A 113,839-nucleotide genomic window follows, 5' to 3' on the forward strand; every position below is an offset into this window, starting at 1 on the left:
TTCGGGACATAGCGCCGCGGGTACCTGCGTTGCGCAGGATGCGGCGGGCGTCGCGACGGGCAGCTCGGTGGGGGTCGACATGGGCTTTGAAACGGGCATGGTGGACATGGTGGATTTACCGGAAGACATCGGTGGACGCGCGATCGTCGATGCGTGGCTCGAGGACCACGCCGATGATTTGATCCACTGGCGACGCCATATCCACGCCAACCCGGAGCTCTCCCGCACCGAGTTCGGTACCACCGAATTCATCGAGTCCTGGCTGGTGAAGGCCGGTCTCGAACCGCGCAAGCTACCGAGCGGCACCGGGCTCATCGTCGATATCGGCCCGGACACCCCGCGTATCGGCCTGCGCGCCGATATGGACGCCCTGCCGTTGCAGGAGTACACCGGCCTGCCCTTCGCCTCCACCGTTCCCGGTGTCTCGCACGCCTGCGGTCATGACGCGCACACCACCATCCTGCTCGGTACCGCGCTGGCACTGGCCGAGGTGCCGAACCTGCCGGTCGGTGTGCGGCTGGTGTTCCAGCCCGCCGAGGAGGTCATGCCCGGCGGTGCCATCGATATGGTCGCCGCGGGCGCCATGGAGGATGTGTCGCGCATGTTCGCGCTGCACTGCGATCCGCGCCTGGAGGTCGGCCGCGTCGGAATTCGGGTGGGGGCCATCACCTCCGCCGCCGACACCGTCGAGCTGGTGCTGGATTCGCCGGGCGGGCACACTTCGCGCCCGCATCTGACCAGTGATCTGGTGTACGCCATCGGCACCGTCATCACCGGTCTGCCGGGTCTGCTGAGTCGTCGGATCGATCCGCGCACCAGTACCGTCATGGTGTGGGGTGCGGTGTCGGCGGGCAAGGCGCCCAACGCGATTCCGCAAACGGGCATGCTCACCGGCACCGTGCGCACCGGCGATCACGCCACCTGGTCGCTGCTCGAGCCGATGGTCCGCGAGATCGTCGAGGGACTGCTCGCGCCGACCGGTGTGCGCTGGCAGCTCAATTACAAGCGCGGCGTGCCGCCGGTGGTGAATGACGAACTCGCCGTGCGCATGTTCGAGGACGCCATTCGTGAGGTCGGTCCGGACGCGCTCGCCGATACCCAGCAGTCCGGCGGTGGTGAGGACTTCTCCTGGTATCTGGAGGAGGTCCCCGGAGCCATGGCCCGCCTGGGCGTCTGGTCCGGTCAGGGCGAACAACTCGACCTGCACCAGCCCACTTTCGACATCGACGAGCGCGCACTGGCGGTGGGTGTCCGGGTAATGACGAATATCGTGCTGAACGCCTACTGACACAGGCGTTCTCGCACAAACAAGAGCGCCGGGCCGCACCTCGAGGGTGCGGCCCGGCGGCGTATGAGCGAAAGGTCTAGGGGCCGAAGGTGCCCGGGCCCACGTTCTTGCTGTTACGGGTGCGCAGGGCGTGTACGTATTCGCTTGGGGCGCCCGCCTTTTCGGCTCCTTCGGCGATAACCCCGAGGTAGCGGGCCGAGGGTAGGCCGCCTTCGTAGGCGTCCAGTACGTAGAGCCAGGCCAGGACGGGCTGGGTGGCACTGCCCTGGTTGGGGGTCACCCGGAGGCGGATCTTCTTGTGGATGCCGAAGTCCGAGCCCTCCCAGCGGTCCAGGCTCGCCTCGTCCTCACCGGGGACGTCGTAGAGGACGACGAAAACCCGGGATCCGGGCTCCTCGACCACGGTCGCGAGCGGTCCCTCCCAGCCGATGTCGTCCCCGGCGAAGGTCAGGCGCCAACCCTCCAGCCAGCCGGTTCCGTACACGGGGGAGTGCGGACAGCGCTTGAGCATCTGCTCCGGATCCATGTTGGATCCGTAGGCGGCGTAAATCGGCACCGTTAGAGCCTATCGAACATTCCCGGGCAACCTCCCCTGATCCCGCTTGTAGGCGGTTCGCGTATACGGACCGGTCGCTCCGGAGCAGCCATGATCGCGGGCCGGATCCTCCCGAATTGTGACGAAGCTGTCTTCAGACGCGGTCGGAGCTGTAGGGATGCCGCCCGTTAAGTTTGTAGGGCGGCATCGGAGATCCCGATAGCCCATCAGAAGCGAGGGAACAATGACCCGCATTGCGATCATCGGAGGCGGACCCGCCGGATATGAGGCGGCACTGGTCGCCGCTCAGCACGGCGCGCCCGTCACGCTGATCGACTGTGACGGCATCGGCGGCGCGTGTGTGCTCTGGGACTGTGTGCCCTCCAAGACCTTCATCGCCTCCACCGGTGTCCGAACCGATCTTCGCCGCGCCCGTGACCTGGGCATCACCGTGCACCCCTCACAGGCGCAGGTGCGTCTGGCCGAGGTGAACTCGCGCGTGAAGGCGCTCGCGCAGGCGCAGTCCGCCGATATCAAGGTGAAGTTGCAGACCGCGGGCGTGATCGTGTTGAACGGGCACGGCGAGCTGATCGATCAGGCGCCGGGTCTGGCCACCCACCTGGTGAAGGCGACGCTGGGCGATGGCCGGCAGCAGGTCATCGAGGCCGAGGTGGTCTTGATCGCCACCGGCGCCAGCCCGCGCGTGCTGCCGGGCGCCGAGCCGGACGGTGAGCGCATTCTCAACTGGCGTCAGCTGTACGACCTCAAGGAACTGCCCGAGACGCTCGTGGTGGTCGGCTCGGGTGTCACCGGCGCCGAATTCGTCTCCGCCTACACCGAAATGGGTGTGAAGGTGAAGTTGGTCTCGAGCCGCGACCGCGTGCTGCCCGGCGAGGACGCCGATGCGGCGCTGGTGCTGGAGGACGCGCTGGCCGAGCGCGGTGTGGAGCTGGTCAAGCATGCCCGCGCCGATGCGGTGGAGCGCACCGCCGACGGCATTGTGGTGAAGCTGTCCGACGGTCGCACCGTGACCGGTTCGCATGCGCTGATGACGGTCGGCTCGATTCCCAATACCCAGAATCTGGGCCTGGATCGCTTGGGCATCGAACTCGACAAGGGCGGCTACCTGCGGGTGGATCGCGTCTCGCGCACCACCGCGACCGGTGTGTACGCGGCCGGTGACTGCACGGGCCTGCTGCCGCTGGCCTCGGTGGCCGCCATGCAGGGCCGGATCGCGATGTACCACGCGCTCGGTGAGGGCGTGCAGCCGATTCGCCTGAAAACCGTTGCCTCAGCGGTGTTCACGCGCCCGGAGATCGCGACGGTCGGTGTCAGCCAGACCGCCATCGACAATGGTGAGGTGCCCGCGCGCACGGTCATGCTGCCGTTGAACACCAATCCGCGGGCCAAGATGTTGGGTCTGCGTAGGGGTTTCGTGAAGATCTTCTGCCGCCCCGCCACCGGTGTGGTGATCGGCGGCGTGGTGGTGGCCCCGATCGCCTCGGAGCTGATTCTGCCCATCGCCCTTGCGGTGCAGAACAATCTGACCGTGAACGATCTCGCCCAGACCTTCTCGGTGTACCCGTCGCTGACCGGCTCGGTGACCGAGGCCGCGCGTCAGCTCATGCGCCACGACGACCTGGACTGACGGGTTAACTTCCGGTGTAATGCCGCTCGGCGGGTTGCCCACAGTACTCGGGTGTGATTCACTTCGCGACGGGAAGCGATCGGCAGGGCGGTCGCGAGAACGCCGGGGGGTCAACCCTTTCCGACGCGGCCGGTGCACAGCTCGTACTCGCCCCGCACGCACGATCGCGGCGATGAGGGACGAAGGAATAGGGCGAAAAGTGAAGCACCGCAAGCCGAATCGGATCAAGGCCAGCACCTCCCTGTCGTTGGCCGGAGCGGCCGCCGTGGTCAGCCTGCTGGGCACACCGGCCAATGCCGCCCCCGCGGACCCGAGCGTGGTACCCACCGCACCGGGTCAGCAGCCGGGCGACGGTCAGCCCGATGGGTCGGCCCCGACCACCGAACCCGCCCCGGAAAACCCGCAGGCCGTGGTGGTTCCGGCTCCCAAGCCGGAGAATGTACAGCCGGGCACCACCAAACCGCAGCAGAGTCAGCCGGGTGTCACCACCCCGGGCTCGCCCGGCACCACCCAGCCCGGTACGACCCAGCCCGGCACCACCCAGCCCGGTACGACCCAGCCGGGCGCGACCCAGCCCGGTGCCACCGTGCCCTCCGGTGAATCGCCCAAGACCGACGACACCCAACCCGCCGGTGTCGCGCCCAAGGATTCCAAGCCGACCCAGCCCGGCGTCACCGTGCCGCGCGTCGCCCCGCTGCCGGTACCCGGTCAGCAGGCGCCCGCCGTGCCGGTGCAGGTCCCGCCCGCGACCACCACCAAGCCGGACACCCAGGCCAACAACCCGGGCGCGCAGGCGAACAAGCCGGGTACCGCGCAGCCCGCGGTCACCACCGATCAGGATCAGCCGGACACCTCGCTGAACACCCTCACCGGTGAGCCCGCGGTACAGAAGCCGCAGTGGCAGGCCCCGGCCGTGCAGACCGCCCCGGCCGCGCCCGTGGTCGAGATGACCGGTCCGCACACCGAGGTCGGCGCGAATATCGACGGTGGCGCCACACTGCCCGGTTTCGCCGCCAACACCCACCACTTCAGCAATCTGGACGGGTACGTCGGCACGATCGGCTACACCACCCCGGGTGGTACCGGTGAGGCCGGTATGTCGCTGGACTTCACCCGGGTCAACCAGATCAAGGTGACCGCCTTCGCGAGCGCGGGCGCGGGCGACGATCGCAAGATGGAATTCATCCTCGACACCACGGTCGCCAATGCCGTGAAGGCCGATACCGAGAACTTCATTCGCCTGATGCCGGGCGGCGCCACCATCCTGGACGCGGCCGCTCAGATTGGTAGGCTTCCGGCGGGCGACATCCCCGGGCAGACCACCGACCTCGGCGGCATGACCACGCAGGTGGGCGGTTCGGTCCAGTACTGAGAACGCGGGCACGTCACGGTGCCCGGCAAGAGCTGAGTTGTCGCGTGGGGCGGTCGTAAGCGACCGCCCCACGCGTGTGTGGCGAAAGGACGTGTGATGGATTCCGGCCAGGACGAGTCGGCGGACCGCCCCGCATCGGGTGCCGGCGCCGGAGCGCCGAGCCCGGGGACCGAGCACGATGCCGCGGGGCACGCGGGCGGGCAGGGCGGTCCCACCGAACCGGATGCGAGCGCCGCGGGGTCCGATGCCGAGCGGGGCGCGCCTTTCGACACCGTGGGCGATGCGGGCACCGATTTCGGGCCGGCCGTCTCGGAATTCGCTCCCTCGCTCAACGACTTCGGGCCGCCGGTCTCCGTATTCGGTTCCGGTGCGGACACTTTCGGGCCGCCGAGCGCCGAATTTGGTGCGCCGGTAGCGGATTTCGGTGCCGCCGACGCCGAGTTCGGTCCGCCCACGGGTCAGTTCCGGCCGGTGCCCGACGCGCCCGTGGCGGGGTGGGCGCCCGCGCCGGTACCGGCCAGTCCCGAACTGGCCTGGCGGCCCGCCGACGGGACGCCGCCCGCGCCGGAGTATCTCGCCCCGGACTCCTCGACGCCGTATCCGGGTGATGCGAATGCGTTGTACGGCAATGGCATCGGTGATGCCGAACAGACCGTGCGCTATGGCGTCGACGAGACGGTGCGCTATGACACCGCGCCCGAGCCGCCCGCGCCGAAGAAGTCCGGCTGGGCGACCGGCGGTGGAATCAAGACCTCGCAGATCGGCCGCGAGTCGGCCTGGCTGCGCTCCGCCGAGAACGGTATGCCCGAGTCGGATTCCGCCGCACCGCAACAGGAATCGCTGTCGTGGGCGGATGATCCGCTCACCAAGCTGTTGATGCCCAAGAAGGCCGAGGCAGGTAAGGGCGGGGCCGGTAAGGGCGGGGCGGCGAAGGGTTCGAAGCAGGAGCCGCTGTCCTGGTCCGAGGACTCCATCGCGCAGCGGCTGGCCCCGAAGACCGCCGCGGCGCCGGGCAAGCCGAAGAGATCGTGGATGCCCGTCGCGGTCGGCGGCGGCGCCCTGGTTCTGATCGCGGTGGTCGCGCTGGTGGTCGTCTCGCTCACCCGCGGTGACTCCGGTACCTCCGATGACACGCAGGCGGCCTTCGGTCCCGGTGGCACGGTCACCACCGCCGCGCCCTCCTCGATCGCGGCGCTGAGCTGTCCGGCCAAACGTGATGGCGCGCTGACCATCGGCAATGGTCCGGGCGGCACCGATTCGGGCACCGCCGCGATCCTCGGGTTCCAGCACGCCTTCTACGCCGATCGCGACGGCGCGAAGGCGCGGTCGTTCGTCGCGGTGGATTCCCCGACCGTCTCACCCGCCGAGACGATTCAGCAGGCCATCAACGATGTGATCCCGAAGGGCACCAGTTACTGCCTGCGCATCACCGATCTGGGCGGGGAGGCGTTCGACGCCGATCTGACCGAGCATCGCCCGGACGGCACCACCACCGTCTACCGGCAGCGCATCGTGACCGTGAACAAGGACGGCAAGCATCTGATCTTCACCATCGACGAGCGGTAGTCCCCGGTGCGGGGGTCCGGCTCCGGGGCCGTCGCATCTCTGCGGAATCTCACAATGCGGGACTGAAATTTCACATCCTGGTAGCGCTGTGACACAGTGGAATTTCGCGTACCCCGGCGTTCCCTCGGAGGTGTTTCATGTCCGCGATCACTCCACCGCTGTCCCGGCGGCTCGATGACCTGCAGAGCTCCGCGATTCGCGATCTGCTCAAGCTCACCGCGCGCGCCGAGATCATCAGCCTGGCCGGTGGATTGCCCGATGCGCAGCTCATGCCCCGGGATCGGATCGCGGTAGCCGCCGATGCCGCACTGGGTGATCGCGCGGTACTCCAGTACACCGAATCACCCGGCTGGGGTCCGCTGCGCGAGGTGCTGGCCGCGCGGGAGTCCACCCGCATGGGCCGCACCATCGCGGTGGACGAGGTCTTCGTCACGCACGGTTCGCAGCAGGCGCTGTCCCTGCTCGCCGAGGTGCTGCTGGATCCGGGCGCGCTGGTGATCGTGGAGGATCCGGCGTATGTCGGTGCGCTACAGGTCTTCCGGGCCGCCGGGGCACGGATCGTCGCGGTCCCGCTGGATGCCGAGGGTATGCGCGTGGATGTGCTGCGCGACCTGCTGGCGGCGGGCGAGCGCCCCGCCTTCGTGCACACGGTCAGCAATTTCCACAATCCCGGTGGCGTCACCATGAGCACCGAGCGCCGCATCGAATTGGCCGAACTCGCCACCGCACACGGCTTCTGGGTGATCGAGGACGATCCCTACGGTGAACTCTGGTTCGACCGCCCGTCACCCGCGCCGGTGGCGACGTACTCGCCCAACGTGATTCGACTCTCCAGTGCCTCCAAGATCCTCGCCCCCTCGCTGCGGGTGGGGTGGATGGTGGCCCCTGATCGCGTCTGTCGCGCCGTGGAACTGCTCAAGCAGGGTGCGGACCTCTGCGGGTCCGCATTGACCCAGCAGATCGCCACCGCGCTGCTCTCGGACAGCGATTGGCTTGCCGCCCACGTGGATTCGGTCCGCCGGGTCTACGGTGAACGCGCCCGCGCCCTGGTGAACGCGGTCCGCACCACCTTCGGCGACCGGGTCACCACCACCGATGCGGCGGGCGGCATGTTCGTCTGGGCCGACTTCCAGGACGGCACCGACACCCGCGCCCTGCTCCCGCACGCCCTGGACGCGGGCGTCGCCTACGTCCCGGGCGCGGCCTTCGCCGTCTCCACCGACTACGCCCACTCCATGCGCCTGTGCTTCACCACCTCGGAAACCCCCGTCCTGGAAGAAGCCGTCGCCCGCCTGGCCAAGGCGCACGCCGCCCTCGGCTGACCCTCTGGCGCCCCGGCGGTCCACGCCGTAGTCCCGGTACATCACACCCCCGTCCATCCGGGGACAGCGCCCCGTCATCCCGGCATGCTTTCGGCCGGGATCCACACGTGTTGCGCTCCGGCAAGTTCGGTGGATCCCGGCCGAAAACGCGCCGTGATGACGGGGTGGGCTCGGCGTGCCGGGACAGTCGGGTTGGCCCGGTGCGGCGGGTTGGCGGGCGGGGGGCGATAACCCCGGTCAAGCCCAGTTGTAGGTGCGCTCAACCGCTTTGTTCCACTCGTGCAGCAGGTGCTCGCGCTCGGTCTCCGCCATGGTGGGGTTCCAGCGCTTGTCCTCGGCCCAGTTGGCGCGGATATCGTCGGTGGAGGCCCAGTAGCCGACGGCCAGGCCCGCCGCGTAGGCCGCGCCCAGGGCGGTGGTCTCGGTGACCACGGGGCGCACCACGGTGGCGGCGAGGATGTCCGACTGGAACTGCATGAGCAGTTCGTTGACGACCATGCCGCCGTCGACCTTGAGGGTCACCTTCTCCACGTCCAGTTGCTGTGCGGCGGCATCGGCGCGCATGGCGTCGATCACCTCGCGGGTCTGGAATGCGGTGGCCTCCAAGACCGCTCGCGCGATATGGCCGCGATTGACGAAGCGGGTCAGACCCGCGAAGACGCCGCGAGCATCGGGTCGCCAGCGGGGTGCGAAGAGGCCGGAGAAGGCCGGGACGATATAGCAGCCGCCATTGTCGGCGACGGTGCTCGCCAGTGCTTCGATCTCATCGGCACTGCCGATCATGCCGAGGTTGTCGCGCAACCACTGCACCAGGGAACCGGTGACCGCGATGGAGCCTTCCAGGGCGTAGACGGCGGGCTCATCGGCGAGGCGGTAGCAGACGGTGGTGAGCAGTCCGTGCTCACTGAAGACCGGGGTGGTGCCGGTGTTCATGAGCATGAAATTGCCTGTGCCGTAGGTGTTCTTGGTGTCACCGGGGGACAGGCAGGCCTGCCCGAAGGTGGCGGCCTGCTGATCGCCGAGAATGCCCGCGACCGGAATGCCCGCCAGCGCGGTGGTGGTGATGTCGCCGTACACCTCCGAGGAGCTGCGAATGGTCGGCAGCATGGCCATGGGCACGCCGAATTCGGCGCAGATCTGCGAATCCCATTGCAGGGTGCGCAGATCCATCAGCATGGTGCGCGAGGCGTTGGTGACGTCGGTGATGTGCTGACCGGTGAGATTCCACAGTATCCAGCTGTCGATGGTGCCGAAACAGAGTTCCCCGGCCTGGGCGCGCGCCTGCGCTCCCGGCACTCGGTCCAGGATCCAGCGCAGTTTCGGTCCGGCGAAGTAGGTGGACAGCGGCAGTCCGGTGCGGTCGGCGTACCGGTTCGGGCCCTCGGAACCGGCCAGCTCGACGGTCAGCTCGGCGGTGCGGGTGTCCTGCCAGACGATGGCATTGTGGATCGGCTTACCGGTTTCGCGTTCCCACACCACGGTGGTCTCGCGTTGATTGGTGACGCCGACGGCGGCGATGTCGCCCGCCCCGATCCCCAGCGTCTCGAGCACCTCGGCGATGACGAGTTCGGTATTGCGCCAAATGGTTTCGGCATCGTGTTCGACCCAGCCGGGTTGCGGGAAGATCTGCTCGTGCTCGCGTTGGGCGACCCCGGCGATGAGGCCCTGGTGACCGAAGACGATGCACCGGCTGGAGGTCGTACCGGAATCGATGGCAGCCACATATCGACGCATTCGAGCAGGCTACCCGGCGTCGCTGCGCGGATCGGGCCATGACGCGCGCCCCATCGGACACCACGGCCGGTGGTCGCACCGCGAACGATTACTGTGGACTACGGTTGCTTACGAGTAGCTGAGCGTCGACATCGATACGAACCGCCGCGCCGAACCCTCGCGGCGAAAGCCGGAGGAGTCGAGCATGACGAAGAACCCGCGATCGCAGTTTCTAGGCCCCGAACAGCGCGAAGAAGCCTGGGCGCGGTTGGGCGAGGACGCCTTCGATGTGGTGGTGATCGGCGGCGGCGTGGTCGGCGCGGGGATCGCACTCGATGCCGCGACCCGTGGCCTGGAGGTTGCCCTCGTGGAGGCCCGCGATCTCGCCTCGGGCACCTCCAGTCGCTCATCGAAGATGTTCCACGGCGGCCTGCGCTATCTGGAGATGATGGAGTTCGGGCTGGTGCGCGAGGCCCTGCACGAGCGTGAACTCTCGCTCTCCAAACTGGCGCCGCATCTGGTGAAGCCGCTGAAGTTCCTGTACCCGCTCACCCACTACGGCTGGGAGCGGCCGTACGTCGCCGCCGGGCTCACCCTGTACGACACCATGGGCGGTGCGAAATCCGTTCCGGGACAGCATCATCTGACCAAGTCCGGGGCACTGCGGCTCGCGCCCGGGCTCAAGCACAATGCGCTCACCGGCGGGCTCACCTATTACGACACGGTCGTCGACGACGCCCGGCATACCATGACCCTCGCCCGCACGGCCGCGCACTACGGTGCGGTCATTCGCACCTCCACGCAGGTGGTGGGGTTCCTGCGGGAGGCCGATCGCGTGGTCGGGGTGACGGTGCACGACAGTGAGGACGGTCGCCGCACCGAGGTGCGCGGCAGTGTGGTCATCAATGCCACGGGCGTCTGGACCGATGAGCTTCAGGCTCTGGCGCATCAACGCGGTCGATTCCATGTGCGAGCGTCTAAAGGTGTGCACATTGTGGTCCCGCGTGACCGCATTGCCAGCGATACCTCCATCATTCTGCGCACGCCGACCTCGGTGCTGTTCGTCATCATGTGGGGTACCGATCACTGGTTGATCGGCACCACCGACACCGACTGGAATCTGGATCTCGCGCATCCGGCCGCCACCAAGAGCGATATCGACTATCTGCTCGAGCACGTCAACGATGTGCTGGTCACCCCGCTCACCCACGCCGATATCACCGGCGTCTACGCGGGCCTGCGCCCGCTGCTCGCCGGGGAGAGCGATCAAACCTCCAAACTCTCCCGCGAACACGCCGTCGCCCGTATCGCCCCCGGCCTGGTGGCCATCGCGGGCGGCAAGTACACCACCTACCGTGTCATGGCCTATGACGCGGTGGATGAAGCGGCACAGGACATTCCGCGTCGCGTCCCGCCCACCATCACCGACAAGGTGCCGCTGCTCGGCGCGGACGGCTACCACGCCCTGTTGAACCAGACCCCACACCTGGCCGAGAAGTACGGCGTCCACCCGTACCGAATCCAGCACCTGCTCAACAGGTATGGCTCCCTCATCGAAGAGGTCCTGGGCCTGGCCGAAGGCAAACCCGAACTCCTGCAGCCGATCGAAGCCTCCCCCGGCTACCTCCGGGTCGAGGCCGTGTACGCCGCGGCCGCCGAAGCCGCCCTGCACCTGGACGATATCCTCGCCCGCCGCACCCGCATCTCCATCGAATACGCCCACCGCGGCGTCGACTGCGCCGACCAAGTGGCGCGCCTGGTAGCCCCCGTCCTGGGCTGGGACGAAGCCGAGATCACCCGCGAAATAGCTACCTACACGGCCCGAGTCCAAGCGGAAATCGAATCCCAAACCCGCCCCGACGACGCCTCGGCAGATGCCCTCCGCGCCGCCGCCCCCGAACCCCGCCCTCAAATCCTGGAGCCCGTCCCGGTCGAAAAGTAGTCGCACACGGGCGAAGCGCGGGGATATTAGTGCGATGATCGTTGTGCTGCGGTGCATTTCCAGTGGGGGCGACGATGACAGAAGCGGATGCGGGCTCCGGCCGGGGCGAGGACGTCACGGACTCGGATATTGCGGCCGCGCGGGAAGCTCTCGCTCAGCATGAGAAGTTGCTCGAGATGTGGCGGTCCGAGCCGGATCCGTTTGCCTACAAGGGGTTCAAACGGAGTGTGTTCAGTGGACCGGCGCATTTGCGGTCCGATTTGGACAGTGCCATGGGTCATGCGCCGGTGAGTGAGTTGGATGCGCTCATGCGGCTGGTGGGAGAGGGCGACTTGCGGGCGTTCGACCTACGACGGGCGAGCGATCGCTGGCGACGGATCTACTTTCTGCTGGGGTTGCCCGCGGCCATTCTGGCCGCGGTGTCGGGGGCCGCCGGTCTGGCCACCGAGCAGTTGCGGATACCCGCGGCACTGGTCGCGCTGGTGTCGGCGGGCCTGTCCGCCGCGGTGACCTTCCTCAACAGTGACGACAGGGCGAAGGTTTCGCACATGCTCAGCGCGGCATGGCAGGAGTTCGCCGACGACGCCCGGATGGCGATCTTGAGGTTCAAGAGGGCCGCCGACAGCGATCAGAACGCAATGGAGACAACGTTGCTGGAGCTACAGCGACGCAAAGGACGGCTGCTACGCGGCGAATTGCCTCGACCCGAACCACCGAGAGCGATAGAGGACTGAGTCGAGCCTCGCCGCGCGCTTACCGTCGAATCGGCACGCGGGTGCCGACACCGACTGCGCCAAGGGAAACGACATCCTCGGCGCGCTGCTGACGCCGCTGATCATTCTCGGCGGCTCCGGGCACACCCAACTCTGACCGGCGGGGGCGGCGGGCCGGATGTGGGATGGAATGCTGAAGGGATGGTGGTGGACAAGCTCGTGAGCCCCGGCGGGCGGTGGGGTGATCACAATGCCGAGCGGCGGCGGGTGATCATGGACGCGCTCATCGAGTTGATCGAGGAGTTCGAGCCGGGGTCGGAGATTCCCCTGCAGGCCATCGCCGATCGGGCGGGGGTGAAGCGCTCGGTCATCTACCGGCATTTCGTCGATCGAAGAGAACTCGATGCCCGCACTCGGCAGTACGCGGTCGAATTGCATTTGGACGAGGTGACTCCCACCCTCGATCCGGACGACACCTTGCGCGAGACGATCTTTCGCACGGTCGACGGTTATGTGCGGCTGGTGTCGGCGCGCCCGCGGCTGAACGAGTGGGTCGAACGCGGCCCCGGCAGTCAGGACCCGAGTGGGCAGGCGGTCGTCTCCGGCACCAAAGCCGCTATCGCCGAACGTATTTCGGTCCTCTTCGAGACCGCCGCGGCGGTTCTCGGACAGACCGATCCCGGTATCGAGGTGGCCGCGTTCGCGATCGTCTCGATGGTCGACGGCGCGGTGACCCGCTGGCTGCACACCCGCCCCGACGGCTATGGCGCGACCGCGGTGAGCCGCCTGCTCACCGATTCGATCGTGTATCTGGTCCAGGGGCATGCGCGCGTACGGGACATCGAGGTCGATCCCGATATCCCGGTCGGGGAGCTGCTGACCCGCGCCTCCGCCGCGCTGTAACCGCACCGTTCCTTTGATCGTGACACTCTGTCGCGATCAACCCTTGTCCCGACCCCGGTGTGGCGCTACCGTAACCATGTGACCGCGACATGGTGTCGCGGTCGGGGTTCGAGGAGTCAGCCGATGACGTCGTCCACACACGCCAAGCCCACCCACCGGCACGAGCACTACAACGAAACACTCTCCACCCTGTCGGAGGGATCGGTGCATCGCCGCTTCGACCCATTCCTCGATATCGCCTGGGACGACCCGAGTTTCGTGATCGAACCCGATGACGAGCGCTGGATCCTGCCCACCGCGGACCCGTTCGGCGCGCACCCCTGGTATCGCGCGCTCCCGAGGGAACAGCAGATTCGCATCGGTATGTGGCGGCAGGCCAATATCGCCAAGGTCGGCCTGCAATTCGAGAACATCCTCATCCGCGGACTCATGCAGTACGTCTTCACCCTGCCCAACGGCTCCCCGGAATTCCGCTACAGCACCCACGAAGCCGCCGAGGAATGCAACCACACCCAGATGTTCCAGGAGGTGGTCAACCGCATCGGCATGGACGTGCCCGGCATGAGCCGCACCACCCGCGCCCTGGCCCCGATCATTCCGCTGGTCCCGATCCTGTTCCCGACCTGGTTCTTCGTCATGGTCCTGGCCGGTGAGGAACCGATCGACCACGGCCAGAAGGCCATCCTGCGCTCGGACACCGAAATGCATCCGATGATCACCCGCGTCATGCAGATCCACGTCGCCGAGGAAGCCCGCCACATCTCCTTCGCCCACGAATACGTCGAACACCACGCCCCGACCCTGGCGCCGATCAGTCGCTTCGCTTTGTCACTGCTCACCCCCATCACCATGCGGGTCGCGCTGTGGCTGATCGCCGTCCCCCCGCGCCGCTTCCGCCGCGAATTCGACGTCCCCCGTGCGGTTTTCAAAGACGTCTACTGGCGCAGCCCCGAATCCCGTCAGGCCCTGACCGACTTCTTCGCCGACGTCCGCATGCTCACCACCAACGCCGGTCTGATGAACCCCCTGGCCCGCCTGCTCTGGAAGATCCTGCGCATCGACGGCCGCCCCGCCCGCTACCGCAGCCAGCCCGCCACCTAGGCCATCGCGATATTCTTCGAGGGCTTGCGAGGTTGCGCGTCAGTCCGATAGCCAGTTCAGTTCTTGTGCAAGGGTTTTGGCGGCGGTGCGGATGCGGTGATGCAGTGGGGTCTGCACGCGGGGGAGGACCAGGTGCATCGTCATGGTGGGCGCGCCGCGCAGCGGCCGCCAGGTGAGTCCGGCCGGTGCCACCGTGACCGCGGTTTCACCGGCCGGCGCGAGGGTGAGCCCGTCGCGTAGGTCCCGCTGCAACATGTCGAAAGAGACGGCGGGCGTGTGGAATCGGAGAATCGGTCCGGCGTCCTGGAAGGTGGCGGCCAGCTGATCGTGGATGACGGGGTTGGCCGTGCGGTCGGGGAGCCGCAGCGGATAGGCGGCCGCATCGGCGATCTCGATCTCCGCGTGTTCGGCCAGTGGATGATGTTGTGCCAGTTGAACTCCGATGCGCATGCGCCGCAGCGGAAAACGGCGCACGCCACGACCCGGCTGTTCACCGCGGGTGATCCCCGCGTCGATGCGGCCGTCGGCGACCGCGGCGGAGATCTCCGGTGTCGCCATCGGAACCGCGCCGACCTCGAGTCCCGGACTGTCGCGAATAAGCCTGTCCACCAGCGCCGGTGCCGTTTCGGCACCCGCGCTGAGGCTGTAGCCGATGCGCAATGTGCCCAGTTCCCCTGCACCCGCCTTCCGGGCGGTGTCCCATGCCCGGTCCAATGCCGCCAGCGCGGGTGGCGCGGATTCCGCCAAAGCCGCACCGGCCGTGGTCAATACGACGCTGCGCGTATTGCGAACCAGCAGACCGGTGCCGAGTTCTGCTTCCAATCGGCGCATTCGGGCACTGAGCGCGGGCTGCGCGATACCGATCCGTGCCGCCGCGCGGGTGAAGTTCAACTCCTGCGCCAGCACCAGGAAGTACCGCAGGCTCACCGTATCCGGCAATCTACGCCCTCCCTCCCGATTGATAACGATCCGTTCTGAGTCTATCCCGCCCCGGTCTTTCCCTCGACCACGTGTCAGGCCCTAACCTGCGGATATGACGTTTCAACCGACCGCGGTACCGGATATCGCGCTCACCCACACCGACGCAGGAGGCAGTCATGCATAAGCTGGTGGTCCTCTACCCCAAGCCCGCGGACCCCGACCACTTCCGCGACTACTACGTGACCAATCACCTTCCGCTGGTCAGGAATTGGCCCGGCCTGCTCGCGTATCGCTACAGCTTCGACGTCGCGGCGAGCACCGGGGAATCGCCGTATTTCGCGGTCTTCGAAGCCGAATTCGCCGATGCCGCCGCCCTGGCCGCGTCCCAGGCCTCGGAATACGGCCGGAGAGCGGCCGCCGACGTCGCCAACTACGCCACCGGCGGTGTGGTCGTCATCGACTATCCGGTGCAGAACTGAGGTAGCCGGGTCCGCAGGGCATTGTTAAGTTGATGCATGATCACTTGTGTCGTCGAGTACGTGATAGACGCTCGCCAGATCGACGTATTCGAACGCTTCGCCGCACGGTGGATGGAATTGGTCGAGCGCCACGGCGGGACGCACCACGGCTACTTCCTTCCGTCGGAGGGCGCGAGCGACAAAGCCCTTGCGCTGTTCAGCTTCTCGAGCCTCGCCGCCTACGAGGAGTACCGCACCCTGTTCGGCACCGACCCCGACTTCGTCGCCGCGGATCGCATCAGAGATGAGAGCGGCTGTGTACTCCGTTACGAGCGAACCTTCATGCGCCCGCTGCTACCCGGAAGCGCAGGTGTCTGACCGCCACCCGTCGGTTACGGGGTTACGGGGTTCGGACGGGTTGGCAGCGGGGGCAGAAGTAGATGCCTCGGTCGGCGCGGGGGAGGGCCGGGTCGTCGGCTAACAGGTGGACGACCATATTGGTGCCGCAGCGGGGACAGGGGCGGCGCTGGCGGCCGTAGGCCAGTGCGCGCCATGGGGGTTCGTGGGCGGCTTTGGTCAGGACGCGGTGGGCTTCGGCTACCAGGGCGGGGAGATCGTCGATTTCGCCTACCGGGGTCGCGGGGTGGATTCGGCGGAGGAAGCAGATTTCGCTGCGGTAGATATTGCCGATGCCGGCCAGGTTTCGTTGATCGAGCAGGGCTAGGCCGATGGGCTGGTCGGGATGGGTCGAGAGGCGCCGGACCGCTTCGGCCGCATCCCAATCGGGGCCGAGCAGGTCGGGGCCGAGGTGGTCGGTGGCGGTGTGTTCGTCGGGGCGGCGGAGGACTTCGACCAGGCCGAGGGAGAAGCCGACGGCCTCGGAATCCTCGGTGGCCAGGATCAGGCGAGCCGTGAAACCCGGCTTGGTCCAGCGCTGGCCGGGGGTGTAGACCCGGTACACGCCTTCCATCTTGAGATGGGTGTGGATGCTCAGGTCGGGGGTGCGTACGAAGAGATGCTTGCCGTAGCTGCCTACGCTCTCGACCTGTTGCCCGCGCAGGTCGAGGGTGGCGTACCTGGGTACGCGGAAGTCGCTGCGGGTCAGCGTTTTTCCGGCCAGGGCGGTGCGCAGGCGCGCAGCGGTCAGGTAGACCGTGTCACCTTCGGGCATGGGCGATCCCGGTCATGGGCGGCTCCGGAGGCGGAAACCCTTGGGGGTGGCGGCGAACCCGGCGCGGGTGAGGAATTCGGCGAAGACATTGCCGTGCACCGATTCACCGTTCACCCGATCGATGACCAGGGAATCGACTCGCCGTTCCTGGACCAGGCCCGCCAGCGCCGTGGCCGCGGCGGCTCGCGCCGTGGGATCCTCGGTGAAGGTCAGCAGCGTCTTACCGCCGCGCTCCAGATAGAGCGCCAGCTCGCCATCCACCAGCACCACCAGCGCACCGGCCTTGCGCCCGGGTCGATGGCCAGCACCCTCCACCGCGGACTTGGGCCAGGGTAGTGCCGCCCCATAGGAATTCGCCGGATCGCAGGCCGCGAGCACCAGGGCGTTGCCCGCCGGCTCCGCACCGGTCCGATCGGTGTCGAACGAGCGCAATCGGTCCACCACATCGGTGGTGGAGAACTGTGCACCGCCGAGCGAGTCCACGAAATATCCGCGCCGACACCGTCCCCGGTCCTCGAATTCGGTGAGTACCCGATACATCAGCGCGAATCCGCCGCGCACACCCTCGCTCTGCACCGACCCGCGCGTGAGCACGCCGTACCGCTCCAACAGCACATCCGCCGTGGCGTGCGCCCGAATCGTATTGTCCGCCACCCGCTCCGGCAGCAGCGACCATCGTCCGGCCGCACTGGGCGGACTCGTCCGAACCGGAACCCCGGTGCGCGGCAGGTACATTCGCCCGCGCGGAGCCCGGCGAGGCGTGCGATGCGCGGTACTCGTGCGCGCCGTCCCCGTCAGCAGCGCCCGCACCGGCGCGAACGTATCCCCGGCCACATACCCGGCCCACGCGAGTTCCCACAGCGCCGCAAGCACTCCCGCCTCATCCTCGAGCCCGGAGGCTTCGAACAACTGCCGGAAGAAATACGCCCCGCCCCCGGCCATATCGACCACCTGATATTCGGCGGCGCGCGGTGCGGAACCCTCGCCCTCACCGCCCGTCTGATCCGGGGCGGTGGCCATGGCAGGAGTATCGGCGACAGCCGGGGAACTGTCGGAGAGACGCGTCTGTTCGTCCGGTGCCACGGCAGCGCGGGGGCCGCCGATTACGGTCGCGCCCAAGGCCATCAACAGGCTGATGTGGATTTCGGTGAAGTCCAGCTCATCCGGCGGCGGCAGCGTCAGGCCCGCCTGGTCGGCGGGATGCAGGGCGATCCAGCCGTCCTTGGCGGTGATGGCGCCGTGCCCGGACCAGAGCACCTCACCGGTGGCCATGAGTTCGTCCAGCATGGCGGGGGAGTAGTCGCGGACGCGCGCGGGGAAGATGAGCGACTCCCACGCCGAGGCCGGAATCGGCACGCCCGCAAGCTGTTCCACCACCGTCGCCACACCGTCCACGCCGCGCAGTTCACCGGTGCCGATATGCTGCCAGGACGGGAGGAAGCGGGCCAGAGCGGCGGTCGCCACCGGCTCCACCTCCTTGCGCGCCGCGGCCAGGGAGCGACGGCGCAGCCGGCGCAGCACCTCGCTGTCGCACCACTCCGATCCCGCCGACCCGGGCGTGAATTCACCTTCCACCACCCGCTTTTCGAGGGCGAGCCGATGCAGCGCCGTGGCGGCCACGGCGGTGCCGAGGCCGAAGCGATGCGCCACCCGCGCGAGCGTGAACGGGCCGTGCGTGCGGGCGAAGCGGCCCACCAGATCGCCCAGCGGATCGGCGACCGGTTCGATGAAGGCGGCGGGAACACCGATCGGCAGGGGAACCCCGAGCGCGTCCCGCAACCGGGCCGCATCCTCGACCGCCACCCACCACCGTGACCCCGCGAATGAAACCTCCAGGGCACGATGGGATTTCACCAGCTCCGCATGCCAGGGTCGTGGATCCTCGGTACAGCGCTCGGCCGCCTCCTCGGCCGTGATCGGCCCGAGCAGCCGCAGTAGATCGGCCAGCCCCTCCATATCCCGCGCCTGCCGTTCCGGGGTGAGCCGCTGCAATTCCCGCTCGGTCAGCTCCAATACCGAGGCGTCGAGCAGCTCCCGCAGTTCGACTCGCCCGAGCAGCTCCGCCAGCAGACTGGAGTCCAGCGACAATGCCGCCGCCCGCCGCTCGGCGAGCGGACTGTCGCCCTCGTACATGAACTGCCCGATGTAATCGAACAGCAGCGAATTCGCGAACGGCGACGGTGTGGCCGTCTCCACCTCGACCAGCCGCACCTGGCGGCGCGCCACCTGGCCCAGCAGCTCACGCAGCGACGGCAGGTCGTACACGTCCTGTAGGCATTCCCGCACCGTCTCCAACAGGATCGGGAATTCCGGGAATTTCCTTGCCACATCCAGCAATTGGGCCGCTCGCTGTCGCTGCTGCCACAGCGGAGCCCGCTTACCGGGGTCCCGGCGCGGCAGCAGCAGTGCCCGCGCCGCGCACTCCCGGAACCGTGAGGCGAACAGTGCCGACCCGCCGACCTGTTCGGTCACCACATCGTCGATCTCGTCCGGTTCGAAGACGAACAATTCCGCCCCGGGCGGATCATCGGTGGTATCGGGCAATCGCACCACGATTCCGTCATCCGAAGGCGTCGGCGCGGCATCCACCCCGAACCGCTCCCGCAGCCGAGCACCCACCGCCAGCGCCCACGGCGCGTGCACCGGCAGCCCGTACGGGGAGTGCAGCACCACCCGCCAATCGCCCAGCTCATCCCGGAACCGTTCGACCAGCATGGTGCGATCCGTCGGCAGCTGCCCGGTCGCCACTTTCTGCTCCTGTAGCAGCGCAACCAGATTCGCGGTGGCATTGGCGTCCAAGCCCGCCGCCGAGGTGACCTGCTCCACGGTGGACTGCTCCACCGCCTTGCCCGCCGTGCGGACGAATTCGCCCAGCGCGGCCCCTAATTCGGCGGGACGGCCCAGCGAATCGCCATGCCAGAAGGGAAGTCGCCCCGGCTGGCCGAAAGCGGGTGTGACCAGCACCCGGTCGAAGGTGATCTCCTCGATCCGCCAGCTGGTCGCCCCGAGCGCGAAGACATCGCCGACCCGGGATTCGTACACCATCTCCTCATCGAGTTCGCCTACCCGGGAAGCCTTCTCACCGACCATGAAGACCGGAAAGAGGCCGCGGTCCGGAATGGCACCGCCCGAGGTGACTGCGAGTCGCTGCGCCCCCGGCCGGCCCGTGAGCGTGCCCGCGTCCCGATCCCACACGATCCGGGGACGCAGCTCCGCGAACTCATCGGAGGGATAGCGCCCGGACAGCAGATCCAGCACCGAGTCATAGGCCGAACGCGGCAGTGCCGCATAGCTTCCCGTACCGCGCACCGTCTCGAACCAGGTCTCGGCATCCAGGGGCTCCAGCGCACAGGCGGCGACGGTCTGCTGGGCGAGGATATCGAGCGGATGCAGCGGAATCTCGAGTTTCTCGATCTGCCCGGCGGTCATTCGCTGCGACGCCACCGCACAGTGAATGACATCGGTGCGGTGCTTGGGGAAGATCACGCCCCGCGAGATCTCACCCACCTGATGCCCGGCGCGCCCGACCCGTTGCAACCCACTCGCGACCGAGGGCGGCGCCTCCACCTGCACCACCAATTCGACCGCGCCCATATCGATTCCGAGCTCCAGGCTGCTGGTGGCGACCACGCAGCGCAATCGCCCGCTCTTGAGATCATCCTCGATGATCGCGCGCTGTTCCTTGCTCACCGACCCGTGATGCGCCCGCGCCAACAGCGGCGCCGCACCGTGAATCACCTCGGTGGACGCACCCAGTTGTGCGGGCGGTTTGTGCTCGGTGTCGACCGCTTCGCCGATCCGCCCCGCGTACTCCTCGTTCAAACGCGCCGTGAGCCGCTCGGCCAGCCGCCGCGAATTCGCGAACACGATCGAGGACCGATGCTCGAGCACCAGATCCACGATGGCCTCGTCCACATGCGGCCAGATCGATCCGGGCTGATCCGAATCCTCCGCTCCCGCATCGGGTTCGGTCATATCCGCCACCGGCACCCGGACCGACAGATCGAAGGTCTTGGGCGCGGGCGGATTCACGATGGTGATGGGCGCACTCCCCACCAGGAACCGCCCGACTTCCTCGGGCGGTCGCACCGTCGCCGACAATCCGATGCGTTGCGCGGGACGCTCGAAACCCGGTTGCGCGGCCCGCAGCGCGTCCAATCGCGCCAGTGAAAGCGCCAGGTGCGCACCGCGTTTGGAGCCCGCGATGGCATGCACCTCATCCACGATAACGGTGTGCACCTGGCTCAGCGTCTCGCGCGCCGCCGAGGTGAGCATCAGAAACAGCGACTCCGGCGTGGTGATCAGAATGTCCGGCGGCGTCCGCAACAGGCCCCGCCGATCCGCCGGACTGGTATCCCCGGACCGCACGCCCACCGTGATCTCCGGCGCGGCCAGTCCCAGCCGCTTGGCCGTCTGGGTAACCCCCACCAGCGGTGCCCGCAGATTTCGCTCCACATCCACCGCGAGCGCCTTCAATGGAGAGATATAGAGCACCGAGGTCTTCGGCTTGGCGGCCTTCTCGGCCTCGGCCTTGCCCGCTGCCTTGCCGCCGCGGGCGGCTTTGCCTTTCGCCACCGGCTCCCGGGTGGCGAGCCGATCGATCGCCCACAGGAACGCCGACAGCGTCTTACCCGACCCGGTCGGCGCGACCACCAGGGTGTGCTGCCCCGCCGCGATGGCCTCCCACGCCCCCAATTGCGCGGCCGTCGGCGCGGGGAAAGCGCCGTCGAACCACTCCCGGGTAGCAGGCGAGAACCGATCCATTGCCCCAGTCTGCACCCGCCCACCGACACTCCGCCGACCCCCGCCGTCGCGTCGCCCGGCCCGCCGCTCGCGGGTGCACCGCACGACCCGTTCGCGCGGCCGAGATCGCCCCGTCACGGGTGGGGAGCGAAGGACGGGCAATCGGATTACGGCCGCGAGGGCCGCGCGTAGGCTGCGAACCGTGCAGAAGGTGCTCCGGCTCGACCTGGTCAGTCACGGGATGACCGAGGCGATGCGCAAAGCACGATTCCCGGTGGACGAACCGCTGACCGAAGCCGGTCGGCGCGCGGTCTCCGCCTGCGGGCGATTGCAGGCCGCGCGGGTGCTCACCGCCCCCGAACGCCGGACCGTGGAGACCGCGGCGCTCATGGGACTCATGGGTAAGGAGGACGACCGACTGCGCGATCTCGACGCCGGGGCTTGGCGCGGCGGTGAACTCATGTCGGTGCCCAAGCAGGACCTGTACCTCTGGCTCACCGATCCCGGCTACCGCGGGCACGGCGGCGAATCGGTGATCAATGTGCTCGAGCGCACCGGGGAATGGCTGGCCGATATCGCGATCGAGGGCGAGCCCACCATCGCCATCACCCACCCGTCGGTCATTCGCGCCGCACTGCTGGTCACCCTCGACGCACCCGCGAAATCGTTCTGGCGCATAGATGTTCCCCCGGTGAGCGTCACCCGGCTGCACTATCGCGGCGAATGGACCCTGCACTTCCGGCCCTGACCGCCACCGCCTTGGCGCACCGGAATCGGTGAGCGGGCGTCCGCGCCGAGCCGCTGGGTGCGGCTATCCCGGGGCTCCGGCCCGTCGGTTCGTCAGAGCGGCACCGATCCGCTGAGCATCGCGCGCACCGCATCGGTGATCAGCCCGGCCGAGAGACTTGGATCGATGGCGCGCAGAATGCCGAGCCCCAGACCGAGACTCAGCACCGCGGTCGCCGCGTCCTCGGCGGGCAGCGGCAGGGTCAGCCCGTTGGAATCGGCGAGTCCCTGCAACCGCGCGCCGATGGTTCCGCGCACCACCGCGAGATTGGAGACCAGCGCGGCCTGCAATGCCGGATCATCCCGGGCGACAATGGCGAACTCGAACTCCAGCATGGTCCAGCCGACATCGCCGAGCGTGCGTTCGGCCCAGCCCTGAAACCGGGCCAGTCGCTCCTCGAGTGTGCCGTCGCCTTCCAGCAGTTCCGCGGCCTCGGCGAATTTGGTCTCGTGAATCAGCCCGAGCACCTCCAGGCACAGCGCCGATTTGGTGCGGAAATTCGAGTACACCGCGCCCTTGGAGTAGCCGGCCTCCTCGGCGACCCGCTCCAGGCTGGTCTTGGCGTACCCGTCGGTGAGGAACATCTCGCGTGCGGTCGCGAGCAGGTCGGCGCGGGTGCGGGCCTGGCTCTCGGTCCGGGTCAGTCGTGCCATACGCGCCATTCTAGGTACTGGAAGATTTGGGATACCCGCGGTATCTCAAGACTGCTAGTGTTCGGAACCATGAGTAACAGGAACGGGTCACACAGGCGTGGCCTGGCCATCGGGTGCGGGGGGACCGTCGGTGCGGCCTGGATCGTCGCCGCACTGGCGGCTGCCCGCGATGTACTGGACTGGGACCCGCGCGACGCCGATGTCATGATCGGCACTTCCGCCGGCGCCGAAATGCTGACCATGCTCGGCAGCGGCATCGGCGTGGACGAACTGATCGCCATGCAGCGCGGCACCTCCACCAACCCCATCCTCACCGCCCATATGCGTTGTGAGCCCGGCCGATTCCCGCCGCTGCCGCGCCCGCGCCTGAACGCCCCCGGCCGCGCGGTGCGAGAACTGCTGGCGCGCCCCGGAAATGGTCACGCCCTACTCACCGCGGGCAGCGGTCTGCTGCCGCAGGGCAGCGGTGACGCGAGCTGGTTGCAGCGTTTGGCCGATCGCCTGAACCCCGGCCGCACCTGGGTCGAGCATCCCGCCACCTGGCTGGTCGCCATGGACGATGCCACCGGTGAGCGCGTCGCCTTCGGCTCGCCGTCCGCCCCCGACGCGAGTCTCGGTGCGGCACTGCGGGCTTCGTGGGGTGTACCCGGCTGGTTCCCGGCCGTGCCGATCGCGGGCCGCACCTTCATCGACGGCGGCGCGGCCTCCACCGTCTCGGCCGATCTGCTCATTCCGGCCCAGCTGGACGAGGTCGTGGTGCTCGCGCCGATGGCCTCCACCGGACGCGTCCCCGCCACGAGCGCGGGCCACTTCCTGGAGCGTCAGCTGCGAAATCGCATGAGCGAGAAGCTCGATGCCGAAATCGCGCTGCTGCGCGCCGGTGGCGCCAAGGTGCTGCGCGTCGACGCCACCGCCGAGGACCTCGCGGTCATGGGCCCCAACTTCATGGACGGCCGCCGCCGTCTCGCCACCTTCGAACACAGCCTGGTCAGCACCCGCAAGGCCATGGAACAGGGAGAATTCGCGTGAGCATCCTCGGAAAGAGCTATCCGGCAATCGATCTCGCCGGAGCGCGGGTGCTGATCACCGGCGCGGGCCGCGGTATCGGCCGGTGCACGGCCGAACTGTTCGCGAGCAAGGGCGCGGAGGTCGCCATCGCAGATGTGGACACCGCCGCCGCGCAGACGGCCGCTGCCGCGCTGGGAGCCAAGGCATTCGAGCTGGACGTGCGCGATCGGGGACAGTGGGACGGGGTGGTCGCCGACTTCGGGCGGATCGACATCCTGGTCAACAATGCCGGTGTCATGCCCGCCGGGGCCTTCCTGGATGAGCCGGATTCGGTGGGCCACACCACCATCGACGTGAACGTCTGGGGTCTCATCCACGGTATGCGCGCCGTCGCACCCGGCATGGTGGAACGCGGTAGGGGGCACATCGTGAATGTCGCCTCGCTGGCCGGGAAGATCCCGATCGCGGGCTTGGCCGTCTACAACGCCAGCAAGTTCGCGGCCGTGGGACTTTCCGCCGCAACGCGTTTGGAGTTCGAACCGTACGGCGTCAGCGTCAGCACCATCATGCCGTCCGCGGTGCGCACCCGGCTCTCCTCCGGCCTGGCCCTGGGCGCGGGCATGCCCACCGTCGATCCGGAGGATGTCGCCGCCGCGGTCGTGCAGACCGTGCGCACCCGCAGGGCCGAGGTCGCCGTCCCGAACTACCTGGGTCCCATCGATCTCGCCCTGGCCGCCGCCCCGGAATCCGCCGTCCGCCTGGTCCGCCGCATGTTCAACGGCGACCGCGCCCTGCACCCGGCCGATGAAACCACCCGCGCCGCATACGAAGCGCAGATTCGGGCGATCGCGGCCGACGACAAGGACTGATTCGCGGGGTGTGGATTCCGGCCGAAAGCCCGCCGGGATGACGGGGTCGGCCACGCCGGGATGAACGGGTGGGTGCGCGCACGGCGTGGCCGAATGGCGGACGCGGTAGGCGCCGCGCCGCAGCCGACTCCGATCTCGGGTTCTCGCTGCTATTCGAACCGAATGCCCTGTGCCAGTGGCAGTTCGGTGGAGTAGTTGACCGTGTTGGTGGCGCGGCGCATGTACGCCTTCCACGAGTCCGAACCGGATTCGCGGCCGCCTCCGGTCTGCTTCTCGCCGCCGAAAGCGCCGCCGATCTCCGCGCCCGAGGTGCCGATATTCACGTTGGCGATACCGCAGTCCGAGCCGTCGGCGGCCAGGAATCGCTCCGCATCGCGCTGGTTCCGCGTGAAGATCGCCGACGAAAGCCCCTGCGGCACACCGTTGTGCAGTTCGATCGCGGCATCGAGATCGTGATAGGTGAGCACGTAGAGGATGGGCGCGAAGGTCTCCTCGCGCACCACCGCCGTCTGGGCGGGCATCCGCACGATCGCGGGGCGGACGTAGAACGCGTCGTCGCCGAAACCCTCGACTCGCTCACCACCGCAGATCAATTCGCCACCGTCGGCCTGGGCGCGGGCCAGCGCCTCCTGCATGGCGGTATAGGACCGGCCGTTGATCAGCGGCCCGACCAGCACCCCGTCCGCGAGCGGATTGCCCACGCGCAGTTGCCGATACGCCGAGGAGATGCGCTCCACCAGCGGCCCCACCACATCCGCGTGCACGATGAGCCGCCGCAGCGAGGTGCACCGCTGCCCGGCCGTGCCCGCCGCCGCGAAGACGATGCCGCGCGCCGCCAGATCCAGATCCGCCGACGGCGTCACCACCGCAGCGTTATTGCCGCCGAGTTCGAGCAGGCAGCGCCCGAACCGCTCGGCCACGCGCGGGGCCACGATCTGCCCCATCCGCACCGATCCGGTGGCGCTCACCAGCGCCACCCGCGAATCGCCGACCAACTGCGCGCCGACCTCGCCGCCGCCCTGGATCAACTGGTGCACTTCGGGATTCGCGCCCACCTCGACCGCCGCCCGCTGCACCAGCGAATGACACGCCAGCGCCGTCAACGGCGTCATATCGGAGGGCTTCCACACCACGGTGTCCCCGCACACCAGCGCCAGCGCGGTATTCCACGCCCACACCGCCACCGGGAAGTTGAACGCCGAGATCACCCCGACCACCCCGAGCGGATGCCAGGTCTCCATCAGTCGATGCCCGGGGCGTTCGGAAGGCATGGTGCGCCCGTACAACTGCCGCGAGAGCCCGAGGGCGAACTCGCAGATATCGATCATCTCCTGGACTTCACCGCGGGCCTCGGCCCCGATCTTCCCGGCCTCCAAGGTGACCAGTTCGCCCAGTTCGTCCTGATGCTCGACCAGCAACTGGGCCAAACGCCGCACCACGGCGGCCCGCTGCGGCGCGGGAACGGTGCGCCAATCCCGGAAGGCGGCGGCCGCGCGCTCGACGGCGGCGTCCACCTCCGCCGCCGAACTCGGCCGCAGGGTCAGCAGTTCGCCGCCGGTGATCGGCGTGCGCGCCGAGAGTTCGCCCGGTTCGGGGGTTTTCGCCCCGAGAGCGCGCAGCAGCCCCTCGGTGCGCGCCCGTAGTTCGCGGGTCGAATCTTCGGTCTGGATGGGGTTCATCGGCAGCTCCAGTATGGGTTCCGGCCACGAGTTCGGTTCGCTGAGTTAGCCTTCGCTGATGGCGGATACACCGGCGAAACCACAACTCGACGACATCGATCGATTGCTGATCCGTGAGCTGATTGCCGATGGTCGCGCCACCCTCTCCAATCTTGCCGAGAAGGCGAACCTTTCGGTGTCAGCGGTGCAGTCGCGTGTCCGGCGGCTGGAGGCGCGCGGCGTGATCCGCGGCTATACGGCGAACGTCGATCCGGAGGCGCTGGGGCAGATGCTGTCGGCATTTGTCGCCATCACTCCTCTCGACCCGTCGCAGCCCGATGACGCACCCGCACTGCTGCAGCACATTCCGGGCATCGAGGCCTGCCATTCGGTGGCCGGCGACGAGAGCTACATGCTGCTCGTGCGCGTGGCCTCGCCGCGGCATCTGGAGCAGCTGCTGCAGGAGATTCGCGCCACGGCCAACGTCCGGACGCGAAGCACCATCATTCTGCAGACATTCTATGACAAATAGGCCTCTCTCGTAATTACTTCGAAACTTACGGACAAAACCGTAAAGATTCCCTTACGCTGGGGGAGTGACCCTCGAATTCGATCGGCTCGGGGCGGTTGCCGAAACGACACTGGTCACCCCCGCCCGGGTGCATGAGATCCTGTCCGCGAACATCCTCGCCGATGGTTTCGATCTAGTCCTGGACCTGCGCAGATCGCGCGGCCGCAGGCTGGTCGACGCCCGCGACGACACCGCATACCTGGATATGTTCGGCTTCTTCGCCTCCTCGGCGCTGGGCATGAACCATTCCGCGCTCGTCGGTGACCGTCGCTTCCTGTCCAACCTCACCGCAGCGGCCCTGAACAAGCCCAGCAACTCCGACGTCTACACCGTCGAAATGGCAAGGTTCGTCGACACTTTCGCGCGCGTCCTCGGCGATCCCCGGCTACCGCACCTGTTCTTCATCGACGGTGGCGGACTCGCGGTCGAGAACGCGCTCAAAGCGGCCTTCGACTGGAAGTCGCGGCACAATGAAATGCACGGGCGCGCACCGGAACTCGGCACCAAGGTGCTGCATCTGACCGGCGCCTTCCACGGCCGCACCGGATACACGCTCTCGCTCACCAACACCGATCCGGTGAAAACCGCCCGCTTCCCGAAATTCGACTGGCCGCGCATCGACACCCCGTACCTCGGTGACGAGCATCCCGATATCGAGGCCGCCGAACGGCGCGCCCTCGACCAAGCTGCCCGCGCCTTCGCCGAAAACCCGCACGACATAGCGTGTTTCATTGCCGAACCGATTCAGGGCGAGGGCGGCGACCGGCATCTGCGACCGGAATTCCTTCGGGCCGTGCAGGAGCTGTGCCACGCCAACGACGCGCTGTTCATCCTCGACGAGGTGCAGACCGGCGTCGGCATGACCGGCACCATGTGGGCCTATCAACAGCTCGGCCTGGAACCCGATGTGGTCGCCTTCGGCAAGAAGACCCAGGTATGCGGAATCATGGCGGGCGGGCGCGTCGACGAGGTGCCGGACAATGTGTTCCGCGTCAGCTCCCGGCTCAATTCCACCTGGGGCGGCAACCTCGCCGATATGGTGCGCTCGCGCCGCATCCTCGAGGTGATCGAACAGGACGGGCTCGAGGAGCGGGCGCGCGAACTCGGCGAGCACCTGTTGCGCCGTTTGACCGAATTGTCCGAAAGACACGCGGAGGTCACCGAACCACGCGGTCGTGGACTCATGTGCGCCATCACCCTGGCGACGGCGCAATTGCGCGATGACGCGGTCACCAGGCTCCGTGAACGGGAGCACGTGCTCATCCTCGGCACCGGGGCGCGCGGCATCCGCTTCCGCCCCCCGCTGACGGTCACCGTCGCCGAACTCGACGAGGCCGTCGACGCCCTGGACCGCGTATTGGGTTGAGTACGAAGGCGTCTGGGCGCGGCCGGAAGTCGCGCCCGGATCGTCGGCGGTGTCGGGCCCACCTTTCCTGCCCGTCATTCCGGCGCGTTTTCGGCCGGGGTCCATTCTTTCCGCTGTGCATCCCGGCCGAATGCATGCCGGGATGACGAATGGATTCCGCGCCGGGATCCGGGCGGGTTCGGTGGCGAAATCTATGCTTTGACCTGCGAATCTCTACTGGCGGCCAGTCAATAACCGTACTCACGAGTAGCCCCCGCGGTATTACCAGGGGGCACTGGTACTGGTTACACTCCCGGGCATGACGAGTGTCCAGCAGCAGCCTTCGCCGGGGTCGGCGGGCGCCCCAGATATCCACACGACCGCCGGTAAGCTGGCCGACCTGCGTAACAGGCTGGAAGAGGCACAGCACCCGATGGGTGAGGCCGCGGTCGACAAGGTCCACGCCAAGGGCAAGATGACCGCGCGCGAGCGCATCCTCGCCCTGCTGGACGAGGGCTCGTTCGTGGAGCTGGACGCACTCGCCCGGCACCGCAGCGTGAATTTCGGCCTGGAGAACCAGCGTCCGCTCGGCGACGGCGTGGTGACCGGTTACGGCACCATCGACGGCCGTGACGTCTGCATCTTCTCCCAGGACGTCACCGTCTTCGGCGGCTCGCTCGGTGAGGTCTACGGCGAGAAGATCGTCAAGGTCATGGATCTGGCCCTCAAGACCGGCCGTCCGCTGATCGGCATCAACGAGGGCGCGGGCGCGCGCATCCAGGAAGGCGTTGTCTCCCTGGGCCTTTACGGCGAGATCTTCCACCGCAATATCCAGGCCTCCGGCGTGATCCCGCAGATCTCGCTCATCATGGGACCGGCCGCGGGCGGCCACGTCTACTCACCCGCCCTGACCGACTTCGTCGTCATGGTCGATCAGACCTCGCAGATGTTCGTCACCGGCCCGGACGTGATCAAGACCGTCACCGGTGAAGAGGTCACCATGGAGGAGCTGGGCGGCGCCCACACCCACATGGTGAAGTCCGGTGTCGCGCACTACGTCGCCTCCGGCGAGCAGGACGCCCTGGACTACGTCAAGGACCTGCTGGGCTACCTGCCGAGCAACAACCGCGCCGAGGCCCCGCGCTTCCCGGCCACCGATCCGATTGACGGCGCCATCGAGGACAACCTCACCGAGGACGACCTCGCGCTGGACACCATCATCCCGGATTCGCCGAACCAGCCGTACGACATGCACGAGGTCATCAAGTCCCTGGTGGACGACGACGAATTCCTCGAGGTCCAGGCCGAGCGCGCGATGAACATCATCGTCGGCTTCGCCCGCATCGACGGCCGCAGCGTCGGTTTCGTGGCGAACCAGCCCTCCCAGTTCGCGGGCTGCCTGGATATCGACGCCTCGGAGAAGGCCGCGCGCTTCGTGCGCACCTGCGATGCCTTCAATGTCCCGATCATCACCCTGGTCGATGTTCCGGGCTTCCTGCCCGGCACCGGCCAGGAGTACAACGGCATCATCCGCCGCGGCGCGAAGCTGCTCTACGCCTACGGTGAGGCTACTGTGGGCAAGATCACAATTATCACCCGTAAGGCCTACGGCGGCGCCTACGACGTCATGGGTTCCAAGCATATGGGCGCCGATGTGAACCTGGCGTGGCCGACCGCTCAGATCGCCGTCATGGGCGCCTCGGGCGCGGTCGGATTCGTCTACCGCAAGCAGCTCAAGGATGCCGCCGCCGAGGGCGCCGATGTCGACGCGCTGCGCCTGGAACTGCAGAACGAGTACGAGGACACCCTGGTCAACCCGTACGTGGCCGCCGAGCGCGGGTACGTCGACGCGGTCATCCCGCCCTCGCACACCCGCGGTCAGATCGTGTCGGCGCTGCGGCTGCTCGAGCGCAAGATGGTGACCCTGCCGCCGAAGAAGCACGGCAACATTCCGCTCTGATCGAACGATGAACGCTGCGTGGGGCGCACACTGAGGTTGGGACTCCGGTACCAGTTGTGTCGTAGTTCGCATACCGCGCAAGAACGCCCCATCCGAGCAAAGATGGTAGGAACGGGCCCTCGAAGCCGGGGGCCGCAGATTACCGTTTGCGGTTTCGATCCCATATTCCGCGAACAGCCGCGCCACCGGTGCGGCAATTGGACAGGAGGACTGGCGCTGTGACGACCATGGCTGACGAAGAAGTACTGCGCGCCGCCGAACTGGATCTGGCCGTCGAGGAATTGACGGAAGCGGTCGAACCGGCTGTAGCCGAGACTGAACCGTCGAGTACGGGTCCGCTCATCCAGGTTGTGAAGGGCAATCCCAGCGACGCCGAGCTGGCCGCCCTGGTCGCGGTTTTCGCCGCCGCCGCGAGCGCCGTGGGCGCTCCCGCCGACAATGGCCCGGCCGATATGTGGGGCCGTCCGACCCTGCTGCACCGCGGCTCCGCGCCGTTCTCCCCGTACGCCTTCCCGGCCCTGTCGCACCTGCGCGACTGATCCGGTCCGGCCTACGGCACCAGCTACCCGGCGTACGTCAGTACCCGGAGTAGCCGGTCACGTGCGGGGGCGGTAGCTTCAGCGGCTGTGACCACCTTCGTGCTGGCATCCCAGTCCCCGGCCCGGCTCGGCGTACTCCGCAATGCGGGCGTCGAACCGGTGGTTCGGGTATCCAATGTGGACGAGGACGCGGTGGCCGCCGCCCTCCCGGCGGGCACCACCCCCGAGAACGTCGTGATCGAACTGGCCCGCGCCAAGGCGCGCGATATCGCGGTCGCCATTGCCGATCAGGGCCGCGCGCTGGCCGAGGCGGGCCGCGCACTCCCCGGTGAATTCACCGATTCCGTTGTGGTGGGCTGTGATTCGATGCTGCTCGTGGGCGGGCAGTTGCAGGGCAAACCACTCACCCCCGAGGTGGCGCGGGCGCGCTGGGCCGAAATGGCCGGGCGCAGTGCCGATCTGCTCACCGGGCACAGTGTGCTGCGCCTGCGGGACGGCGAAATCCTGTCCGAGGCAGCCGATTGCAGCACCACCACCGTGCATTTCGCCAAGCCCGAACCCGAGGAACTGGACGCCTACATCGCCACCGGCGAACCGCTCCAGGTGGCCGGATCCTTCACCCTGGACGGTATGGGCGGCTGGTTCGTCGAGCGCATCGAGGGCGACCCCTCCAGCGTGATCGGTATCGGCCTACCGCTGGTTCGTCGACTGCTTGCCCAGGTGGGCGTCGGGGCTACGCAGCTGTGGAGCGACCCGGCTCATTGAGGGCGCCAGCCGGGGTTCCTCGGTATCGCTGTCCACGCCCGGAATGGCGTCGGTGGTATTGCGCGCCGCCGCGATCAAATCCAGTCGGGCCACACACAATTCGGGCTCCACGAAGGGGTGCAGTCGCACCGTGACGGTGTCGCGCGCCCCATTGTGGTCCAGCACCTCGCGCATGAGCCCCAGGTGCACACCGCAGACCACCTCCGAATGCGTGCGCGCGAGTTCGCGCAGCGGGCACGCGGTGAGTCGGATGAGTGAATGCTCATCGGTCTCCCCGGCCGGATCGCGTTCGGGCGCGAAGCCGAGTTCGGAGGCGACGGTGACCGTGAGATCCCGTGCGTCCTCCAATGTTTCGACCGGTTGGTCCACCGATTCCAATTTGGAACCCCAGACCCGGCCCGCGGCAATGGCGGCATCGGAGCGCCGGCGCGGATCACTGCCGAGCTGATCGGCCAGCACCTGTGCCAATTCCTGATAGCCGACCGATCGCTGTACAGCCGTATAGCCGATGCGCGGGCGACCGCGTCCGCGCGGCGGCTGCTGGAATTGGCGGACCAGTGATTCACGGGTGAGCACATCCAAATGGAAACGCACCGTTGTCACATGTTGACCGGTAACCCGGGCCAGTTCCTGCGCGTCGAGAGGCTCGCTGGCGCCACGTAGGATCGCGAGCAGACGTCGTCGCGGCCAAGAATCGGACATAGCTCACCCCTCCTCTCGAGAGACTTTATCGGATGAAGCTGCGCTTAATTCGCTCAATCATCCGATTCGTGATCTGAAACGAGTTTCGTTACCGCCACTTGCCTACGATCGGTGCTGAGATTCGAACTGCCGATACCCAACCCCACCACGCGTGAAGGACCACACTGTGCCCGTTGCCCCGGATCCGCATCCCTCGTTCGGTTCCTACGCACATCCTCACCGACTAGTAACCACAGAATGGCTGTCGGCAAACATCGGCGCGCCGGGGCTCAAGATCATCGAGTCCAACGAAGACATATTGCTATACGACATCGGCCATGTCCCGGGTGCGATCAAGATCGATTGGCGAAACGAGTTGATCGATACCCGAACTCGCGATGTCGTCGATGGTGATTCCTTCGCCGCGCTCATGCGCGCCAAGGGTATCGGCCGGGACGACACCGTTGTGATCTACGGCGATCGGGCCAATGGCACCGCGGCCGCCGCCCTGTGGGTGTTCGACCTCTTCGGACACGAAGATGTGCGCCTGCTGGACGGCGGCCGGGATGCCTGGATCTCCGAGGCCCGCGACACCACCTTCGAGGTCCCGTACCCCGCGCCGGGCGAATACCCGGTGGTCCCGCGCGATGACAAGACCGCGCGCGCCTTCCGCGCCGATGTCATCGCCCAGCTCGGCGGCCCGCTGATCGACGCCCGTGTCTTCGAGGAGTACACCGGCGAACTCGTCGTGCTGGACCGCCCCGAGGAGCAGGCGCTGCGCTCCGGGCACATCCCGACCGCGGTGAGCATTCCGTGGAGCGCCTCGGTGGCGCCGGATTCCCGATTCCGGCCCCGCGCCGAACTGGATGTCATCTACGGTGGGGTGTGCGCCGGGTCCGCGCCCCTGGTGTACTCCCGCATCGGCCGTTGGTCGGCGCTCACCTGGTTCGTCCTCACCTACCTCGTCGGTGTGGAGGGTGTGCGTAACTACGACGGCTCCTGGACCGAATGGTCAAATGCGGTCGGAGCCCCGATCGTCACCGGCGCAGAGCCGGGCGAGGTGCCCGCCACCCCGCCGCGCTTGTAAAGTTTCGGCCTCCGGACCTACCGATCGGTAGCCCTGGCCCGGTGTAGCAGTTGTTGGCAGACTGCCTACACTGCCCAAGACGAAGTTATCTCCAGCACAGGAGGCTCAGTGCCCAACCATGCCAACGCGCAGATCACGAAGGTCCTCGTAGCCAACCGAGGCGAGATCGCCGTGCGCGTGATCCGGGCTGCCAAGGACGCCGGTATCGCCAGCGTCGCGGTGTACGCCGAGCCGGACGCCGATGCCCCGTTCGTGAAGCTCGCCGATGAGGCCTTCGCCCTCGGCGGTCAGACCTCGGCCGAGTCGTACCTGGTGTTCGACAAGATCCTCGACGCCGCCTCGAAGGCCGGCGCGGACGCGATCCACCCCGGTTACGGATTCCTCTCCGAGAACGCCGATTTCGCGCAGGCCGTGATCGATGCCGGTCTGATCTGGATCGGTCCCTCACCGCAGTCCATCCGCGATCTCGGTGACAAGGTCACCGCCCGCCACATCGCCGAGCGCGCCCAGGCGCCCATGGCCGCGGGCACCAAGGATCCGGTCAAGAACGCCGACGAGGTCGTCGCGTTCGCCAAGGAGTTCGGCGTTCCGGTCGCGATCAAGGCCGCCTTCGGCGGCGGCGGTCGCGGTATGAAGGTCGCCCAGACCATCGAGGAGATTCCCGAGCTCTTCGAATCCGCCACCCGTGAGGCCATTGCCGCCTTCGGTCGCGGTGAATGCTTCGTGGAGCAGTACCTGGACAAGGCCCGCCACGTCGAGGCGCAGGTGATCGCCGACAAGCACGGCAATGTGATCGTGGTCGGCACCCGTGACTGCTCGCTGCAGCGCCGCTTCCAGAAGCTGGTGGAGGAGGCCCCCGCGCCGTTCCTGTCCGATGAGGTGCGCGCCAAGATCCACGAGTCCGCCAAGCGCATCTGCAAGGAAGCGCACTACTACGGCGCCGGCACCGTGGAGTACCTGGTGCAGGGCGAAACCGTCTCGTTCCTCGAGGTCAACACCCGTCTGCAGGTCGAGCACCCGGTCACCGAGGAGACCGCCGGTATCGACCTGGTGCGTCAGCAGTTCCGCATCGCCGAAGGCCATGAGCTGGAGTTGAAGTCGGATCCGACCCCGCGCGGGCACTCGTTCGAATTCCGCATAAACGGTGAGGATGCCGGTCGCGGCTTCATGCCGGCTCCAGGCCCGGTCGTGGTGTACAAGGAGCCTTCGGGCCCCGGTGTGCGCGTGGACTCCGGTGTGGTCGCGGGCTCGGTCATCGGCGGCCAGTTCGACTCCATGCTGGCCAAGCTGATCGTCACCGGCGAGAACCGCGAGCAGGCGCTGCAGCGCGCCGCCCGCGCCCTGGCCGAGTACCAGATCGAGGGCCTGGCGACGGTGCTGCCGTTCCACCGGCACATTGTCGAGAACCCGGCGTTCGTGGGTGACGGCACCAAGTTCGACGTCTACACCAAGTGGATCGAGAACGACTGGACCAACACCATCGAGCCGTACACCGGTGGCGTGCCGATCGAAGACGACGAAGAGGCTCCGCGCCAGAAGGTGGTCGTCGAGGTCGGCGGCCGTCGCCTCGAGGTCTCGCTGCCCGGCCAGTTCTCGGTCGGCGCCGCGCCCGCCACCAATGGCGCGGGTGTGGTCCGCAAGAAGCCGAAGCCGCGCAAGCGCGGTGGCGCGGCCGGTGCCGGCGCCTCCGGTGATTCGGTCACCGCTCCCATGCAGGGCACCGTCGTCAAGGTCGCGGTCGAAGAGGGCCAGACCGTCGAGGTCGGCGATCTGGTCGTGGTGCTCGAGGCCATGAAGATGGAGAACCCGGTCACCGCGCACAAGGCCGGTGTCATCACGGGTCTGTCGGTCGAGGCCGGCGCCGCCATCACCCAGGGCACCGTGCTCGCCGAGATCAAGTGATCTCCCGCCGGATTCGCTAGTCCGGCAACAGCTTTCCCGTGCTGGGCCGCTCACGACCGTGAGCGGCCCAGCACGTATTCCCGGGGGTGCGCCGCGCCGCCGAGGACTGCGGCGCACGCCACTCCACCTGCCCGGTCCGGGGTTTGGGGGCCACGCCCCCGAATCTCTCTCTCACCCGCTGCGCAGGCGCGAGGCTCGACCGGGCGCGATAAGGTCGGTGTATGGCTGAACCACCGGACATTCGCATCGGCACCGCGGAGCGGGAAGAGGCCATGAAACGGCTTTCGGACAATTTCGCCGCGGGGCGGTTGAGCGTGGCCGAATTCGACGAGCGCAGTGGGATTGTCGCGGCGGCGATGACGCGCGGGGATCTGACACCGGTGTTCGCGGATCTGCCCGCGCTGGTGAGTGATAAGCCCGCACCAGTGAAGGCATCGCGTTTCGGACAGCATCTGCCCGAGCGGATCATGCCGGTGGTGCCGATCCTGTGCGTGATCTTCTTCCTGATCACCCATCAGTGGTGGGTGTTCCTGTTGATTCCGCTCGCGGGCGCGGTGTTGTTCGGCGGTCGTGATCAGCAGCGGCGCGGACGCCGCGATCGCAGGCGGGAGCGCTGATGGAACCCATGGAGATCAATGCGGGCGGATGGTATCTGCGGGCCATGCGCGCGGATGAGCGCATCGACGACCGCCCGGCGCTGGCCGACGGCGGCATCACCGATCCGGAGTATGTGGCCCGCCGCAACGCCGAATGGGCCGACGAGACCCGCTATTCGTGGGCGGTATGCGTTCCCACCACCGCCGAGATGGTCGCCGAGATCGGCGTGATCCCGGCGCCGGACGGCACCGCTGCCATCACCGGCTGGGTGCGCGAGGGCTATCAGGAGGCGCTGGACGACGGTCTGGAAGCGGTGCGCCGCTTCACCTCCGGATTCCTCGGCCTGCGCCCGCTCGACGTCGCCTGACACCGCTTCCGGACCGTCGGCCGCATCCGGTCCGGAAGATTCATTCGGCGCTGAACCCTCAGCTCAGCGCCTTGCTCCGGCCTCGTTCCGGGCAAAAATCGTTGGTGCCCAGCCCCTTTCCGCGAGACCCTGGACAGGCATCCGAAGCCGACGAAGGGGAGCGGTTATGTGGAGCTGGAGCACCCATCAGGCAGAACGAGCGGCGGCCTCGGCGGTGACGAGTTGGACCGTCACCGAACCGGAGCCGACCATCGCCGAGCGCGAATTCACCGGCGAGACCCGGGGAATCGAGGATGGCGCACCCGGCGGTCGCGCCATCGCACCCGAGTTGCGCGCGGAGGATGAGCGACTCGTGGTCGCGGCCGACCTGATGCCCGGTCCCGAATCCGTCGCCGCGCTGCCGCCGGTCGGCGGTGCGTGGCTGGGTCCGGGCCGTGGAGTAGCCTGCGGGCATGGACAGGCCAGCCTTGGATCTCGATCGGCTGCGGAGCACTCTCGCCGCATCGCCGCGGGGATCGTTCTTCACCGGGATCGATGTGGTGACCTCGACGGGGTCGACGAATGCGGACCTGGTTGCGCGTGCGGCCGATCCGGGCATCGATCGGCTGGTGCTGATCGCCGAGGAGCAGGAGCGCGGTCGCGGTCGGCACGAGCGCTCCTGGGTGAGCCCGTCGCGCGCGCAGATCGCCATGTCGGTGCTGGTGCGGGCGCGCGGTATCGATCCGGCGGTCTTGGGCTGGCTGCCCCTGCTGACCGGGGTGGCGGTGGTGGACGCGGTCCGCGCTTCTACCGGCCTGCAGGCAATCCTGAAGTGGCCCAACGATATTCTGGTGAACGGTCGTAAACTCTCCGGCATTCTGGCCGAACTGGCCGCCGTCGGCCCCGATCCCGCGATCGTGGTCGGCGTCGGCCTGAACGTCACCCTCACCGAGGCGGAACTCCCTGTCCCGCACGCGACTTCACTTCTGCTGGAGGGTGCGGGCGATACCGACCGCACCGATCTGGCGGCGGCCATGCTGAGCGAATTCGCCCGGCGCTTCACCGCCTGGGAGAACGCGGGCTGGGATATCGCCGACCTCGCCGCCGCCTACCGGGATCGCTGCTCCACCATAGGTTCTCAGGTGAAGGCCGAACTCCCTGGCGGCGAGGTGCTCACCGGCATCGCCACCGGCGTGGACGAGAACGGCCGCCTGTTGATCGGTGACCGCTCCGTCTCGGCGGGTGACGTCACCCACCTGCGCGCCGAATACTGAACTACTTCTTCGGCTTTCCCGGTGTGCCATCGGGTTTGCCGCCGTGTGGATGCTGACCGTGCCCGGGCCGATTCGCCTCCGGCGCGGTGTCGTGGGCTCGCCACACCTGGGCCGAGCCGCCGCTGCCGAGTGGTTCGTCCAGGCGATATCGGCCCAGGCAGCCGTCCCACAACTTCACATACCTCCCGTTTCGCCAGGGGTTACCCTGGCGAAACGGGAGGAACCGATTCAGACGGTTTGCAATTCGGCGCGGGCGGCCTCGCGGGCGAGTAACCGGTCGCGCTGTTCCTCGAATTTGAGAGTATCGGCTTCCAATTTCTCGACATAGGCCGCGAGAATCTCCCGCGCCCGCTCGCCGCGTGGACCGAAGTCGTTGCGCTCGAAGATATTCCAGTTCTTGAGCACCGGCTGCACCACCTCTTCGAGGTGCTGGCGCAGATCGTAGATGCCGTGCTTGGCCATGAGCACGCCATTGCGCCGGAAGTTGGGCATGCCCGCGCCGGGCATCACGAAGTTGGTGAGCACCTTGGTGATCGCCTCCATGGCCTGATCGGGCACCAGGTCCAGGCCCGCGCCGCAGAGGGTGCGGTAGAAGATCATGTGCAGGTTCTCGTCGGCGGCGATGCGCTGCAGCATGCGGTCGGCGATGGCGTCATGGCAGACGCGTCCGGTATTGCGGTGCGAGATGCGGGTCGCGAGTTCCTGGAAGGTCACGTACGCGACATTCTCCAGGAAGCCGCCCCAATCATCGGGGGAGTGCGCGCCATTGGTCATGTGGATCATCCGCGCCTGTTCCAGCGCGACCGGATCCACGCCGCGGGTCACCACGAGGTAATCGCGAATGACGATGCCGTGCCGGTTCTCCTCGGCGGTCCACCGCCCGACCCAGGTGCCCCAGGCCCCCTCCTGGGAGAAATTTTCCGCGATCTCCCGGTGGTAGGAGGGCAGATTGTCCTCGGTGAGCAGGTTGGTCACCATGGCGACCTTGGCGACCTCGCTGAGCGAGGACTGCGAAGGATCCCAGTCCTGCCCGCCCAAGGCGGCGAAATTGCGGCCCTGGTCCCACGGCACATAGTCGTGCGGGTGCCAGTCCTTGGCCATCGACAGGTGGCGGTTCAGGTTCTGTTCGGCCACCGGTTCGAGTTCTTGCAGGATCTCCAGCTGGGTCAACTCTCGGGTCACACACGCCTCCTGTGTCATGCGCCGGTTGGCAGAACGGCCGGGATGGTGTTGCGCGGGACAGCTCGACGAAAGGAAATTCTGTGATCGCCGATGCTACGCGGATGCCGCACGATTGTGCTCCAGTCCGCAGGTCGGCGTGAGGCATTCTGACATCTCCGCGCGATAGGGTGCACGCATGGGTTATCCGGAGGAGGCATTGGCACCGGAGGAACGGTTGCTGTTGCATCGTCATCCGCATTGGAAGATGTTGTTCTGGCCCGCTGTGACTTTCATCCTGATCACCGCATTGGCCGGATTCGGTCTGGGCGTCGCCGCGCGCAATACCGAGGGCGGCCTCGCATCGGGTCTGCTGATCGGCATCGGCGTGCTCTGGCTGGTGATCGTGTTGTGGCGCAGCGTGATCCCGTTGATTCGCTGGAAGTCCACGCATTTCATCATCACCGATCGGCGTGTCCTGATCCGGCAGGGTGTACTGACGCACACCGGAATCGACATTCCGATGAACCGCATCTCGAATGTGCAGTTCCGGCATCGGTTGTTCGATCGAATGCTGGGCACCGGCACGCTCATCATCGGGTCGGCGTCGGAGGATCCGTTGGAGTACGACGACATTCCGCATGTGCAGCAGGTGCACGCCATGCTCTACCACCAAGTCTTCGATGTGGTGCAGAACGATCGCGATGGTGGCTACCGCGGTTCCGCGGAGACTTACCCGTAGGCTTGCTCCGTGACCGCTGTACTGCTGGCCGAAGACGACGAGGCCATTGCCGCGCCGCTGTCGCGAGCGCTCGGGCGTGAAGGCTATTCGGTGACCGTGGAGAGCTACGGTCCCGCCGTACTGGAGCGCGCCCTCGAAGGCGGCCATGACCTGCTGATCCTCGATCTCGGACTACCCGGTATGGATGGTCTGGAGGTATGCCGTCAGGTGCGGGCGCGCGGGGCGGATCTCGCGGTGCTGATGCTCACCGCGCGCACCGACGAGGTCGATTTCGTGGTCGGGCTGGACGCGGGCGCGGATGACTACGTGGGCAAGCCCTTCCGGCTCGCCGAACTGCTGGCGCGGGTGCGAGCCCTGTTGCGGCGCAGTGGAATCGGGGACGAAACGGTCGAGGTGGGCGGAATCCGGCTGGAGCCCGCGGCGCGGCGCGTACTGGTGAACGGTATGGAAGTCAATCTCGCCAACAAGGAGTACGAGCTGCTCAAGGTGCTCATCGACCGCGCCGGACAGGTGGTTTCGCGCGAAACCATTCTGCGTGAGGTGTGGGGTGACGCCGATCTGCGCGGTTCGAAAACCCTGGATATGCATATGTCCTGGTTGCGTCGCAAGATCGGTGACGAGGGCCCGGTGGCGGAGCGCCGAATCGTGACGGTGCGCGGCGTAGGCTTCCGCTTCAACACCGACTAGGTCCGTGCGCCGATTTGTCCGTGCTGTCTTGTGTGCCGTATTGGCGCGCCCGAATCGAACGCCGAGCGAAGCGAGGCATATCGACCATGAGACGCAGAATCCTGCTGTCGATGGTGGCTGCTCTCACCCTCACCACACTGGTTCTCGGTGTGCCACTGGCTTTCACGGCCTGGCAGTGGGTGGAGGACATCACCCGCAATGAACTGCGCAACCGCCTGGATCGGATCGCCGTGGAGGTGGTGGCGCAGGAGCGCGATGACGGGCTCGTGCACGGGGAGCTGGATCTGCGCTCGGTGCGGCCGCTGATTCCGGCGGACGGACGGCTCACCATCGTGTATCCGACACCGCAGGACAATGCCTCGCGCGTCGATGTGGGTTCGACCACGGTGGACGATCCGCTGGCGGAATCGCTGGCCATGGGCACCTCGGGCTCGCTGCGGCTGGAAACCCCTGCCGCGCCCATGCATTCGATGCAGCGGCAGGCATTGGGGGCGGTCGCGGTGCTGGTGCTGATCTCGCTCGGCGCGGGGATCGCGGTGGCGGTGGTGACCGCGCGGCGGGTCGCGGATCCGCTGCGCGATGTGGCGGCGCGGGCCGCGCGCCTGGCGATGGGTGATTTCCGCGCGGATTCGCGGCGGCACGGCATTACCGAACTCGATCGCGTATCGGACGTATTGGACTCCGCCACAGTCGAAATCGCGGGGCGACTGCAACGCGAGCACGCCCTGGTCGCCGATGTCTCGCATCAGCTGCGCAGTCGGCTCACCGCGGTCCGGCTGCGCCTGGACGAACTGTCCACCCATGACGATCCCGCCGTGGTGCACGAGGCGGAAGAGGCCATGGCACAGGTGGATCGGCTCACCGACGCCATCGACGAGCTGGTTCGCGCCTCCCGCGACGAGGGCGCGGCCGACCGCGATCCGGTGCCCGTGGTCGCGGAACTCCGTGGCGTGGTGGCGGAATGGCGGCACCCCTTCGCCGAGGCGGGCCGCAAACTGGTCCTGCTCGGCGACCCCACCCTGCGCGCCCGCGTCACCGGTTCCCGCCTGCGCGAGGCCGTCGCCGTACTGGTCGACAACGCCCTCATGCACGGCGGCGGCACCTGCACCGTCTCGGTCCGCACCGTCACCGGCGGCCTGGCCTCCCGGGAACCTCTCGTGGTGGTCGAGGTCGCCGACGAAGGCGATGGCGTCCGCGACGAACTCGCCCCGCACATCTTCGACCGCGGCTTCTCCGCCGCGGGCTCCACCGGCGTCGGCCTCGCCCTGGCCCGAGCCCTCATCGAGGCCGACGGCGGCCGTATGGAACTCCAGCGCCGCCGCCCCGCCCTCTTCGCCGTCTTCCTCGGCTCCTCCGGCGTCCCCGCCCGCCCGACCCCCAACGGTCCCGTCACCGAACCCCGCTAACGCGCCCCGCCCCGTCATCCCGGCGTGCTCTCGGCCGGGATCCACACATCTCTATCGATTCCCTAACCGTTCGCTAGCGGCGGCTGAGTAATCCCTCCATACCTTCGGACGGGGCCACCGCGCTGGCGCGCATCACCGCCAGCGCACCGCAGGCCGTGGTGCTCGACCTGGATATGCCGCTGCTGGACGGTGGCAACGGATTCCGCGGCCGGACAGCGCACCCGCATCATCGGTATCGGGGTGGCGGGCACCGCGCTGCCCGCCTCGATATCACCGCGCGGACCAGCGGCGAGACCGTCACACTGATAGTCGACGACAATGGCTCGGGCATCCCCGCAGCGGAACGTGCGCATGCCTTCGAACGCTTCTACCGCGCCGGCCGGAATCCCGGCCGCGGTATCGGGCTGGCCCTGGTGGCGCAGCAGGCCCGATTGCACGGCGGCACAGCGGCTCTCGGTGCAAGCCCGTCGGGCGGTGCGCGCCTGACCGTCACGCCGGCCTTGCCCGAAACCGGAAAATGACGACGGCCCCGCAACCGAATGGTTGTGGGCCGCTTTATTTCCGAATATCAGCTATGTCCGAGTTGTTCCTCGTTGACGAGGTCCTCGAACTCTTCGGCGAGTTCCTTCATTTCATCCGGGAACACCCACTTGCGCATGGCCCAGAATCGGAATGCCATCTGCAGCAGATTGCCGATGATGAACGCGCTGAAGAAGTCGGCGATGTTCTCGACGGTGAAACTCACGTTCGGCTGGCGCAGATCGAAGACGTAGCTGGAGATGTACAGCGGCAGGCTGGCCAGTAGGACGCCGATACCGCTCACCGCGAAGAACAGCAGCGCTTCGTGATGCTTTTCGCGGCCGCCGCGCTTGTCGAAGGTCCACTCGCGATTGAGGATGTACGAGACGATGACCGCGATGGTGCCCGACAGGATGCGGGCGATCGTCGGCTTGGTGTCCAGGACGGTCCACTTCAGCAGGTAGAAAATGCCGATATCGATGACGAAGGTCGTCGCCCCGACAATGGCGAACTTCAGCAGTTCGGAATGGCGGTCGGCGAGGTCCCGCAGCGGTGTGGGCAGGACGTTTATCACCTTGTCGACAAATGACACCAGGCGAGTCTACGTCTCCTACCGACTCGAAGGGCAACCCGCGGGATCCGGGGGCATCCCGTCATGACAACATTTACGAACGTGAGCGCACGTTCCTTCGATTCCTCCGCGATGCCCACCGTCACCATGATCGGTGGCGGTCAGCTCGCGCGCATGACCCATCAGGCGGCCATTGCGCTGGGGCAGCGGCTGCGCGTGCTGGCCGAGCGCCCCGATGATCCCGCAGCGCAGGTCACACCGGATGTGATCTTCGGCAGTCATCAGGATCTCACCGCGCTGCGCAAGGCCGCGGTCGGTTCGAACGCGGTCACCTTCGATCACGAGGGTGTGCCGACCGAACATCTCGAGGCCCTGATCGCGGAGGGCGTGAATGTGCAGCCGCCGCCGCGCGCGCTGATCTTCGCGCAGGACAAACTCCGCATGCGGCGCAAACTGGCCGAACTCGGTGTGCCGATTCCGGCGTTCACCGAGGTGACCTCGGTCGCCGACGCGGTCGCCTTCGGTGATGCGCAGGGCTGGCCGTTCGTGCTCAAGGCGGTGCGCGGCGGGTATGACGGGCGCGGGGTGTGGATGCCCGCCGATGCCGCCGAGACCGAGCGCCTCGTGACCGATCAACTGGCGCACGGGGTTTCGCTGCTGGCCGAGGCCAAGGTGGAGCTGCGGCGGGAACTCTCGGCTATGGTGGCGCGCTCCCCGTTCGGGCAGGCGGCGGCCTGGCCGGTGGTGGAGACCATTCAGCGGAACGGTCAGTGCGCCGTGGTGATCGCGCCCGCCCCCGACCTGTCCGAGGCCCGTGCCACCGAGGCCGCGGCCCTGGCATTGCGGCTGGCGGCGGAATTGGGCGTCACCGGTGCGATGGCGGTGGAGCTCTTCGAAACGCACTCCGGTGAGCTGCTGGTGAACGAGCTGGCCATGCGCCCGCACAATTCCGGCCACTGGGGGATGGACGGCGCCTGCACCGGCCAGTTCGAACAGCATCTGCGCGCGGTGCTGGACTACCCGCTGGGGTCGACGGCCCCGCTGGCTCCGGTCACCGTGATGGCGAACATCCTCGGTGCGGCGCAGACCCCGGCGATGTCCATGGATGAGCGCCTGCACCACCTGGCCGCTCGCCTCCCCGAGGCGAAGGTGCATCTCTACGCCAAGGGCGAGCGCCCCGACCGCAAGATCGGCCACATCAATATCCTCGGCGACGACGTCGCCATCACCCGCGAAAAGGCGGAGCGCGCGGCCCATTGGATGTCGCACGCGATTTGGACCGACGGATGGGATCCGCATCATGCCTGAGACCGCACAAGTTGGCCTGATCATGGGCAGCGACTCCGACTGGCCCACCATGGTCGCCGCCGCGGAAGCCTTGGCGGAGTTCGGCATTCGCTTCGAGGTGGGCGTGGTCTCCGCCCACCGCACCCCCCAGCGCATGCTCGATTACGCGAAGGAGGCCGCGGGTCGCGGCATCCGTGTCATCATCGCGGGCGCGGGCGGCGCGGCTCACCTCCCCGGCATGGTCGCCTCCGCCACCCCCCTGCCAGTCATCGGCGTCCCCGTCCCGCTCAAACACCTCGACGGCATGGACTCGCTCCTGTCCATAGTCCAAATGCCCGCCGGTGTCCCGGTAGCGACGGTCTCCATCGGCGGAGCCCGCAACGCGGGCCTGCTCGCCGTCCGCATCCTCGCCAGCTCCGACCCCGAACTCCGCTCCCGCATGGAGCAATTCCAATCCGCCCTGGAAAAGATGGTCCTGGAAAAGGACCAGGCTCTGCGAACCCAACTCCTGGGCTGACCGATTCCGTGCGCCCACCCGGCTACGGTGGGCGTGTGGCCCCCGACGATGCGACTGCCCGCCGCCTGACGGTGGTCGATCATGCCCTGCGGCTGTTTGCCGAAAAGGGGTATGAGGCAACGACCGTGGATGAGATCGCGGAGGCGGCGGGGATTTCGCGGCGGACCTTCTTTCGGCAGTTCCGGTCGAAGGAGGATGTGGTTTTCGCGGATCACGAGTCGCAGTTGGCGCAGGCGCGGGCGTTTCTGGATGGGGCGCGGGGAGATCCGTGGGATGCGGTGAACGAGGCCGTGGTGGCGGTGTTCGAGCGGTTCACGCAGTGGCGGGAGTTGGCGGCGCGCAGGTATCGGGTGGTGCGGCAGGTGCCGACGCTGCGGGAGCGGGAGATCGTCACCGTGTTCCGGTACGAGCGGTTGTTCACCGATTTCCTGCGGGCGCGGCTGGGCGGGGAATTCGATTTGGCGCTGGTGCAGTTCACGGCGGCGGTGACGGCTACGCACAACTATCTGCTGCGGCGCATGGTGCGGGGGGAGTCGGCGGCGAGTCCGGCGGATCTGCGGGCCGCGCTGGCGACGATTCCGCGGGGCGGGGCCGGGCGCGAGAGCGCCGCCGCGGATCAGATGGTGGTGGCGGTGTTCCCGCGGGATATGCCGTCGCGGCAGGTCGCTGATCTTCTGGCGCGTCGCCTCGATACGCTGTGATGAGCCCGCAGTGGCGAATGTGACACTGCGTGCCACGCGTTTTTAGGGCAGTATGTCCATGTGGCCGCGATATCGCGGCGTATACTCGGCTTTGAATGGCACTGAGTGCCGAGACGCTGGTGCGGTTGGGCGACCAGCGGCGATCCGACCCGAACGCACAGGAGACGAACCCCATGGCGGGCAACCCCGATTTCGATCTGTTCAAGCTCGAGGACTTCCACGATGAGCTGCGCGCGGCGATTCGCGCCCTGTCGGAGAAGGAGATCGCCCCGTACGCGAAGGATGTGGACGGCAACTCCCGCTTCCCGCAGGAGGCGCTGACCGCCCTCAACGCCGCCGGTTTCAACGCGGTGCACGTGCCCGAGGCGTACGGCGGCCAGGGCGCGGACTCGGTCGCCACCTGCATCGTGATCGAAGAGGTCGCGCGCGTCTGCGGCTCCTCCTCGCTCATCCCCGCGGTCAACAAGCTCGGCACCATGGGCCTGATCCTGCAGGGCTCGGAGGAGCTCAAGCAGCAGGTGCTGCCGACCATCGTGAACGGCGGCATGGCCTCCTACGCGCTGTCCGAGCGGGAGGCCGGTTCCGACGCCGCCTCCATGCGCACCCGCGCCAAGGCCGACGGCGACGGCTGGATCATCAACGGCTCCAAGTGCTGGATCACCAATGGCGGCAAGTCCGATTGGTACACGGTCATGGCCGTGACCGACGCCGACAAGGGCGCCAACGGCATCTCCGCGTTCATGGTGCACAAGGACGACGAGGGCTTTGTGGTCGGCCCGCTGGAGCACAAGCTGGGCATCAAGGGTTCGCCCACCGCCGAGCTGTACTTCGAGAACTGCAAGGTCCCCGGCGATCGCATCATCGGCGAGCCCGGCACCGGTTTCAAGACCGCCCTGCAGACCCTGGACCACACCCGCCCGACCATCGGCGCGCAGGCCGTGGGCCTCGCGCAGGGCGCGCTGGACGCGGCCATCGCGTACACCAAGGACCGCAAGCAGTTCGGCAAGACCATCGCGTCCTTCCAGAACACCGAGTTCATGCTGGCCGATATGGCCATGAAGATCGAGGCCGCCCGCCTCATGGTCTACACCTCGGCCGCCCGCGCCGAGCGTGGCGAGAAGAACCTGGGCTTCATCTCCGCCGCCGCCAAGTGCTTCGCCTCGGATGTGGCCATGGAGGTCACCACCAATGCCGTCCAGCTCTTCGGCGGCGCGGGCTACACCACCGATTTCCCGGTGGAGCGAATGATGCGCGACGCCAAGATCACCCAGATCTACGAGGGCACCAACCAGATCCAGCGCGTGGTCATGTCCCGCCAGATCCTGCGCTGATTCCCCTCTCGCAGGACTGATCGTGAAAGCGGCATCGGGTTGTCCCGGTGCCGCTTTCGTCTGTCAGCCGCAAGCCCAGTCGACGGTGTCAGAGATCAGGTCGAGCTGGACATCGCCGCCGCCGAACTCCTCGGTCTCCAGATAGCACGGGGTGAGATCCTCGGGCGTGTTCTGGACGCAGAAGGTGGTGCCGCCCAGGTGCGATCGCCCTTCCAGCTGAGCGGCCAGGGCCGCCAGTCCTCGCAAAGGTCATACGCCCGCCTCCCGCCCGCCCTTCCCACACCATCGCGAATCGAAGTTGGTCTCCAATTCCTGCCGTGCGGCGCAACCTAACATCGCCGACCGGCAGTCGGGCGGGGTCGTCGATGGCCTCCGGGGCGCGTGTCAGGGTGCGACACCGCCCCCAATTCCCAGGTGTCACAAGGGTTTGGCCTCGAACGTTGTGTGTTGCTCTGGGAAATAAGAGGTTTCAAGGGTGTTCGAAGTGGGAACGCGGGGGCACTATGGAGCCATGGCCGGAGTCGAAATCACCGATACCTTCGTCCGGCGCACACTGGCCGACGGACGGGTGGAAGAAGTCGCGTGGCGAGAGCTGGCGGAGGTGCGAATCATCACCACGGCCGATGGGCCGTTCGCCGAAGACGTGTTCTTCGTGCTGATCGGGGCGACCGGTAAGGGATGCGTGGTGCCGCACTCCGCGGCCGATACCGCGTTCCTGGCGCGGTTGCAGGCGCTGCCGGGCTTCGACAATGAGAAGGTCGTCGAGGCGATGCTGAGCACGGCGGATCGGCAGCTGCTGGTGTGGCGGGCGCAGCGTCCCGATGGCGGGCGCGCGAATTAGCCGACCAGGCTGGCGTATTCGGGATGCTCGCCGATGTACTTCTCCACGTACCAGCAGGTCGGAATGATCGAGAAACCCTGCGCGCGAGCGTCGTTCAACGCGAACTCGACGACCTGCGCGGCCACGCCGCGACCCCGGAACTCGGGGAAGGTGAGGGTGTGCTGGATATCGCGGATCTTGCGGTCGCCGTCGACGCGCTCGGCGTAGTCGGCGTAGCCCGCGAGCGTGTCGTCGAGGTAGATCTCATAGCGGGTGTCCTCGACATTGTGTTCCAGCCGGGTACTCATGGTCGATGTGAACTCCCTTGTCGTGCGGATTGTTCCGTTCGGCCGGTCAGAGGACCGCGCCGGGATTCAGTATTCCGTGCGGATCCAGCGCGTTCTTGATCTGCCGTGTGAGCGCCATCACGTCCGCGCCGAGCTGATCGGGCAGCCACGCCTTCTTCAACCGTCCGACCCCGTGTTCGCCGGTGATGGTGCCGCCGAGCCGGATGGCCAGATCCATGATCTCGCCGAAGGCGAGGTGCGCGCGTTCGGATTCGGCCGGGTCGTTCGGATCGTGCACGATGAGCGGATGGGTATTGCCGTCCCCGGCGTGCGCGATCACCGAGATCAGCACCCGGCGCTCGCGCGCGATGTCGGCGATGCCGTGCACCAGATCCCCGAGCCGGGGCAGCGGCACTCCGACGTCCTCGAGCAGCAGCGGCCCTTTGCGTTCCACCGCCGGTATGGCGAATCGCCGTGCGGCGCAGAAGGCTTCGCCCTCATCGGGGTCATCGGTCCGGAAAGCCTCGGTGGCCCCGGCCTTTTCACAGGCCGCGAGCATGAGGTCCGCCTCGTGCCCGGCGTGTTCGCCGGGTGCGTCCGAACGAGCCACCAGTAATCCGGCGGCCGCGCGATCCAGGCCCATGCGCAGTTCGTCCTCGACCGCGTTGATGGCGACCGCGTCCATGAATTCCAGCATGGAGGGTCGCAGCGTCCCGGTGATGGCCAGAATCGCCTCCATCGCCGCGCCGAGCGTCGGGAAGCTCGCCACCACCGTCGACTGCGGCGGCTGCGCGGGCAGCAGTCGCAGCGTGAGTTCGGTGATGATCCCGAGCGTCCCCTCACTGCCCACGAACAGTTTGGTCAGCGACAGCCCGGCGGAGTCCTTGAGGCGTGGCCCGCCGAGCCGCACCGCGGTCCCGTCGGCGAGCACGACCCGCATCCCGAGCACGTAATCGGTTGTGACGCCGTACTTCACGCAGCACAGTCCGCCCGCGTTGGTGGCGGCGTTCCCGCCGATCGAGCAGATCTCGAACGAGGAGGGGTCGGGCGGATACCAGAGCCCGTGCTCGGCGACGGCCCGCTTGACCTCCGCGTTCAACAGTCCGGGCTGGACGACGGCGGTCCGGGTGACCGGGTCGACGCTGATGTCCCGCATCTTCTCGGTACTGAGCACCAGTGCGCCGTTCTGCGCGGTGGCCCCGCCGGAGAGACCGGTTCCGGCCCCGCGCGGCACGATCGGCACCCGCTGCTCCTGTGCCCAGCGCACCACGGCCGCCACCTGTTCGGTGGTCGTGGGTCGCACCAGGGCGAGGGCGATTCCGGCGTCCGGGTCCAGCGCCCGGTCCTGTCGATAGGCCCCGAGCACATCGGGATCGGTCACCAGCATGCCCTCGGGCAGCAGGGCGCGGAGCGAGTCGAGATCGGTGCGCGGTTCCACACTCGAAAACCTACGCGATGACTCCCGGCCGGGGGTGCGTGTCCGATTGGTCGCATTTCCCGGAATTGTTTACCGACTGTTCCCCGTGTCGGGGTGCCGAGGTGATTGCCGCGCACACTCTTATCGGCCAGCATGCGAACTCATGCTGTCGACACCTCTCAACCCCGCCGGAGACGTTCCAGACACCGGCATTCCCGCGCACCTTGCCGCCACCATGACCATGGCCGAGCAGTACGAATGGCATCGCGCCTATCTGCGCCGCCATTCGGTGTCGCGCCGGAACTTCCTGCGCGGTGCGGCCGCCGCTGCGGCGGTGGCGACGGCCGGCGCCTCCCCGTTCGCCGCCCGCGCCTACGCCGACGACGCGCAACTGGGTGTGGCGGGCCGCCATATCGGCTTCGGCGCGGATGCCACGTCGCAACTGCGCTTCTCGGCGCAGCTGTCCCGAAATCCGGGTTCCACCAAGGTATTCCTGGATCACGGCCCGACCCCCGTACTGGGCGGCACCGTCGAGGCCGAGGTGCGCAATCTGGTGACCCAGATCCCGAGCGCCGACGGGGGAGTGCTTGCGGCGGAACAGTTCTACGTGCACGCGCCGCTGGACGGCCTGCCCGGCCGCATGCCGCATTTCTATCGCTGGCGCACCGCCGACGGTTTCGCCGGTGATGTCCGCTCGGCCGCCACCGCCATGCCCACCGCCCGCGCGGCCGTGCTGCCGTTCCGTTTCACCATGATGGGCGATCAGGGCGCGGACGACACCCCGGGCCTGCCCGCGGGTCTCGCGCCCGGCGACTACGACGATATGTACTACAAGCCCGATAACGAGCCGGGCGTGCGGCACACCGAGAACGTCATGCGCCAAATCGTCGCCGCCCGACCGGATTTCCATGTGCTCGCCGGTGATATCGCCTACGCCGATCCGTCCGGTGCGGGTAAGTCTCCGCAGTACGTCGCCTCCGGCGGCACCCCCGCGAACGGCTTCGACAAGTTCAACCCCTATGTCTGGGACGTGTATTTCGGCGCGATCGAATCGAGCGCCTCGACCACCCCGTGGATGTTCGCCACCGGCAATCACGATATGGAGGCCGCCTACCACACCCACGGTTACGGCGGACACCTTGCGCGCCTGGACTTTCCCGGCAACGGCCCCACCGGCTGCCCCTCGGCGTACTCGTTCACCTACGGCAATGTCGCGGTGCTGTCCCTGGACGCCAATGACGTCTCCTATGAGATCGGCGCGAACACCGGATACTCCGGTGGCGCCCAGAACTCCTGGGTGGAACGGACTCTCGCCGGTTACCGCTCGAATCCGGATATCGATTTCATCGTCTGCTTCTTCCACCACTGCGCCTACTCCACCACCGATTCGCACGCCAGCGACGGCGGCGTGCGCGATGCCTGGTGCGCGCTCTTCGACCGGTACCGGGTCGATCTGGTGTTGCAGGGCCACAATCACGTCTTCGAGCGCACCGACCCGATTCGCGGCAACACCCCGACCAAGGCCGCGGGCGACAATTCGATCGTCTATCCCGAGACCGACGGCACCGTGTACTACACCGTCGGCGGCGGTGGCCGCCCCCGCTACGGCTTCCAGCCCGGTTCGCAGGAGAGCTACCGCGGTCACGAGGTCGGCGATACCGCGGTCCCGAACAGCTATGTGTGGACGCCCGGCGGCGCCAAACAAGACGAGGCCGCGCCCTGGTCCCGGGTGCGTTTCCGCAACTACTCGTTCATCCGCGTCGATGTGCGCCCGGGTTTCTTCGCCAGCGAGATGGATGTGATCGCGGTCGACGAGTACGGTCGCGAATTCGACAAGGTCACCTACCGCCGCCAGGTGCGCGGATAGGACGGAATACGAAGCGGGGCAGGGCATTCCGAATGCCGTGCCCCGCTTCGCACGCTCAGCGGGTGCTGGTACGGGGGAGGGTGCACGCCGCCGCGAGGACGACCGCCGCAATGCCCAGCGCCGCCAGCGCCGCGATCTCCATGGCGTGCACCGCACTGCCGAGGTCATGCGCCCCGCCCAGCGCGCTGAAGAAGATGGTGCCCAGAACCGTTGCGCCGATGGCGTTTCCGAATTGCTGCGCGGTGGTCAGCACACCCGCCGCCATGCCCGCCTGGTGTACGGGAATCCCGGAGGAGAGCACCGCCCCGATGGCCGAGGGAATGGTCATCCCGTTGCCGCTGCCGACCAGCACCATGCCCGGAATGAGGGTCAGCGCGGTGATCGAGGACCCGTACCAGCCCAGTACGCCGACGGTGAGCGCCAGCCCCGTGAAGCTGATGCCGGTGCCCAGCACCATGACTCGGTTCCCGATCCGCTCGGCGATCTTGCGGGCGAACAGCGAACTGGTGGCGAAGGCGATCCCCAGCGGGGCGAAGGTGAGCCCCGCCGCCAGCGGTGACATCCCCAGCCCGTTCTGCAACAGCAGGGTCAGGCAGAGCATGAATCCGGCGAAGAAGGCCAGATAGCCTCCGGAGATGATCATGCCCGCCGCGAACACCCGCTCCCGAATGAGTGCGGTGTCCAGCACCGGCTGTCCGCCGCGCCTCGTCAGCGCGCTCTCGTAGCGCAGGGTGAGCAGCAGTACCGGCAGTGCCGCGGCCATGGACACCCAGGTCCACACCGGCCAGCCCTCGGGGCGGCCCAGCGTGACCGGTACCAGCACGAGGGCGAGCGCCGCCGAAATGCCCAGTGCGCCGATCGGATCCAGTCGCGGCCGGTGCGTCTGCTCATGGCGCGGCAGCCACCGCGCCGCCAGCAGCGCGGCGATCAACCCGATCGGCAGATTGATGAAGAAGATGGTCCGCCATCCCCATCCGAACAGATCGAGATCGAGCAGCACCCCGCCGAGCACCTGGCCCGAGACCGCGCCGAGCCCGATGGTGGCCCCGAATGCCGCCATGGCCCTGGGCCGTTCGGCGGGCGGGAACATGGTGTTGATCAGCGCCAGCATCTGCGGCACCATCGCGGCGGCCGTAATGCCTTGCAGCACACGGAATCCCACCAGCGCCCAGGCGCTCCAGGCGAGTCCGCACAGCAGTGAGGCCGCCGCGAAGGCGCTCATGCCGATGACGAACATGCGCCGGTGTCCGTACAGATCGCCGAGTCGCCCGCCGGTAATGAGCCCGCTGGCATAGGCGAAGCCGTACCCGCCGACCACCAATTCGAGTGCGGCCTCGCCCGCGCCCAGATCGTGCTGGAGGGAGGAGGCCGCCACATTGATGACGAACCAGTCGAACATGGCCATGAACATGGCGGTGAGGATGACCGGCAGCACCCGCCACCGGTTCGGATCCGCGTTCGGTGCGAGAACTGCTGTGGTGGAGCGTGTTTCAAGAATGGTCACGTCGTTCTCCGGAACGGTGAGCGGGATTGTGTGGGATGCGGCGCGACGCTGCGCCGGGAAGTCTTCGCCTTCGCGACAGGCGTAACCAACTGGTTAGTTGAAACTATTCCACCCGCTCCCGCCCTGTCAACTACTTAGTTGGTTATGCTGGACCCATGGCAGTCAGGGATCCGGAGGCGACGAAGGCGCGCATCTTCGCCGCTGCCACCGAGGAGTTCGCCGCACACGGCATCGCCGGCGCCCGGGTCGACCGCATCGCCCGCAATGCCAAGGCCAATAAACAGCTCATCTACGCCTACTTCGGCGATAAGGAGCAGTTGTTCCGGCAGGTGCTGGAGAAGACCATGCTGGCCGTGGCCGAATCGGTGACCACCGATATCGAGGATCTCGATATCTGGATCGATCAGCACATCGACTACCACCGCGAGCATCCCGAACTGCTCCGCCTGCTCATGTGGGAGGCCCTGGAGTTGGGCGCGGAGAATGCCTCGGCCGGAGAACTGCGCTGCGGGCGCTATTTGGAGAAGCGCACCAAAGTCGAAGTGGCGCAGGACAAGGGCCTGATGCGGGCGGATATGCCGTCCGGCAATATCCTCATGCTGCTGATGAGCATGATCAACTATCCGCTGGCTGTCCCGCAGGTCGCCGAGTTCACCCTCGGCGAGGACAACGATCCGGAGTCCGCGCGCGCCTGGACCAAGGACGCCATCCGCCGCATCGTCGCCCCGCGGACGGCGGCGTCCGGTGCGGAGGCCGGTGCCGCCGCGGGTGACCCGAGCGCCTGACCGGTCGGTCCGAGCCCGCGCCGCGTGCCGCAGTACAGTGGCGCGGTGTCCGATCCCAAGCTCGAGATTCAAATGCTGCACGACCGCGTCATGGTCAAGCTCAACCAGGACGCGGGCGAGCGGCGCAGCAGCGGGGGTATTCTCATTCCGGCGACGGCCCAGGTGGCCAAACGCCTGTCCTGGGGCGAGGTGTGCGGCGTCGGCTCACATGTGCGCGCCGTCAAGGTGGGCGATCAGGTGCTGTTCAGCGCCGACGACCAATACGAGGTGGAGATCCAGGCGCAGGCGTATTACGTACTGCGCGAACGCGATATCCACGCCGTCGCCAATGAGCGGGCCGAACACGGCACCGGTTTATACCTCTAGCCGTTCCTGCCTCCGGACGTCAGGCGGACTTCAGGGTGCCGCCGTCGATGACGAAGTCCGCGCCGAGGATATTGGCGGCCCTGTCCGACGCCAGGAAGGTCACCAGCGCCGCCACCTCGTCCGGTTCGGACATGCGACCGGAGGCGATGCCGAACTGCGCCCCGAGCGCCTCCAGGAATTGTTCGTGCGCAACACCATTCGCGGCCGCCAGCTTGGCTCCGAGATTGCCCGGAGCGCGCCAGATGTCGGTGCCGACCGGACCGGGGGAGACGGTGTTGACCCGGACGCCCTGCGGCCCGAACTCCTCGCTGAGCCGCTTGCCGAATGAGGTGAGCGCGGCCTTGGCCTCGCTGTAGCCGACCGGTCCGGCCGCCGGGATGCGCGAGTTGATCGAGGAGACGGTCACGATCGCCCCGCGCCGTTCGAGGATGCTGGGCAGCGCGGCCCGGGTCGCGGCGACGACGCCGAACAGGTTGAGGTCGAACAGGTTTCGCCATTGCTCGGCGGGAATGTCGAGGAAGGCCCCGAGGACGAGCTTATCGGGGTCGCCGCCGCCGACATTATTGACCAGGATATCGATCCCGCCGAGTTCGGTGAGCGCCTCCCCGACCGCCGCGGTGGCGCCTTCGATGGTGCTCAGGTCTGCGGAAACCGTTGCGGCAGCCGACTTTTCGAGTTCCGGGGTGATGGTGCGGGTGATGCCGACGACGCGGACGCCCTCATCGGTGAGGGCCTGTGTGACGGCCAGTCCGATGCCGCGGCCCGCGCCGGTGACAATGGCGGTCTTGCCATTCAGTCCGAGATCCATGATGGCGCCTTTCTTGAACTATGGGTCAAAAACTAGGGTGAAAAGCAGGCCGCCGAGGCGGCCTTGGGCAAGGGTGGTCAGAGTGTGGAGAGTGCGGTGTCGATAATCCGGTACAGCATCGCGGAATCCGCGGTCTTAGCTGTAACGCGAAGTCCGGTAAGGGTATTCGCTACGAAATCGGCGTATTCCCGGGCATTGATCGCCGCGGGCACATCGCCGTCGCGCTTGCCCTGCTCGATGCGTTCGGCCAGCAGTGCGGTCATCCGTTCGACGCCCGCGGTAACGGCCGCGGTGGCTTCCGGGTCGCGCCCGCCCAGCTCCACGGCGGTATTGGTCACCAGGCAGCCGCGCCGCACCGGGCCCGCGAGATCGGTGTCCACCGCGAATCGCAGCCAGGCGCGCAGTCTCTCGCGAGTGGTGCCGGGTTGCGACAGTATGTCCGTGGCCAACTGTGTGCCCATTCGCTCGTAGCAGGCGAATGCGAGATCGAACAGTTCCCGCTTACTGCCGAAGGTGTTGTAGAGACTGCCTTTTCCCACGCCGGTGGCCTCCGCGAGCAGGGCGGGCGAGGTATTGGCATACCCGTGGGTCCAGAACGTCTCCATCGCCTGCTCCACCACGGAGTCGGCTTCGAATTCGCGCGGGCGGCCCATGACATGAAAATACCCCGTTCTGGACCTGAAGGTCAAGAACGGGGTATTCGGGTGAAAACCCTAGAGCGCCTTCAGTTCCTCGGTGACCGCGCCGACGGACTTCTTGGCATCGCCGAACAGCATGGAGGTGGTGTCGGCGTAGAACAGCGGGTTGTCGATACCGGCGAAGCCGGAGTTCATCGAGCGCTTGAGCACGATGACCGACTTGGCCTGGTCGACGTTCAGGACCGGCATGCCGTAGATCGGGGACGAAGCGTCCTCGCGGGCGGCCGGATTGGTGACATCGTTGGCGCCGATGACCAGGGCGACATCGGTGCGGCTGAATTCGCCGTTGATATCGTCCATTTCCTTCATGGCGTCGTAGGAGACCTCGGCCTCGGCCAGCAGCACGTTCATATGTCCGGGCATGCGACCGGCGACGGGGTGGATGGCGTACTTGACCTCGACGCCCTTGGCCTCGAGCAGGGCCGCCATTTCCTTGACCGCGTGCTGGGCCTGGGCCACGGCCATACCGTAGCCCGGGACCACGATGACCTGGTTGGCATAGGCCATCTGGATCGCGGCATCGGCCGCGGAGGTGGCCTTGGCCTGGCGCTGCTCGCCGTTACCGGAAGCACCGGGAGCCGCCCCGCCACCGCCGAATCCGCCCGCGACAATCGCGGGGATGGAGCGGTTCATGGCCTTGGCCATGAGGTTGGTCAGGATGGTGCCGGACGCGCCGACGATCATGCCCGCCACGATCATGGCGGTGTTGTTCAGCGCCAAACCGGCTGCGGCGGCGGACAAACCGGTGAGCGCGTTCAGCAGCGAGATGACCACGGGCATGTCCGCGCCGCCGATGGGCAGCACGACCATCAGGCCCAGGATGCCCGCCAGCACCAGCACCAGAATCATCCAGTACTGCGGCACACCGTCTTTGGTGGCTCCGATACCGATGACCACCGCGGCGGCGATGGCACCGGCGAACAGCAGCAGGTTCAGCGGCTGCTGGAGCTTGCCGACGCTGATCGGCTTACCCGATAGCAGTTCCTGGAGTTTGGCGAACGCGATGCAGGAGCCCCAGAACGACACCGAGCCGATGATGGCGGCGAAGAGCGAGGCGATCACGATATGCGCGGTCGGCTGTTCACCGGCCGGGAAGTGCGAGAAGCCGTCCGTCTCCAGGAATTCCGCCCAGGCGATGAGCGCGACGGTGCCGCCGCCGACGCCGTTGAACGCGGCGACGAGCTGGGGCATGGCGGTCATCTTGGTGAACCGCGCGGGCGGCACACCCAGGCCGATGCCCACGACCAGGCCCAGCACGATGATGATCCAGTTATTGGTGTTACGGATCGAGATGAACGTCGCGACAACGGCGATAAGCATGCCGGCCGCGGCGATCTGATTGCCGCGCACCGCGGTCTTGGGGCCGGTCAGGCCCATCAGACCGTAGATGAACATCGCGAAGGCGACGATGTACAGAATATTGACCAGATTATCCATGACTTACTTGTCCGCCTTCTCTTGCACGGGCTTCTTGGCCTTGAACATGCCGAGCATGCGGTCGGTGACAACGAAGCCGCCGATCACGTTCAGCGTGCCGAAGACGACCGCGACGAACAGGATGATCTGCATGAGCACCGAGGGGTGCTCGATCTTGCCGAACACCACCAGCGCGCCGAGCACGACAATGCCGTGAATGGCGTTGGTGCCGGACATCAGTGGGGTGTGCAGGGTGTTGGGCACCTTGGAGATGACGGCGAAGCCCACGAATCCGGACAGCACCAGGATCGCGATGTTCGCCAGAAGTTCGGTGTACATCAGGCTTCCACCTTCTGAGCGCTCTGCTCGCGCGTGACGCAGGAATCCGCGAGCACCTGATCGCTGAAATCGGGTGCCAGCGCACCGTCTTTCAACATCAGTTCCAGCAGCGCGGAGATGTTCTTGGAGTACAACTCCGAGGCGTGCTCGGGCATGGTGGCCGGGAGATTCAGCGGCGAGGCGATGGTGACCCCGTGCCGCACAACTGTTTTGCCGGGCTCGGTGAGCTCGCAGTTACCGCCGGTCTCACCGGCCATATCGACGATCACGCTGCCGGGCTTCATGCCCTCGACCGCGGCGGCGGTCACCAGGCGCGGTGCGGGACGACCGGGGACCAGCGCGGTGGTGACCACCACGTCGAAACCCTTGATCGCGTTCTCCAGCGCGGTCTGCTGCTGCGCGCGTTCCTCATCGGAAAGCTCACGGGCATAACCGCCTTCGCCTGCGGCGTCGATGCCCAGGTCGAGCCACTGCGCACCGACCGAGCGCACCTGATCGGCGACCTCGGGCCGCACGTCGTACCCGGTGGTCCGCCCGCCCAGGCGCTTGGCGGTGGCCAGGGCCTGCAGACCCGCGACACCGACGCCGAGTACCAGCACGGTCGCGGGCTTCACGGTGCCCGCCGCGGTGGTGAGCATGGGGAAGAATCGGGTGGATTCGCTCGCGGCCAACAGCACCGCCTTGTATCCGGCGACATTGGCCTGTGAGGACAGCGCGTCCATCACCTGCGCCCGCGAGATACGCGGAATCGCCTCGACCGCGAAGGCCTGCACCCCGGCGGCCTTGAGCGCGCCGATCTTGGTGTCGGCATTGCGGGGTGCGAGGAAGCCGATCAGCGTCTGCCCACTCGACAGCTTGGCGATCTCGGCATCGTTCGGCGGGGCCACCTTGACGACCACATCGGTGTTCCACGGATCGCCGATGCTGGCGCCCGCCTCGACGTAGGCTTCATCGGGAATGAGCGCGCCCAGACCGGCACCGGATTCGACGATCACCTGCACGCCCTGCTTCAGCAGCGACGGAATGATCTTCGGCACCAATGCCACACGTCGTTCGTCCGCGTTCGTTTCCCGAACCACGCCGACGCGCGCGCCGTGCGGAGCACGAGATTCAACGCTTTGGGGCGCTCCGCTCGGATCGCTCTGCGTTGTGTCCACTTGTCAAACTTCCTTCTCGTGGTGAGCCCGGGCCACCCGGTACTTCATGATGGGCCGTATCACCGGTCCAAACGGTGGGCCGAACTTACTGGTGAGTAAGTTCGTGAGAATTCTCGCAACTGTACCTGCTCCGCCGTGAGCGTAGCGGAGATAGGCGTCACACCGTGCGGCGAGAAAACCGGACAACCCGCTCATTCGAGGGGTGTCGCGCATCACTCTTACGCCGTAATGTCTGCGAGGTGAGCGGCTGCATCTTCTGCCGGATCGTGGGGGGCGACGCACCCGCGACCAAGATCTTCGAGGACGATCTCCTCGTGGCGTTTCTGGACATAAGGCCCATAACCCGGGGTCACACCCTGGTGATTCCCAAAAGCCACGCCGCCGATCTGGACGAGCTGGACCCCGCACTCGGCGCCCGGCTCTTCGCCTTCGGCCATCGGCTGGCAAAGGCCGTGCGCCGCGGCGAACTCGGCGCGGACGGGGCGAACCTGGTCATCAATGACGGAAGGGCCGCCTTCCAGACCGTGCACCACGTTCACCTGCACGTGGTTCCGCGTTGGAAGGGCGACACCCTGACCTTCGCCAAGGGTTTCGTACTGCGCCGCCCGCACGACCCGGAGCGCACCGCCGCCGCCATCCGAGCCGGATTGGACCGCCTCGCCGACGAGGAGGAGGAGACCACCGCATGACCGACACGGTGCCGGACCGCGCGGAGATCACCGCAGCCCTGTCCGACCAGTGGGACGCACTCACCCGACTAGTGGACGGACTGCCCGAAGAGCGCATTCGTATGTCCTCGGCGTTGCCCGGCTGGACCGTCTTCGACGTGCTCGCGCACATTATCGGCACCGAATCCCTGCTGGCGGGGGAGCCGACACCGGAGCTGGACGTCGCCGGCGAGCACATTCGCAATGAGATCGGCGCGCTCAACGAGAAGTGGATCGCATCCCTGCGCCCGCTCGCCGGATCCCAACTGGTGGAACGCTTCCTGCAGGTGACCGGCGGACGATTGAAGGCCCTGGAGGCGATGAGTCCCGAGGCGTGGGCCCAGCCGGTGCCGTCACCGGTGGGTATGACGCCCTATGGCCGCTTCATGCGCATCCGCCTCTTCGACTGCTGGATGCATGAACTCGATATCGCCGACGGTCTCGGCGTGACCGTCAACGAGGGCGGCGACCGCGCCGAATTGGCCTTCCCGGAGCTGGTTTTCGGCCTCGGCCGCGCGGTGGTCAAGGGCGGCGGCGCTCCCGAGGGCGCACGCGTGACCTTCGAACTCACCGGTCCGGTCGAACGTACCCTGCACATCGCGGTGGTCGGCGGCCGGGCCAACCCGGTCGAAAACCTGGACGGCCCAGCCGATGTCGTGCTCACCCTGGGTTCCGGGCTCTTCGCCCGGCTGCGCGGCGGCCGCACCACCGCGGACGCGCATCTCGGCGAATTCGATCTCACCGGCGATACCGAGCTGGGCAATCGCCTGGTCCGCGGTCTGACGTTCACCATCTGAGCCCCGGTGCGATTGTTCCTGTCCAGCTACCGATTCGGTGCGCACGCGAATCGACTGCTCACCCTGGCCGGTCCGCCCGGCCGGGTCGCGGTTATCGCCAATGCCTGTGATGCCTGGCCCTCGGCCTGGCAGAGCGCGGTCACCAGCGACCTGTTTCCGCTGCGCCGCTTGGGTTTCCAGCCCGAGGTGGTGGACCTGCGCGATTACCTCGGCAGGCCGCAAGCCCTGGAGCAGACGCTCTCGGGCTTCCCGATGGTGTGGGTGCGCGGCGGCAACACCTTCGTGCTGCGCGCCCAATTCGCCCGCAGCGGAGCCGATATCGTCCTCGCGAGATTGCTCGCGGCCGATGCGCTGGTCTACGCGGGCTACAGTGCGGGGGCCTGTGTGATGACCCCCGACCTGCACGGACTCGAATCCACCGATGATCCGGAGGAGGTGCGCACCGCCTGCGGTGTGGAACCACGCTGGGACGGACTGGGTTTGGTGCCGCGCCGCATCGTCCCGCATCTGGATTCGCCCACCGATCCGGAAGGCCACTCCCGCAAGCTGGTTCGCGACTATCTGGCCTCGGGCATCGCGCACTGGGCGCTGACCGACGACCACGTGGTCGTTGTCGACGGCGACGAGACCGAAGTTCTCACCTGAAACGCCGAAGGCCGGTCGATATCGACCGGCCTTCGAATCGTGTTGCGCTGGGTGACTAGTCGCCGCCGTGGCGCAGTCCGTGCACCACCGCGATGACCGCGGCCAGCAGGGCCGCCACACCGAGAATCGTGAAGCACAGGATGTACGCGTCCAGCGTCGGAATTTTGGTGTTGGCGATGACCTGCGAGGTCAGAATGGATCCGGTCACCGCGCCGGCGACACTGCCGCCCGCGGTGCGCACCAGCGAGTTGATCCCGCTGGCGATACCGCTCTCGCTCATCGGCACGTGCATGACGGCCAGCGTCCCGAGCGCGGCGTAGCCGATACCGAAGCCGGTGCCCTGCAGCACATTCGAGACCACCATCTGCCAGCCGTGCGCATGGAACGCGGCGGTCCACAGCAGCGCCGCGGCGGCGAAGGCCGAGCCGATGGCCAGGGTGTACGCCGCGCCGATGCGCGCCGCGATGCGTCCGGTGCGGAAGGAGAACAGCGTCATCAACAGTGCGCTGGGGATGCCGTACAGGCCGACCGCCAGCACCGAACCGGACAGGCCGTAGCCGACCTTGTCGGCCGGGGTCTGCACGAAATTGGAGACCAGGGTGAACGAGCCGAACAGCGCCGCGCCCAGCAGCAGCGAAATCAGGTTGGCGGTCAGCGATTTCGGGCCGACCAGCAGCGGCAGCCGCACCAGCGGCTGCTCCACCTCGAGCTCCACGATCACCCACACCACGGTCAGCGCGACGGCGGCGGCGAAGAGGCCGAGTACGCTGCCCGAACTCCAGCCCCAGCGCGGGCCCTCGCTGATGCCCAGCAGCAGGGTGACGAGCAGTCCGGCCAGCAGTGCCGCGCCGATGTAATCGGGCGAGCCGCCGTGCCGGACCCCGGTGTCCTTGGCGCTGAACTGAATCAGCACCAGGGCCACCACGCCGAGCGCGGCGGTGATCCAGAAGACCGGATGCGGATTGGTGGTGTGATCGGCGATCAGACCGGTCATGAGCATGCCGACGGTGCCGCCGACGCCCATGGTGCCCGAGACCACGCCGATGGCGGTGACCATCTTCTCCGGCGGGAAGGTGTCCCTCAGAATGCCGATGGCCAGCGGGATCATGGCCGAGGCGGTGCCCTGCAACGCGCGGCCGATGATGTAGACGCCGAGCGAGGTGGCGAAGGCGCACACCACCGAACCGACGATGAGCAAGCCCATGGCGATGAGCACCATGCGCTTCTTGCCGTACATATCGCCGAAGCGGGACAGCAATGGGGTGGCGACCGCACCGGAGAGCAGTGCGGCGGTGAACAGCCACTGGATGCCCGCGGCGGTGGTGCCGAGCTGAACCATCATGTGCGGCAACAGCGGAATGACCACCGTCTGCTGGAGCGAGACGACCAAACCGGCCGCGCCGAGGGCGAGCAGGGTCAGCGCGAGATGGCTCTGGGAGCGGTCGTCGGTGCCGGTTCCGGCGGCTTGACCGACGGCGGTCGTAGTCATGCGGCAATCCTTCAGATTACTTACCAAAATTAAGTAAATGGGTTTCGTAAGATAACCACATGTCCCCGCCGGAAGCCACCGCCCACCAGGTTGACGCAGCTCACATCGTGGAACTCGAAGGTGCGCTGGCCCGCGTCGCCTACCTGCTCACACGCGTCCGCCGCCACGACTACGCCATGGTCAAATGCGGTGTCACCATGGATCGGGCCAGCGTGCCGCTGCTGCGCCTGCTCGCCGATGCCGAGGAGCCCATGCGCCTGGGCGAACTCGCCACCCGCCTCGATGTCGAGGCCCCGCACGTGAGCCGCCAGATCCAGCGGCTCGAGAAAGCGGGCTATATCGAGCGCATTCCGGACCCGGACGACCGCCGCGCCCAGCGCGTGCGCCCCACCGAAGCGGGCCGCACCGCCGTGGACGCCGTACGAGACGTGCAGCGGCACTGGATGACCGAGGCCCTGGCCGACTGGTCCACCGAGGACCTCAAAGCCCTCGCGGTCCTGAACCACCGCATGGTCGACGGCTTCCTCGCCCACGCCGAACAGATCGGCGATCTCGGCGCGAGCGCCCGGGAGTCCCGCACCCTCCGCGCCGACTGACTCCGCCGACCGGCATTCGCCCCACCCCACCACATCCGATGCCCGCGCATGCCGCGGCCGGGATTCACACCGCGCCGAACCGCCTGCTTCCGCCTAACTCCGCGCCCGTGTGCCCACGGCCCCGGCTGCCCGCGCGCACAACAGCAATGCCACCAGCGGCACCACCATGGCCGTCGTCAGCGGCACGAGTTTCGTCAGCCATCCGATGATCGCCGGACCCGCGAGCAGGCCCATATAACCGAGCCCGAATACCCGCGACATATCGGTCGCCGCCGTGGCCGACCCCAAATTCCCGGCGGCCGTGAACACCTGCGGCACGGTCCCGGACAGCCCGATTCCGACGAGCGCCCAGCCGAGCAGGGTCAGCGGCAGCCAGCCGGAGAGCGCGATCAACCCGAATCCGAACGCTCCCAACAGGGTTCCCCAGCGCACCACGGCGACCCGGCCGATCCGTCCGCTCACCCGATCGGCCACCAGGCGTCCGGCGGTCATGGTGGTGGAGAACGCGCCGTAGGCCAGGGCGGCCGTGCCGACGTCCACGCCGAGTCGATCACGCAGTTGCAGGGCGCTCCAGTCCGCCGCGACACCCTCGGCCATTAGGACGGTGAAGGCGATCACGCCCAGCACCAGCACTTTTCGGGCCGTGCCGGTGGGCGCGACGGTTACGCGGTCATCGCCCGCCACCGCGTGCGCGGTACCGGCGATCGCGCGCTTCGGCTCGGCGGTCGGGTCGTCGCCGCGGCCGGTCGGTCCCCGACCCCGCGCAGCATCGTGGTCGGTCGTACCGATCCGCGGCGGGGGAGTGGCATTCTCCGCGGGGGTGGCGCGCGCCGGGGGGAGCAGGCGGGGTGCGCAGCCGGCCACGAGTGCCAGCCCCACGACGGCCGACACCGTGAGCGTGCCGTGGGTACTCCAGTGCGCGCGCTGGGCGCCCGCCCCGGCGAGCGAGCCGACCAGTCCGCCCAGGGAGAAGAAGGCGTGGAACGCCGACATGATCGGCCGGGGGTAGGCGCGTTCGATATGCACGGCCTGAGCGTTCATGGAGACGTCCAGCATTCCCATGCCGATTCCGAAGGCGGCCAGGGCTATTGCGAGGGTGAGGGGATTGATCGCCCACCCCGGGCCGATCAGTGCGATCGAGAGCAGACCGGCGGCGGTGGCGGTGAGGGCGCGGCTGCCGAACCGGTCGGCGAGCGGACCGGCGGCCTGCATTCCCACGATGGCAGCGCCCGCCATGAGCAGGATGAGCATCCCCAGCAGGCTGTGCGAGACCCCGGTCCGCTCGGTGACGGCCGGAATGTGCACAATCCACAGGGCCGCGAGCATTCCATTCAGGCCGAACACCACGAACAGTGCGAGACGAGCGTTCCGGATCGGAGGAGCGGGCATCGCGGCGGCCATCGGCACGACGCTACCGGTCAGGGCAGCTCCTCGTCAGCCACAACCTTTCGCGGCTTCTACGACGCTCCGGGATGTGATCCGAAATTGGTGTACTACAAGCTGTTTCGTACTGATTGTCTGCCCGGCCACCGACAGATTACGCATGCGCCGTGACCGACCAGACACCCGAACGTGCCACGTCGCGGGCATATTCGGCGAAGTCGCGGGGTGCTCGCCCGAGCGCCCGGAACACCCCGTCGGTGAGCTGCGAATTCCGCCCGTCCAGGACCGTGCCGAAGAGATAGTCGAGCAGGCTCACCTCATCACCGGGCACCCCGTAGGAGGTCAGCGCCGCGACGAATTCCGTCCGGGACAGCGGGATGAAGGCGATCTCCCGATCGGTGGCGCGGGCGATCTCGGCGGTCGCCTCGGCGAAGGTCAGCGCGCGCGGGCCGGTGAGTTCGTAGACCTCGCCGGTATGCCCGTCCTCGGTCAGCGCCGCCACCGCCACATCGGCGATATCGTCCGCGTCCACGAACGGTTCGGGCACATCACCCGAGGGCAGTGCGACCTCGCCGGCCAGAATGTACTCCGCGAACGCACCCTCGCTGAAGTTCTGCGCGAAGAAGGCGCAGCGCACCACGGTCCACGGGATACCCGAATTCCGTACGATGCCTTCGCATTCCAGCGCCTCGACCTCACCGCGACCCGACAGCAGCACGATCCGGCGCACCCCCGCCGCGGCTGCCAGCGCGGTCAGCGTCTTGATATCGGCGGCCGCGCCCGGCACCGCCAGATCCGGTTGATAGGACAGATACACCGCGCCCACCCCGGCCAGGGCGGGTGCCCAGGTTTCCCGGTCCGTCCAGTCGAATGGAATTGCGGCGGTGCGCGAACCGATGCGCACCGGCACGCCGAGCGCCGTCAAGCGGGCCGCCACCCGGCTGCCGGTCTTTCCGGTCCCGCCGATCACCAGAATGGTGTTTTCGCTGTTCACAGTCTCTTTGTTCGTCATGACACAAGTACACCGAGAAACCGTGAGCGCGAACATGGTTGAGAAGCGCAGCGGCATTTGCCATCGTCTTACCCATGGATGCGTTGGCCAGCCTGCTCGAAGGACCACGTGCGCGGGCGGCTTTCGTCATGCGCTCATCATTCGACCCACCGTGGTCGCTGCGCATTCGGGACGAGGCCCCGCTGACACTGGTGGCCATGGTGCGCGGGGGCGGCTGGATTCTGCCGGACCCCAAGGGCGGTAAACCGAGTCCGCCGCGGCAACTGCGCACCGGCGATATCGCCCTCTTCCGAGGGCCGGACCACTACACCATCGCCGATGACCCGGCGACCCCGCCGCAGGTGATCATCCACCCCGGCCAGACCACCACCACGCTCGACGGTGAGGTGCTGTGCGAGGCACTGAGCCTGGGCGTGCGCAACTGGGGCACGAACGAGCACGCGCAATCGGTCATGGTCACCGGCACCTATGAACAGGAGTCCGCGGCCAGCCGCCGCCTGCTGCGCGCGCTGCCGCCGATCGCCGTGCTCAGCCGCGGCGAGATCGACTCGCGAGTACTGGATTTGCTGGTCGACGAATCGGCCAAGGATCTGCCCGCCCAGGGCGCGATGCTGGACCGCCTGCTGGATTTGCTGCTGATCGCGACCCTGCGCGCCTGGTTCGCCCGCGCCGACGCCCCCGCCTGGTATCACGCCTACGGTGATCCCCTGGTGGGCAAGGCTCTGCGCCTGATGCAGCACAACCCCGCGCACGCCTGGACCGTGGCCTCGCTGGCCGCGGAGGTGGGCGTCTCCCGCGCCGCACTGGCCCGCCGCTTCACCGAACTGGTCGGCGAACCGCCCATGGCCTTCCTCACCGACTGGCGACTGGCCCTGGCCGCGGACCTACTGCACGAATCCGACGCCACCCTGGAGTCCATCGCCCGCCGCGTCGGCTACGGCAGTGCCTTCGCCCTGAGCACCGCCTTCAAACGCCACCACGGCATCAGCCCGCGCGACCACCGCAACGCCCCCGACCAGCGCACGGCCTGAGAATCCGCCCAAGGTTCGCGGCTGTCCCGCTTCTGGACTGAGCGGAGCGGGGGAGCGCAGCGGAGGGAGGCAAGAAGCGGGACTTCGGGGCCGCGAGCCCGCCCGCGGCGAAGCGGAGGGCAAAATAGGCGCGGTGAGTGATCTGGACTACCCCGTGCTGTGGCCGGTGCCGACCCGCTGGGCCGATAACGACCACTACGGCCACGTCAACAATGTGACCTACTACAGCTACTTCGATACCGCGGTGAACGCGTGGCTGATCCACGCCACCGGTGTCGATATCCGGGACCTACCCGCGATCGGCGTGGTGGCCCAGACCTCCTGCACCTTCATCGGCTCGATCAGCTTCCCGGACCAGTTGCAGGTCGGCATTCGCATTGCCCGCCTGGGTAATTCGAGTATCGCCTACGATCTGGCCATCTTCCGGGACACCGGCGACTCCCTGGACCTGGCCGCCACCGGCACCTTCGTCCACGTCTACGTCGACGACGAAACCCGCAAACCGGTCCCCATCCCCGCCGTAATCCGCGCCGCCGCAGAACCTTTGGTGCTCGGCTGACCGACGAGGGCTGTGGTCAGCCCTCGTCGGCGGCGGTCAGACGCGGCCCAGCAGGGTGAGCGGATCCTCCAGCAGGGCGGCGATGCCGGCGAGGAAGCGCGAGCCCTGTTCACCGTCGATGAGGCGGTGGTCGAAGCTGAGCCCGAGCGTGGTCACCCAGCGCACCGCGAGTTCATCGCGGTGCACCCACGGGCGTTTGCGGATCGAGCCCAGGCACAGGATCGCCGCCTCGCCCGGATTCACCAGCGGCACACCGGTATCCACGCCGAAGACGCCGACATTGGTGATGGTGAAGGTGCCGCCGGTGAGATCGCCGGGCGTGGCCCCGCCGCCCCGGGCGGTCTGGGCGATCTCGCCGATCTCCTGGCACAGGTCCCGAAGGCTGTGCGAATGCGCGTCTTTCAGGTTGGGCACCATGAGCCCGCGCTCGGTGGCGACCGCGATACCCAGATTCACGTAGTGCTTGGTGATGATCTCCTGATTGGCCTCGTCCCAGGAGGAGTTCAGCTCCGGGAACTCGGTCAGCGCGACCAGCGTCGCCTTGGCCAGCAGCGCCAGCGGGGTGAGCGTCAGCCCGGCGAAGGTCGGGGTGGCGCGCAGATGATCCAGCAGTTCCATCGATCCGGTGAAATCGGTGGTGACGAAGGTGCTCGCCTGCGGAATGTGCTGGGCGCTGGCGACCATGGCGGCCGCCGTGCGCTTGCGGATTCCGGCTATGGGCGTGCGGGTTTCGCGTTCGGTGGGCGTGCCGCGCGCACCGGCCGCGGTGTGCATGGGCGGCACCGGCGGTGCGGTGTGGATCGGAATATGTTCGCCCGCCCGCCCTCCCGGTACGCGCAGATCGTCCACGGTGACCGCGCCCTCGGGTCCGCTCCCGGCGATACCGCCCAGATCGACCCCGATCTCGCGCGCGAGCTTGCGCGCCCCGGGCGTGGCGGCGGGCCGCCCCATATCGGTCCCGAAGGCCGAGCCGGCCTTCGATTCACCCACGGGGGCAGCGAGTTTCGCCGCGGCCGAACGCGCCCGCCGCGAGACGGGCTCACTGTCCGGTCCGTACCCGACCAGGACCGATTGCCGTGCGGGCGATTCGGTGTCCCGGGTCAGCCGCTGACCCATGGCCTCGGCGTTCACGGCGACCTGACCGGCGGTGATGTCGCCGGTGTAGAGCCGTTCGGCGCTGGCATCGGCATTGACCTGCTGTGCGGTGATCGCACTGCCGATCCGGATGAGCGGTGCGCCGACCAGCACCGTATCCCCGGGCTCGGCGAGTAATTCCAGCACCGTCCCGGCATAGGGGCTGGGCAGTGCCACCTGTGCTTTCGCGGTTTCGACCTCGGCGATGACCTGGTTCAATTCCACGGTATCGCCGACCTGCACCGTCCAGGACACCAATTCGGCGTCGGCCAATCCTTCGCCGAGATCCGGCAATGCGAATTCCATTACTTGACGCTGTTCTTCCACCGAGCTTCCTCCGAAGGCAGACCGTTAGGCGGCGAGCGTGCGATCGACCGCGGCGAGAATGCGGTCGGGGTCGGGCAGGTGGTGCCGTTCGAGCTTAGCGGGGGGATAGGGGATGTCGAAGCCGCCGACCCGCAGTACCGGCGCTTCCAATTGATAGAAGCATCTTTCGGTGATGCGCGCGGCGATCTCGGCCCCGAGTCCGCCGAATACCGGTGCCTCATGGGCAATAATCAACCGACCGGTTTTGCGAACCGAGGCTTCGACGGTGTCGAAGTCGATCGGCGACAGACCGCGCAGATCGATCACCTCCAGCGAATGTCCCTCGCCCGCCGCGATATCGGCGGCGGTCAATGCGGTGGCGACGGTGCCGCCGTACGCGACCACGGTGGCATCCGTACCCTGCCTACACACCCGCGCCTGGTCCAGCGCCAGTCCGCCATCCCGATCGAGCGATCCGAAATCGACTTCGGCCCTGTCCCAATACCGCCGCTTGGGCTCGAAGAAGATCACCGGATCATCGAGTGCGATCGCCTGCCGGATCATCAGATACGCATCCGCCGGATTGCTCGGCGACACCACCCGCAGTCCGGCGGTATGCGCGAAATACGCCTCGGGCGATTCCGAGTGATGCTCCACCGATCCGATACCGCCACCGAACGGAATACGAATGGTGATGGGTGCGACCACTTTTCCCTTGGTCCGATAGTGGATCTTCGCGACCTGGCAGACAATCTGGTCGAAGGCCGGATACACGAATCCGTCGAACTGTATTTCCACCACCGGCCGCAAGCCGCGCAATGCCATTCCGAAAGCCGTTCCGATGATTCCGGATTCGGCCAGCGGAGTGTCCAGGACGCGATTGTTGCCGAAGTCCTTCTGTAGCGTGTCGGTCACCCGGAACACACCGCCGAGCCGCCCGATATCCTCGCCCATGAGAATGACTTTCGGATCATCTTCGAGCGCCCGCCGCAGTCCGAGATTGATGGCCCCCGCGAAGGTGGTTTTCATGACCGGACTCCCTCCAGATAGGCGGCGTACTCGCGGCGTTCCTCGTCGATCAGGCGATGCGGGGTGGCGTAGACGTGCTCGAAGAGCTCCATCGGTTCGGGATCGGGCATCGAGACGGTGGCGCTGCGCAAGCGGGCCGCGATCTCATCGGCCCGTACCGCCACCTCCTGCTCGAAATCGCTGTCCCACATGCCTTCCCGCTCCAGCAGCCGTTTCATCCGATCCAGCGGATCGCGTTGTCGCCACAGCTCCAGTTCGGCGGCGGTGCGGTATCTGGTGGGATCGTCGGCGGTGGTGTGCGGTCCCATCCGATAGGTGATGGCCTCGATGAACGAGGGCCCGCCACCGGAACGGGCGCGCTGCAGCGCCTGCCGGGTCACCGCGAGGACAGCGAGCGCGTCATTGCCGTCCACCTGCACACCGGGAATTCCATAGCCGAGCGCTCGCCGCGCGATCGGGGTCGCACTCTGCACCCGCACCGGAGCACTGATGGCCCAATGATTGTTCTGACAGAAGAACACCACCGGCGCACTCCAGGAGGCGGCGAAACCGAGCGCCTCGGAGATATCGCCCTGACTGGTGGCCCCGTCGCCGAAGTAGGCGATGGTGGCGATCTCCGCGCCCTCGAGATGGGCGGCATAGGCGTATCCGGTGGCGTGTAATCCCTGCGCGCCGACCACGATTGCCGGATTGGTCATTTTGAACTGGTCGGCATCCCAGCAGGAGTGCGCGACCCCGCGCCAGAGCGGGGTGAGCTGTTCGGGCGGAATGCCGCGGCAGTAGGCGACACCGGCTTCACGATAGGAGCAGAACACATAATCGTCGGGGAGCAGCGCGTGCGCCGAACCGATCTGGGCGGCCTCCTGGCCGAGCAGCGGCGGCCACAATCCGAGCTGGCCCTGGCGTTGCAGCGCGGTCGCCTCGGTATCGATGCGCCGGGCCACGACCATATCGAGGTACAGCGCGCGTAATCGGTCCGCGCCGATATCGGCCACGAGCGGCGAATGCGCGCGATCGAGCACGCGGCGGCCGTCGGGCTGGACCAGCTGCACCGGATAGGTGTTCTTTTCGGGCATGGGTATCGCCTCCTGGGAAACACCGGGTACACCGTTATCGCCGTGGGATTGTGTCCCGTGAGCAACGATGTGTGTCCTGTATCACCCAGCATCCTCCATCGGGCTAACTGCGCAAGCATTACGGGCGAAACTGTGCAGAATGCTCGGTCAGCGGGGTGTGCGGCGTGTCATACTGCCTCTCATGTCCAGTAGGGAGCCGCTGACCGGGACATTGGACGCCACCGACGCCCGGCTATTGCTCGAGCTGGTGGCCAACCCACGCGCCACCGGAGTGGAATTGGCTGCGAGACTTGGGCTTTCCCGCAATACCGTGCAGGCCAGACTGGCACGCTGGGAGGCGAACGGGGTACTGGCGAGCTTCGAGCGGCGGGTGGACCCGCGCGCGCTCGGCTATCCGCTGGCAGCCTTCGTGGCGGTGGTCGTGGACCAGCATCGACTCGATGCCGTGGTGGCCGAATTGGCGGAGATACCCGAGGTCACCGAGGTGTGCGGGATGACCGGGCCGACCGATCTGACCGTGCGCGTGGTGGCCCAGGACGCCGATGATCTGTATCGGATCGCCGGGCACATTCTGAAGATTCCGGGGGTGGAGCGCACCAATATGGCCCTGATCATGCGCTCGCTGGTCGGCCCGCGCGCCGCGCCGCTGTTGGACCGGCTCATCGGCGGTACCGGTGAGAACGGCGTGATCGGCGGTGGTACCGCCGCCGCGGCAGGTGTCGCCGCGGTCGACGGTGCACCGCCCGCCGGTCTCTGACGCGAATTTCAGTCCAGTTTCGGTGGATTGGCTCGTGACCTGAGGCCGACTGGACCGGGACCATGACCCGATGAGCACTACCGCCGAGACTCCGGCCCCCGCGGTCGCCGAGGCTGTCGCCGCCACGCCCGAGGCCGGTATCGGCCAGCCCATCGGAGCCGGAATCGTCACCGCCCTGGTCGGGTTCACCAGTTCCTTCGCGGTAGTGCTCGCCGGGCTCAATGCCATGGGAGCGTCCGCGGCACAGGCGGCTTCGGGTCTGATGGCCGTTTCGGTGACCATGGCCGTCGGCATCCTGCTGCTCAGCCTGCGCTATCGCATGCCGATCACACTGGCCTGGTCCACGCCGGGTGCGGCGCTGCTGGCCAGCACCGGGGCGGTCTCCGGCGGGTGGGCGGCGGCGGTGGGCGCGTTCGCGGTCGCGGGCATTCTCATTGTGCTGACCGGATTTTGGCAGCGGCTCGGTGCGCTGATCGCGGCCATTCCGGTGGAGATCGCACAGGCCATGCTCGCGGGGGTGCTGCTGCCGCTGTGCCTCGCGCCGATGAAGGCCCTGACGGTCAGCCCTGCCGTGGTGGTGCCGGTGATCGCGACCTGGCTGATCCTGCAGAAGTACGCCGCGCGCTGGGCGGTGCTGGCGGCCTTCGCGGTCGCGGCGGTCGGCGCGGGGATCGATATCGCGGTGACGCACCGGAGCCTGGAGTGGGCTGCCATGGCCCCGCGCATCGAATTGACCATGCCGCACTGGAGTTTTCCGGCGCTGATCGGTGTGGCCATTCCGCTGTACGTGGTCACCATGGCCGCGCAGAACATTCCGGGCACGGCCGTCATGAGCTCGTTCGGCTACCGGGTGCCCTGGCGTTCGGCCATGACCGTCACCGGTCTGGGCACTGTGCTCGGCGCACCGGCGGGTGGGCACGCCATCAATCTGGCGGCGGTGAGCGCCGCGCTCGCGGCAGCGCCCGCCGCGCATCCGGATTCCAAGCGGCGCTGGATCGCCGCCACCACCGCGGGCTGCACCTATCTGCTGCTGGCCCTGGCCTCCGCCGCCCTGGTGACCTTCGTGGCAGCCGCCCCCAAGGGCGTACTGGAAACCGTTGCGGGCCTTGCCCTCATCGCCACCCTGGCCGCGGCTCTCACCGCCGCCTTGACCCCCGCCGAGCACCGCTCATCCTCCGCGCTCACCTTCCTGGTGGCCGCCTCCGGCGTCACCCTCCTCGGCATAGGCGCGGCCTTCTGGGCCCTGGTCGCGGGCCTACTGGTCCGCTGGCTCCTACGCCCCCGCGCCGACCAGCCCACCGGTACCAACGCGGCGACCAGCCAACCGGCAACCGTCCACGGCGATTAGGCCCTGGCGGCTGGCCCCGGCGACCAGGCCCCGGCATCCGCGCGCCCTCGTCATTCCGGTGTGCTTCCTGCCGTCGTCATTGCGGTGTGCGGCACCCGTCCTCATCCCGGCGTGCTTGTGGACGGGATCCACACGTCCCTGAGATCTGCGGTCGCAAGGGGGATTACGGCCAGTAGGGTGGGGGCGTCTGATTTCGGAGTGGAGATTCTGCGAAGAAGGAGTTGGGTTGAGCGCGGTGCTGATATCGGCCGAGGAGCTGCGGGAGCGGCTCGCCGACGGGGATGCCCGGATCCGGCTGCTGGATGTGCGGTGGGCGCTGGGTGATCCCGATGGGCCGCAGCACTATCTGGACGGTCATATTCCGGGCGCGGTCTTCGTGGACCTGGAGACCGAGCTTGCCGATCCGCCCTCACCGGCCAGGGGCCGCCACCCCCTGCCGGATCTCGCGCACCTGCAGAAATGCGCCCGCAGTTGGGGTTTGCGCACCGGTGACACGGTCGTGGCGTACGACGCCACCGGCGGTATGGCCGCGGCCCGCGCCTGGTGGCTGCTGCGCTGGGCCGGGCTGGCGCAGGTCCGCATTCTCGACGGTGGCCTCCCGGCGTGGGACCGCGCCGGCGGCAAGGTGATCGCGGGCGAGGAGCCCGATCCCGAACCCGGTGACGTGGTGCTGACCCCCGGTGGCATGCCGGTCGTCGACGCCGATGCCGCCGCGAACTGGAACGGGCTGCTCCTGGACGCCCGCGCCGGTGAGCGCTACCGCGGTGAGGTCGAGCCGATCGACCCGCGCGCGGGCCATATCCCGGGCGCGATCAGTGCGCCGACCGCCGAGAATCTCACCGGCGAGGGTACTTTCAAACCCGCGGACGAATTGCGTTCGCGCTTCACCGAATTCGGTGCCGGACCGGTCGCGGTGTACTGCGGCTCCGGTGTCACCGCTGCTCACCAGGTGGCGGCGCTGGCGGTGGCGGGCATCGATGCGGCGCTCTACCCGGGCTCCTGGTCGCAGTGGTCCAATGACCCGAAACGCCCTGTCGCAGAAGGAAGGTGACACCTTCGGGTGTGGATCCAGGCCATAAGCGCGCCGGGATGACGGGGCGGGAGCCTGTGCCGATGCCCCGCTGGGTGGCTGGTGGGCTTGCCTGTCAGGGGCAGCTTCGGGCGATGCCTTGGAGCGTGGTTCGGTCGGCTTTGGTGAGGGGTAGGTCGTAGCGGAGGGCGACGGTGAGGTATTTGCCCGCGTAGAAGCAATGGTTGGCGCGGGCGGGTGGGAGCCAGTCGGCGGGGGTGCGATCGCTCTTGTCCCGGTTGGCTTTTCCGTCGACGGCCAGCAATTCCAGGTCCAGGTCATTGGCGAAGCGCAGGCGGAGCTGCGGGGTCCAGCCCGCGGCTCCCAGATCCCAGGCGGCCGCCAGCGGGAAGACGTGATCGATCTGCACGGCCTTGGCGTCACCCTTGTCGAAGGTGATGTTCCGGCCGGTGTAGGGATCGTTCAGCGTGCCGCCCACCACCACGCAGTCCTTGCCGCCGGGGCGGAAGGCCGGGCCCGAAAGTTGGCGGGCGAGAACATTATTGCGGGTATCGCAGCCGTCGTGCCCGCCCGGAGCGTCCTGATCGTCACTCCAGGCGGGCCCGAAGACGCAGCGCTGCCCGGCTTTGCACCCGCGTTCGTACCCGCCCGGGCGAACCCGTGCGGGCACGGTGCGGACCTGGGCCAGCAATTGTTCGAGGGAGGCGCGGCTGGGACTGCCCGGTGCGGGCGGCACTTGCCCGCCGATCACCTGGCACCCCGCGGTGATCAGCACGACGATCGCGGCGATGAACGTCGCGAGTAGCCTGCGTGATGTCGTCCCGGTGGACCGCACATCTCAGATCTACCCGAGCGCGCCGGGTCCGTCGCGCATCCGCGCGACTTCGCACCCCGGCGCGCCGGAAAAAACTACAACCAGGCGTGTGCGAGCAGATCGTCCGCCGCGGTCTCGGTGAGCTGGGGTGGGAATCGCATGGCCGCAATGGATTCGGCCCGCACCCCGTCGTGTCCGATGAGCCAGGATCCGCCGCGCTCCTCGCATTCGGCGATCTTGGCGAAGGTGGTGAGCAGGAATGTTATGGCGTCACGTGGCTCCAGGGTGCGCGCCAGGCGCTGGGATTCCCCCGGTCGGGACAGATCTAGCCACACCCCCGCCTGGCCGTCCAGGCGCATGTCCACGATTTTGGTCGTGTCCACGAACGTGAATTTGCGTCGTTCCCACGGCGTTGTCGGCGTGAAGGACTGCTCTAGCACTTGGAGCAGGATCGTCATCTTCACGGCCTCCCTCGGTCTCGAAATTGCCACGGCTCCGGATTGAGTCGCGGTGTTATCAGGGTGCGCCCCGTCCGACTGTCATCGCGCACGCCGAACTTGCCGTCATTACGCACAGCCGACACCGCCGTATGCGGTGACCTGGGGTTATATCAGTATGTGCTGGATTGCGGCAGAAATAAAGACCCGGTAGGGGTCGTGATTCGCCGGATTACGAATCGAACCCTCGCTGTCCGGTTCGTCCAGGTCGGCGGCGGGTGCGCGCGGGGCCGCGCGATCGTGTCGGTGGCGGCTGGTTGGATGGTCGGATGCTGCACGGACTGTGGTCACCGGGATCGGGCCTGGTGCTCTGGCGCGACCCGGCCGGTGGCGACGTCGACGCCGAGGCGCTGCCCGATCCACTCGGCAAGATCCTGCGCACGGCGAAATTCCGGCACCGGGCGCAGGTCCTGGTCAAGGGGGCCTATGGACCCGAGCGGACGCAGGTCCGGGCGCACGCCCTGGCTCCCGAGACGGCGGCCGAGGTGCTGCTGCAGCAGCTGCCCGCCGGATTGATCGCGGGCGATCTGCGCTATCTCGGCCATGTCGCGCGCGGTATCGACCGGTGGATGCGCGCGGGCCGCATCACCCCCGAGGTGCGCCGCGACGACGGCGAATGGTGGGTGCGCTGGCGGTTGGTCGGCGGCCAGCGGCAGCGGGCCTGGCTCGCCGAGTTGGCGGTGGCCATGCCCGCGGCACTTCAGGTGCCGGGGCGGCCCGCCGAGATTCTGGACAACCTCACCGCGGAGTTGACCGACCCCATCACCCGGCGGCACCTCATGCCCAGGTTGCCGAGTCGAATCGGCGCGAGCGCACCCGCTCGGCGCGCGGAAGCCGCGGCCTCGGGCGGGTGGGATCCGGCGGAGGCCGAGCCCGAATCGACTGGGCCGCAGGAGCATCCACTGCTCACGGCGCTGTTGGACGCCGTCCCGCTGGAGAGCGGTTCGCATCGGGTGGCGGCCGTGCTTCAGGACTGGCGTACGAGTTTGACCGCGGGCGAACCGGAGTTGGTGCTGCGGCTGCTCGAACCCGATACCGAGGACGCGGCCGAGGCGGGGGCGCTGTGGCGACTGGAAGTGTGCCTGCGGGAGGAGGGCGAGGCCCCGCAGCCGGTACTGCTACCCGGCGATCCGCAGCTGGTGCGACTGGCGGGGGAGAAGCTGGCCGCCGCCAAACAGGCGTATCCGCGACTGCGCGATCTGCCGGGGGACGGGCGCAGCATGGATCTGTTCCTGCCCACCGAGGTGGTGCTGGATCTGGTCGCGCACGGGGCGAATGTCTTGCAGGCGGAGGGGATTCGGCTGCTGCTGCCCCGCGCGTGGCGGGTGGCCGCGCCCACCCTCAAGCTGCGGGTGGAGAGTCCGGCCGCCACCGAGAGCGCCGTCGGCTTGAACGGACTGGTGTCGTTCCGCTGGGAGCTGGCGCTCGGCGACACCACACTCTCGCCCGCCGAGATGGCGCGGCTGGTGCAGTCCAAATCGGATCTGGTGCAGCTGCGCGGTGAATGGGTGCAGGCCGATCGCCGCATGCTGGTGGCGGCCGCGGACTATGTGACCGGCCGCACCGACGCCACCGAGACCACCGCCGGCGCGCTCTTCGCCGAACTGGCGGCCAGCCCCGCCATCGGGGTGCCGCTGGAAACGGTATCCGCGACCGGTTGGGCCGCACAGCTTTTCGATGCCGAACACGCTGACGAGCCCGTCCCCGACCCGATCGGGCTCAAGGCCCAGCTGCGGCCCTATCAGCAGCGCGGCCTGGCCTGGCTCGCCACCATGAGCCGCCTCGGCTGCGGTGCCATCCTCGCCGACGATATGGGCCTGGGCAAGACGATTCAGGTACTGGCGCTGCTCATGCATGAGCGCGAGAAGGCCACTGCCACAGGCAATTCCCCTGACACAGCGGCGACATCCGCCGACGCGCCGACGCGGGTTCGAGGTGTCGGACCGACCCTGCTGGTGTGCCCGATGTCGGTGGTGGGCAACTGGCAGCGCGAGGCCGAGCGCTTCGCACCGGATCTACGGGTGCTGGTGCATCACGGACCCGGACGCCGGTCCGGTGCGGAATTGGATGCGGCGGTGGCGGATTCGGATCTGGTGGTCACCACCTACGCGCTGCTGGCCCGCGATGTGGAGGAGTTGAAGCGGCAGCCGTGGCAGCGCACGGTACTCGACGAGGCGCAGCACATCAAGAACGCCGGGACCAGGCAGGCGCGCGCGGCGCGACTGATCCCGGCGCGACATCGATTGGCGCTCACCGGAACCCCGGTGGAGAACCGCCTCGAAGAGCTGCGCTCGATCATGGATTTCGCGAATCCGAAGCTGCTCGGCAAGCCCGCCGAATTCCATGCCCGGTTCGCGGTGCCGATCGAGCGCAAGCACGATGAGAACGCCGTGACCCGATTGCGCGCGCTCACCTCGCCTTTCGTACTGCGCCGGGTGAAGACCGATCCGGCCGTCATCTCCGATCTGCCCGACAAGATCGAGATCACCCTGCGCGCCAATCTCACCGTGGAACAGGCCGCGTTGTATCAGGCGGTGCTGGACGATATGTCCGCGAAGCTGAAGGCCGCCAAGGGCATGGAGCGCAAGGGCGCGGTGCTGGCGGCGCTCACCCGGCTCAAACAGGTCTGCAATCATCCCGCGCACTATCTGCGCGACGGCTCGGCGGTACTGCGCCGCGGACATCACCGCTCCGGCAAACTCGCACTGGTGGAGGACATTCTGGAGTCCGTCATCGCCGACGGTGAGAAGGCGCTGCTCTTCACCCAGTTCGCCGAATACGGCGAACTGGTCGGCCCGTACCTGTCCGAACGCTTCGGCGCGGAGGTGCCCTTCCTGCACGGCGGGGTGAGCAAACAGCGCCGCGACGCGATGGTCACCCGCTTCCAGGAGGATCCGGATGGGCCGCCGATCATGCTGCTCTCGCTCAAGGCCGGCGGCACCGGTCTCAATCTCACCGCCGCCAATCACGTGGTGCACCTGGACCGCTGGTGGAATCCGGCGGTGGAGAACCAGGCCACCGACCGCGCCTTCCGGATCGGGCAGCGCAGGGATGTGCAGGTGCGCAAACTGGTCTGCGTCGACACCATCGAGGAGCGGGTGGACGATATGTTGCGCGGTAAGGCCCAGCTCGCCGATCTCACCGTCGGCACCGGCGAGAAATGGATCACCGAACTCGGTGACGACGAACTGCGCGCGCTGTTCGCGCTCGGCGCGGAGGCGGTGGGCGAGTGAGCGGTGATGACGGGATGAACACCTATATCGACTTCGGCGAATTCGCACCGCGCCGCCCGGTCGACGGCGGCGTCGCGCCGCGCAGTCGCCGGGGCGCGGCCTTCGCGCGCACCTGGTGGGGCCGGTCATTCCTGGAATCGGTTGAGAAGGTCGCGGATCCGGGCCGTCTCAGCCGCGGGCGGTCGTACGCGCGGACCGGCCAGGTCATCAGCTATCACCTGGAGCCCGGTGCGGTCGCCGCCGAGGTGCAGGGCAGTCAGCCGCGCCCGTTCGTCTCGGTGTTCACGCTGCGTCAGCTGCGCGGTGACCGACTCGAGGAGCTGGTCGAGCTGGTGCGGGCCACACCGGGCATGCTCGGTGAGATCGCCTCCGGTTCGCTGCCCAAAACCCTTGGGCCGCTGCTACTTCCGGATACCGCCGCGGAGCTGGACTTCACCTGCTCCTGCCCGGATTTCGGCTGGCCGTGCAAGCATGTGGCCGCCATCTGCTACGTCATCGCCGAACGCCTGGACGAACAGCCGCGGGATCTGCTCACCCTGCGCGGGGTCGAACTCGAGGACCTGATCGCCAGTGTCCAACGCGCCGGTGACCCAATGGATTCGACCGATATCTACGGTGCGGACACCGAACTTCCGGCCCTGCCCAAACCCGAATTCCACCCGGCCCCGGAGGATCTGGACGCGATTCTGCTGCGCCAGGCCCTGCGCATGACCGCCGAGGACGAGCGCTCCGCCGAGACCGGTTACCGGCAGCTCCGCGGGCTCTACTCCGCCTTGGAGAGCTGAGTGGTGGCGGCGGGTCTGCCGCGACGCGTGCCGACGGTGTCGAAGGTGTAATCGGTGAGAGCGAAATGCTCTGCGCGCCAGAAGCCTTCGGGTGTGGTCATGGCGCGCAATGGCACATCGCCGTTCTTGCAGTCGCCACAGGTGTAGCGCCTCATCGAAATCGGCGCGGGCGATGGTGGTGGAGAACCGGATTCGCGGTCGCAGTCCGTACTTCGATACGCAATGCTCGGCATACGCCTTCAATTCCCGTCCGGGTGCGTAACCCTGCCCGAGTGATCAGGCCAGGGCGCGCAGCGCCCGGGTGGTGAATTCGTCCAGGGGATAGAAGAGTTCGATGGCTAGCTCGGAGAGCGTCACATCGGCGGGCGCGCCGAAGGTCGCCATCACGCTGAACATGGACAACTCCCCGGCGGGCGTGCGAATGCGCAGCGGCACCTCGAAAGGGCTCGGCGGATAGTCCGCACCCTCGGGATCGTCCGGAATCGGATATCCGGCAACCTCGTCGAGGAGCGCGCGCAATACGGGATCACCGGTCGCGTTGGCCTGATCGGTGAGTCGCTCCAGGAAGAGGTCGTACACCTGCCGGGCATTGGCCAGATGTGTGGACAATCCTTCCGGATGCAGTACCAGGCGATAGACATTCGGTGGTCGCGTCAGATGCTCCGGAATGCCGTTCATGAGCACGCCCATGGCGCGATTGCCCGTGACCACATTCCAATGCCGATCGACCACCACCGCCGGATACGGTTCGTGCGCGCTCAACATGGCCTCGAGCGCCGCGCGCGCCGCCGTGAGCGCGGTGTCATCCAGCCCGCTCTCGCGATACGCGGGCGCGTAATCGGCGGCGAGCAGCAGCGCATTGCGCTCCCGCAGCGGCACTTCCAGCGCCTCACACCAGCGCAGCACCATGGACCGGCTCGGCCGCGCCCGCCCCGTCTCCACATACGACACATGCCGTGCCGAAGTATCAGCCGCCAGTGCCAGATCCAATTGACTCACCCGCCGCCGTCGCCGCCACTCCCGCAGCAGCACCCCCACCCTCGACAGCTCCACGGTCTCCGCCACCCCCGCAGCGTATCGGGGGTCGTTCGGTGTGACCGACACGGTCGAGGAGATCGTGAACGTCACCGCGGCCGAGGGCATCGACGCCGATGTGGTCAAGAGCGGACAGCTGACCGTGGCCCGCAACAGCGCGCAACAGGAGCGGCTCGGCGACACCCTGGCGCACGCGCCGAGATGCGCTCGTGCGCACCGTCCCCGGTTCGGCCTACGAGCGGCGGCGACAGCGCACGCCGTGCCCGGGACGTCGCCCGGCCTCCGGTTCGGCGCACCCGGCTTCGCCCATAACCTCCGAGGTTATTGAGAGGGCTACCGCGCTCCGGCAGGCTCGATGCCAACAGCAAGATCAGCCGAATCGATCACCGGAGGCACGTAAATGGGTACTACGACAATGGGTTTCGCGAACCGCACGGGCCTTCTCCGCACCGTGCTCCGACTGGACGGCGCGGGCACCGGCCTCTTCGGTGTGTTCCTGCTCGCCGCCGCCTCTGCCCTGGCTGATCCGCTCGGCCTTCCGCTGGGTTGGTCGATTCCATTCGGCATCGCCATGCTCATCGGGGCGGCGGTGCTCCTGCTGATCGCCGGACAACCGGAAATCCCCGGCCGCCTGGCATTCCCGGTCGTCGCGGTCAACGCGGGCTCCGCCGTCGCGATGATCGCCCTGGTCTGCATCAGGCCGATGCCACTGACCGGCTGGGGTATCGCCTTCATGCTGTCCGGCGCGGTCTTCGTCGCGATCTTCGCCGAACTCGAATACCTGGCCGTGCGCCGCGCCGCTCACTGAGCCGCCACCGCCGAGTGTGGGATACGCGAGGGTGGCCGCGTTCGCCGGTGGTCGGCGCGTCAGAGGTTGTCGATCCGATACACGCGCTGGGCATTGCCGCGGAAGATCTGCTCCAGCGCCTTCTCATCCGCACCGTGCGCGGTGAGCGCCGTCGCGACCGCCTCGGCGGCATTGCCGATACTCGTAATCGGTTTGTCGACGGGGAAATTCGATCCCCAGATGAGGCGATCGGCCCCGAATACGTCGAGGGCGTGCGTCAGCAGCGGTGAAATACGTTCCAGCAGTACGGGGACCGGGGTCGGGTTGCCGCGCGGCGGCACCGGATGCCCGAGGATCGGCATCATCAGCCCGCTCACCTTGGCCACCACATTCGAATGGGTGGCGAGTGCGCCGAGATCGTCCCGCCATCGCAGGAACAGCTCGCGCCGCTGCCCCGGGTTGTGCCCGGTCTCCCTGCCGACCGGCCCGAAAATGCCCGCGGGCGTGGCGAGATGGTTCAACACGATGGTGACGTCCGGATAGTGTTCGGCCAGCGCGGTGACCTCGGGCAGCTGCCCGGAGTACACCCATGCCTCGAATCCGAGACCGCGCTCGGCCAGTGCGCCGAAGCCGTCGAGGAAGTCCGGTGCGGTGAGCGCGCCGGGAGTTTTATTGTGTGCGCGCACCTTCGGATCCGGGTGATATTCCACGCGGGTGCGAATACCCCGGAACAGGGGCGAGGCCGCCAGATGCGCGTCCAATAGTTCGGCGAAGCCGGGCGCGGCCGGATCACCCGCCCCGATGATCGCACCGAGCGCGGGTGTGTCGACCCCGAACGGCAGGCTGGCCACCCAGCGGGTCTCCCCGACCGGCGCGAGCGGACCCTTACCGGTCCACTCCACCTCGATATGCACGATGCCCTCGACCGGTACGTCCCCGGCATCGGTGCGATAGTCGGCGGGCAGGTACGGATGGACGAAAGGTTCGGGGTCGCCGACGAATTCGCGATCCCGGCGCGGGGCCAACCGCTTGGCCCAGTCGACCGGCACGGGGACCGCGCGGAACAGCTTGGCCAATCCGCTGAACTCACGCGGCGTGGTCAGCGGATCCCACTGATGGATATGCGCATCGACGACTGTCATTCCCGCAAGGTCCATGATGTCCCTTCCGTCCGGCTCGGCCTGATGCGGATTGTTCCACGCCCCGGACGGCGAAACACCGAATTCGATCAGGGTGGGCGTCAGAGCCCGAGTCCCACGCCGGCCGACCGGCCGCGATCCCCGGCGGCATCGCGAAGATGGCGCTACCGGTGTGCTGCACGACGGTGTTCAGGCGACCGGACCCCGCGAGCAGGTGCGGTGCCTTGACGAACTGTTCGGGCGGATTGTTCATATAGGCCGCGAACAGCAGTCCGGCATCGAGCTGGGCATGGCCGCCGTGCGTGTGATCGGGCTCGGTGCCCGCCGGATGGGTGTGCGCGGGAACGGATTCCGCACCCGTGTCGGCCCGGGTCGAGCCCGGTGGCGAAATCGGTGTGAGCGGCCTCGATATCGAGGCTGCCCGCACCGGTGATGCCCGCCAACTCCCCGGTGCCGCTGCCCGGCACGATGATGAAGAACTGGGCGCTGCGGTCGGTGCCCGTCGTGGTCGCCGAATGCCCGAAGGCAAACGCGCCCGCGCGGCCGTTGAGCGACCGAAGGACTCCATGGCCAGATAGGGGCGGGGGGAGACACGATCTTGGAGAAACGCGTCGGACCGCCCGCCGGTCACACATTGCGCCGATACTGGCCGCCCACGGTGAAGAAGGTGTCCGTCACCTGCTGCAGGGTGCACACCCGCGCGGCATCCATGAGCACCTCGAACACATTCGCGTCCGTGCTCGCCGCCTCCGCCAGCCGGGCCAGCGCCACCGGGGCCTGGTCCCGATGCCGATCGGTGAACTCGCGCACCCGGCGCAGCTGCGACTGCTTCTCCTGCTCGGTGCCGCGCGCCAACTCCAGCACCGGATGCTCCTGTCCGGCATGCGGATTCCGGAAGGTGTTCACCCCGATGATCGGCAGGCTGCCCTCATGCTTGCGCCGCTCGTACAGCATCGACTCATCCTGGATGCGCCCGCGCTGATAGCCGGTCTCCATGGCCCCGAGCACCCCGCCGCGTTCGGAGATCCGCTCGAATTCCAGCAGTACGGCCTCTTCCACCAGATCGGTGAGCTCCTCGATGATGAAACTGCCCTGCAGCGGATTCTCATTCAACGCCAGCCCCCACTCGCGATTGATGATCAGCTGAATCGCCAGCGCCCGCCGCACCGATTCCTCGGTCGGGGTGGTGACGGCCTCGTCGTAGGCATTGGTGTGCAGGCTGTTGCAGTTGTCGTAGACGGCGATCAGGGCCTGCAAGGTGGTGCGAATATCGTTGAAGTTCATCTCCTGCGCGTGCAGCGACCGGCCCGAGGTCTGTACGTGATACTTCAGCTTCTGCGAGCGTTCCCCGGCCCCGTACCGATCCCGCATGGCCACCGCCCAGATGCGCCGCGCCACCCGCCCGATCACCGAATACTCCGCGTCCATGCCATTGGAGAAGAAGAAGGACAGATTCGGCGCGAAATCGTCGATATCCATCCCGCGCGCCAGATACGACTCGACATAGGTGAAGCCGTTCGAGAGCGTGAAGGCCAGCTGGCTGATGGGGTTCGCCCCTGCCTCGGCGATGTGATAGCCGGAGATGGAGACCGAGTAGAAATTGCGAACGCTGTTGCGCACGAACCACTCCTGGATATCGGCCATCATGCGCAGACTGAATTCGGTGGAGAAGATGCAGGTGTTCTGCCCCTGATCCTCCTTGAGAATGTCCGCCTGCACGGTGCCGCGCACCGTCGAGAGCGTCCGCGCGCGCAGTTCGGCGGCCTCCTCGGGCGTGGGTGCGCGCCCCTCGGCGGCCGAGAACTGTTCCACCGCTTGATCGATGGCGGCATTGAGATAGAACGCCAGAATCGTTGGCGCGGGACCGTTGATGGTCATCGATACCGATGTGCTCGGCGCGTCCAGATCGAAGCCGTCGTACAGCGCCTTCATATCGTCGAGGGTGGCGATGGAGACCCCGGAGGTGCCGACCTTGCCGTAGATATCGGGCCGCTCGGCGGGATCGTGCCCGTACAGCGTCACCGAATCGAAGGCGGTCGAAAGCCGTTTGGCCTCGGCGTGTTCGGACAACACCTTGAACCGCCGATTGGTGCGGAAGGGATCACCCTCCCCGGCGAACATGCGCGCCGGATCCTCATTGTCCCGCTTGAACGGGAACACCCCCGCCGTGAACGGGAACCGCCCCGGCAGATTCTCCGACCGCAGAAAACGCAGCAGCTCACCGTGATCGGTGAAACGGGGGAGCGCCACCCGGGGAATCGAACTGCCGGACAGGGTCTCCCGCCGCAATTGTGTCCGCAACTCCCTATCGCGAATACGAACCACCTGCTCGTCCCCGCGATAGGACTCGGCCACCGCGGGCCATTCGGCCAACAGCGCGGCATTCTCGGGCGTCAACTCGATACGAGTCTTTTCCAGCAATTCGGCTATCGCGGCCGCCGCCTCCGTCATCCCGGCGTGCTTGTGGCCGGGATCCACCACCGGGGCGAGGTCGGCGAGCACCTGTTCGTAGCGCTGAATACGCTGTGCCGCAGCGCTTTGCCGCGCGGTCGCGGCGTGATAGTCGCGCACCGTCTCGGCGATCTCGGCCAGGTATCGCACCCGGGCGGGCGGAATGATCTGCGCGAAGCGGGTCGAGGAGCGGGTGTGCACGCGCGGCAGCACGCCCGGTTCCAGGGGCAGCCCGTGCTCGCCGAGCAGTCCACTCAGATGTTGGTACAGCGCGGTCACGCCGTCATCGTTGAATGTCGCGGCGCTGGTGCCGAATACCGGCATATCCTCCGGGTCGGCGTGGAATGCCTCCCGGTTGCGCACCAGCTGCCGCGACACATCGCGCAGCGCGTCTTCCGCGCCGCGCCGCTCGAACTTGTTGACGGCCACCACATCCGCGAAATCCAGCATATCGATCTTCTCCAGCTGGGAGGCCGCGCCGAACTCCGGTGTCATCACATAGAGCGAGACGTCCACATGGTCGGCGATCGCCGCATCGCCCTGTCCGATACCGGGGGTCTCCAGGATGACGAGGTCGTAACCCGCTGCCTTGCAGGCGATCACCATGGCGTCGATATTCTGCGGCAGCTCGCGTTCACCCCGGGTGGCGAGCGAGCGGAAGTACACCCGTTCGGAGTCCAGGGCATTCATCCGAATGCGATCACCCAGCAGCGCCCCGCCCCCGCGCCGCCGGGTGGGATCGACCGCGAGCACCGCCACCCGCAGTTTGTCCTGCTGGTCGGTGCGCAGCCGTCGAATGAGTTCATCTGTGAGAGAGGACTTTCCGGAACCGCCGGTACCGGTGATGCCGAGTACCGGCACCCGCCGCGCGCGCGCCGCCGCGGTGAGTTCGGCCAGATCCGCCGCCGCCAGCGCATCCTGTTGCAGGCAGGTGATGGTCCGCGCCAGCGCGGTGCGATCCCCGCTCAGCACCGCCTCGATGGCGGCGGGGGCGGTGGACAGATCCGTATCGCACTCGGCGATCAGCTGATTGATCATTCCCGGCAAGCCGAGCCGCTGCCCGTCCTCCGGCGAGAAGATGGTCACCCCGGCCGCCCGCAACCGCGTGATCTCCTCCGGCACGATCACCCCGCCGCCTCCGCCGAAGATCCGCACATGCCCGGCCCCGGCCTCCCGCAGCGCGGCCGCCAGGTATTCGAAGTACTCGATATGCCCGCCCTGATACGAGCTGACCGCGACGCCCTGCACATCCTCGCTGACCGCCGCGTCCACCACCTCCCGGACCGCCCGGTTGTGCCCGAGGTGGATGACCTCGGCCCCCTGCGCCTGCAGGATCCTGCGCATGATGTTGATGGCCGCGTCATGGCCGTCGAACAGCGCCGCCGAGGTCACGAACCGCACCGGGTGCGCCGGGATATGCAGATCGGCCATGGGAATCCTCCGCGTCTGAGGCTGTACCGTTGATACTCCAATAGTAGGACGTCAAATCAAATCGGAAGTGAGATCCACCACAGCAACCTCTCTGGAAATACATGGATGTCCAACTATATGGTGACCTAAGACCGCGTGGACCACGTGGTGACATCGAGACAGGACTGGCATGGTTCGCGAACTCACGCATTTCATCGGCGGGCAGCACGTCGCCGGCACCTCCGGCAAATTCCGGGACGTCTTCAATCCCAGCACCGGACAGGTGCAGGCGCGGGTACCGCTGGCGAGCAAGGCCGAGGTCGAGGCCGTCATCGCCAATGCCGCCGAAGCGCAGCAGGTGTGGGCCGCGTTCAACCCGCAGAAGCGGGCGCGGGTGCTGATGAAATTCCTGACCCTGGTGCAGGAGGAGATGGATTCGCTCGCCGCACTGCTGTCCAGCGAGCACGGCAAGACCATCCCGGACGCCAAGGGTGATATCCAGCGCGGGCTCGAGGTCATCGAATTCGCCACCGGCATACCGCATCTGCTCAAGGGCGAGTACACCGAGAGCGCGGGCACCGGCATCGATGTGTACTCCATGCGCCAGCCGCTCGGCGTGGTCGCGGGCATCACCCCGTTCAACTTCCCGGCCATGATCCCGCTGTGGAAGGCCGGACCCGCACTCGCCTGCGGAAACGGCTTCGTGCTCAAGCCTTCCGAGCGCGATCCCTCGGTGCCGTTGCGCCTGGCCGAACTGTTCCTCGAGGCCGGACTGCCCGCGGGCGTGTTCAACGTGGTCAACGGCGATAAGGAAGCCGTCGACGCGCTGCTGCACGACGACCGCATCAGGGCCGTCGGATTCGTGGGCTCCACCCCGATCGCGCAGTACATCTACGAGACCGCCACCGCCAACGGCAAGCGCGCGCAATGCTTCGGCGGGGCCAAGAACCACGCCATCGTCATGCCGGACGCCGACCTCGACGATGTGGCCGATCAGCTCATCGGCGCGGGCTACGGTTCGGCGGGCGAGCGTTGCATGGCCATCTCCATTGCCGTCCCGGTCGGCGAGGAGACCGCGGATCGCCTGCGCGACAAGCTGATCGAGCGCATCGCCAAGCTCAATGTGGGCCTGTCCGACGATCCGGGCGCGGACTTCGGTCCCCTGGTCGGCCAGGACGGCGTGGACCGGGTCAACGATTACGTGCAGATCGGCGTCGACGAGGGCGCGGAGCTGGTCATCGACGGCCGCGGCCTGGTGGTCGAGGGCGGTGAGGACGGCTTCTTCGCCGGGGCAACGCTTTTCGACCGCGCCACGCCCGAGATGCGGATCTACAAGGAAGAGATCTTCGGTCCCGTGCTCACCATCGTGCGCGCCGAGGACTACGAGCAGGCGCTGCGCCTGCCGAACGAGCACGAATACGGTAACGGCGTAGCCATTTTCACCCGCGACGGTGATACCGCCCGCGATTTCGCGGCGCGTGTGCAGGTCGGCATGGTCGGCATCAATGTGCCGATTCCGGTGCCGATCGCCTACCACACCTTCGGCGGCTGGAAGCGTTCCGGCTTCGGCGATCTCAACCAGCACGGCCCGGATTCGATCCGCTTCTACACCAAGACCAAGACGGTGACCCAGCGCTGGCCGGCGGGCGGAAAGGAGACCGTGTCCTCGGGCCGCTCCGCAAGCTCCGCGGCCAACGCCTTCGTCATCCCGACCATGGACTGACGAATGTTCACACTCGACGAGGACGAGAAGGCGATCACCGCGACCGCCCGCTCCTTTGCCGACGAGCTGCTCGCGCCGAACGCGCTGGAATGGGATGAGCACAAGCACTTCCCGATCGACGTACTGCGCAAGGCCGGGCAGCTCGGCCTGGGCGGCATCTACGTGGGCGAGGATGTCGGCGGCTCGCAGCTGCGCCGTCTGGATGCCGTGCGCATCTTCGAACAGCTCGCCACGGGCTGCCCGGCCATCGCCGCCTATATCTCCATCCACAATATGGCGGCGTGGATGATCGACAGTTACGGCGATGCGGCACAGCGCAATCGGTGGCTGCCGGGGTTGACCTCGATGGACCTGCTGGCCAGCTATGCGCTCACCGAGCCCGCCGTCGGCTCCGACGCGGCGGCCTTGAGCACCAAGGCCGTTCGCGACGGTGACGCCTATCTGCTCACCGGCGTCAAACAATTCATCTCCGGCGCGGGCAGCAGTGATGTGTACGTGATCATGGCGCGCACCGGAGAGCAAGGCGCACACGGGATTTCGGCCTTCATCGTGCCCGCGGACACTCCCGGGTTGTCGTTCGGCGCGAATGAGAAGAAGATGGGCTGGAATGCCCAGCCCACCCGGCAGGTCATTCTCGACAATGCCCGGGTGCCCGCCGCCAATCTGCTCGGCGCGGCGGGCAATGGTTTCCGCATCGCCATGAACGGGCTCAATGGCGGTCGACTCAATATCGCCGCCTGCTCGCTCGGCGGTGCGCAGGCCGCACTGGATCGCACCGTGCACTATCTGGCCCAGCGCAGGGCCTTCGGAGCCCGGCTGCTGGACAATACGGCACTGCAATTCGACCTCGCCGATATGCGCACCTCGCTCGAGGCCGCCCGCACCCTGCTCTGGCGTGCGGCCGGGGCGCTGGACGCGGACGCCCCCGACAAGGTCGAACTCTGCGCCATGGCAAAGCGCTTCACCACCGACGCCGGTTTCGAGGTGGCGAACAAGGCCCTGCAATTGCACGGCGGCTACGGTTACCTGCACGAATACGGGATCGAGAAGATCGTCCGCGACCTGCGGGTGCATCAGATCCTGGAAGGCACGAACGAGATCATGCGGGTAGTCGTCGCCCGCTCGGTGGTAGGAGCGGCATGAACGGTCAGGGCTCGGAGGCGGCAGCCTGCGTAACCACGGAGACCCCGTTCGCGCCGGGAAGGACAACAGCATGAGTGAGAACGCCGTGGAACCCGAGGTATTGATCGAGCAGCGTGACGGGCTCGGCCAGATCACGCTGAATCGGCCCCGGGCGATCAATGCGCTGAATCACCCGATGGCGCAGACCATCCTGGACGCGCTGCGCGCCTGGGCGGCCGACGATTCGGTGCGCACCGTCCTGCTCACCGGCGCGGGGGAGCGCGGGCTGTGTGCGGGCGGCGATATCGTGGCCATCCACACCGATGCGAAGAACGCTGTCGCACACGGTGATTCGCCGTGGGCCGCCGCCGATTCGCCGAGCGGGCGGTTCTGGCGGGACGAGTACATTCTGAACGCGCTCATCGGCAATTACCCCAAGCCGTACGTGGCCATCATGGACGGCATCGTCATGGGCGGCGGCGTGGGCCTGTCCGGGCACGCCTCGCATCGCATCGTCACCGAACGCTCCAAGGTCGGCATGCCCGAGACCGGTATCGGCTTCATCCCCGATGTGGGCGGGACCTACCTGCTCTCGCGCGCACCCGGCGAGATCGGCACCCATATCGCGCTCACCGCCGCGCGCATGACCGCCGGTGACGCCATCGCGGCCGGATTCGCGGACGCTTTCGTGCCGTCGGAACACCTTCCGGCACTGGTGGAGGCGCTGCACACCCTCGACGCGGCGGACGCCATCGCCAAATACGCTCAGCCCGCGCCGGTTTCGGAATTCATCGCCCAGCGCGACTGGATCGACTACTGCTACGGCGCGGACTCGGTCGAGGAGATCGTGCACCGGTTGCAGACCGACGGGCGCGCCGAGGCCGCGCAGGCCGCCGCCGATGTGCTGTCGAAATCGCCCGTGGCGCTGAAGGTCACGCTGCGTTCGCTGCGCGGGGCGCGCAAGGCCGCCAGCCTGGAAGAGGTGCTGAACCAGGAGTACCGGGTCTCGGCCGCCTCGCTGAACACCCACGATCTGGTGGAGGGCATCCGCTCCCAGGTCATCGACAAGGATCGCAATCCGCAGTGGCGTCCCGCCACCCTCGCGGATGTCACCGACGCCGATGTGGACGCCTACTTCGGCGCCCTCGGGGATCGCGAATTGGGTTTGGCCACACCGAAGGATCAACTGTGAGCAGTGAGAACGTCAGCAAGAAGGTCGGATTCCTGGGGCTGGGCCACATGGGCGGTCCGATGGCCGCCAACCTGGTCAAGGCCGGGTACGAGGTGCTGGCCTTCGATCCCGTGCCCGCCGCACAGGAGCAGGCCCGGCAGGACGGCGCGACCGTGGTCGCGACACCCGTCGCGGCCGTCGCGGAATCGGAAATCGTCATCACCATGCTGCCCAACGGGCGCATTGTGCTGGACCTCTACAACGACGTGCTCTCGGCGGCGAAGCCGGGCACGCTGTTCGTGGACTGCTCCACCATCGACGTGGACGATGCCAAGTCCGCCGCGGAACTCGCTGTGGCAGCGGGGCATCGGGCCCTGGACGCCCCGGTCTCCGGTGGCGTCGCGGGCGCCGCGGCCGGAACCCTCACCTTCATGGTGGGCGGCGCGGACGAGGATTTCGCCGCCGCCCTGCCGCTGCTCGAGGTCATGGGCGGCAAGGTCGTGCACTGCGGCGGCGCGGGTGTCGGCCAGGCCGCCAAGGTCTGCAACAACATGATCCTGGGCATCTCCATGATCGGACTCTCCGAGGCCATCGTGCTCGGCGAGAAACTGGGCTTGACGCACGAGAAGTTCTTCGACGTGGTCTCCACGGCCTCCGGGCAGTCCTGGGCGCTCACCTCGTACTGCCCGGTGCCCGGACCGGTGCCGACCAGCCCGGCCAATAACGACTACCGGCCGGGATTCGCCACCGCGCTCATGACCAAGGACCTGGGCCTGGCGGCAAATGCCCTGCAGGCCAATGGCATCGACGGGCAGATCGGTTTGCTGGCGGCGGAGATCTACAACCGCTTCAACCAGGAGGAAAGCGATAAGGATTTCTCGGCTATCGTCACCGATATCCGTAAGCGATCTGGAGGAGAACAGTGATGACTGCATCGCGCAGCGATTCAGTGGGTGGCGGCGGTCGGGAGGCGGGTGGGCCAGACTTCGAGACCATTCTGCTGGAGCGCAAGGGGCGGGTCGCGCTCATCACGCTCAATCGGCCGAAGGCACTCAACGCGCTGAACTCGCAGGTCCTGGCCGATATCTCGGCCGCCCTCGACGAGCTCGAGAATGACAACGAGATCGGCGCGGTCGTGCTGACCGGCTCCGAGCGCGCCTTCGCGGCGGGTGCGGACATCAAGGAGATGTCCGAGAAGTCCTACATGGATATGTTCCTCACCGATCACTTCGCGGGCTGGGACCGACTCGTCGCCTTCCGCAAGCCGATCATCGCCGCGGTCGCCGGGTACGCCCTCGGCGGCGGCTGTGAACTCGCCATGATGTGCGACCTCCTGCTCGCCGCCGATACCGCCAAATTCGGTCAGCCCGAGATCAAGCTCGGCGTCATCCCGGGGATGGGCGGCTCGCAGCGCCTGACCCGCGCGGTCGGCAAGGCCAAGGCCATGGACCTCATCCTCACCGGCCGCAATATGGACGCCGAGGAGGCCGAGCGCGCGGGCCTGGTCTCACGCATCGTCCCCGCCGCCGACCTGGTCGCCACCGCCCTCGAAGTGGCCGAGACCATCGCCTCGATGTCGCTGCCCTCGGTCATGATCGCCAAGGAAGCGGTCGACCGCGCCTTCGAGACCACCCTCACCGAGGGCCTGCGCTTCGAACGCCGAGTCTTCCACTCGCTCTTCGCCACCGAGGATCAGAAGGAAGGGATGGCGGCCTTCGTCGAGAAGCGGCCCGCCAACTTCGGCAACAAGTAGTCCGGGCGGGTTCGGGGGTTCCGCCCCCGGACCCGTCAATGTTTGGACGGCCCAACCACTTCCACGGTCGGCGGCTTCCCGTCGGTGTGCTCGCCCTCGTGATTCATTGCCAGCGCGCCCGCGATGGTGCCGCCGAGCGTGGCGGTGACGGCAAGGGCCGCGACCAGCTTGCGGCGCGAGGGCGTGTCCTGCCCGCGCAGGGCGGGAACCGGATTGAAGCGCACGCCGCGGACCCGGCGGGCGGAGGGCCGCTCGGCGGCCAGCAGCACCGCACCGCGGGTGGAGACGAATTCGGGCTCCGGATCGTAGATCAACGGAAGATCGAGCTGCTGTTCCAGCTCATCGCGAATGCTCTTATTACGGGTGCAACCGCCCAAAAGCGCCATACCGCAGGGGTGCACACCGGTCTCGTCGATCATCTGCCGCACGAACGAAACCGAATGGTGCACACCGGCCGACACCAAATCGGCGAAATCACTGCGGGTGATGACCGCGCGATGCCCGTCGATCGGATCGCAGACGGTGATGACGCGCTCGGTGGCCAGGGCTTCCTTATGGCGGCGACTGGTGGGTAGGTCCACACTCACCCCGCCGCGCACCAGTAACCAGCGCAGTAGCGCGTCATGCCCGTCACCGCCGAGCACCGTACTGCGTTTACTGGCCAGGATCGCCTCGGTGCGGCAGTCGATCTGGGTCAGCGTCAAACCCGATGCGCCCAGGTCATAGAGGAGTATCGAGCCCTCCGAGGGCAGTCTGCCGGTGAAGCGCAGATAGCGGAGCTGGGCGACCTGCTCGTCGATGACGGTCAGGCGATTGCGGCCCGCCGTGGTGCGAATGGCATCGGCGTGCGCCGAACAGCGACAGGTGACCGCGATGCCGGTAATGAACTCGTCGCGCTGATCAGCGGATCCGCGCATGAGCCGGATGGCCTCGAAGACACCCTCCTCGATACCACCGCCGGTGCGGCGCGGCACCCGACAGCGATCGATCGGGGGCAGATGCGGCTGGTCGGAATGGGTCAGCATGGCACGCGCACCAGCCGCGCCAGCTGACACCCCGAGGACCAGCACCATGGCCTCAATGGTGAACCTTTTACGAGCCGATTCCAAGACTAAGACGCAGGAAATTGGCTGATCGGATGCTGGACGGTTACTGCGGACCCCATCGGGTCGGCGAGCCACCGCTGTCGAAGTCGCCCGCGGTCTGCCGGAATTCCGCCAGCAATTGCAGCAGCAGCTGTAATCGCTCCGGTTCCAGACCGGGATTGGCGAAGACCTGCCGGTTCAGGCCGGTGGTGGCCTTGGCCACCAATTCCCTTCCGGCATCGGTGATTTCGATCAAGGTCGCACGCCGGTCACTCGGATGCGGCACCCGCCTGACCAACTCCGCCGCCTCGAGTCGATCCACCGTATTGGTGACGCTCGTCGGATGCACCTGCAATCGCGCACTGGCCATCGCCATGGGGAGCGCGCCGGTTTTGCTGAAGCTCAACAGCATCAGTAGCTCGTACCGCGAAAACGTCAGCCCCGAGGGCTTGAGCGCCTCATCCACCCGGGCCATCACGATTTGCTGGGCCCGCACCAGAGAGGTAACTGCGGCCATCCCGTCGGCGACCTCGCCCCAGCCGTGTTCGGTCCACTGGCGGTGCGCCTCCTCGATCGGATCGAGCGGCAGGGGACGTGGCCGGGACATGCCCACGATCATCGCATGAGAAGCACTCGTATTCCGCCGCACCGGACCCTATTTCGGTGTCGTAGTCTTTGCGCTACAAGGAGGCAGTACGTGACCAACCCGCTCGGCCCGAAGTTCGACCCGACACCAGCACCTCGGGGCCCGTACAGTGTGCCGTTCCCAGAGTTCGCTCCGCGCAAGCGCAATCGGAAGCCGCTGCTGCTCGGACTTGTCATCGCGGTCATCGCCGCCGGTGTCGCGGGCCTGCTGCTGTGGCCGCAGCACGCGGGTGGTGACCCGACCGACGCCAAGGACGAATTCGCGCCCACCGCCGCCGACCACGACCCCTCCACTCGAATCAACGGCGTCATCCGCAAGGAGTATCCGGCGGGCGTGCACGTGGCGAGCAATCAGCGGGTCGCCTACACCCAGACCCCGCCCTTCGGCGGTGCGCACGACGGTTCCTGGCTGCCCTGCACGGGTGTGAACTTCACCGTCGCGATCCGCAATGAGAACGCGGTGCACGCGCTCGAACACGGTGCGGTGTGGATCGCCTACAACCCCGCCACCCTGGACGCCGACGGGCAGGCCGTGCTCGCGGGGCGGGTCATCGCCAAGCCGTACATGCTCATGTCGCCGTACCCGGGCCTGGACGCGCCCATCTCGCTCCAGTCCTGGGGGCATCAGCTCAAGCTCAGCGACGCTCGCGATCCCCGCGTCGCCCAGTTCATCACCGCGCTGCGACTGAACCAGTACACCTACCCCGAGCCGGGCGCGAGCTGCTCCAACCCGACCATCGACCGCAACAACCCGCCGCTGTTCGATCCGAATCCGCCGGGACCGGACGCCTATTCGGAAGCCGGGGTCGCTCCGCCCCCGCCCCCGCCCGCCCCGGAACCGCCGCCGGGACCGGAGCCCGCACCCGAACCCTGATTGAAATCAGGATGATTCGAACCATGGCTCCGAATCGCCACACCCGACATCATTGACTTCGATGCGGGTGTGACCGAGGGGCCAGGTAGCGGTCTGCAAAGCCGTATACGCGGGTTCGATTCCCGCCGCTCGCTCCAAATGTGCAGTCCCCCATGGAATTTCATGGGGGACTGTTTCATTGTGCGGCTGGGTCCGCAGCAGGTCATGGCCGGGCTACCTGCCGTCGGTCGAGCACACCCGCCATGTGCCCTGCTCCCTGCGGAGGTGTTCGGTCGCGGTGGTGGTCTTGTCGTCGGATCCCGGAACGACAAGTGCGCCGGTCATTTTCGCGGTGGCGAGATCGCCGGTGACGGTGATCTCGCCGACCCCGGCGATGCGGAGCTCCATCCGGCCCTGTTCGGCCGCGGCCTTCTGGGCGGCCGGGAGTGCGTCGTATTCGGCGCGGTCCGCGGCGCACGACTTGGTGACCGCGACCCCCGGACCCTTGGCCGCGAGTGTGCCGTAGAAGTCGCGAATCGCGGCGTCGATGCGCGCACTGTCGCCGGGGGAATCCTTGCCGGACAGCGAGACCGCCGTCGCGATACCGCCGCCGACCACAATGACGGCGGCCGCGATCACGCCGATGACCAGTGGTTTGCGTCCACCCCCGCGACCTTTGCCGGAGGGTTGCTGATCGTCCGTTACGGGACTGTACGGTTGTCCGCCGGGCGGCAGGGTCATCGAGTTCCTTCGATCGGTCCACCACTGAATGTCCGCAGACTACGGCAAATCGGTTGCGATTCGGTGGGGTGCCGGATCTGTCCGCCCCGGGAGGCGGTAGGTTGGTTAGCCAAACCTCAGGAATGAGGATTGGCATGTCGAAAGGACGGTCATGGCAGCGGCTCGATGGAAACTGGTGTCCGGCGCGATCGCCGCGATTACCCTGCTGGCGGCGACGGGATGCTCCAATTCGTCCAAGGACGACAATGAGATCCTGGTCTACAACGCCCAGCACGAATCGCTGACCAAGGAATGGGCCGACGCATTCACCAGGGAGACCGGAATCAAGGTCACCCTGCGGCAGGGCGGTGACACCGATCTGGGCAACCAGCTCGTCGCCGAGGGCAAGAACTCGCCCGCCGACGTCTTCTTGACCGAGAACTCCCCGGCCATGGCGCTGGTCGAGAACGCCGGACTCTTCGCCGACGTGGATCCCAACACCCTCGCCCAGGTGCCCGAGCAGTTCCGCCCCTCCACCGGCAAGTGGACCGGAATCGCCGCCCGCTCAACCGTTTTCGTCTACAACACCGGCAAGGTCGGTGACGATCAGCTGCCCAAGTCGCTGCTGGACCTGCAGCAGCCGCAGTGGAAGGGCCGCTGGAGCGCGGGCGTGTCCGGCGCTGACTTCCAGGCCATCGTGGCCGCCCTGCTCGCCCTCCAGGGCGAGGACGCCACCAAGGCGTGGCTCAAGGGAATGAAGGAGAACGCCATCGCGTCGCAGAACAATGTGACCACCATGAAAGGCGTCAACTCCGGTCAGTTCGACGGTGGCGTGATCTACCACTACTACTGGTATCGCGATCAGGCCAATACCAAGGAGAGCAGCAACAACACCAAGCTCTACTACTTCAAGAACCAGGATCCGGGCGCCTTCATCTCCATTTCCGGTGGCGGCGTGCTGAAGTCGAGCAAGAAGTCCGAGAACGCCCAGAAGTTCCTGGCCTTCATCGCCTCGCAGCAGGGCCAGCAGGTGCTGCGCGACGGCGACTCCATGGAGTACCCGGTCTCGGCCACCGTCGCCGCCAATCCCGCATTGCCGCCACTGGCGAGTCTGGACGCGCCCAAGGTCGATCCGAGCAAGCTGGATGCCAAGAAGGTCACCCAGCTCATGACCGAGGCGGGCCTGCTCTAAATCATGGCTGTCCGGACCGCTGTCGCCGCCCGGGCCCTCCGGCCCGGGCCGCTCGTCACGACGGTCGCGCTGCTGCTGGTGGCCGCGACCTTCGTGCCGCTGGGCTATATCGTGTCCACGCTCTTCAGCACCGGATTCCATGAGACCGCACAGCTGGTCTTCCGGCCCCGAGTCGGTGAATTGCTGCGCAACACAGTGAGTTTGGTGGTCATCACGGTCCCGGTCTGCCTGGTGCTCGGCATCGGACTGGCCTGGATCGTGGAGCGCACCGATGTGCCCGGCACCGCCTGGTGGGGACCGATATTCGCCGCGCCGCTCGCGGTTCCGGCCTTCGTCAACAGCTACGGCTGGGTGAGCGCCTTCCCGTCGCTGAACGGATTGTGGGCGGGCGTGCTCATCGCCACCGTCTCGTATTTCCCGCTGGTGTACCTGCCCGCCGCCGCCACCCTGCGCCGCCTGGATCCGGCGGTGGAGGAGTCCGCGCGGGCGCTGGGCTCCGGGCCGATCGCGGTCTTCGTGCGAATCGTGCTGCCGCAGTTGCGATTGGCCATCCTCGGCGGTGGACTGCTGATCTCGCTGCATCTGCTCGCCGAATACGGCGCGTTCGCCATGATCCGCTTCTCCACCTTCACCACCGCCATCTTCGAGCAGTACCAGTCCAGCTTCGCCGGAGCGGCGGGCAGCACGCTCGCCGGTGTGCTGGTGGTGCTGTGCCTGGTGCTGTTGGCCGGTGAGGCCGCCGCACGCGGTAATGCCCGCTACGCCCGCATCGGCAGCGGCGTACCCCGCGCCGCGACCCGGGTCCGACTGGGCATCAACAAGATTCCGGTCTTCCTGCTGTTGACCGCCGCGCTGGTGGCGGCACTCGGCGTACCGCTGTGGACCATCATCCGCTGGCTGCGCATCGGCGGAGCCAAGGTTTGGGTGATGGACGATATCGGTGAATCCCTGGGCCAGACCATCGGATTGGCCGCCACCGCGGCCGTCGTCACCACGCTCTGCGCCTTCCCGGTCGCCTGGATCGCGGTGCGCTCCACCTCACGCTTCGCCCGAATCATCGAGGGCGCCAACTACATCACCAGTTCGCTGCCCGGCATCGTGATCGCGCTGGCGCTGGTGACGGTGAGCATTCGCTGGCTGCCGGCGCTCTACCAGACCGCGGCGACGGTGCTGGCCGCGTACACGCTCATGTTCCTGCCGCGCGCCCTGGTCGGCGTGCGCGCCGGGTTCGCCCAGGTGCCGATCGGGCTGGAAGAGGTGTCGCAGGCGCTCGGCAAATCCCGGCCCGTGACCTTCCTGCTCGTCACGCTGCGGCTCACCGCGCCCGCCGCGGCCTCGGCGGCGGCCATGGTCTTCGTGGCAGTGGCCACCGAGCTGACCGCCACACTGCTGTTGGCCCCCAATGGAACTCGCACCCTGGCCATGCGGTTCTGGTCGCTCTCGGGCGAACTGGACTACGCGGCGGCCGCACCCTATGCGCTGATCATGATCCTCGCGGCGGTGCCGGTCACGTATCTGCTGTTCACTCAATCCAGGAAGGCGGCCGGGCTATGAGTCGTCTTGTCGTCGAGAACGTAGGCAAGACCTTCGGGGCGACCCGGGTGCTGGACGGCATCCGGCTCGATGTCCCCGACGGCAGCTCCACCGCGGTGGTCGGCTCGTCCGGCTGCGGTAAGACCACGCTGCTGCGGATCATCGCCGGATTCGAGAATCCGGACACCGGATCGGTCACCGTCGGATCGGAAGTCGTTACCCGGCAAGGCTTCTCGCTGCCGCCGCACCGCCGCAAAATCGGCTATGTGGCGCAGGACGGTGCGCTCTTCCCGCATCTGACCGTCGGCCAGAACATCGCCTACGGGCTCAACGGCGGTCTCGCCGGGCGGCGAAAGCATCGGCAGCAGGTGCGTGAACTGCTCGAAATGGTCTCGCTCGGAGCGGATTACGCGGATCGGCGGCCGCATCAGCTCTCCGGCGGCCAGCAGCAGCGGGTGGCCCTCGCCCGGGCGATGGCGCGCAAACCCGATCTCATGCTGCTCGACGAACCGTTCAGCGCCCTCGATACCGGACTGCGGGCCGCGACCCGGCAGGCCGTCGCCGATACGCTACGCGCGGCCGGAATGACCAGCATTCTGGTCACGCACGATCAGGAGGAGGCGCTGTCCTTCGCCGATCAGGTCGCGGTCATGTGCACCGGGCGATTCACCCAGGTCGGTACGCCCGAACAGGTGTACGCGGCGCCCGCGGACCTGTTCACCGCCGGATTCCTCGGCGACACCGTCCTGCTGGACGCGACCCTGCGCGCCGATGCCGCGGAAACGGCGCTGGGCCGGATACCGGTGCAGGCCGATGCCCCGGCCGGCGCCGCGACCGTCATGATGCGTCCGGAACAGCTTGTCGCGCACGTGGTGTCGAATGGCGATCCGGGCTGCGCGACCGTGCGCGGGGTCGAATTCCGGGGCGCGGACGTCATGCTCACCCTGGACCTGGACGGGCGGGCCGAACCCATTCAGGTGCGCCGCGTGAGCGTGGCCGCGCCGACCGTGGGCGACCGCGTCGAACTCGAGGTACTCGGTGCGGCAGTGGCATTCACCTCCGAGCAGTGCGCGGCGGCGGCCGAGCTGGGCACGAGCGCATCCCGCGCGGCCACCACGCGGGATGCCCTGGCCGTGTGACCCTCACGCCCTCGGGGCGAGGGTGTGCACCGGATGCGGCACGGTACTGCCCAGGGTGCGCCCGCCGGTGCGCAGCGCCCACGAAATCAGCACGCAGAGCGCGAAGGACGATGTCCACAGCTTGTGGCTGACAATGGAGCCGAACGCGATATGCGAGCCGAACGCGCCCGCGAAATCGTAGAACGCGCCCGCATAGGCCCATTCCTTGAGACGCGGGAAGCCGGGGGCCAGGATTGTCAACGCGCCCAGCACCTTCCACGCACCCAGGAGGTACATGAAGTACGTCGGATAGCCCAGCTCGATCATGCCGCCCGCCGTACCGCCGCGCTGTGCCAGATCCGCCACCCCGCCGGTGAGCAGCACGAAACCGATGACGGCGGTGGCGGTCCAGAAGCCCACCTTGGCGAAGATGTTGCCCGCCAGGCGATCCGCCCACGACAGCGTGACGACGCGGCGGGACTCCGGCCGCAGCGCCCACGAAACGCCGGTGATGGCGGCGAATCCCAGCGGTCCGACCGCGGCGCCGTAGTCACCGTCCACCGCGAGCGAGATCGACGCGCCGGTGTAGATGAACAGCACGCCCGCGTACACCCACTCCTTCAGGCGCGGAAAGCCGGGCACCACAAGGACTATCGCGCCCGGAATCTTGGCGATGCCGATCAGCACCGCGACATAGGTCGGATAGCGGAGTTGATCCTCGATCACATCCTTGACGTAATCGATGCGCAGAATGTCCCACACCCCGCCCATCGCCGATTCGACGGCGATGATGGCGGTGGTCACCCAGTAGGCGATGACGCGGGCTCGGTGATCGGTGGTCAGCAGCGTGCGCACGGGTGTGCGCGACAGCGTGGTCATGGGTCTGTCCTCGATAGATGTTGCCGCCCAAGGGCGATATCGAACGGTCGGGTCTATGACCACCGCCGCGGCGTGAATGTGACAGCCCCGCCGCGCGCTCGGCGTGCTGCCCCCGGCGCGGCGTGCGAGCACCTATATTGACGCGGGGGCGAATTGCCCCGGTTCGACCTAAGGAGTCCCGGTGCGCAGCACGCTGTTCGTCCTGTCCGTCCTCGGCGCGGCAACCGTTCTCGCCCCGTCGGCCTCGGCCCAGCCGCCCGCGGGCGACGCCGCGGTGAAGGTGCAGGCCGTGTACGGCGTCGAACAGTTCCCCATCGCGGACGTCACCGCAGCTATCACCCCGTGCGCGGGCGGCGCGGCCACCACCGTCACCACCGCGCGCGACGGCAACGCCACCTACACCGGCGGCGCGGGCTGCTACCGCGTTCAGGTCACCACCCCGACCGGCTGCGCGCTCGACGGCGACGCGGCCCAGCAGGTGAACGCGGTCCCCGGAATCACCCCGACCGCCACCTTCCGCTTCCGCTGCGCCTAGCGGTTTCCCGCACGACCCAATCGGCCGGTCATCACCCGGAGGCATCCCGCCGGGCCATGGGCAAGATCACTGCCCCCGACCCGCATGCGCATTTGCTGTTAATCTCGCAAACAGTTAGCTGTTAGTTCTGCTGAAGCGCGAGAAGCGCTCGATCACCGGTGAGAGGGTGACGAGATGGGCGCGAAGTTCGCGTTGGTGCAACCCATGGGCGTGACTGCGATGCCTGATATAAGGCGGTACACGGGGGTTGTCGAGGCCACCTCGGCATTCCTGGGTGCGGTGATCGCCGGGCTGTTGCTCATGGCCCCACTCGATCTGGCCTGGACCCAGCAGGGGCCGCTGGAGCTGGACCTGCTGATCCTGAATATGCCGCGGGCGGCCGCCGCGGGAGCCATGTTCGCGGTCATCGCCGCCGCGCTCGCGGTGGCGCTGGGACGGCGCACCGCCTGGGTCGCGGCCTTCGGCAGTGCCGCGATCCTGCTCGGTGATCACCTCTGGAATCTGAACAACGCCCTCACCGGAACACTCATCACCGTCAATTACGTCGACTCCATCTTCGGCGGCATCCTGCTCGGCGCTCTCACGGTCGCGGTCTTCGGCCGGCCCGTCGCCACCACCGCATTTCTCATCGGCGCGCTCGCCAGCATTCTGATCGGCGATCTCACCTCACTGCCCACCCCGGGCGGATCCCCCTCCTCGCTGGTCGAATGGGCGGCGAGCGGGACCCCGCCGCTGTGGCTGGTGGCGATCGCGGTGGTGGCGCTGGCGGCGGGCGCGGGAATTCAACGCGCGGAACCCCGATCGGAGGAGCAGGACGGCGGCGATCTGCCCATCGGCCCCATCCTCTCGGCGCTGTTCCTGGTCGGAATGACCGCGGTATCGACCGAATGGCTGGTCAAACATGCCGGGACGCCGATGCAGATCGCCGTCGTCGCCGCGGGCACGGTGGCGGTCGCGGTGCTCGGCGCGCTGCTGCTGCCGGGCCGCGACGGTGCGGTGGTGCTCACCGCGGTGGCGGTGGCCAACTCCGGCAGCGCCATTATCGCGGTGCCGCGACCGGATTGGAGTGCGCCGCTGCCGCTGGTCGCCGTGGTGGCGGGCTTCTATGCCGGACGCCGCTGGGGTTCGCCGCTGCTCGGGCTGTTCGGTTCCGCGGCGATCGGCGTCTTCGCGGCGCTCAGCGCGGAGTTCGGCCGCACCGACATGATCGTCCCGCTGCTCGGTATCACGGCCGTCGGCGCGCTGCTGGGCTACTGCTTCGCGGACGGTGCGAATACCCGCTCGGCCGGCAGCACCGCGGTGGCGCTGGCGGTGCTGCTGGTGCCCAGCCTGGTGGTCGCCCTGCGCGGCAGCAGTTTCGAACGCGTCGCGTACTCACCGCGCTGGTACCGCGATCCTTCCGGTGCCACCTCGGCGGTACCCGGCTGGGTATCGGTGGCGGTCAGCCTGGGCTGTGTGATCGGCCTGGTGCTGCTGTACCGCATGCGGCCGCTGGATCACCTGCCGAAGCGGCCGTTCACCCAACTCAGCGCATCCGCGTAGGACGCCTCCAGCACACCCCGGTGATCCACTCCGGGATAGGCGCGATACTGCACCGGGCGACCGGCCGCACGCTGTCGCATCACCATGGCATCGGTGGCCAGCGCGGGGATCGTGGTATCGGCCCGGCCCTGTAGGACGAGCAGCGGTTGCGTGAAAGTCAGTGTGCTGGGGTCGTTCTCGTTCAGTACGCGAGTCAGCGTGCTCATATCGCCGCCGGGGGAGAAGACCTCGCCCGGCGGAATGCCACCCCACTCCTGCGAATCACGCAGTTGGGCAATGCATCCGGTGTCTGCCAGCGACACCATGGCGGCCGCGCGCGGGGTGAGGAAGCGCGCCGGATCGACATCGGCGACCGTCTGCGCACCACGAATGATCAAGGGCAGGAATGCCGTACCGCCTCCGGTCAATGGGCCGAGCGCACCGGCCGCCCCGGTATTCGTCGCCATCTGGGAAGCCTGCAATCCGATGCCCTGGTGGGAGGCCGGAGCCAGCGCCACCGCGCCCAGCAGTTGCAATTCCGGAGCCCACTGCTGCGCCTGCGCATCGGTGAAGACCGCCGCCTGCCCGCCCTGTGAATGCCCCACGGCCACCCAGCGGGTGCCGATCTCCGGATCGACTTCCCGTGCGGCCCTTGCCATATCGGTGACGGCGCGCTGCTCGGCGGTGCCGATCAGATAGCCGTGCGGGCCCGGCGTGCCCAGCCCCTGATAATCGGTCTGCGCCACGGCGTATCCGGCGGCGATCCACTGCGCCTGCACCTTGCGTACGAGCGAGGTGTAGTCGTGCGCCGGGAAATCCGCGGACGTGTCGTGTGACGGCGCGCAGGAATCATCCACCCCGGTGGTGCCGTGCGCCCAGGAGATCAGCGGCCAGCCGCCCGGCGGCGCGTCCCCGTCCGGCACCGCGAGGGTTCCCGAGACCGCCACCGTATTGCCCCGCATATCCACGGACCGGTACAGCACCAGGTAGTTTCGCGCGCCCTCGACGCCGGGATCGCCGTCGATCGGGCGCAATTGGATCACCGACCCGGGCGCGCCGACCAGCCGGTCCGCGGGCGCGGCGTAGAACGCCGCCACATCGGTGGTCTCCTCGGACATCGAAATATTGGCCACGGGCGTCGCCTGTCCGGGCGCGACGGCCACACATGTTCCCGCGATCCCCGCCAGCACCGCGCTCATGATCAGCCCGGTCCGCCGCCGCGCATGTCGCCTCTGCGGTAGGTCTCCGCACCCCTCCTGGATGTCCGACATGCCCAAAAGATACCGGTCTGTTGGTCAATTGAGTGGGAAGGCGACACACCCCAGCGAGTGTCAGTCGCCCCGCCGTCATAGGTGCGCACGGGTTGCGTCCGCGCATCCGGAGACGCCGTGATCGTTCCGGTCGTGTCACCGAGCGCGGCGGATCGGATCCGCCGCGGGTTTCCGTCTCCCGGGGACGGCTCGACAAGCGGCACAACGACATCGACCGCGACGACAGCCAATGGGACAGGCTTCCAACGGGTTTACCCGTGTGATCGGACACGGGTATCGACCGCGGAACGAGAAAGGCCCCGATCGGCGAATGCCGGTCGGGGCCTTACGTTCTGGTGCCCTCGGCAGGATTCGAACCTGCGGCCTTCTGCTCCGGAGGCAGACGCTCTATCCCCTGAGCTACGAGGGCGGGGGTGGACCCGCTCGGACTTCTCGACTTTCCGAGTGGGCTGGGAAAGCGTATCGCATTGGCTGCGCAGCGCCAAAAAGGCGGGTGGACCGGGCGTTTTGAGGACGCCCGGTCCATCGAATCAACTGAGGGGGAGCGGATTCACATGACGTTCGGCGAGCATCTGAGTCATCAATTGGGCCTCGCTGGTCTGGGTTTTGACCATGGATTCGGCCAGCGAGCGGACCACATCGACCTCGGCGCGCTGCGCGGCGTACTCGGCCATCGGCATACCGCCCTGATGATGGCGCAGCATCAATTGCAGGAACAGCGAGTCCAGCGCGGGGCCGGTGGCCTGGCGCAGCGCGGTCAGCTCATCGGTGGAAGCCATACCGGGCATGACCTGCACGGGACCGGAATGCTCGGAGGTACCCGTGTGGTGATGCGCGGACATATCCGTCATCCAGCCCATATAGCCGCCGGTCGCCAGCAGCGGCTCATTCCAGAGTTGCAGCCAGGCCTGCATACGGCCCGCCTGATTCTGCTGGGTGGTGAGGATGTCGTAGGCCAGCCGCTTCACCGCGGGATCGGTGGAACCGCTCAGGGCCAGCGCGGACATTTCGACCGCCTGCGCGTGATGCACCGACATGTCCTGGCTGAAGCCGATATCCACCGCACTCGGCTGCTGCCCCGAATCGCGCTGATTGCCCACCAGCAGGCCCGCGGCGAAACCGACCAGCAGCACGGCGATCACGCCGAGCACCAGCAGCGCGGGCCGCTGACCGCGGCCCGTCGTCTCCACGGGTTCGGCCGCCTCGGAGTCGCCGGGCTCGTTCGCGTGCGACAGGAACGGCGGCATTACTGCGTCGGAGCCGGGGCCTCCGGCTGCGGCTCGTCGGTCGGGACCGGAATGCTCGGAATGCCGCCGGGCAGCGAGCCGCCGGGCGCGGTCTGGACGCCGCCGGGCATTCCGGGAATGCCACCGGGGAAGTTGGGGATACCGCCCGGGCTCTGGCCCGCGCCACCGAGTTCGGTGGTGTCGGCGGTCAGACCCTTACCGTCCATCGGCACCGCGTCGGCGCCCGGCTTGGACGGATCGAACGGCGGCGGGTTGGTGGTGTCGAAGGTCGGGTTCGCGCAGCTCGCGCCGACCTCGGGGTAGGTGTTCGAGTTCAGGCGCAGGTCCTTGATGAACCGGTCCAGCCGGGAATCGGTGACGCTCTGCAGCTTGAGCTGATGTCCCCACGCCTGCAAGGAGATCGGGCTGTCCATACCCGGGTACGGCGACATCAGCATGTACTGCTGGCCGTCGACCTTCTTCTTCAGCGTGTCGATGGTCGCGGCATCGACCTTGTCCGGGTTGTAGGTGATCCACACCGCGCCGTGTTCCAGCGAATGCACAGCATTCTCCGAGCGGATCGCCTTGGTGTACACATTGCCCATGCACGCCGCCCACGAACCGTCATGCGGGCCGCCGAAGGGCGGGGCCTGGTCATAGGCCACTCGCTGGGTGGAGGCCACGTGCAGACCGGCCGGATAGTCCTTCTTCACCACGCCGTCGATATACGCGGAGGGATTCTTGATCTCCTCCTTGGCGTTGTACTTCGGCACCAGGAATGCGGCGATCCCGCCGATCAGCGCCAGGACGGCCACCACCGCGGCAATGGTCATCCACGGAATGTTCCGCTTCACGGGCAGTTTGCCCCCGGTACCGCCCTTACGGGACTGACCTGACGATTTGCCCGCGGCTTTGATGGCCTTGGCCGACTTGGCACTGGTGCTGCTCGGCATAACTAGTTGTGCTCTCTTCGACGTGTTCGGACAATCAAGCGATGCGGCCGCATCGTTTGCTGGGCGCCTGCCCGTGAGGTGCCCGCGCGCGGCGTACACCTGCTCAGACCATAGGATAGTGACTCGTGACTCCAGCTGACCTTGCAGATCTCCTTCGCGCAACCGCGGCGAAGGTACTTGTCGAACGTGGATCCGACCCTTCGGTCCTGCCCGACGAGGTCAAGGTGGAGCGTCCCCGCAACCCCGAGCACGGTGACTATGCCACGAATGTGGCCATGCAGGTAGGCAAGCGGGCCGGAATGAACCCGCGCGACTTTGCGAATCTGCTCGCCGAGGCGCTCGGTCAGGCCGAGGGCATCGAGGTCGCCGAGGTCGCCGGACCGGGCTTCCTGAACATCCGCCTGGCCAAGGCCGCCCAGGGCGCGATCGTGCAGAACATCCTGGCCGCGGGCCCGAAGTACGGCACCGGGGACGCGCTCGCCGGAATCAAGATCAACCTGGAGTTCGTCTCCGCCAACCCGACCGGACCCATCCACCTCGGCGGCACCCGCTGGGCCGCCGTGGGTGACGCGCTCGGCCGCATTCTGTCGGCCCAGGGCGCGCAGGTCACCCGTGAGTACTACTTCAACGATCACGGCGCGCAGATCGACCGCTTCGCCAACTCCCTGGTCGCGGCCGCCACCGGTCAGCCCACCCCGGAGGACGGCTACGGCGGCGCGTACATCAAGGAGATCGCCGACACCATCGTCGCCGCGAACCCGGGTGCGGCCGAACTGCCCGAGAGCGAACGGCACGAACTGTTCCGCCGCGAGGGCGTCGAGCTGATGTTCGCGCAGATCAAGCAGAACCTGCACGAATTCGGCGTCGACTTCGACGTGTACTTCAACGAGAGTTCGCTGTTCGAGTCCGGCACGGTCGAGAAGGCCATCGCCACGCTCAAGGCCTCGGGCAAGCTCTACGAGAAGGACGGCGCCTGGTGGATCGCCTCCACCGAGTACGGCGATGACAAGGATCGCGTCGTCATCAAGAGCGATGGCAACTCCGCGTACATCGGCGGCGATATCGCCTACTTCCAGAACAAGCGCTCGCGCGGATTCGACCTGTGCATCTACATGCTGGGCGCGGACCATCACGGTTACATCGGCCGGTTGAAGGCCGCCGCGGCCGCGTTCGGCGACAACCCGGACACCGTCGAGGTGCTCATCGGCCAGATGGTGAATCTGCTCGAAGGCGATGTGGCCGTGCGCATGTCCAAGCGCGCGGGCACCGTGGTCACGCTCGACGATCTGGTCGAGGCGATCGGCGTGGATGCCGCGCGCTACTCGCTGGTTCGCTCCTCGGTGAACTCGAGCATCGATATCGACCTGGACCTGTGGACCAAGCAGGACACCGAGAACCCGCTGTACTACGTGCAATACGCGCACGCGCGCACCAACAACATCATCGGCAACTCCGCCGCGTTCGACTTCGCCTCGGTCGCACCGGATTTCAGTGAGATGACCGCCGATCGCGAAGGCGCGCTGATCCGTACGCTCGGCGAATACCCGCGCGTGCTCGCCACCGCCGCCGAAATGCGCGAACCGCATCGCGTGGTCCGCTACCTGGAAGAGCTCGCGGGCGTCTACCACCCGTTCCAGTCCGATAAGGAGATGCGGGTGCTCCCCATGGGAGACGAACCCGTCACCCCCCGTAATGCCGCTCGCCTCGAGCTGGTCAAAGCCACCCGTCAGGTCCTCGCCAACGGCCTCGGCCTGCTCGGCGTCACTGCCCCGGAGCGTATGTAAATGAGTGCACATCCCGCCGGTCCCCGTCACGCGGACATCCCGCCCGCGCAGAATCTGCCCGAGCGGCCGGAGAATCCGCAGCAGATGATCACGCTGCCCGCGAATGTGTGGCCGCGCAACGCTTCTCGCGATGCCGACGGTGTCGTACGGCTCGCCGGTGTGCCGGTGCACGAGCTGGCCGCCGAGTACGGCACCCCGCTGTTCGTCATCGACGAGGGCGACTTCCGTTCCCGCTGCCGCGATATGGTCCGCGCCTTCGGTCCGGACACGCGAGTGCACTACGCCTCCAAGGCTTTTCTCTCCGCCGAGATCGCCCGCTGGATCCGCGACGAGGGCCTGCACCTGGATGTCTGCTCCGGCGGCGAGCTCGCCGTGGCGCTGCACGCCGGCTTCCCGGCCGAGCGAATCGCCTTGCACGGCAACAACAAATCCGTTCCCGAACTGGAGCTGGCGGTCGCGAAGGGCATCGGCCACATCGTGCTCGATTCGCTGATCGAGATCGAGCGCCTGGAAGCGGTGGCCAAGAGCGCCGGCAAGGTCGTCGAGGTACTGGTGCGAGTCACCGTGGGCGTGGAGGCTCACACCCACGAGTACATCTCCACCGCGCACGAGGATCAGAAGTTCGGTTTCTCCATCGCCAGCGGCGATGCCATGGAGGCCATCGCCCGGGTCTTCGAGTCCGACAACCTGAAGCTGGTCGGCCTGCACAGCCATATCGGCTCGCAGATCTTCGAGATCGACGGCTTCGAGGTCGCCGCGCGCCGTATGCTGCGCCTGCTGTACGACGTCATCGAGAAGTTCGGCGTCGAGCGCACCGCGCAGATCGCGACACTGGATCTCGGTGGCGGCCTTGGTATTTCGTACCTGGCGAGTGACGATCCGCCGCCGCTGGAGGACTTCGCCGCGAAGGTCCGCGATCTGGTCGCGGCCGAGGCCGCGCAGATCGGGCTGCCCAAGCCGCAGCTCGCGGTCGAGCCCGGTCGGGCCATCGCCGGGCCCGGTACGGTCACCTTGTACGAGGTCGGCACCACCAAGGATGTGGTGCTGGACGCGGGCGCGCGCCGCCGCTATGTCAGCATCGACGGCGGTATGAGCGACAATATCCGGCCCGCCCTCTATCAGGCCGAATACGACTGCCGCCTGGTCTCGCGCTCCAGCGAGGCCGCCCCGGTGGTCGCTCGGGTGGTCGGAAAGCATTGCGAGAGTGGGGATATCGTCATTCGCGATACCTGGCTCCCGGCCGATGTCGGTCCGGGTGATCTGGTTGCGGTGGCGGCTACCGGCGCGTACTGCTACTCGATGTCGAGCCGTTACAACATGCTCACCCGGCCCGCCGTGGTCGCGGTGCGAGACGGTAAGGCGCGCTTGATCCTTCGTCGTGAAACGGTGGAGGACCTACTCAGCTTGGAGGTGAATGCATGACCGCCACGGCGAGCCGTGTAAAGGACACAGCAGTGAGGACCGGCGTGTGGGGATCGGATCATCCGATCGGAATCGCGGTGCTCGGTATGGGCACGGTCGGCACCGAAGTGGTTCGCATCATTCGCAACCAGGCCGAGGATCTCTGCAATCGCGTCGGCGCGCCCGTCGTGCTGCGCGGAGTGTCGGTCCGCGATCTGAGCAAGGACCGCGGCATTCCGGCCGAACTGCTCACCACCGACGCCGAGGCCCTGGTCGCGCGCGATGACGTGGATATCGTGGTCGAGGTCATGGGCGGTATCGATCCGGCGCGCAAGCTGATCAAGACCGCGCTCGAGGCCGGTAAGTCCGTGGTCACCGCCAATAAGGCGCTGCTCGCCGACCACACCGGTGAACTCGCCTCCGCCGCCGAGGCCCATCGCGCCGACCTGTACTTCGAGGCCGCCGTCGCCGGTGCGATCCCGGTGGTGCGCCCGCTCATCCAGTCGCTCTCGGGCGATCGGGTGAACCGCGTGGTCGGCATTGTCAACGGCACCACCAACTTCATCCTCTCGGCCATGGCCGAGACCGGCGCGGCCTACGCCGATGTGCTGGCCGAGGCCACCCGACTGGGCTACGCCGAGGCCGATCCGACCGCCGATGTCGAGGGCTACGACGCCGCCGCCAAGGCCGCCATCCTCGCCTCGGTCGCCTTCCACACCCGCGTGACCTCGGCCGATGTCTACCGCGAGGGCATCTCCGCGATCACCGCCGAGGATCTCGAGACCGCCGCGGCCGTCGGCTGCACCGTCAAACTGCTGGCCATGGCCGAGCGCGTCACCGATGACGGCGGCAAGGAGTCCATCTCGGTGCGCGTCTATCCGGCGCTCATCCCGCGCAAGCATCCGCTGGCCTCGGTCAGCGGCGCGTTCAATGCCGTCGTGGTGGAGGCCGAGAACTCCGGTCGCCTGATGTTCTACGGCCAGGGCGCGGGCGGCGCGCCGACCGCATCGGCCGTCATGGGCGATCTGGTGATGGCCGCGCGCAACAAGTTCTACGGTGGTCGCGCACCCGGCGAGTCGGTTTATGCTGAGCTGCCGATCGCCTCGATCGGCGACACCCCCACCCGCTACCACGTGAATATGCAGGTCGCGGACCGCACCGGCGTATTGCAGGCGGTCGCGGGCGAATTCGCCAAGCACGGGGTGAGCATTTCGACGGTCCGCCAGGAGGGCCACGACGCGGGCGCGCGCCTGGTCGTGGTGACCCACCACGCGCGGGAATCGGACCTGGCAGATACCGTTGCCGCGTTGGCCGAACTGGACTCCGTCACATCCGTGACCAGTGTTCTGAGATTGGAAGGCACCGAGGAATGAGTACGACAGCGCGGGCCGCGGCGAGCCGCGAATCCGGTACCGCCGCCCCCTGGCCCGGTCTGATCGCCGCGTACCGGGATCGACTCCCGCTCGGCGCGGACTGGGAGCCGGTCACGCTGTTCGAGGGCGGCACCCCGCTGGTCGCCGCCACGCACCTGTCGGAGCTCACCGGCTGTGAGGTGTATCTCAAGGTCGAGGGCGCGAACCCGACCGGTTCCTTCAAGGACCGCGGTATGACCATGGCCATGACCGAGGCCAAGGCCAGCGGTAAGAAGGCCGTGCTCTGCGCCTCCACCGGCAATACCTCCGCCTCCGCGGCCGCCTACGCCACGCGCGCGGGCCTGCACTGCGCGGTGCTGATTCCGCAGGGCAAGATCGCCATGGGCAAGCTGGCCCAGGCGGTCATGCTGGGCGCGAAGATCATTCAGGTCGAGGGCAATTTCGACGACTGCCTCGAGCTGGCGCGCAAGGTCACCGCGGAGTTCCCCGAGGTCGGACTCGTGAACTCGGTCAACCCGTTCCGTATCGAGGGCCAGAAGACCGCCGCCTTCGAAATCGTGGACGTGCTCGGCAAGGCCCCCGATGTGCATGTGCTCCCGGTCGGTAACGCGGGCAATATCACCGCGTACTGGAAGGGCTACGGCGAGTACTTCGCCGACGGCATCACCACCTCGCGGCCGCGCATGCTCGGCGTGCAGGCCGCGGGCGCCGCGCCGCTGGTGCACGGCGCGCCGGTGAAGGATCCCGAGACCATCGCCACCGCGATTCGGATCGGCGCTCCCGCGTCGTGGAATCAGGCCATGGCGGCCAAGCAGGAGTCCGGAGGTGCGTTCCGCGCGGCCACCGATGCGGAGATCCTGGAGGCGTACCGCCTGGTCGCGAGCACCGAGGGCGTTTTCGTCGAGCCCGCCTCGGCCGCCTCGGTCGCCGGACTGCTCGCCGCCCGCGAGGATGGCTGGCTGGATGCCGGTCTCACGGTCGTGTGCACCGTGACCGGCAACGGCCTCAAGGATCCCGACAACGCCCTCAAGGGCATGCCGGAGATCACCCCGATCCAGGTCGATCCGATCGCCGTGGCCCGTGAACTCGAGCTGGGCTGAATTGAATTCGCGCGAAGGTCAGTTGATGACCAGGACCCTGCCCGCCGGAATCGCCGTCACCGTGCGGGTTCCGGCGTCCAGTGCGAATCTGGGTCCTGGATTCGATACTCTCGGCATCGCTTTGGGGCTGTACGACGAGATCGTGGTGTGCACCACCGATACCGGGCTGAACATCCGAGTCGAGGGTGAGGGTGCGGACGATGTGCCCTGGGGCCCTTCACATCTCGTCGTGCGCGCCATCGAACGTGGTCTACAGGCCGCGGGCGTCTGGGCGGACGGTCTGGACGTGCTGTGCCGCAACGTGATTCCGCATTCGCGGGGGTTGGGCTCCTCGGCCTCCGCGGTGGTCGGCGGTCTGGCCGCCGGTCGGGGTCTGGCCGCGAAATTCGATGCGGCGCTGGCCTATGACGATGAGGTCATGGTGCAGCTCGCGGCCGAATTCGAGGGTCATCCGGACAATTCCTCGGCCAGTGTGCTGGGCGGAATCGTGGTCTCCTGGACCGAAACCGACCGCCCCGCAGACGAAAACGGCCTGGTGGACCATCACACCCGTGCGTACCGCGCGGTGCGGCTGGAACCGCACCCCGCACTGCGCCCCGTGGTGCTGATCCCCGAAGAGCGGTCCTCCACCGCGCATACCCGGGGACTGCTGCCGGACAAGGTCCCGCACGCCGACGCGGCCTTCAACGCCAGTCGCGCCGCGCTCGCCGTCGTGGCCCTGACGCAGCGTCCTGACCTGCTGCTCCCCGCCACCGCGGACCGGCTACATCAGGGCTACCGGGCCACCGCGCTCCCGCTCACCACCCAGTGGATCGAGCGTCTGCGCGCGGCGGGGATCGCCGCCACCGTCTCGGGCGCGGGTCCGACCATTTTGGCCCTCGGGACCAGCGAATTCCCTGCGGAACTGCGTGAACTCGCCATTGCCGACGGCCTGCGCGTGCTCGAACCGGGCATTGCCGACGGCGTCCTGGTGGATTGACAGCGCGCCTGCCTTGCCGATGTAAAGGCCGAGAGCTATCCTGAGCGAGTCCGTACATCGTGCGCGTCAGACGCCGGTGCTTCATCAGGGCAAATCGCTCCAGAGGCTCCTTGCTCAGGCTCGAGGCTTGAGGCTCGAAACTTGGGGGTAGCCAGTTCACTGGAATGATCTCTCCCACCTTTTCACTCGGTGGCGAAGCCCACGCGGTGGTAGAACCACCAATCCGGCGCAGCACGCGATACGGCATCCGAGTCCGGCATACGACCGGACTGCAGGAGGAACCCTCGAACAGGCACACGGCAGTCGAGGGAAGGAAAGGATTTCCGTGACCGAAACGGACCTGCTCGCGACCCCCGGGGTGGAAAGTGATTCAACCTCCTCGGATCGCGAAAGTGAATCCGGACAGATTTCGAAGATGAGCGAACACACTGACATCGCACGATCGGGGCTGACTGGAATGTTGTTGCCGCAGTTGCGTGCGCTTGCGGGGGAACTCGGTATTCGAGGCACTTCCGGAATGCGTAAGGGTGATCTCATCGCCGCCATCAAGGAGAATCAGTCCGGTGGCGCCAAGGCGACCGCGGCGGTCGGCAAGGCCACCACCGCGCGAAATGCCAAGGGCAAGGGCGATACCGCGCCGACCGGTGGCGAATCCGCCCCGGCCGATGCCGCTCCCGCGAAGGCCGTCAAGGCCGAGAATGCTCCCGCGCAGGAGGCCAACTCCTCCGCGAAGGTCGAGAACGTCCGGACCAAGACCGACGTTCCGACGTACAACTCCGCACCCGCTCGGGAGAGCGCCGCGGACAAGTCCGCCGAGCCGCGTGAGGCCAGGCGGGACGAGGGCGACAACGCCCGCGCCGAAGGCGGCGACGACAGCCGTGACGGCGGCCAGCGTGGCCGCGGTCGCCAGCGTCGGGGCCGTGACCAGCGCGCCGAACAGCGCACCGGCGCCGGCAATGCCACCACCGAGGCCACGGCCTCGGAGACCACCTCCACCGGCGAGTCCAAGCCGGAATCCGAGGGTGGTGAGCGTCGCCGCGAGCGCAATAACAACCAGCAGTCCGGCGGCGGGAACCAGCAGAACAACCAGAACGGCACCGCGCGCGGCGGCAACAACGACCGCGACCGCAATCGCGGACCCGCCGCCGAGGACGACGAGGAAGGCGGCCGCGGTCGCCGGGGCCGTCGCTTCCGCGAGCGTCGCCGTGGGCGTGACCGCGATGGCGCGCCGGGCGAAACCAGCCGGGAGAGCCGGGAATTGGAGATCCGCGAGGACGATGTCCTGCAGCCGGTCGCCGGAATTCTCGACGTCCTGGACAACTACGCGTTCGTCCGCACCTCCGGCTACCTGGCCGGGCCGAACGACGTGTACGTGTCGATGAACCTGGTCCGCAAGAACGGTCTGCGCCGCGGTGACGCCATCACCGGTGCGGTGCGCGCCCCGCGGGACGGCGATCAGAGCAATCAGCGGCAGAAGTTCGATCCGCTGGTGCGCCTGGACACCATCAACGGTTCGGATATCGAATCCGCCAAGCGCCGTCCGGAGTTCCAGAAGCTCACCCCGCTGTACCCGAATCAGCGACTGCGGCTGGAGACCCAGCCGAACAAGCTGACCACGCGCATCATCGATCTGATCATGCCGATCGGTAAGGGTCAGCGCGCGCTGATCGTGTCCCCGCCCAAGGCGGGTAAGACCACGATCATGCAGGACATCGCCAACGCGATCGCCGTGAACAACCCCGAGTGCTACCTGATGGTCGTGCTGGTGGACGAGCGTCCCGAGGAAGTGACCGATATGCAGCGCTCCGTGCGCGGCGAGGTCATCGCCTCCACGTTCGACCGCCCGCCGGGCGATCACACCTCGGTCGCCGAACTCGCCATCGAGCGCGCCAAGCGCCTGGTGGAGATGGGCCAGGATGTCGTGGTGCTGCTCGACTCGATCACCCGATTGGGCCGCGCGTACAACAACTCGTCCCCGGCTTCGGGCCGAATCCTTTCCGGTGGTGTGGATTCCACCGCGCTGTACCCGCCCAAGCGGTTCCTCGGCGCGGCCCGCAATATCGAGAACGGCGGCTCGCTCACCATTATCGCGACCGCGATGGTGGAGACCGGTTCCACCGGTGACACGGTCATCTTCGAGGAGTTCAAGGGCACGGGTAACGCCGAGCTCAAGCTCGATCGCAAGATCGCCGAGCGCCGCGTGTTCCCGGCGGTCGACGTCAACCCGTCCGGCACCCGCCGCGACGATCTGCTGATGTCACCCGACGAGGCCGGGGTGCTGCACAAGCTGCGCCGCGTGCTCTCGGGCCTGGATTCGCATCAGGCCATCGACCTGCTCGTGGATCGACTCAAGAAGACCAAGAGCAATGCCGAATTCCTGATGACCGTTTCGAAGACCGCCCCCAACGCGCTCGACGAATAAGGTTTGTACGCAGGCGATTTCGCCTGGGAGAGCTCGGCGGCAGCCCCACTTCGGTGGGGCTGTCGCCGTTGCGCGGGTAGGTACGTGGGTAGGCGAACCGGGTCCGGGCGCGGGGCGTAGAACATGAGCCCGATCACGGCCGCCCCGAAGATCATGAAGGCGAGAATGGACGCGGTCACGGCACCGGACTGTGCATCCGGGGCCGTGACCGCTGTGTAGGTGAGCGTGCCGTCCCCGTGTGGCGGGGTAGGGGCCGGGGCCCGGTTCCCCGCCGCACGACCGGACTCATCGGGAGCGGCACACCAGCCCACGATCACGATCAGAGTCAGTACTCCCAGGACCACCCCCGCGGCGATCTCCGCATCCTTCCTGGTCACAGCTGCCCTTCCCGTAGTCGCGAGGCTCTCACCTGCGACTACTCTATGAACAACGGTGTTCGCATTCTTGAGTAGCGAACTACTCGTCTTCAGCCTCGCTCGAGTATCGTGAACTTGCGTGCCCACAGTTTCTTGGGGGTGACACGAAACCGACCTGTTGGTTGGTTCAATGCCCGGCGGGACCCTCCCGGAATTTTTCGCGCCTCGGCATTGTCTATACTTTCCGTTTGGC

At 67.4% G+C, this 113,839-nt stretch carries 105 protein-coding genes, 2 tRNA genes and 1 pseudogene; 67 read left to right on the forward strand and 41 right to left on the reverse strand.

The features are described from left to right. Positions 1-106 precede the first annotated feature (106 nt). Complete coding sequence (locus NA10_RS01030) at positions 107-1,288, forward strand: M20 family metallopeptidase (protein WP_067562348.1); 1,182 nt, start codon at positions 107-109, stop codon at positions 1,286-1,288. A gap of 76 nt (positions 1,289-1,364) precedes the next feature. Here NA10_RS01030 and NA10_RS01035 read toward each other — a convergent pair whose 3' ends face one another. Beyond that, positions 1,365-1,844: a gamma-glutamylcyclotransferase family protein gene (locus NA10_RS01035; protein WP_067562084.1), complete on the reverse strand. Its 480-nt coding sequence runs from the start codon at positions 1,842-1,844 to the stop codon at positions 1,365-1,367. Positions 1,845-2,067: 223 nt separating this feature from the next. Between NA10_RS01035 and NA10_RS01040 the strand changes: the two genes are divergently transcribed. From NA10_RS01040 to NA10_RS01055, 4 genes are all read left to right on the forward strand, one after another. Further along, positions 2,068-3,471 (forward strand): NAD(P)H-quinone dehydrogenase, encoded by a 1,404-nt coding sequence (locus NA10_RS01040; protein WP_067562087.1) that lies wholly within the window; start codon positions 2,068-2,070, stop codon positions 3,469-3,471. Between the two features lie 199 nt (positions 3,472-3,670). After that, entirely contained in the window at positions 3,671-4,843 is a 1,173-nt protein-coding gene (locus tag NA10_RS01045; RefSeq protein ID WP_245676940.1) for a hypothetical protein, read from the forward strand. 96 nt (positions 4,844-4,939) lie between these two features. Beyond that, positions 4,940-6,409 carry a DUF8176 domain-containing protein gene (locus NA10_RS01050; protein ID WP_067562090.1) on the forward strand — a complete coding sequence of 490 codons (1,470 nt, stop codon included), beginning with the start codon at positions 4,940-4,942 and terminating at the stop codon, positions 6,407-6,409. 137 nt (positions 6,410-6,546) lie between these two features. Continuing rightward, positions 6,547-7,731, forward strand: a complete 1,185-nt coding sequence (locus NA10_RS01055) for an aminotransferase-like domain-containing protein (RefSeq protein WP_067562091.1) — start codon at positions 6,547-6,549, stop codon at positions 7,729-7,731. A gap of 237 nt (positions 7,732-7,968) precedes the next feature. Here NA10_RS01055 and glpK read toward each other — a convergent pair whose 3' ends face one another. Then, positions 7,969-9,465 (reverse strand): glycerol kinase GlpK, encoded by a 1,497-nt coding sequence (gene glpK / locus NA10_RS01060; protein WP_067562094.1) that lies wholly within the window; start codon positions 9,463-9,465, stop codon positions 7,969-7,971. 184 nt (positions 9,466-9,649) lie between these two features. On the opposite strand from glpK, the gene NA10_RS01065 reads away from it, so the two are divergent. The 4 genes from NA10_RS01065 to NA10_RS01080 all read left to right on the forward strand — a co-directional run bounded on the left by NA10_RS01065 (position 9,650) and on the right by NA10_RS01080 (position 14,103). Then, positions 9,650-11,386, forward strand: coding sequence for a glycerol-3-phosphate dehydrogenase/oxidase (locus NA10_RS01065; protein ID WP_067562097.1), 1,737 nt, complete (start codon positions 9,650-9,652; stop codon positions 11,384-11,386). Between the two features lie 74 nt (positions 11,387-11,460). After that, positions 11,461-12,120 (forward strand): hypothetical protein, encoded by a 660-nt coding sequence (locus NA10_RS01070; RefSeq protein WP_157555922.1) that lies wholly within the window; start codon positions 11,461-11,463, stop codon positions 12,118-12,120. A 180-nt stretch (positions 12,121-12,300) separates the two neighbouring features. Then, complete coding sequence (locus tag NA10_RS01075; RefSeq protein ID WP_067562104.1) at positions 12,301-13,002, forward strand: TetR/AcrR family transcriptional regulator; 702 nt, start codon at positions 12,301-12,303, stop codon at positions 13,000-13,002. A 123-nt stretch (positions 13,003-13,125) separates the two neighbouring features. Continuing rightward, complete coding sequence (locus NA10_RS01080; RefSeq protein WP_067562106.1) at positions 13,126-14,103, forward strand: AurF N-oxygenase family protein; 978 nt, start codon at positions 13,126-13,128, stop codon at positions 14,101-14,103. A 39-nt stretch (positions 14,104-14,142) separates the two neighbouring features. On the opposite strand, the gene NA10_RS01085 is transcribed toward NA10_RS01080, so the two are convergent. Continuing rightward, on the reverse strand, positions 14,143-15,042 hold the full coding sequence (locus tag NA10_RS01085) for a LysR family transcriptional regulator (protein ID WP_067562109.1): 900 nt from the start codon (positions 15,040-15,042) through the stop codon (positions 14,143-14,145). Positions 15,043-15,200: 158 nt separating this feature from the next. Between NA10_RS01085 and NA10_RS01090 the strand changes: the two genes are divergently transcribed. Both NA10_RS01090 and NA10_RS01095 read left to right on the forward strand, forming a co-directional pair. Continuing rightward, a complete protein-coding gene (locus tag NA10_RS01090; RefSeq protein WP_067562112.1) occupies positions 15,201-15,503 on the forward strand; it encodes an EthD family reductase in 303 nt (100 codons plus the stop codon). A 36-nt stretch (positions 15,504-15,539) separates the two neighbouring features. Continuing rightward, positions 15,540-15,860: an NIPSNAP family protein gene (locus NA10_RS01095; RefSeq protein ID WP_067562116.1), complete on the forward strand. Its 321-nt coding sequence runs from the start codon at positions 15,540-15,542 to the stop codon at positions 15,858-15,860. A gap of 22 nt (positions 15,861-15,882) precedes the next feature. On the opposite strand, the gene NA10_RS01100 is transcribed toward NA10_RS01095, so the two are convergent. Continuing rightward, positions 15,883-16,653: a DNA-formamidopyrimidine glycosylase family protein gene (locus tag NA10_RS01100; RefSeq protein WP_067562118.1), complete on the reverse strand. Its 771-nt coding sequence runs from the start codon at positions 16,651-16,653 to the stop codon at positions 15,883-15,885. A 12-nt stretch (positions 16,654-16,665) separates the two neighbouring features. After that, positions 16,666-21,417: an ATP-dependent helicase gene (locus NA10_RS01105; RefSeq protein WP_067562121.1), complete on the reverse strand. Its 4,752-nt coding sequence runs from the start codon at positions 21,415-21,417 to the stop codon at positions 16,666-16,668. Positions 21,418-21,598: 181 nt separating this feature from the next. Here NA10_RS01105 and NA10_RS01110 point away from each other — a divergent pair, with 181 nt between their 5' ends. Then, positions 21,599-22,144 carry a histidine phosphatase family protein gene (locus NA10_RS01110; protein ID WP_067562124.1) on the forward strand — a complete coding sequence of 182 codons (546 nt, stop codon included), beginning with the start codon at positions 21,599-21,601 and terminating at the stop codon, positions 22,142-22,144. A 92-nt stretch (positions 22,145-22,236) separates the two neighbouring features. Here NA10_RS01110 and NA10_RS01115 read toward each other — a convergent pair whose 3' ends face one another. Continuing rightward, positions 22,237-22,836, reverse strand: coding sequence for a TetR/AcrR family transcriptional regulator (locus NA10_RS01115; RefSeq protein WP_067562352.1), 600 nt, complete (start codon positions 22,834-22,836; stop codon positions 22,237-22,239). Between the two features lie 69 nt (positions 22,837-22,905). Between NA10_RS01115 and NA10_RS01120 the strand changes: the two genes are divergently transcribed. Continuing rightward, positions 22,906-23,865 carry a patatin-like phospholipase family protein gene (locus NA10_RS01120; protein ID WP_067562127.1) on the forward strand — a complete coding sequence of 320 codons (960 nt, stop codon included), beginning with the start codon at positions 22,906-22,908 and terminating at the stop codon, positions 23,863-23,865. After that, positions 23,862-24,713: an SDR family oxidoreductase gene (locus NA10_RS01125; protein WP_067562129.1), complete on the forward strand. Its 852-nt coding sequence runs from the start codon at positions 23,862-23,864 to the stop codon at positions 24,711-24,713. Before NA10_RS01120 ends, NA10_RS01125 begins: the two co-directional genes overlap by 4 nt. Before the next feature lie 149 nt (positions 24,714-24,862). Here the strand turns inward: NA10_RS01125 and amaB are convergent, their stop codons facing one another. Continuing rightward, a complete protein-coding gene (gene amaB / locus NA10_RS01130) occupies positions 24,863-26,392 on the reverse strand; it encodes an L-piperidine-6-carboxylate dehydrogenase (protein ID WP_067562132.1) in 1,530 nt (509 codons plus the stop codon). A gap of 58 nt (positions 26,393-26,450) precedes the next feature. Here amaB and NA10_RS01135 point away from each other — a divergent pair, with 58 nt between their 5' ends. From NA10_RS01135 to NA10_RS01155, 5 genes are all read left to right on the forward strand, one after another. Beyond that, positions 26,451-26,903, forward strand: a complete 453-nt coding sequence (locus NA10_RS01135; RefSeq protein ID WP_067562135.1) for an Lrp/AsnC family transcriptional regulator — start codon at positions 26,451-26,453, stop codon at positions 26,901-26,903. Positions 26,904-26,967: 64 nt separating this feature from the next. Beyond that, complete coding sequence (gene lat / locus NA10_RS01140; protein WP_084514197.1) at positions 26,968-28,308, forward strand: L-lysine 6-transaminase; 1,341 nt, start codon at positions 26,968-26,970, stop codon at positions 28,306-28,308. A gap of 298 nt (positions 28,309-28,606) precedes the next feature. After that, complete coding sequence (locus tag NA10_RS01145; RefSeq protein ID WP_067562139.1) at positions 28,607-30,247, forward strand: acyl-CoA carboxylase subunit beta; 1,641 nt, start codon at positions 28,607-28,609, stop codon at positions 30,245-30,247. A 227-nt stretch (positions 30,248-30,474) separates the two neighbouring features. Then, positions 30,475-30,786: an acyl-CoA carboxylase subunit epsilon gene (locus tag NA10_RS01150; RefSeq protein WP_067562356.1), complete on the forward strand. Its 312-nt coding sequence runs from the start codon at positions 30,475-30,477 to the stop codon at positions 30,784-30,786. An 87-nt stretch (positions 30,787-30,873) separates the two neighbouring features. Further along, entirely contained in the window at positions 30,874-31,551 is a 678-nt protein-coding gene (locus tag NA10_RS01155; protein WP_067562142.1) for a Maf family protein, read from the forward strand. Here NA10_RS01155 and NA10_RS01160 read toward each other — a convergent pair. After that, the gene (locus tag NA10_RS01160) at positions 31,477-32,253 is read right to left on the reverse strand and encodes a helix-turn-helix transcriptional regulator (protein WP_067562144.1); all 777 of its coding nucleotides are present in this window, start codon (positions 32,251-32,253) and stop codon (positions 31,477-31,479) included. The two genes, NA10_RS01155 and NA10_RS01160, sit on opposite strands and share 75 nt — an antisense overlap. A 166-nt stretch (positions 32,254-32,419) precedes the next feature. Here NA10_RS01160 and NA10_RS01165 point away from each other — a divergent pair, with 166 nt between their 5' ends. From NA10_RS01165 to NA10_RS01185, 5 genes are all read left to right on the forward strand, one after another. Continuing rightward, on the forward strand, positions 32,420-33,319 hold the full coding sequence (locus NA10_RS01165) for a sulfurtransferase (RefSeq protein ID WP_067562359.1): 900 nt from the start codon (positions 32,420-32,422) through the stop codon (positions 33,317-33,319). Between the two features lie 108 nt (positions 33,320-33,427). Next, on the forward strand, positions 33,428-35,221 hold the full coding sequence (locus NA10_RS01170) for an acetyl-CoA carboxylase biotin carboxylase subunit (protein WP_067562147.1): 1,794 nt from the start codon (positions 33,428-33,430) through the stop codon (positions 35,219-35,221). Positions 35,222-35,442: 221 nt separating this feature from the next. Further along, positions 35,443-35,838 (forward strand): DUF1707 SHOCT-like domain-containing protein, encoded by a 396-nt coding sequence (locus tag NA10_RS01175; protein ID WP_067562150.1) that lies wholly within the window; start codon positions 35,443-35,445, stop codon positions 35,836-35,838. Further along, positions 35,838-36,185 (forward strand): hypothetical protein, encoded by a 348-nt coding sequence (locus NA10_RS01180; protein WP_067562155.1) that lies wholly within the window; start codon positions 35,838-35,840, stop codon positions 36,183-36,185. The genes NA10_RS01175 and NA10_RS01180 overlap by 1 nt, the downstream gene beginning before the upstream one ends. 452 nt (positions 36,186-36,637) lie before the next feature. After that, positions 36,638-37,438, forward strand: coding sequence for a biotin--[acetyl-CoA-carboxylase] ligase (locus tag NA10_RS01185; protein WP_067562158.1), 801 nt, complete (start codon positions 36,638-36,640; stop codon positions 37,436-37,438). Position 37,439: 1 nt separating this feature from the next. Here NA10_RS01185 and NA10_RS36335 read toward each other — a convergent pair whose 3' ends face one another. Next, positions 37,440-37,616: a hypothetical protein gene (locus tag NA10_RS36335; RefSeq protein ID WP_157555924.1), complete on the reverse strand. Its 177-nt coding sequence runs from the start codon at positions 37,614-37,616 to the stop codon at positions 37,440-37,442. Positions 37,617-37,666: 50 nt separating this feature from the next. Beyond that, the gene (locus NA10_RS01190) at positions 37,667-38,620 is read right to left on the reverse strand and encodes an acyl-ACP desaturase (RefSeq protein WP_067562362.1); all 954 of its coding nucleotides are present in this window, start codon (positions 38,618-38,620) and stop codon (positions 37,667-37,669) included. Between the two features lie 175 nt (positions 38,621-38,795). Between NA10_RS01190 and NA10_RS01195 the strand changes: the two genes are divergently transcribed. The 4 genes and pseudogenes from NA10_RS01195 to NA10_RS01210 all read left to right on the forward strand — a co-directional run. Then, entirely contained in the window at positions 38,796-39,338 is a 543-nt protein-coding gene (locus NA10_RS01195; RefSeq protein ID WP_067562161.1) for a PH domain-containing protein, read from the forward strand. Between the two features lie 9 nt (positions 39,339-39,347). Further along, on the forward strand, positions 39,348-40,025 hold the full coding sequence (locus NA10_RS01200) for a response regulator transcription factor (protein ID WP_067562164.1): 678 nt from the start codon (positions 39,348-39,350) through the stop codon (positions 40,023-40,025). Between the two features lie 86 nt (positions 40,026-40,111). After that, positions 40,112-41,431, forward strand: a complete 1,320-nt coding sequence (locus NA10_RS01205) for a sensor histidine kinase (protein WP_067562167.1) — start codon at positions 40,112-40,114, stop codon at positions 41,429-41,431. Positions 41,432-41,685: 254 nt separating this feature from the next. Next, positions 41,686-41,952, forward strand: a pseudogene (locus tag NA10_RS01210) (sensor histidine kinase); the annotation flags it as partial. A gap of 47 nt (positions 41,953-41,999) precedes the next feature. On the opposite strand, the gene NA10_RS01215 reads toward NA10_RS01210, so the two are convergent. Then, the gene (locus tag NA10_RS01215) at positions 42,000-42,542 is read right to left on the reverse strand and encodes a GtrA family protein (protein WP_067562172.1); all 543 of its coding nucleotides are present in this window, start codon (positions 42,540-42,542) and stop codon (positions 42,000-42,002) included. 81 nt (positions 42,543-42,623) lie between these two features. Here NA10_RS01215 and NA10_RS01220 point away from each other — a divergent pair, with 81 nt between their 5' ends. The 4 genes from NA10_RS01220 (at position 42,624) to NA10_RS01235 (ending at position 46,357) form a co-directional block, all read left to right on the forward strand. Beyond that, the gene (locus NA10_RS01220) at positions 42,624-43,829 is read left to right on the forward strand and encodes a 5-(carboxyamino)imidazole ribonucleotide synthase (protein ID WP_373862321.1); all 1,206 of its coding nucleotides are present in this window, start codon (positions 42,624-42,626) and stop codon (positions 43,827-43,829) included. Further along, the gene (gene purE / locus NA10_RS01225) at positions 43,822-44,325 is read left to right on the forward strand and encodes a 5-(carboxyamino)imidazole ribonucleotide mutase (protein WP_067562179.1); all 504 of its coding nucleotides are present in this window, start codon (positions 43,822-43,824) and stop codon (positions 44,323-44,325) included. Before NA10_RS01220 ends, purE begins: the two co-directional genes overlap by 8 nt. Positions 44,326-44,360: 35 nt before the next feature. Further along, positions 44,361-45,026, forward strand: a complete 666-nt coding sequence (locus NA10_RS01230) for a TetR family transcriptional regulator (protein WP_067562182.1) — start codon at positions 44,361-44,363, stop codon at positions 45,024-45,026. 173 nt (positions 45,027-45,199) lie between these two features. Then, entirely contained in the window at positions 45,200-46,357 is a 1,158-nt protein-coding gene (locus NA10_RS01235) for an acyl-CoA dehydrogenase (protein WP_067562365.1), read from the forward strand. Positions 46,358-46,420: 63 nt separating this feature from the next. Here the strand turns inward: NA10_RS01235 and NA10_RS01240 are convergent, their stop codons facing one another. Next, on the reverse strand, positions 46,421-46,603 hold the full coding sequence (locus NA10_RS01240; protein WP_067562185.1) for a hypothetical protein: 183 nt from the start codon (positions 46,601-46,603) through the stop codon (positions 46,421-46,423). Positions 46,604-46,868: 265 nt separating this feature from the next. Here NA10_RS01240 and NA10_RS01245 point away from each other — a divergent pair, with 265 nt between their 5' ends. Continuing rightward, complete coding sequence (locus NA10_RS01245) at positions 46,869-47,198, forward strand: hypothetical protein (protein WP_067562187.1); 330 nt, start codon at positions 46,869-46,871, stop codon at positions 47,196-47,198. Here the strand turns inward: NA10_RS01245 and NA10_RS01250 are convergent. Beyond that, entirely contained in the window at positions 47,195-47,485 is a 291-nt protein-coding gene (locus NA10_RS01250) for a GNAT family N-acetyltransferase (RefSeq protein WP_067562190.1), read from the reverse strand. The two genes, NA10_RS01245 and NA10_RS01250, sit on opposite strands and share 4 nt — an antisense overlap. Before the next feature lie 46 nt (positions 47,486-47,531). Next, positions 47,532-48,851, reverse strand: a complete 1,320-nt coding sequence (locus tag NA10_RS01255) for an FAD-binding oxidoreductase (RefSeq protein WP_067562368.1) — start codon at positions 48,849-48,851, stop codon at positions 47,532-47,534. Positions 48,852-49,044: 193 nt separating this feature from the next. Between NA10_RS01255 and NA10_RS01260 the strand changes: the two genes are divergently transcribed. Beyond that, the gene (locus NA10_RS01260) at positions 49,045-50,748 is read left to right on the forward strand and encodes a metallophosphoesterase (protein WP_067562192.1); all 1,704 of its coding nucleotides are present in this window, start codon (positions 49,045-49,047) and stop codon (positions 50,746-50,748) included. A 55-nt stretch (positions 50,749-50,803) separates the two neighbouring features. Here the strand turns inward: NA10_RS01260 and NA10_RS01265 are convergent, their stop codons facing one another. Further along, complete coding sequence (locus tag NA10_RS01265) at positions 50,804-52,252, reverse strand: MFS transporter (protein WP_245676942.1); 1,449 nt, start codon at positions 52,250-52,252, stop codon at positions 50,804-50,806. Between the two features lie 155 nt (positions 52,253-52,407). On the opposite strand from NA10_RS01265, the gene NA10_RS01270 reads away from it, so the two are divergent. Together NA10_RS01270 and NA10_RS01275 are read left to right on the forward strand one after the other, a co-directional pair. Then, positions 52,408-53,037 (forward strand): TetR/AcrR family transcriptional regulator, encoded by a 630-nt coding sequence (locus NA10_RS01270; protein WP_067562198.1) that lies wholly within the window; start codon positions 52,408-52,410, stop codon positions 53,035-53,037. A gap of 45 nt (positions 53,038-53,082) precedes the next feature. After that, positions 53,083-53,403, forward strand: a complete 321-nt coding sequence (locus NA10_RS01275) for a GroES family chaperonin (protein ID WP_067562369.1) — start codon at positions 53,083-53,085, stop codon at positions 53,401-53,403. 19 nt (positions 53,404-53,422) lie between these two features. Here NA10_RS01275 and NA10_RS01280 read toward each other — a convergent pair whose 3' ends face one another. From NA10_RS01280 to NA10_RS01300, 5 genes are all read right to left on the reverse strand, one after another. Next, the gene (locus NA10_RS01280) at positions 53,423-54,211 is read right to left on the reverse strand and encodes an SDR family oxidoreductase (RefSeq protein WP_067562201.1); all 789 of its coding nucleotides are present in this window, start codon (positions 54,209-54,211) and stop codon (positions 53,423-53,425) included. Between the two features lie 77 nt (positions 54,212-54,288). Further along, positions 54,289-54,864 carry a TetR/AcrR family transcriptional regulator gene (locus tag NA10_RS01285; RefSeq protein ID WP_067562204.1) on the reverse strand — a complete coding sequence of 192 codons (576 nt, stop codon included), beginning with the start codon at positions 54,862-54,864 and terminating at the stop codon, positions 54,289-54,291. A 60-nt stretch (positions 54,865-54,924) separates the two neighbouring features. After that, a complete protein-coding gene (locus NA10_RS01290; protein WP_067562207.1) occupies positions 54,925-56,346 on the reverse strand; it encodes an NAD(P)(+) transhydrogenase (Re/Si-specific) subunit beta in 1,422 nt (473 codons plus the stop codon). Positions 56,347-56,349: 3 nt separating this feature from the next. Further along, positions 56,350-56,664: an NAD(P) transhydrogenase subunit alpha part 2 gene (locus NA10_RS01295; RefSeq protein ID WP_067562210.1), complete on the reverse strand. Its 315-nt coding sequence runs from the start codon at positions 56,662-56,664 to the stop codon at positions 56,350-56,352. Further along, positions 56,664-57,821, reverse strand: coding sequence for a Re/Si-specific NAD(P)(+) transhydrogenase subunit alpha (locus NA10_RS01300; protein ID WP_373862322.1), 1,158 nt, complete (start codon positions 57,819-57,821; stop codon positions 56,664-56,666). Before NA10_RS01300 ends, NA10_RS01295 begins: the two co-directional genes overlap by 1 nt. Before the next feature lie 239 nt (positions 57,822-58,060). Here NA10_RS01300 and NA10_RS01305 point away from each other — a divergent pair, with 239 nt between their 5' ends. Genes NA10_RS01305 through NA10_RS01315 form a run of 3 tightly spaced genes read left to right on the forward strand, consistent with a single transcriptional unit; the run spans position 58,061 to position 59,970 of the window. Next, a complete protein-coding gene (locus NA10_RS01305) occupies positions 58,061-58,510 on the forward strand; it encodes an HIT family protein (RefSeq protein ID WP_067562215.1) in 450 nt (149 codons plus the stop codon). Beyond that, on the forward strand, positions 58,507-59,325 hold the full coding sequence (locus NA10_RS01310) for a maleylpyruvate isomerase family mycothiol-dependent enzyme (RefSeq protein ID WP_067562218.1): 819 nt from the start codon (positions 58,507-58,509) through the stop codon (positions 59,323-59,325). The genes NA10_RS01305 and NA10_RS01310 overlap by 4 nt, the downstream gene beginning before the upstream one ends. 6 nt (positions 59,326-59,331) lie before the next feature. Next, entirely contained in the window at positions 59,332-59,970 is a 639-nt protein-coding gene (locus NA10_RS01315) for a Type 1 glutamine amidotransferase-like domain-containing protein (RefSeq protein ID WP_067562221.1), read from the forward strand. 55 nt (positions 59,971-60,025) lie between these two features. On the opposite strand, the gene NA10_RS01320 is transcribed toward NA10_RS01315, so the two are convergent. Further along, the gene (locus NA10_RS01320) at positions 60,026-61,459 is read right to left on the reverse strand and encodes an MFS transporter (protein WP_067562224.1); all 1,434 of its coding nucleotides are present in this window, start codon (positions 61,457-61,459) and stop codon (positions 60,026-60,028) included. A gap of 59 nt (positions 61,460-61,518) precedes the next feature. On the opposite strand from NA10_RS01320, the gene NA10_RS01325 reads away from it, so the two are divergent. Continuing rightward, the gene (locus NA10_RS01325; RefSeq protein ID WP_067562226.1) at positions 61,519-62,055 is read left to right on the forward strand and encodes a MarR family winged helix-turn-helix transcriptional regulator; all 537 of its coding nucleotides are present in this window, start codon (positions 61,519-61,521) and stop codon (positions 62,053-62,055) included. Positions 62,056-62,148: 93 nt separating this feature from the next. Here NA10_RS01325 and NA10_RS01330 read toward each other — a convergent pair whose 3' ends face one another. Both NA10_RS01330 and NA10_RS01335 read right to left on the reverse strand, forming a co-directional pair. Continuing rightward, positions 62,149-63,456: an MFS transporter gene (locus NA10_RS01330; protein WP_067562229.1), complete on the reverse strand. Its 1,308-nt coding sequence runs from the start codon at positions 63,454-63,456 to the stop codon at positions 62,149-62,151. A 136-nt stretch (positions 63,457-63,592) separates the two neighbouring features. Next, entirely contained in the window at positions 63,593-64,450 is an 858-nt protein-coding gene (locus tag NA10_RS01335; RefSeq protein WP_067562232.1) for an NAD(P)H-binding protein, read from the reverse strand. Between the two features lie 74 nt (positions 64,451-64,524). On the opposite strand from NA10_RS01335, the gene NA10_RS01340 reads away from it, so the two are divergent. Together NA10_RS01340 and NA10_RS01345 are read left to right on the forward strand one after the other, a co-directional pair. Further along, positions 64,525-65,481 (forward strand): AraC family transcriptional regulator, encoded by a 957-nt coding sequence (locus NA10_RS01340; RefSeq protein WP_067562237.1) that lies wholly within the window; start codon positions 64,525-64,527, stop codon positions 65,479-65,481. Between the two features lie 133 nt (positions 65,482-65,614). Then, a complete protein-coding gene (locus NA10_RS01345; protein ID WP_084514198.1) occupies positions 65,615-66,040 on the forward strand; it encodes an acyl-CoA thioesterase in 426 nt (141 codons plus the stop codon). Between the two features lie 36 nt (positions 66,041-66,076). Here NA10_RS01345 and NA10_RS01350 read toward each other — a convergent pair whose 3' ends face one another. The 3 genes from NA10_RS01350 to pdhA are packed head-to-tail and all read right to left on the reverse strand — an operon-like array spanning position 66,077 to position 69,585. Beyond that, a complete protein-coding gene (locus NA10_RS01350; RefSeq protein ID WP_067562242.1) occupies positions 66,077-67,480 on the reverse strand; it encodes a dihydrolipoamide acetyltransferase family protein in 1,404 nt (467 codons plus the stop codon). 45 nt (positions 67,481-67,525) lie between these two features. Beyond that, positions 67,526-68,509: an alpha-ketoacid dehydrogenase subunit beta gene (locus NA10_RS01355; protein ID WP_067562245.1), complete on the reverse strand. Its 984-nt coding sequence runs from the start codon at positions 68,507-68,509 to the stop codon at positions 67,526-67,528. Next, positions 68,506-69,585, reverse strand: coding sequence for a pyruvate dehydrogenase (acetyl-transferring) E1 component subunit alpha (gene pdhA / locus NA10_RS01360; protein WP_067562247.1), 1,080 nt, complete (start codon positions 69,583-69,585; stop codon positions 68,506-68,508). Before pdhA ends, NA10_RS01355 begins: the two co-directional genes overlap by 4 nt. Positions 69,586-69,766: 181 nt before the next feature. Here pdhA and NA10_RS01365 point away from each other — a divergent pair, with 181 nt between their 5' ends. The 3 genes from NA10_RS01365 (at position 69,767) to NA10_RS01375 (ending at position 72,741) form a co-directional block, all read left to right on the forward strand. After that, positions 69,767-70,342: an Lrp/AsnC family transcriptional regulator gene (locus NA10_RS01365; protein WP_084514199.1), complete on the forward strand. Its 576-nt coding sequence runs from the start codon at positions 69,767-69,769 to the stop codon at positions 70,340-70,342. 70 nt (positions 70,343-70,412) lie between these two features. After that, positions 70,413-71,690, forward strand: a complete 1,278-nt coding sequence (locus NA10_RS01370; RefSeq protein WP_067562250.1) for a benzoate/H(+) symporter BenE family transporter — start codon at positions 70,413-70,415, stop codon at positions 71,688-71,690. 238 nt (positions 71,691-71,928) lie between these two features. Beyond that, on the forward strand, positions 71,929-72,741 hold the full coding sequence (locus NA10_RS01375) for a sulfurtransferase (protein ID WP_067562372.1): 813 nt from the start codon (positions 71,929-71,931) through the stop codon (positions 72,739-72,741). A gap of 94 nt (positions 72,742-72,835) precedes the next feature. On the opposite strand, the gene NA10_RS01380 is transcribed toward NA10_RS01375, so the two are convergent. Then, complete coding sequence (locus NA10_RS01380; RefSeq protein ID WP_067562252.1) at positions 72,836-73,555, reverse strand: HNH endonuclease family protein; 720 nt, start codon at positions 73,553-73,555, stop codon at positions 72,836-72,838. Positions 73,556-73,629: 74 nt separating this feature from the next. Then, positions 73,630-73,992: a hypothetical protein gene (locus NA10_RS01385; protein WP_067562375.1), complete on the reverse strand. Its 363-nt coding sequence runs from the start codon at positions 73,990-73,992 to the stop codon at positions 73,630-73,632. Between the two features lie 308 nt (positions 73,993-74,300). On the opposite strand from NA10_RS01385, the gene NA10_RS01390 reads away from it, so the two are divergent. After that, positions 74,301-77,264: a DEAD/DEAH box helicase gene (locus tag NA10_RS01390; RefSeq protein WP_067562377.1), complete on the forward strand. Its 2,964-nt coding sequence runs from the start codon at positions 74,301-74,303 to the stop codon at positions 77,262-77,264. A 14-nt stretch (positions 77,265-77,278) separates the two neighbouring features. Next, a complete protein-coding gene (locus NA10_RS01395; RefSeq protein ID WP_067562380.1) occupies positions 77,279-78,049 on the forward strand; it encodes an SWIM zinc finger family protein in 771 nt (256 codons plus the stop codon). Here the strand turns inward: NA10_RS01395 and NA10_RS37445 are convergent. Beyond that, complete coding sequence (locus tag NA10_RS37445; protein ID WP_169812512.1) at positions 78,028-78,204, reverse strand: hypothetical protein; 177 nt, start codon at positions 78,202-78,204, stop codon at positions 78,028-78,030. The genes NA10_RS01395 and NA10_RS37445 overlap by 22 nt on opposite strands. A 121-nt stretch (positions 78,205-78,325) precedes the next feature. Beyond that, positions 78,326-79,114, reverse strand: a complete 789-nt coding sequence (locus NA10_RS01400) for a helix-turn-helix domain-containing protein (protein ID WP_067562255.1) — start codon at positions 79,112-79,114, stop codon at positions 78,326-78,328. 28 nt (positions 79,115-79,142) lie between these two features. Between NA10_RS01400 and NA10_RS01405 the strand changes: the two genes are divergently transcribed. Both NA10_RS01405 and NA10_RS01410 read left to right on the forward strand, forming a co-directional pair. Then, positions 79,143-79,412, forward strand: a complete 270-nt coding sequence (locus NA10_RS01405) for a hypothetical protein (protein ID WP_067562258.1) — start codon at positions 79,143-79,145, stop codon at positions 79,410-79,412. A gap of 72 nt (positions 79,413-79,484) precedes the next feature. After that, positions 79,485-79,892 carry a hypothetical protein gene (locus NA10_RS01410; RefSeq protein WP_067562261.1) on the forward strand — a complete coding sequence of 136 codons (408 nt, stop codon included), beginning with the start codon at positions 79,485-79,487 and terminating at the stop codon, positions 79,890-79,892. Positions 79,893-79,951: 59 nt separating this feature from the next. Here NA10_RS01410 and NA10_RS01415 read toward each other — a convergent pair whose 3' ends face one another. The 3 genes from NA10_RS01415 to icmF all read right to left on the reverse strand — a co-directional run bounded on the left by NA10_RS01415 (position 79,952) and on the right by icmF (position 84,892). Next, complete coding sequence (locus NA10_RS01415; RefSeq protein ID WP_245676943.1) at positions 79,952-81,013, reverse strand: amidohydrolase family protein; 1,062 nt, start codon at positions 81,011-81,013, stop codon at positions 79,952-79,954. Between the two features lie 161 nt (positions 81,014-81,174). Next, the gene (locus NA10_RS39400) at positions 81,175-81,645 is read right to left on the reverse strand and encodes a DUF3224 domain-containing protein (RefSeq protein ID WP_373862323.1); all 471 of its coding nucleotides are present in this window, start codon (positions 81,643-81,645) and stop codon (positions 81,175-81,177) included. Beyond that, a complete protein-coding gene (icmF, locus tag NA10_RS01425; protein ID WP_067562269.1) occupies positions 81,638-84,892 on the reverse strand; it encodes a fused isobutyryl-CoA mutase/GTPase IcmF in 3,255 nt (1,084 codons plus the stop codon). Before icmF ends, NA10_RS39400 begins: the two co-directional genes overlap by 8 nt. A gap of 169 nt (positions 84,893-85,061) precedes the next feature. Between icmF and NA10_RS01430 the strand changes: the two genes are divergently transcribed. From NA10_RS01430 to NA10_RS01450, 5 genes are all read left to right on the forward strand, one after another. After that, positions 85,062-86,594 carry a CoA-acylating methylmalonate-semialdehyde dehydrogenase gene (locus tag NA10_RS01430; protein ID WP_067562271.1) on the forward strand — a complete coding sequence of 511 codons (1,533 nt, stop codon included), beginning with the start codon at positions 85,062-85,064 and terminating at the stop codon, positions 86,592-86,594. 3 nt (positions 86,595-86,597) lie between these two features. Next, positions 86,598-87,737, forward strand: a complete 1,140-nt coding sequence (locus NA10_RS01435; protein ID WP_067562274.1) for an acyl-CoA dehydrogenase family protein — start codon at positions 86,598-86,600, stop codon at positions 87,735-87,737. A 70-nt stretch (positions 87,738-87,807) separates the two neighbouring features. Then, positions 87,808-88,908, forward strand: a complete 1,101-nt coding sequence (locus tag NA10_RS01440) for an enoyl-CoA hydratase/isomerase family protein (protein WP_067562276.1) — start codon at positions 87,808-87,810, stop codon at positions 88,906-88,908. Beyond that, positions 88,905-89,813 (forward strand): 3-hydroxyisobutyrate dehydrogenase, encoded by a 909-nt coding sequence (gene mmsB / locus NA10_RS01445; protein WP_245676945.1) that lies wholly within the window; start codon positions 88,905-88,907, stop codon positions 89,811-89,813. The genes NA10_RS01440 and mmsB overlap by 4 nt, the downstream gene beginning before the upstream one ends. Further along, positions 89,813-90,640, forward strand: a complete 828-nt coding sequence (locus tag NA10_RS01450; protein WP_067562279.1) for an enoyl-CoA hydratase — start codon at positions 89,813-89,815, stop codon at positions 90,638-90,640. Before mmsB ends, NA10_RS01450 begins: the two co-directional genes overlap by 1 nt. 35 nt (positions 90,641-90,675) lie before the next feature. Here NA10_RS01450 and NA10_RS01455 read toward each other — a convergent pair whose 3' ends face one another. Next, positions 90,676-91,713, reverse strand: coding sequence for a hypothetical protein (locus NA10_RS01455; RefSeq protein WP_067562282.1), 1,038 nt, complete (start codon positions 91,711-91,713; stop codon positions 90,676-90,678). Between the two features lie 76 nt (positions 91,714-91,789). Continuing rightward, entirely contained in the window at positions 91,790-92,332 is a 543-nt protein-coding gene (locus tag NA10_RS01460) for a MarR family winged helix-turn-helix transcriptional regulator (protein WP_067562385.1), read from the reverse strand. A gap of 90 nt (positions 92,333-92,422) precedes the next feature. Here NA10_RS01460 and NA10_RS01465 point away from each other — a divergent pair, with 90 nt between their 5' ends. Both NA10_RS01465 and NA10_RS01470 read left to right on the forward strand, forming a co-directional pair. Then, positions 92,423-93,244 carry a thioredoxin-like domain-containing protein gene (locus NA10_RS01465; protein WP_245676946.1) on the forward strand — a complete coding sequence of 274 codons (822 nt, stop codon included), beginning with the start codon at positions 92,423-92,425 and terminating at the stop codon, positions 93,242-93,244. Between the two features lie 63 nt (positions 93,245-93,307). Further along, a tRNA-Cys gene (locus tag NA10_RS01470) sits at positions 93,308-93,381 on the forward strand. A 76-nt stretch (positions 93,382-93,457) separates the two neighbouring features. Here the strand turns inward: NA10_RS01470 and NA10_RS01475 are convergent. Next, a complete protein-coding gene (locus NA10_RS01475; protein WP_067562287.1) occupies positions 93,458-93,964 on the reverse strand; it encodes an Rv0361 family membrane protein in 507 nt (168 codons plus the stop codon). Between the two features lie 151 nt (positions 93,965-94,115). Between NA10_RS01475 and NA10_RS01480 the strand changes: the two genes are divergently transcribed. Genes NA10_RS01480 through NA10_RS01490 form a run of 3 tightly spaced genes read left to right on the forward strand, consistent with a single transcriptional unit; the run spans position 94,116 to position 97,807 of the window. After that, entirely contained in the window at positions 94,116-95,135 is a 1,020-nt protein-coding gene (locus NA10_RS01480) for an iron ABC transporter substrate-binding protein (RefSeq protein ID WP_067562289.1), read from the forward strand. A gap of 3 nt (positions 95,136-95,138) precedes the next feature. Next, positions 95,139-96,689 carry an ABC transporter permease gene (locus tag NA10_RS01485; protein ID WP_067562292.1) on the forward strand — a complete coding sequence of 517 codons (1,551 nt, stop codon included), beginning with the start codon at positions 95,139-95,141 and terminating at the stop codon, positions 96,687-96,689. Beyond that, a complete protein-coding gene (locus tag NA10_RS01490) occupies positions 96,686-97,807 on the forward strand; it encodes an ABC transporter ATP-binding protein (RefSeq protein ID WP_084514202.1) in 1,122 nt (373 codons plus the stop codon). The genes NA10_RS01485 and NA10_RS01490 overlap by 4 nt, the downstream gene beginning before the upstream one ends. Before the next feature lie 3 nt (positions 97,808-97,810). Here the strand turns inward: NA10_RS01490 and NA10_RS38035 are convergent, their stop codons facing one another. After that, positions 97,811-98,665 (reverse strand): DoxX family protein, encoded by an 855-nt coding sequence (locus tag NA10_RS38035; protein ID WP_084514203.1) that lies wholly within the window; start codon positions 98,663-98,665, stop codon positions 97,811-97,813. A gap of 181 nt (positions 98,666-98,846) precedes the next feature. Here NA10_RS38035 and NA10_RS01500 point away from each other — a divergent pair, with 181 nt between their 5' ends. Together NA10_RS01500 and NA10_RS01505 are read left to right on the forward strand one after the other, a co-directional pair. Further along, entirely contained in the window at positions 98,847-99,200 is a 354-nt protein-coding gene (locus NA10_RS01500; RefSeq protein WP_067562295.1) for a hypothetical protein, read from the forward strand. Positions 99,201-99,419: 219 nt separating this feature from the next. Then, the gene (locus NA10_RS01505) at positions 99,420-100,742 is read left to right on the forward strand and encodes a hypothetical protein (RefSeq protein ID WP_157555930.1); all 1,323 of its coding nucleotides are present in this window, start codon (positions 99,420-99,422) and stop codon (positions 100,740-100,742) included. Here NA10_RS01505 and NA10_RS01510 read toward each other — a convergent pair. The 4 genes from NA10_RS01510 to NA10_RS01525 all read right to left on the reverse strand — a co-directional run bounded on the left by NA10_RS01510 (position 100,697) and on the right by NA10_RS01525 (position 104,171). Continuing rightward, positions 100,697-101,992: an alpha/beta hydrolase family protein gene (locus NA10_RS01510; RefSeq protein ID WP_084514204.1), complete on the reverse strand. Its 1,296-nt coding sequence runs from the start codon at positions 101,990-101,992 to the stop codon at positions 100,697-100,699. The two genes, NA10_RS01505 and NA10_RS01510, sit on opposite strands and share 46 nt — an antisense overlap. Before the next feature lie 333 nt (positions 101,993-102,325). Beyond that, positions 102,326-102,401, reverse strand: a tRNA-Arg gene (locus NA10_RS01515). A 121-nt stretch (positions 102,402-102,522) separates the two neighbouring features. Next, positions 102,523-103,239, reverse strand: coding sequence for a DUF305 domain-containing protein (locus NA10_RS01520; protein WP_084514205.1), 717 nt, complete (start codon positions 103,237-103,239; stop codon positions 102,523-102,525). Further along, the gene (locus tag NA10_RS01525) at positions 103,239-104,171 is read right to left on the reverse strand and encodes a thioredoxin-like domain-containing protein (protein ID WP_067562299.1); all 933 of its coding nucleotides are present in this window, start codon (positions 104,169-104,171) and stop codon (positions 103,239-103,241) included. Before NA10_RS01525 ends, NA10_RS01520 begins: the two co-directional genes overlap by 1 nt. 125 nt (positions 104,172-104,296) lie before the next feature. Between NA10_RS01525 and argS the strand changes: the two genes are divergently transcribed. The 6 genes from argS (at position 104,297) to rho (ending at position 113,230) form a co-directional block, all read left to right on the forward strand. Then, positions 104,297-105,955 (forward strand): arginine--tRNA ligase, encoded by a 1,659-nt coding sequence (argS, locus tag NA10_RS01530; RefSeq protein ID WP_067562301.1) that lies wholly within the window; start codon positions 104,297-104,299, stop codon positions 105,953-105,955. Continuing rightward, the gene (gene lysA / locus NA10_RS01535; protein WP_067562303.1) at positions 105,956-107,377 is read left to right on the forward strand and encodes a diaminopimelate decarboxylase; all 1,422 of its coding nucleotides are present in this window, start codon (positions 105,956-105,958) and stop codon (positions 107,375-107,377) included. Beyond that, a complete protein-coding gene (locus tag NA10_RS01540; RefSeq protein WP_084514206.1) occupies positions 107,374-108,729 on the forward strand; it encodes a homoserine dehydrogenase in 1,356 nt (451 codons plus the stop codon). The genes lysA and NA10_RS01540 overlap by 4 nt, the downstream gene beginning before the upstream one ends. After that, the gene (thrC, locus tag NA10_RS01545) at positions 108,726-109,829 is read left to right on the forward strand and encodes a threonine synthase (RefSeq protein ID WP_067562305.1); all 1,104 of its coding nucleotides are present in this window, start codon (positions 108,726-108,728) and stop codon (positions 109,827-109,829) included. Before NA10_RS01540 ends, thrC begins: the two co-directional genes overlap by 4 nt. A 25-nt stretch (positions 109,830-109,854) precedes the next feature. After that, positions 109,855-110,808, forward strand: a complete 954-nt coding sequence (thrB, locus tag NA10_RS01550) for a homoserine kinase (protein WP_067562397.1) — start codon at positions 109,855-109,857, stop codon at positions 110,806-110,808. A 325-nt stretch (positions 110,809-111,133) separates the two neighbouring features. Next, positions 111,134-113,230, forward strand: coding sequence for a transcription termination factor Rho (rho, locus tag NA10_RS01555; protein WP_084514207.1), 2,097 nt, complete (start codon positions 111,134-111,136; stop codon positions 113,228-113,230). Positions 113,231-113,839 lie beyond the last annotated feature (609 nt).

The organism is Nocardia acidivorans NBRC 108247, from assembly GCF_001625085.1.
GTDB lineage: Bacteria > Actinomycetota > Actinomycetes > Mycobacteriales > Mycobacteriaceae > Nocardia > Nocardia acidivorans.

Excerpts from the sequence above, each read along its gene's own strand:
- NA10_RS01120 (WP_067562127.1), top strand. The coding sequence starts at position 22,906 with ATGAGTAACAGGAACGGGTCACACAGGCGTGGCCTGGCCATCGGGTGC.
- NA10_RS01260 (WP_067562192.1), top strand. The coding sequence starts at position 49,045 with ATGCTGTCGACACCTCTCAACCCCGCCGGAGACGTTCCAGACACCGGC.
- NA10_RS01365 (WP_084514199.1), top strand. The coding sequence starts at position 69,767 with ATGTCCAGTAGGGAGCCGCTGACCGGGACATTGGACGCCACCGACGCC.
- NA10_RS01310 (WP_067562218.1), top strand. The coding sequence starts at position 58,507 with ATGACCGACACGGTGCCGGACCGCGCGGAGATCACCGCAGCCCTGTCC.
- NA10_RS01385 (WP_067562375.1), bottom strand. The coding sequence starts at position 73,992 with ATGACGATCCTGCTCCAAGTGCTAGAGCAGTCCTTCACGCCGACAACG.
- glpK (WP_067562094.1), bottom strand. The coding sequence starts at position 9,465 with ATGCGTCGATATGTGGCTGCCATCGATTCCGGTACGACCTCCAGCCGG.
- NA10_RS01185 (WP_067562158.1), top strand. The coding sequence starts at position 36,638 with ATGGACAGGCCAGCCTTGGATCTCGATCGGCTGCGGAGCACTCTCGCC.
- amaB (WP_067562132.1), bottom strand. The coding sequence starts at position 26,392 with ATGAACCCCATCCAGACCGAAGATTCGACCCGCGAACTACGGGCGCGC.
- NA10_RS01055 (WP_067562091.1), top strand. The coding sequence starts at position 6,547 with ATGTCCGCGATCACTCCACCGCTGTCCCGGCGGCTCGATGACCTGCAG.
- NA10_RS01415 (WP_245676943.1), bottom strand. The coding sequence starts at position 81,013 with ATGACAGTCGTCGATGCGCATATCCATCAGTGGGATCCGCTGACCACG.
- NA10_RS01235 (WP_067562365.1), top strand. The coding sequence starts at position 45,200 with ATGGCGGGCAACCCCGATTTCGATCTGTTCAAGCTCGAGGACTTCCAC.
- NA10_RS01450 (WP_067562279.1), top strand. The coding sequence starts at position 89,813 with ATGACTGCATCGCGCAGCGATTCAGTGGGTGGCGGCGGTCGGGAGGCG.
- NA10_RS01100 (WP_067562118.1), bottom strand. The coding sequence starts at position 16,653 with ATGCCCGAAGGTGACACGGTCTACCTGACCGCTGCGCGCCTGCGCACC.
- NA10_RS01285 (WP_067562204.1), bottom strand. The coding sequence starts at position 54,864 with ATGGGCCGCCCGCGCGAATTCGAAGCCGACTCCGTGGTGGAGCAGGCG.
- NA10_RS01105 (WP_067562121.1), bottom strand. The coding sequence starts at position 21,417 with ATGGATCGGTTCTCGCCTGCTACCCGGGAGTGGTTCGACGGCGCTTTC.
- thrC (WP_067562305.1), top strand. The coding sequence starts at position 108,726 with ATGAGTACGACAGCGCGGGCCGCGGCGAGCCGCGAATCCGGTACCGCC.
- NA10_RS01090 (WP_067562112.1), top strand. The coding sequence starts at position 15,201 with ATGCATAAGCTGGTGGTCCTCTACCCCAAGCCCGCGGACCCCGACCAC.
- lysA (WP_067562303.1), top strand. The coding sequence starts at position 105,956 with ATGAGTGCACATCCCGCCGGTCCCCGTCACGCGGACATCCCGCCCGCG.
- NA10_RS01455 (WP_067562282.1), bottom strand. The coding sequence starts at position 91,713 with ATGGTGCTGGTCCTCGGGGTGTCAGCTGGCGCGGCTGGTGCGCGTGCC.
- NA10_RS01525 (WP_067562299.1), bottom strand. The coding sequence starts at position 104,171 with ATGCCGAGCAGCACCAGTGCCAAGTCGGCCAAGGCCATCAAAGCCGCG.
- NA10_RS01075 (WP_067562104.1), top strand. The coding sequence starts at position 12,301 with ATGGTGGTGGACAAGCTCGTGAGCCCCGGCGGGCGGTGGGGTGATCAC.
- NA10_RS01255 (WP_067562368.1), bottom strand. The coding sequence starts at position 48,851 with ATGCTGGTGACCGATCCCGATGTGCTCGGGGCCTATCGACAGGACCGG.
- NA10_RS01070 (WP_157555922.1), top strand. The coding sequence starts at position 11,461 with ATGACAGAAGCGGATGCGGGCTCCGGCCGGGGCGAGGACGTCACGGAC.
- NA10_RS01040 (WP_067562087.1), top strand. The coding sequence starts at position 2,068 with ATGACCCGCATTGCGATCATCGGAGGCGGACCCGCCGGATATGAGGCG.
- NA10_RS01320 (WP_067562224.1), bottom strand. The coding sequence starts at position 61,459 with ATGACTACGACCGCCGTCGGTCAAGCCGCCGGAACCGGCACCGACGAC.
- NA10_RS01205 (WP_067562167.1), top strand. The coding sequence starts at position 40,112 with ATGAGACGCAGAATCCTGCTGTCGATGGTGGCTGCTCTCACCCTCACC.
- NA10_RS01355 (WP_067562245.1), bottom strand. The coding sequence starts at position 68,509 with ATGAAAACCACCTTCGCGGGGGCCATCAATCTCGGACTGCGGCGGGCG.
- NA10_RS01145 (WP_067562139.1), top strand. The coding sequence starts at position 28,607 with ATGACGAGTGTCCAGCAGCAGCCTTCGCCGGGGTCGGCGGGCGCCCCA.
- NA10_RS01460 (WP_067562385.1), bottom strand. The coding sequence starts at position 92,332 with ATGTCCCGGCCACGTCCCCTGCCGCTCGATCCGATCGAGGAGGCGCAC.
- NA10_RS01485 (WP_067562292.1), top strand. The coding sequence starts at position 95,139 with ATGGCTGTCCGGACCGCTGTCGCCGCCCGGGCCCTCCGGCCCGGGCCG.
- NA10_RS01080 (WP_067562106.1), top strand. The coding sequence starts at position 13,126 with ATGACGTCGTCCACACACGCCAAGCCCACCCACCGGCACGAGCACTAC.
- NA10_RS01370 (WP_067562250.1), top strand. The coding sequence starts at position 70,413 with ATGAGCACTACCGCCGAGACTCCGGCCCCCGCGGTCGCCGAGGCTGTC.
- purE (WP_067562179.1), top strand. The coding sequence starts at position 43,822 with ATGCCTGAGACCGCACAAGTTGGCCTGATCATGGGCAGCGACTCCGAC.
- NA10_RS01350 (WP_067562242.1), bottom strand. The coding sequence starts at position 67,480 with ATGGAATTCGCATTGCCGGATCTCGGCGAAGGATTGGCCGACGCCGAA.
- NA10_RS01330 (WP_067562229.1), bottom strand. The coding sequence starts at position 63,456 with ATGGCCGCCGCGATGCCCGCTCCTCCGATCCGGAACGCTCGTCTCGCA.
- NA10_RS01520 (WP_084514205.1), bottom strand. The coding sequence starts at position 103,239 with ATGCCGCCGTTCCTGTCGCACGCGAACGAGCCCGGCGACTCCGAGGCG.
- NA10_RS01505 (WP_157555930.1), top strand. The coding sequence starts at position 99,420 with ATGCCTGATATAAGGCGGTACACGGGGGTTGTCGAGGCCACCTCGGCA.
- NA10_RS01270 (WP_067562198.1), top strand. The coding sequence starts at position 52,408 with ATGGCAGTCAGGGATCCGGAGGCGACGAAGGCGCGCATCTTCGCCGCT.
- NA10_RS01135 (WP_067562135.1), top strand. The coding sequence starts at position 26,451 with ATGGCGGATACACCGGCGAAACCACAACTCGACGACATCGATCGATTG.
- NA10_RS01475 (WP_067562287.1), bottom strand. The coding sequence starts at position 93,964 with ATGACCCTGCCGCCCGGCGGACAACCGTACAGTCCCGTAACGGACGAT.
- NA10_RS01295 (WP_067562210.1), bottom strand. The coding sequence starts at position 56,664 with ATGTACACCGAACTTCTGGCGAACATCGCGATCCTGGTGCTGTCCGGA.
- NA10_RS01095 (WP_067562116.1), top strand. The coding sequence starts at position 15,540 with ATGATCACTTGTGTCGTCGAGTACGTGATAGACGCTCGCCAGATCGAC.
- NA10_RS01065 (WP_067562097.1), top strand. The coding sequence starts at position 9,650 with ATGACGAAGAACCCGCGATCGCAGTTTCTAGGCCCCGAACAGCGCGAA.
- NA10_RS01340 (WP_067562237.1), top strand. The coding sequence starts at position 64,525 with ATGGATGCGTTGGCCAGCCTGCTCGAAGGACCACGTGCGCGGGCGGCT.
- NA10_RS01325 (WP_067562226.1), top strand. The coding sequence starts at position 61,519 with ATGTCCCCGCCGGAAGCCACCGCCCACCAGGTTGACGCAGCTCACATC.
- NA10_RS01390 (WP_067562377.1), top strand. The coding sequence starts at position 74,301 with ATGCTGCACGGACTGTGGTCACCGGGATCGGGCCTGGTGCTCTGGCGC.
- NA10_RS01115 (WP_067562352.1), bottom strand. The coding sequence starts at position 22,836 with ATGGCACGACTGACCCGGACCGAGAGCCAGGCCCGCACCCGCGCCGAC.
- NA10_RS01180 (WP_067562155.1), top strand. The coding sequence starts at position 35,838 with ATGGAACCCATGGAGATCAATGCGGGCGGATGGTATCTGCGGGCCATG.
- NA10_RS01335 (WP_067562232.1), bottom strand. The coding sequence starts at position 64,450 with ATGACGAACAAAGAGACTGTGAACAGCGAAAACACCATTCTGGTGATC.
- NA10_RS01175 (WP_067562150.1), top strand. The coding sequence starts at position 35,443 with ATGGCTGAACCACCGGACATTCGCATCGGCACCGCGGAGCGGGAAGAG.
- NA10_RS01250 (WP_067562190.1), bottom strand. The coding sequence starts at position 47,485 with ATGAGTACCCGGCTGGAACACAATGTCGAGGACACCCGCTATGAGATC.
- NA10_RS01195 (WP_067562161.1), top strand. The coding sequence starts at position 38,796 with ATGGGTTATCCGGAGGAGGCATTGGCACCGGAGGAACGGTTGCTGTTG.
- NA10_RS01030 (WP_067562348.1), top strand. The coding sequence starts at position 107 with ATGGTGGATTTACCGGAAGACATCGGTGGACGCGCGATCGTCGATGCG.
- NA10_RS01050 (WP_067562090.1), top strand. The coding sequence starts at position 4,940 with ATGGATTCCGGCCAGGACGAGTCGGCGGACCGCCCCGCATCGGGTGCC.
- NA10_RS01440 (WP_067562276.1), top strand. The coding sequence starts at position 87,808 with ATGAGTGAGAACGCCGTGGAACCCGAGGTATTGATCGAGCAGCGTGAC.
- NA10_RS01160 (WP_067562144.1), bottom strand. The coding sequence starts at position 32,253 with ATGTCCGATTCTTGGCCGCGACGACGTCTGCTCGCGATCCTACGTGGC.
- NA10_RS01480 (WP_067562289.1), top strand. The coding sequence starts at position 94,116 with ATGGCAGCGGCTCGATGGAAACTGGTGTCCGGCGCGATCGCCGCGATT.
- NA10_RS01245 (WP_067562187.1), top strand. The coding sequence starts at position 46,869 with ATGGCCGGAGTCGAAATCACCGATACCTTCGTCCGGCGCACACTGGCC.
- NA10_RS01540 (WP_084514206.1), top strand. The coding sequence starts at position 107,374 with ATGACCGCCACGGCGAGCCGTGTAAAGGACACAGCAGTGAGGACCGGC.
- icmF (WP_067562269.1), bottom strand. The coding sequence starts at position 84,892 with ATGGCCGATCTGCATATCCCGGCGCACCCGGTGCGGTTCGTGACCTCG.
- NA10_RS37445 (WP_169812512.1), bottom strand. The coding sequence starts at position 78,204 with ATGAGGCGCTACACCTGTGGCGACTGCAAGAACGGCGATGTGCCATTG.
- NA10_RS01395 (WP_067562380.1), top strand. The coding sequence starts at position 77,279 with ATGAACACCTATATCGACTTCGGCGAATTCGCACCGCGCCGCCCGGTC.
- NA10_RS01410 (WP_067562261.1), top strand. The coding sequence starts at position 79,485 with ATGGGTACTACGACAATGGGTTTCGCGAACCGCACGGGCCTTCTCCGC.
- NA10_RS01490 (WP_084514202.1), top strand. The coding sequence starts at position 96,686 with ATGAGTCGTCTTGTCGTCGAGAACGTAGGCAAGACCTTCGGGGCGACC.
- NA10_RS01430 (WP_067562271.1), top strand. The coding sequence starts at position 85,062 with ATGGTTCGCGAACTCACGCATTTCATCGGCGGGCAGCACGTCGCCGGC.
- NA10_RS01280 (WP_067562201.1), bottom strand. The coding sequence starts at position 54,211 with ATGGATCTCGGACTGAATGGCAAGACCGCCATTGTCACCGGCGCGGGC.
- NA10_RS39400 (WP_373862323.1), bottom strand. The coding sequence starts at position 81,645 with ATGTGTGACCGGCGGGCGGTCCGACGCGTTTCTCCAAGATCGTGTCTC.
- NA10_RS01435 (WP_067562274.1), top strand. The coding sequence starts at position 86,598 with ATGTTCACACTCGACGAGGACGAGAAGGCGATCACCGCGACCGCCCGC.
- NA10_RS01290 (WP_067562207.1), bottom strand. The coding sequence starts at position 56,346 with ATGGATAATCTGGTCAATATTCTGTACATCGTCGCCTTCGCGATGTTC.
- NA10_RS01510 (WP_084514204.1), bottom strand. The coding sequence starts at position 101,992 with ATGTCGGACATCCAGGAGGGGTGCGGAGACCTACCGCAGAGGCGACAT.
- thrB (WP_067562397.1), top strand. The coding sequence starts at position 109,855 with ATGACCAGGACCCTGCCCGCCGGAATCGCCGTCACCGTGCGGGTTCCG.
- NA10_RS01150 (WP_067562356.1), top strand. The coding sequence starts at position 30,475 with ATGGCTGACGAAGAAGTACTGCGCGCCGCCGAACTGGATCTGGCCGTC.
- pdhA (WP_067562247.1), bottom strand. The coding sequence starts at position 69,585 with ATGCCCGAAAAGAACACCTATCCGGTGCAGCTGGTCCAGCCCGACGGC.
- NA10_RS38035 (WP_084514203.1), bottom strand. The coding sequence starts at position 98,665 with ATGACCACGCTGTCGCGCACACCCGTGCGCACGCTGCTGACCACCGAT.